Here is a 115,343-nt window from a genome sequence, read left to right on the forward strand (position 1 = left end):
TACCTGCGTTTACGTATTTGGTAGAAAGTCAAAAGAATGAAAAAGGTCGTTTGCAAGAATGGACAAATCATTTACGAAGCGAAGGTTTTAAGCATATTGCTTATGTTACAAGTGATTTTTCATGGAAAGAGGATATGCAAGAGTTACAGGGAGATTTATTTTGGTTTCCTTCATTAGCATTAGAACAATTTAGTGATCAAGCAAAAAGAGAAGTTATTCATGCACATATAAAAAATATAATGGTGATGTTGGAAGAGAAGTGGGGAAACTCACAATAAACAGAAAGTTCTTATTATTATGAGTAGTATGATATTGACCTGTGCATGAGCGTATTATATCATGATAGTGTCCTAGTTTTTATTTTTTATATAATTTATCACGAGGGGACAATTTCTGATAGAGGGGGGAAATTTTCGTGAGCGAGAAAGAACATCGCGTGTCAAGAAGACAATTTTTAAATTACACACTCACAGGGGTAGGAGGCTTTATGGCTGCCGGTATTTTAATGCCGATGACGCGATTTGCGCTTGATCCGGTGTTAAGAAAAGAAGCCGGAACAGATATGGTTGCTGTTGCGCAAGTAAAGGATATTACAACAGAGCCGAAGCGTTTCGATTTTAAAGTGAAACAGGTTGATGGTTGGTACAAGTCTGAAGAACCAAAATCGGCTTGGGTTCATAAAGATGAAAGCGGAGACATTGTTGCGTTCTCTCCAGTATGTAAACATTTAGGATGTACAGTTAACTGGAATTCGGACAAAGCACATCCGAATCAATTCTTTTGTCCATGTCACGGGGGGCGTTATACAAAAGATGGGATGAACATTAAAGGTACGCCACCCCTTGCTCCGCTGGATGTGTACGAGTCTAAAGTGAAAGATGGAACGCTGTATCTAGGAAAAGCGAAGCCAAGAGGGGGTGCAAAGTAGATGTTAAATAAAATTTATGATTGGGTAGATGAAAGATTAGATATTACACCGATATGGCGTGATATCGCTGATCATGAAGTACCTGAACATGTAAACCCGGCACATCACTTTTCTGCATTCGTCTATTGCTTTGGAGGACTTACCTTTTTCGTTACTGTAATTCAAATTTTATCTGGAATGTTTTTGACGATGTATTATGTGCCTGATATTAAAAATGCTTGGGAATCAGTTTACTATTTACAAAATGAAGTTGCTTATGGGCAAATTGTTCGTGGTATGCACCACTGGGGTGCTAGTCTCGTAATTGTAATGATGTTTTTACATACACTCAGAGTTTTCTTCCAAGGTGCGTATAAAAAGCCCCGTGAGTTAAACTGGATTGTTGGTGTTCTTATTTTCTTTGTTATGTTAGGTCTTGGTTTTACCGGATATTTATTACCGTGGGATATGAAAGCTTTATTTGCTACAAAAGTAGGGATTCAAATTGCAGAGCAAACACCGCTCATTGGTCCTTATATTAAAACATTACTCGCTGGTCATTCCGAAATTGTTGGCGCTCAAACATTAACTCGCTTCTTTGCTATTCACGTCTTCTTCTTACCAGCAGCACTTCTAGGTTTAATGGCCTTCCACTTCATCATGATTCGCAAACAAGGTATTTCCGGTCCACTATAAGAGATTGCTAAATTAAAGGGGAAAGAACTAAAGGAGGGAGATTATGCATCGCGGCAAAGGGATGAAGTTTGTAGGAGATTCTCGGGTACCGGTAGCTCGGAAACCAAATATTCCAAAAGACTATTCTGAATACCCAGGGAAAACAGAAGCATTTTGGCCGAACTTCTTGTTAAAAGAATGGATGGTTGGTGCAGTTTTTTTAATCGGTTATTTATGTTTAACAGTGGCGCATCCGTCGCCGCTTGAGAGAATGGCGGATCCAACAGATGCTGGATATATACCACTTCCAGATTGGTATTTCTTATTCTTGTATCAGTTATTAAAGTATTCTTATGCTTCCGGTTCATTTACTGTAATTGGAGCGTTTATTATGCCAGGGATTGCGTTTGGTGCATTACTGTTAGCTCCATTTCTTGATCGAGGTCCAGAAAGACGTCCATTGAAGCGTCCTGTAGCAACTGGATTTATGCTTTTAGCAATTGCATCGATTATCTTTTTAACTTGGGAATCTGTAGCACACCACGACTGGGAAGCTGCAAAGAAACAAGGAGCAATTGTAAAAACCGCGCCAGTTGATAAAAATGATGATGGCTATAAATTAATGCAAAAAAATACTTGTTTAACATGTCATGGTGACAACTTACAGGGCGGGGCGGCAGCACCAGCACTGCAAAACTTAACTTTAAAGCCAGAAGAAATTGCTAAAATTGCGAAAGATGGAAAAGGTTCCATGCCTAAAGGTGTATTTAAAGGTACAGATGAGGAACTGAAGAAGCTTTCGGAATTCGTTGCAAAGTATAATAAAAAATAATAAAAAGCTGACTACAAAATTTGTAGTCAGCTTTTCTATTTAGTTGGATGAAGTTTGTTATAATAGAGTAGGATTTAGTGAATGAATTACTTTGCTTGAAAGGTGTTGGACATACAGATTGGTGTACTTGTATGCAATGTTAAGACAACGCTCGGTATTATTATTTTTATTGGTTGTTAACATATTAGGTACAATTTACGGGTTTATATGGTACGGAAATCAACTGAAAGAAACGTCACCTATATTTTGGCCGTTTGTACCAGATAGTCCTATGGCGAGTCTCTTTTTTGTCTTTGTTTTAATTGCTTTTTTGACAAAGAGAAACTGGGGATTAATAGAAGCGCTAGCGATTGTTACTTTAATAAAATATGGTATTTGGGCTGTTGTTGTAAATGCGATTATGATTTACGTAAAAGGTCCTATTGGCCTTATGGGCTACATGTTAATGCTTTCGCACTTTGCGATGGCAGTGCAAGGTGTTTTATATGCTCCATTTTACCGTATAAAAAAATGGCATTTTATAGTAGCGGGTGTGTGGACGTTGCATAACGATGCAATTGATTATTTATTTTGGCAAATGCCACGATATGGAATTATGCATTTGTTTGTAGAGGAAATTGGTTATTTTACGTTTTGGTTAAGCGTTGCTGTACTATGTATTACATATTATTGTTGCTTACGTGAGCACAGGAAACAATTTTCTTTATGATGGTTAGAACATTTAGGGGGAGAACATGGAGAAAAATAAGAGTGGTACAAAAATATTGGATCGATTGATTACTTTAGTTGTTTCATATAGCATAGCATTTTCTATTTTTGCACTCGCAACAACGGCAGTTGTGTATGGAAAATGGCTGTATTATTTTGAAATTGATTTTTTAAATATTCCTGATTTAGCGGATATGACGAAGGATGAAATTAAAAGAAATTACGATGTGCTTATTACATATTTATCCCCGTTTTATGACGGAGCATTACATTTGCCAACATTAGATATGTCTACAAATGGCCGTATTCATTTTGTAGATGTTAAAAATATTTTAGTAAAGATTCAATATGTGATGTATGCGACAATTATGATTGCAGTGATAGGTGGAATTTATTTATTAAAAAAGAAAAATGAAAAGTTTTTACTGCACGGATCGATTTTAACAATCATTTTTCCGATAGCGCTTATGTTACCAATCGCTATTAATTTTGAAAAGAGCTTTGTATTATTCCATAAGCTTTTATTCAGTAATGATTATTGGATGTTTGATATTGAAACGGATCCAGTTATATTAATGCTACCAGAGGAGTTCTTTATGCATGCTGCGTGTGCTATTTTATTATTCATTTTAGGTGGTAGTATACTTTGTTATAGCTTATATAGATATTTCGTAAAAAAAGAAAAGGATGTCAAAGAAAAAATTCTCTGCTTAAAGAGAATTTTTTCTTTGTAAAACGATAATATATTTTTCGGTTTAGTTCTGTTCTATTCTTGTCCCAATTAACATATTTTGTACTAGTAGTTATAGGGGGGACCGGGATGAAGAGAACATTAATTGGATTGATAGCATTTCTAATTATAATGTTTCCGTTACGTATATATGCTGAAGAGTGGAATGAGCTAACAGGGTTGTTAGACGACTCGTTACAGTTAGTGAAGCGTAATGAAGATGAAAAAGCGGTACAAGTATTACAACTTTTCTCAGAGCAATTTTTAATGAAGGGGAATGAAAAGAAGCATGAAGTAACACCAGATCAAGTTAGAGTTATTTCTTTAGCTTACGACAAGGCGCAGCAATCGCTCTCTGAAGAAGGTTTAGGTAAGCAAGCTAAAATGGATAATGTGTTGGCATTACAACTTGCTGTTGATGCACAAGTATCGAAATATCAACCACTTTGGATGGAAAGAGAAAGGAAAGTAATGGATGCCTTTTCTCAAATGGAAAAAGCGATGGAAAAAGAAGATGCTGGGCAGTTTCAACAAACATTAAATACATTTTTAAATGAATTCAATATTATTTATCCAAGTTTAATGATTGCTTTGCCAGAAAACGAGGTACAGCGTGTAAATGTTCATTTATCTTATTTGGATGAATTTCGTAACGTTATGTTAAAAACGAAAGGTGGCCAAATGCAATTAGGGATTATTAAAGGGGATTTGCAAAAGATATTTCACACAGTAAAAAAGGATGAAATTGCACCTTCTCTCATTTGGTTTATGACAATTACTGGGGGACTTATTTTATTCACATTAACTTATGTTGGATGGAGAAAGTATAAAGGAGAGAGAGAAAAAAGAAAAAGTAATGTGCATTCTAAAAATAGATAATGTAATAAGTAAAGATATGGATTGTAAGGTTTATTCATTGACAATAGTGGCAGAAGAAAATAGAATGAGAAGTACTATAATTAAAACTTCAATGGAGGTTCATGATGTTTTATTTAATTTACTTCGCGATCATAATGATCATACCGTTGTATGCACAGTCAAGAGTACGAAGTGCCTATAGCAAGTATTCACAAGTTTATTCAACATCAGGTATGACAGGAGCGGAAGTGGCTCGAAAAATTTTAGATGAAAATGGATTATACAATGTAGCTGTGGAAGAAACACCAGGTCATTTATCAGACCATTATGATCCAACGGCCAAGACGGTTCGATTATCAACAGATAACTATTATGGACATTCAGTTGCTGGTACAGCAGTGGCAGCACATGAAGTAGGACACGCAATTCAAGATGCGCAAGATTATAACTTTATGCGTATTCGTCATTCGTTAGTTCCTGTGGCGAATTTTGGATCGAATATATCATGGGTATTTATTATGATTGGTATATTTGCGACAATGTCGAAACTATTGTTATTAGGAATTATTTTAATGGCTGCAGGTGTTGTGTTCCAACTTGTTACATTACCAGTTGAGTTCGATGCTTCAAAGCGTGCAATGCAACAAATTGAAGCGTTAGGTATCGTATCAACAGATGAATATGGCCAAGCTCGTAAAGTATTAAATGCAGCAGCATTAACATATGTAGCAGCTGCAGCTGTAGCGGTATTTGAATTATTACGTCTCGTATTAATGTATACTGGTATGCAGCGTAGCGACGACTAAAGACTATCAATTTTGATAGTCTTTTTTTGTTGTGTGGATTGAATTATATAATGTATTACAAATAGAAATAATAGAAGTAATGCGGAAAGGCGGTGGGGGAAATGAAATATCCAGACCATTTAGTAAAACAAGTGAAAGAGCGTAGTGCTCCTTATCAACTAGAAGGTTTTTTAAGTGGACAAGGTCCTGAAAATCCCAAATTTATGTTGTTAGGAGAAGCGCCTGGTGAAACAGAAATTCATAATGGGATTCCGTTTAGCGGGAGGTCGGGAAAACAATTAATGGGTTTTTTAGAGCGTATTCACGTTACGAGGGAAGAAGTATATATTACGAGCGCTGTTCGGAGTAGACCTTATAAATGGCGAGAGAAAAAAGAACGAAATGGTGAAAGCATACAAAAAAAGTATAATAGAACGCCAAATCAAGGAGAAATAGTTGCCCATGCGCCTTTGTTAGATTATGAATTAGAGAAAATAGATCCGAGGCTTATCGTCACACTTGGAAATATTGGTCTTCAACGTTTAACAGGAAAAAATAAAAAAATCACAGATGTACACGGGCAATTATTAAAACAGCCCATTCAAAAATTAAAGGATATGCAAAGTGCAGAGTTTACATGGTCAGAGAATGAATATCATGTTTTTCCAACTTTTCATCCAGCTTCCATTTTTTATAATCGGAGTTTATTGGAGCTTATTTATGAGGATTTGGAGAAGCTTAAAAGACTTGTAATAAAAAACTAGAAAAGCTAAGGCGCTTTTCTAGTTACATTTAATTATGTAAAGGGTTTTTATTTTCATCTAACGTAAATCCTTCACCAACTACATCATGTACGTCACTTACTGCAACAAATGCATGAGGATCTACAGAAGTAATAATATTTTTTAATTTCACGATTTCATTTTTAGCAACAACGCAATACAATACGTTCCGTTCCACTTTTGTATACGATCCAACAGCTTTTAAAAAGGTTGCTCCGCGCTCCATCTCAGATAAAATCTTAGCAGCAATTTCATCGTTTTTCTCTGAGATAATAGTCGCTCCTTTGGCGGCATAGGCTCCTTCTTGCATAAAATCAATGACTTTAGCCCCGATAAAAACAGCAACTAACGTATACATACCCTCGCGGTATGATAAATAGGTAAGAATAGAGACGACGATAACGACAGCATCGAACATAAACATCGTTTTACCCATACTCCAGCCAACATATTTGTGAGCTAGTCGTGCGATAATATCTACACCGCCAGTAGTCCCGCCATATTTAAATATTATCCCAAGGCCGATACCGATAAATGCTCCGGCGAATAAAGCTGCGAGTGTCATATCATTTTGCAAGTTTAAATGTAAGTTGAGCACTTCGTAACGCTGGAAAATCCATAGAAATAAAGATACGCTAAATGTGCCGATTAATGTATATAAAAATGTCGTTCTGCCAAGTAACCTCCAACCAATAAAAAATATAGGGATATTTAAAATTAAGTTTGAGTAGGAAGGATCAAACTTAAATAAAAAATACAATAATAGTGTAATACCAGTAAACCCACCTTCTGCAAGGTGGTTTTCAATATTGATATTGACAATACCGAAAGAAAATATAGCGGAACCGATTAAAATAAAAATAATATTTCGCATCTTCAATTTTGATGTCATATAGAAATCCCCCTAATTATGTAATGATTACATTGCTCCGCTGAAACGGTAAAACATAATAATAAGTAATTTCTAGTTGCTAGTGAAAATAGTAAGAACTCGATTAGTATGGGCTAATCTTTTGCAAAAAGCGCAAAAGAAAGTTTCACTTTACCCCGTTCCAACGGCTGGTAGGAGATAAAGCTCTGAAGAAAGGCGAACCAGCCGTAGGAACCCGATTGGTTCAACTAATCTTTTGCAAAAAGCGCAAAAGAAAGTTTCACTTTATTATAGTCTATCCAAAAAAGGGTCGCAAATAGGTGTTTGGCGGGGAATAATATTTGTCAAATCGCGATGAATTGGCTAACATGAAAGAGGAAGGATTAGAGGTGAATAGTATGGAAGCAAAAACGATGAAAGATATGCAGAAAGAAGTAGATGCATATATTGGTCAGTTTAAAGAAGGTTATTTCAGTCCGCTTGCAATGATGGCTCGTTTAACGGAAGAAATGGGAGAGCTTGCGAGAGAGGTAAATCATTATTATGGTGAGAAACCGAAGAAAACAACTGAAAAAGAAAGAAGTATTGAAGAAGAGCTTGGAGATGTATTATTTGTTATGATTTGTATGGCAAATAGTTTAAATATTGATTTAGAGACAGCACATAACATTGTAATGAATAAATTTAATACACGTGATAAAGATCGCTGGACACGTATTGATGAGGGAGAGAAAGAATAATGAAAGAAATTAAAGTAATTATCGCCGGACCAAGAGGACGTATGGGACATGAAGCAGTCCTTCTTATGGAAAGAACGGAACATTTTAATTTAGTAGCAGCAGTGGATTATAAGCATGGTGGTGAGAAGATTTCTGATTTACCTGGCATGCCAGCATTACATGCACCGATTTACGCTGATTTACATACTTGTTTAGATGAAGTAGAAGCAGATGTGTTGTTAGATTTAACAACACCAGAAGTTGGGAAACAACACGTTACACTTGCAGTTGAGCGTGGACTTCGTTCTGTTATTGGTACAACTGGATTTACAGAAGAAGAATTGGCACGTTTAACAGAGAATGCAAAAGAAAAAGCAGTAGGAACAATTATTGCTCCAAACTTTGCAATTGGTGCAGTTCTTATGATGAAATTCTCACAAATGGCAGCGAAATATTTCCAAGATGTTGAGGTAATTGAATTACATCATGATCAAAAATTAGACGCACCATCTGGTACAGCTGTAAAAACGGTAGAATTAATTCGTCAAAATCGTGAATCAAAGCAGCAAGGTCATCCAAATGAAGTAGAGCAACTAGCAGGTGCACGTGGTGCAAATGTAGACGGTATTCACATTCATAGTGTACGTTTGCCAGGGCTTATTGCACACCAAGAAGTAATGTTTGGTGGAGATGGACAAATGTTAACAGTTCGTCATGATTCATTCAATCGCGCATCATTTATGTCAGGTGTAAAACTATCAATCGAGACAGTAATGAACCTTGATCATCTTGTGTACGGTTTAGAAAATATTATCGACTAAAGGGGAGACAACGGATGAAAATTGCCTTAATCGCACATGACAAAAAGAAAAATGATATGGTTTCGTTTGCATACGCATATAAACCAATTTTTGAGCAACATGAATTATTTGCAACAGGAACGACAGGGCTTCGTATTATGGAAGCGACTGGATTAGTTGTAACAAGATATCAATCTGGCCCTCTTGGTGGAGATCAAGAAATTGGTGCAATGATTGCAAAAAACGATTTAGATATGGTGATTTTCTTCCGCGATCCATTAACAGCACAGCCGCATGAACCGGATGTGAATGCATTGCTTCGTTTATGTGATGTATATGCGATTCCACTTGCAACGAATATGGCAAGTGCTGAAATGTTGATGCACGCATTAGAGCGAGGAGATTTAGATTATCGTAAGTTAAGAAAATGAGGGGAACAATTATGAGTGGATTACATATATTAGCGTTTGGTGCTCATGCCGATGATGTTGAAATCGGCATGGCTGGTACCATCGCTAAATATACAAAGCAAGGGTATGAAGTAGGTATTTGTGATTTAACAGAAGCTGATCTTTCTTCCAATGGAACGATAGAGTTGAGAAAAGAAGAAGCAGAGGTCGCAGCTCGTATAATGGGAGTAAAAACGAGGCTGAATTTAGCGATGCCAGACCGTGGTTTGTATATGAAAGAAGAGTATATACGTGAAATTGTCAAGGTGATCCGTACATATAAACCAAAACTAGTTTTTGCGCCATACTATGAAGATCGTCATCCAGATCATGCAAATTGTGCAAAGCTTGTGGAAGAGGCTATTTTTTCAGCAGGAATCCGTAAATATATGCCGGAACTTTCACCACATCGTGTGGAGTCTTTTTATAATTATATGATTAATGGTTTTCATAAACCGAATTTTTGTATAGATATAAGTGAGTACCTCTCTATAAAGGTGGAAGCATTAGAAGCATATGAAAGTCAATTTTCAACAGGAAGTGATGGTGTTAAGACACCGTTAACAGAAGGATACGTTGAAACTGTGATTGCTCGTGAGAAGATGTTTGGAAAAGAAGTTGGAGTCTTGTATGCCGAGGGATTTATGAGTAAGAAACCGGTTTTATTACATGCTGATTTATTAGGGGGATGTAAATGAAATTAAAAATAGGTATTACATGTTATCCTTCTGTAGGTGGTTCTGGAGTTGTTGGAACAGAATTAGGAAAGCAATTGGCGGAACGCGGGCATGAAATTCACTTTATTACATCGGGTTTACCATTCCGGTTAAATAAAGTATATCCAAACATATATTTTCATGAAGTGACGGTAAGCCAGTACTCTGTATTTCAATATCCACCATACGATTTAGCGTTAGCAAGTAAAATGGCAGAGGTTGCACAAAGAGAAAACTTAGACATTTTACATGTGCATTACGCAATACCACATGCAATTTGTGCATATTTAGCAAAACAAATGATCGGAGAGCGTATTAAAATTGTTACAACCTTGCATGGAACAGATATTACTGTGTTAGGTTCCGACCCTTCGTTAAATAATTTAATTCGTTTTGGTATTGAGCAATCGGATGTTGTTACTGCTGTCTCGCATTCATTAATTAACGAAACGCATGAGCTTGTAAAACCAAGTAAAGAAATTCAAACGGTATATAACTTTATAGACGAACGTGTATATTTCAAACGTAATATGTCTCAATTAAAGAAAGAATACGGTATAAGTGAGAGTGAAAAAGTACTTATTCATATTTCGAATTTCCGTAAAGTGAAACGTGTGCAGGATGTTGTTGAGGCATTTGCTAAAATTGTTAAAGAAGTAGATGCGAAGTTGCTTCTTGTTGGAGACGGACCAGAATTCTGTACGATTTTACAGATAGTGAAGAATTTACATATTGAAGATCGTGTTTTATTCCTAGGGAAGCAAGATAATGTTGCAGAACTACTTGCGATGAGTGATTTAATGTTGCTTCTATCAGAGAAGGAAAGTTTTGGTCTTGTTTTATTAGAAGCAATGGCGTGTGGTGTACCTTGTATCGGAACACGGGTTGGAGGTATTCCAGAGGTTATTCAACACGGGGAAACAGGATATTTATGTGAAGTTGGCGATACAACAGGAGTGGCAAATCAAGCTACTCAGCTATTAAAGGACGAGGAACTTCACCGTAATATGGGAGAACGAGCAAGAGAAAGTGTTTATGAGCAATTTCGCTCAGAAAAAATTGTTTCACAATATGAAACGATTTACTATGACGTACTAAGGGATGACAAAAATGGAAAGATTTAAAAAAGCTAGTTCTATTATTGAGACATTAAAACAACAAGGACATGAGGCTTACTTTGTTGGTGGGAGCGTACGAGATCTTATTATCGATAGGCCGATTGGAGATATTGATATTGCGACATCTGCTTTACCAGAAGAAGTGATGGCTATATTCCCAAGAAATGTTCCTGTTGGTCTTGAGCATGGAACTGTAATTGTTTTAGAAAATGGTGAGCCTTATGAGGTAACTACTTTTCGAACAGAAAGCGAATATGAAGATTTTCGAAGACCTAGTAGTGTTCAATTTGTTCGTTCATTAGAAGAGGATTTAAAACGTCGTGATTTCACGATGAATGCAATTGCTATGACAGAAGAAGGCGAAATGGTTGATTTATTTGCTGGACAGGAAGCCATTCAACAGAGAGAAATTGTGACAGTTGGAAATGCTGCGGATCGTTTTCAAGAAGATGCCCTGCGAATGATGCGTGGTATACGGTTTGTAAGCGCGTTAGGTTTTTCATTAGAAACGAAAACGAAGCAAGCGATTGAAACGTATGGACATTTGCTAGAACATATAGCAATTGAGCGCATTACAGTAGAGTTTGAGAAATTGTTAACTGGTACATATTGTGTGAAAGGTCTCAAAGAATTAGTAGAGACGAAGCTATTTTCTCATTTGCCATATTTACAAATGTCAGAAGAGAGACTGTTAAAAGCTACGCAGTATAAATGGGATTCTTTCGAAACGGATATTGAGGCGTGGGCATTTTTCTTATATTGTATCGGAGAAGAACATCCATCTGTCTTTCTACGTCAATGGAAGTTTTCGAATAAAAAAATAAAAGATATTGTTGCAGTTTTATTGGCAATCCGTACTAGAAAGGAGAAGGATTGGGATACAGTCCTTCTTTATAAAACGGGAATTTATATCGCTGAAATGGCAGAGAGAGTATATGAAGCGATGATTGAAAGCTATGATCCTACATCTGTTAAACGAGTACAATCAATGTTTCATGCATTGCCAATCCAGGGTCGTCAAGAAATGAATGTGACTGGTAATGATTTATTAAACTGGGCAAACAAAAAGCCTGGTCCGTGGGTTGCTGACATGCTTCAGAAAATCGAGGAAGCAATTGTAAAAGGAAACGTAGTTAATGAGAAAGAGCGTATAAGGGAGTGGCTGCAAGGATGCAATCTACTATAAGAAAGCAGTTATTACAAGTTTTTTCTGAAGCGGATGGCGAGTTTGTATCCGGCCAAACGATTAGTGATAAACTTGGTTGTTCAAGAACTGCTGTGTGGAAACATATGGAAGATCTCCGGAGTGAGGGATATGAACTTGAAGCTGTGCGCCGATTAGGTTACCGAATTGCAAGTAAGCCAGACAAAGTGACTGCTAATGAAATTCAGTTAGGGCTACAAACGAAGCGAATTGGTAGAACAGTGTATTTTGAAGAAACTGTTGAATCAACGCAGCACATTGCAGCAAAACTTGCTTATGAAGGTGCAGAAGAAGGAACTATCGTTGTAGCAGAAGAACAAACAGCGGGAAGAGGTCGTTTAAGCAGAAAATGGCATTCACCAAAAGGAACAGGAATTTGGATGAGTATTATTTTACGCCCATCGATTCCAGTTCATCATGCACCGCAACTTACTTTGTTAGCGGCTGTTAGTGTTGCACAGGCAATTGAAAAATGTACAGGTGTAGACGTGGGAATAAAATGGCCAAATGACATTTTAATTCAAGGTAAAAAGGCTGTAGGTATATTAACAGAAATGCAAGCGGATCCTGATAAAATTAATGCTGTCATTATGGGCATCGGTATTAATGCGAATCAAAAGCAAGAACATTTTGATGAAGAAATTCAGCACATTGCTACTTCATTAGCGATTGAATCAGGTAAGCCGATTGTTCGTGCAGAACTTATGCAACAAATCTATTTACAACTAGAAAAATTATATGAAGAGTATTTACAAAATGGTTTCTCTGTCATTAAAATTCTTTGGGAAAGTTACGCTGTGAGCATCGGGAAAGAAATTACCGCTCGAACGATGAGAGAGACGATTACGGGGTTAGCAAAAGGAATCACAGAGGATGGTGTATTACTTCTGGAGGATCATGAGGGGAAAGTACATCATATTCATTCTGCAGATATCGAAATTAAGTAAAAGAAGTTCCTCTTTTGGAACTTCTTTTTATTTCAATATTTTTGAGTTAAATTTGTAACATGATAATAAATCCTTTTCATATTTAAAGTTCATTTCAAGATATCTTCCGTCTAGTTGGCCTGGCGTGTTATTTGACGATTACTTTGCCTTCCATTCCTTTAAGGAGATGGTATCGACAAATTAATTCATATGTACCAGTATTTTTAGGTTTCACGGTAATATTCTTTTCTTTTCCTGACTCAACTACGACGTCAATGCCGAGTTTTTTCACTGTAAAGGTGTGCTCGTTTTTACCTTTATTTTTCAATAGTAATGTTGTTGATCCTTCAAGCGGAATCGTGATGACATTTGGATTAAAGTAATCATCATTTAGTTCAACCTCAATCACGTTCATTACATCGGTGGGTTGTGTTACGACATTAACTGAGGCAAATACATGAAAGGATCCTAAAGACATCCACCATACAATCATTACAAGCAAACTGCTGAATCGAAATAACCACCTGTTCATAGACATCTGCAATTCTCCTTTGTTAAGTACTTTTCCTCAATTAACCTGCATCATTAGTTTAAGAGTTATACTATACAGTTAAATTGATTACAGAAGAAATTAACTTGGAATTTTTTAACATGCGTTGAAAAAACATGTATCTTTTCAGGATTGAATTATCTATAAAAACTTTATCCCGCTATTTACTGGGCAATAAGACCTCCACCTCAAAATTCAGCGGAAGCAAAGAAGTTAGGTGGAGATCGGGCTGATTAAAGTTTCACTTTCTAGCATATATACTCTCTTATTAAATTTCATATACCGTAATAAGAATAAAAAATTATTTTTTCAAAAAAATGTAGTAATTCCCTTTTGTAGTTTGCTATAATTAGTTCGAATGTGGGCAGTATCAGAGCGAACTGCACCATGATTCGAAGTAATACGAAAAATAATAACTTGGATTCTGCCTTGATCCAATAACGGACTGGGACAGAGGGATGAATAATGCCGACTAACACACAACCCTTCTGCCCTTTTATGGCCAGAGGGGTTTTTTATATGATTGCGGCCATCTCCTCTCTCCTGCATAAAGGAGGAGTAGTTTTTGAAAACAAAAACAGATTTTTTGAAGATGAAAGAGCAAGGTGAGCCGATTACAATGCTAACGGCGTATGATTATCCATCTGCTAAATTAGCAGAAGAAGCTGAAGTTGATATGATTTTAGTTGGAGATTCTCTTGGAATGGTTGTACTCGGATACGATTCAACAGTACCTGTAACAGTAGAGGATATGATTCATCATACGAAAGCTGTACGCCGCGGAGCGAAAGAGACGTTTATTGTAACTGATATGCCATTTATGTCGTATCACGTATCATTACAAGAAACGATGGTGAATGCACGCCGCATCGTTCAAGAGAGCGGGGCGCATGCACTGAAGGTAGAAGGTGCTGGAGAAGTTATATCAACGATTCAATATTTGACGAACGCAGGAATTCCTGTTGTAGCGCATTTAGGTTTAACCCCTCAATCTGTAGGAGTGTTGGGTGGATATAAAGTGCAAGGAAAAGATGCGGAGAGTGCAAAGAAATTAATAGAAGATGCAAAGAAATGTGAAGAAGCTGGTGCAATAGCGCTTGTGTTAGAATGTGTACCAATGCAGTTAGCAGAACTTATTTCAGAGCAACTAACAATACCGACAATTGGGATTGGTGCAGGACAAAAAGTAGATGGGCAAGTGCTTGTTTATCATGATCTTATCTCATACGGCGTGAATCGTGTGCCGAAATTTGTAAAGCAATATACATCTGTTCAAGAGGAGATTGTGCGTGGGATTTCACAATATGTTACTGAAGTAAAGACAAGGCAATTTCCTGAAGAAAAACATTCGTTCACAATGAAAGAGGAAGAATGCTTAGCGTTATACGGAGGAAAACAATAATGAAAATCGTAACTACAGTGCAAGAGATGCAGCAAATTACAAACGAACTTCGTGCAAGTGGAAAGAGTATTGGTTTTGTTCCAACGATGGGTTATTTACATGAAGGGCATGCTACCTTATTACGTAAGGCAAGAGAAGAAAATGAAATTGTAGTTTTAAGTGTATTTGTAAACCCGCTGCAATTTGGCCCAAATGAAGATTTAGATCGATATCCTCGTGATATTAATAGAGATGAAAATGTAGCAAAAGAAAACGGTGTAGATTATTTATTTTATCCGAGTGTAGAAGAAATGTATCCAGCAGAACAAACAACAACAGTAGAAGTTGTGAAGCGCACGAACGTATTATGCGGTCAACAAAGACCTGGTCATTTTGCTGGTGTTGCAACTGTACTAATGAAACTATTTAATATTACGCTGCCAACGCGTGCTTATTTCGGTATGAAAGATGCTCAACAAGTTGCAGTAATTGAAGGATTTGTAACTGATTTCAATATTCCGGTTACAATCGTACCAGTTGATATTGTAAGGGAAGAAGATGGATTAGCGAAAAGTTCTCGTAACGTGTACCTATCACAAGATGAACGTGAAGAGGCTCTTCATTTATACCGCAGCCTATGTATAGCGAAAGAAAGAATTGAGGTAGGTGAACGTAATCCGGAAATCATTACAAATCTTGTGAAAGAGTATATTGAGACGCATACGAAAGGCACTGTAGATTATGCGGATTTATATGCATATCCGTCATTAACAATGGTAGAGAAAGTCGAAGGACGAATCATTTTAGCTATTGCAGTTAAGTTTGAAAATGTAAGATTAATTGACAATATAACATTAACGGTTAAATAAGGGGGAGCACCTATGTTTCGCACAATGATGAGAGCAAAGTTACATCGTGCAACTGTAACGGAGGCAAATTTAAATTATGTAGGTAGTATTACAATTGATGAAGATTTAATGGATGCAGTAAATATTGTAGAAAACGAAAAAGTCCAAATTGTAAATAATAATAATGGTGCTCGTTTAGAGACATACGTTATTAAAGGGGAACGCGGTAGTGGTGTTGTTTGTTTAAACGGTGCTGCGGCAAGGCTTGTACAACCAGGGGACAAAGTAATTATTATTTGTTATGGGCTAGTTACGGAAGAAGAGGTTCATAAACAAGAACCCAAAATTGCAGTACTAGACGATAATAATCAAATTATTGAAATGTTAGGTGCTGAAAAAGCGGGTACGATATTATAAGTAGAAAGGCTATCTCCATTGCGGAGATAGCTTTTTTGTGCATCTTTTCATTAAGATGAGATAAAACGTGGTATAGTAACATTATATAAATTATTGTTGTTTGAAAGGTAAGAAATTGAGGTGTTACATATATGAGTAAGCGTTATGTCGTTGTTGATTTAGAGACGACAGGGAACTCCTGGAAAGATGGGAAGGATAAAATTACCCAAATTGCAGCTGTTGTAGTAGAAGATGGAGAGATATTGGAGATTTTTTCGTCTTTTGTTAACCCAAAGAGAGAGATCCCACCATTTATTACAGAATTAACAGGGATTGATGAAAGTCTTGTAAAACAAGCCCCGTTATTTCAAGATGTAGCCCCGATGATTGTTGAGCTATTACAAGGTGCGGCTTTCGTTGCGCATAATGTTCACTTTGATTGGAATTTTTTAAATGAAGAATTAAGACAGGCTGGATATACAGAAATACATTGTCCTAAAATCGACACGGTTGAATTGGCTCAAATTCTTTTGCCGACAGCTGATAGTTATAAATTACGTGATTTAGCTAAGAAGCATGAACTAGAACATGATCAACCACATCGTGCGGATAGTGATGCTCTTGCAACAGCGGAATTATTTTTACAATTTTTAAATGAAATTGAAAAGTTACCACTTGTCACGTTGCAATCGCTTTATGAATTAAGCGATGTGTTCCAAAGTGATATAGCTGATGTGCTTTCTGAAAATATTTTAAAGAAAGTAATGAATGGTAAAGAAGATATAGCGGAGTATGAAATACATCGAAATATTGCGCTGAAAAAGCGGAACTATTCCTTAAACCTTGGAGAAACGTGTTCATCAAAGTTTGATGCTTTCTTGAATAAAACGATGGATAAATTGGAATCACATATGCCAAAGTTTGAAAGAAGAGAAAGTCAACAACTGATGATGAAAGAGATATATACGGCGTTAAGAGATTCTCGTTTTTCACTAATTGAAGCCGGTACAGGAACAGGAAAGACTCTTGCATATTTGCTTCCTAGTCTTTATTTTGCAAAGAGAAAAGAAGAACCTGTCATTATAAGTACACAAACGGTACAACTCCAACAACAAATATTAGAAAAAGAAATACCGTTATTACAAAAAATAATGCCATTTTCATTTGAGGTAGCTCTTCTTAAAGGAAGAAAGCATTATCTTTGCTTACACAAATTTGAGTATGCTTTACAAGAGGAAGAAAAAAATTATGATATGGCACTTACGAAGGCGAAGATTTTAGTTTGGCTATTGCAAACTGAAACGGGTGATCAAGACGAATTAAATATTCCTGAGGGCGGAAAGTTACTTTGGAATCGTATTTGTAGTGATGCGTATAGTCCAGGCGGTATGCAAAGTAATTGGTTTAGTCGTTGTTTTTACCAGCGAGCGAAGAATAAAGCTTTATTTGCAGATATCGTTATCACAAATCATGCGTTATTATTTCAAGATTTTTCAAGTGAAGAACCGCTGTTTGCTTCATGCGAACATATTATTTTTGATGAAGCTCACCATATTGAAGAAGGTGCGAGTAGAACATTGGGTGAACAGTTCTCTTGTATGTATTTTCAATTGGTTATATCTCGTCTTGGGACGCTAGAAACAGAAGATGTACTCTCCAAAGTATATAAAATGATGAAAAAATCAGAGCAAGCATCTCGTTCAACTTTCCGTATGATAAGTTATAGTTTGAAGGAACTTAAGTTTGATGCGGATGAACTCTTCCAAATGTTACGTACTTTTATATTTAAACAAACAAAGCAAGAACAAGGAACGAATAATATGCCGCTCATCTATAGGTATAACGCAGAACTAGAAAAAGGTAAGTTGTGGGATAGTATCGTTGAATTAACAAATCGTTTTATATATGAATTAAGAAGGGTAGTAACTGCTCTTGAGAAGCAAGTGGATATATTGCAAAGTAAGTTAGAATGGGAGATGCATGTTGTAACAGGTGAATTTATGCATTTAATTGAGTTGCTGAGAAAGATGGCAGAATCATTACAGTTACTCGTATTAGAAAAGAATTCGTATGTAACTTGGATGGAGACTGAAACGAAAGGGACGATTCATTCAACAGTTCTATATGCACAGCCTGTTCATATTGGTGAAAGATTTGCTGATGAATTTTTAACAGAAAAAAAGAGTGTTATTTTTACATCCGCAACACTAACAGTTAACGATACGTTTGATTATATAAAAGAGGAACTTGGTTTACATGATTTCGCTCCAAATACTTTAAAGGTTCCATCGCCATTTCGTTATGATGAACAAATGAAATTAATGGTTTCAACGGATGTACCTTTTATTAAGCAAGTAAGTAATGAGCGATATATTGAATCTGTATCGGAACATATTGCAAAGATAGCGAAAGCCACAAAGGGCAGAATGCTTGTTTTATTCACTTCGTATGAAATGTTAAAAGAAGCGTATGCGAATTTAAAAAATAATGATGAATTAGAGGGTTATTTATTACTCACACAAAGTGTGAATAATAGAAGTCGAAGCCGTTTAATTCGAAAGTTTCAAGAGTTCGACAAATCAATTTTATTAGGGACGAGCAGTTTCTGGGAAGGGATAGATATTCCAGGAGATGCCTTAAGTTGTCTTGTTATTGTCCGTCTACCATTTACGCCGCCTCATCAGCCGATGATGGAAGCGAAAGGTGAGTGGCTAAAAAATCAAGGTGAGGATGTATTCGCTAAATTAGCGCTGCCACAAGCAATATTACGTTTCAAACAAGGATTCGGCCGCTTAATTCGAACGAATACAGATACAGGAACGGTAGTAGTGTTAGATCGTCGTTTGACGAGTTCTTCCTATGGAAAACGATTTCTACAATCGATCCCTAACGTACCTCTTTATGAAGGACCATTAGAAGAATTATTAGTACAATTAGAAGAACCATCAAATGAATAAAAATGGAAGAAAAATACGCCTGAAGTACTTATAAACTTCAGGCGTAAAAAATGTGGGTAGGAGGAATTTTATTTTTCTTACTTCTTGTATACAAAATGTGTTGGTTTTCGACTTGAAACCTTTTTTTGCTGTACATGTCCTGCTATAATAGATGGGTGATGAAGCAGGGGTTGTAAAGAATGTACTCTTATTGTAACCGCATTGCGTTCTTCTATAATTAGAAATTTTTGTGTAACGGAGGAGTTTTTTCATGGAGAAGAAAATCGAAGTACTATCAACGACGCGTATTAAATATTCGTCTGATTTGTATAAAATTGTTGATAGTTTGAATCGTACGTTAAAAGAGCAGGACCTCATGTTCGGACTAGCATTAGACGAAAAAGATAAAGAAACAGCTGTATTTACGATTTACAGAACGTAGTGATACAATGAAAAAGTGGATCTTTGCAATCATTATTGTTATCGTTGCTAGCGGAATATATGGGGCGTATGTTTATAATAAAGCAATGGGGAAGAAAATTCCAAAAGAGTCGAAATTTGTAGAAATTGCTAAAGAAAAAGCAAAGCTTACAAAGGTGAAATCTGTTGATTATTACAACGGAAAATCTGCATATATAGTCGTGCAAGGTACAGATGAAAAGGGAGAACAACTTATCGTTTGGGTGCCGGAGAAAAAAGGGGATACTGTAGTAAGGAAAAAGAGCGAAGGTATTTCTGAAAAAGAGGCTATACAAAGAACATTAGAACAAGTCGGCAATGAAAGTAAGGAATCAAAAAGTAAGCCGAAAGAGATTATGAAAGTGAAATTAGGCTTTGAAAATGATGTACCACTATGGGAAGTTACATATATTGATGATGACAATCGTTATAGTTATTACTATCTTGAATTTAAAGATGGAAAATTTTTAAGACGATATAGCATTGAAAAATAGATGTAGGGGGAACTACAAATGAAATTAGCAAAGCGAGTAGCTGCTTTAACACCGTCTTCAACTTTAGAAATTACAGCAAAGGCACAAGCATTAAAAGCAGAGGGTCATGATGTAATTGGATTAGGGGCAGGGGAACCTGACTTTAATACACCAGAGCATATTATGGATGCTGCACATAAAGCGATGTTAGAAGGGCATACGAAGTATACACCAACAGGTGGATTACAATCGTTAAAACAAGAAATTGTGAAGAAATTTACTCGCGATCAAGGTATTGCGTATGATCCATCTGAAATTATTGTATGTAATGGCGCAAAGCATGCATTATATACATTATTCCAAGTATTACTTGATGAGGGAGATGAAGTTATCATTCCAACTCCTTACTGGGTAAGCTATCCAGAGCAAGTAAAGCTTGCTGGCGGTAAGCCGGTTTATGTAGAAGGTTTAGAAGACAATGAGTACAAAATTACAGCAAAGCAGCTGCGTGAGGCAATTACAGAGAAAACGAAAGCAGTTATTATTAATTCACCGAGCAATCCAACAGGAATGATTTATAGCAAAGAAGAATTACAACAGCTTGGAGAAGTATGTTTAGAACATGATATTTTAATCGTTTCTGATGAAATTTATGAAAAATTAATTTATGGTGGCGTAGAATATACTTCAATTGCCCAGCTTTCTAATGCATTAAAAGAACAAACACTTATTATTAATGGTGTATCTAAATCTCATTCTATGACAGGATGGCGTATTGGATATGCAGCAGGAAATAAGCAGCTTATTAAAGCGATGACGAACTTAGCGAGTCATAGTACGTCAAACCCTACTTCAATCGCTCAATACGGCGCAATTGCGGCATATGCAGGCTCACAAGAACCTGTGGAAACAATGCGTCAAGCCTTTGAAGAGAGATTAAACATCATTTATGATAAATTAATTCAAATCCCTGGCTTTACTTGTATTAAACCGCAAGGTGCATTTTACTTATTCCCTAACGTAAAAGAAGCTGTAGCTTTATCAGGATATGCAACAGTTGATGATTGGGCAAAGGCTCTATTAGAAGAGGAAAAAGTGGCTCTTGTACCAGGTACAGGATTTGGTGCTCCAAATAATGTTCGTTTATCATATGCGACATCTCTTGAACAAGTAGAGAAAGCATTAGAACGTATCCATACATTTATGAAAAGTAAAGTGCAAGCTTAATTTTATATTTCATTCATGTAATATAAAAAACCTCCCTATTGATGGGGAGGTTTTTTTGACGAATTGTGGCAAAAAGAAATAGCTAAAGGTGTGTTATACTAGAGAGCGAGGTGTTTGGTGATGAAAAAGAAAATGATGCTACAGTGGTTTGAGCAGGGAAGCATTGCAATTCCAAAATTGCTTATGATGCATTATAAAAAATTAGGTTTAAATGAGACGGAATTTATGGTTGTACTTCATGTACACACATTTTTAGAATCAGGTAATTCGTTTCCGACTCCTTCAGAGATTTCTGAACGGATGACGATAACGGAAATGAAATGTATGGAAGTAATTCAAGCGTTGATTCAAAAAGGTTTTTTATCACTAGAAGGTGGACAAAGATCAGAAGCAATGATGTGCGAAAGTTATTCTTTACAACCGTTATGGGAAAAAATATTACATTTCTTAATGGATGAATCAATAGAGGAAGAGCAAAAAGAAAAAAAACAGCTGCAAGTAAATTTATATACAGTATTTGAAAAAGAATTTGGAAGACCACTTTCGCCGTTCGAATGTGAAACGTTAGGAATGTGGGAGGACCAAGATCAACATCATCCAAATTTAATTCAAGCAGCTCTTAGAGAAGCTGTAATGAGTGGGAAACTAAATTTCCGATATATTGATCGTATTTTATTTGAGTGGAAAAAGAATGGAATTAAAACGGTAGATCAGGCTCAAAATCAAGGTCAAAAATTTAGAGCGAATCAACAAAGAGCACAACAAATGACAAAACAAGAGACGAAATTTACTGGAAAAGTGCCTTTTTATAATTGGTTGGAGCAGTAATATAGGAGGAGAAATATGCTTAACAAAACGCAAATCCGTTATTGTTTAGACACAATGGCGGATATGTATCCAGAAGCGCATTGTGAATTGGTTCATGATAATCCATTTGAACTTGTAATCGCGGTGGCGTTATCTGCACAATGTACAGATGTACTTGTAAATAAAGTGACAAGAAATTTATTTCAAAAATATAAAACACCAGAAGATTATTTAAGTGTTTCTCTAGAAGAATTACAACAAGATATACGCTCTATCGGATTGTATAGAAATAAAGCAAAAAACATTCAAAAATTATGCCGAATGTTATTAGATGACTATAATGGGGAGGTACCGAGCGATCGAGATGAACTTACGAAATTACCCGGTGTAGGAAGGAAAACAGCGAATGTTGTAGTTTCCGTAGCGTTTGGGATTCCTGCAATTGCTGTTGATACACATGTGGAGCGAGTGAGTAAACGATTAGCGATTTGTAGATGGAAAGATTCTGTGTTAGAAGTAGAAAAAACGTTAATGAAGAAAGTACCGATGGATGAGTGGGGGGTCACGCATCATCGTATGATTTTCTTTGGACGTTATCATTGTAAAGCACAACGACCGCAATGTGAGGAGTGCAGACTGTTAGAAGTATGTCGTGAAGGAAAGAAGCGAATGAAGGTGAAATAAGGGATGGAGCGAGTTATAGAAATACCGAAAGAATTTCACTGCTTACCATTTTTTAAAGAAAGCGTAAATTCAATTGAGTATCATACAGACGAGTCTTTTGAAGAAATAATACAAAATACTTACTTTATATTTGATATTGAAAGACAGTATGAGCCATGGAAGGAAATTGAAAACAGTATTCCAGCGATGTTGAATGTATGGAAAAATAAGCATGAAGACATTGCTATACTGTTTCGAAATAGAAATAAGCAAGAGGCTGAGGGGCCAATGATTCTTTTTGCAGCTCACTTGTTATCGGTTGTCTATTGGCTAAATGAGCAACCTGTTCATAGTTTGAATGAAATGCAAATAAATACGAATAAATTAAAAGTGCAACCTGTTAATTTTATGGAAAGATATTCATTCATAATAAAGAAACCGAGTAATTATCATTCTTATATTCAATTAGCGCAGTTGTATATCGAAATAGAAAAGCTATATGTAAAGAAAATGATAACAAAAAAGAAGTCCGCTTCTCGTTAAGAAAAACGGACTTCTTTTTTGTTTATTAGGACTCTGTTGTAATAACAGTACCGTCTGCGTGAGGTGTATCTCCTCCGGTATTTTGCTGTTGCTGTTCTTGTTGTTTCTTAGCTTCTTCTTCAGCTTTTTTCTTGGCCTCTTCTTCAGCTTTCTTCTTAGCTTCTTCTTCAGCTTTTTTCTTAGCTTCTTCTTCAGCTTTTCTTCTAGCTTCCTCATCAGCTTTCTTTTGAGCTTCTTCTTGCTGTTTACGTTGTTGTTCTTGTTGCTGTTCTTGTTGCTGTTCTTGTTGTTTCTTAGCCTCTTCTTCAGCTTTTTTCTTAGCTTCGTCTTGTTTTACTTTATCTTCATTAGCCTTTTTCTGGGCTTCCTCATCAGCTTTTTTCTTAGCTTCTTCATCGGCCTTTTTCTTAGCCTCTTCTTCAGCTTTTTTCGCATCTGGAGTTCCGCCAGGCGCAGTGAAGGATGCACCAACTGCTGGGCTTGTGCCAGTGCCTTTTTTCGCTACTACAGAGAAGCTGTAAGTAACACCTGGTTTAATACCACCAAGAGTAGCTGTCGTACCACTTATTGATAGGCTACCACTTGAACCGTCAGTTGCTTTATAGCTGGCTGCATATGCATCAACTTCTGCTGGTCCAGACCAGTTTAGTGTAACTGTGCTAGCGCCATCGAAAGTGACATTCAGACCACTAGGGGCATCTACTTTAATTTCTTTAATTGCATCTTTTTTCGCACCTTTTACGTATAGTTCTCCGTTTATTTCTTGAACAGAAGAAGGACGTTCAAAGCGTGATTTATCTGTAGCGAATTTGCTCATCATTACTTGGAACATTTGCTGTGCAATTTTAGTATAACGATCACTAATGTAGTTTTCTGGACCGTTCTTTACGTAACCCGTCCATACAGCCATCGTATATTGTGGTGTATATCCAGCGAACCAGCTATCCCTGTTTGCATCAGCTGGAATGCCGTATTTCTTTAAATCTTTTGCATCAAAGTTTTGCGTTCCAGTTTTACCTGCTACGTCAACACCTGAAACATATGCTGTTGGTCCTGTACCACCAGAACCAGGTTTTACTACGTCACGAAGAACGTCAGTTACCATGTAAGCTGTGTAGTCTTGCATAGCACGTTGTTCCTTCGGTTTAAAGCTTTTCTTTTTCCCGTCCGGGAAGATTACTTCTTTTACGAAATGAGGTTTATTATACACGCCGTTATTACCAAACGTTGCATATGCACCTGCTACTGCTAATGGAGAACTATCGTTACTACCAATTGCAGTAGATTCATGTACTCCATCTTCAAATGTCATGCCTAAACCTTCAGCAAACTCTTTTGATTTATTAAGCCCAACTGTTTGAGCTGTTTTTAAAGCCGGAATGTTTAATGACTTCTTCAATGCTTCACGAAGTGAAACGTCACCTTTAAAACTTCCTGTAGCATTTTTAATCTTTGTGCCATCAGAATAAGTATATTCAGAGTCATTTAATTGATGATAAGTAGACCACTGAAGATTCTCAATCGCTGGACCGTAGTCGAAAATAGGTTTCATTGTTGAACCAACTTGGCGTTTTAAATTAGTTGCCATATTATGACCTTTGAAAGTGGACTTATTTTCTTTACGTCCAGCACCAATTGCTCGAACTTCTCCAGATTGTGTATCCATAAATACGAATGATCCTTGGAATTGATCGTTTGGATACTTAATAAGATTTCCATCCATAATTTTTTCAGCGTAATCTTGAGCATCTTGATCAAGTGTTGTATGAATCGTTAAACCATCTGAACCGATATTTACATCAGGATATTCTTTTTCAACTTCTGTTACAACCGCATCTAAAAATGCTTGATACTTCATCTCAGTTACTTCTGAAGACGGTTGAAGGCCCTCTGTTACTGGGATCTTAACGGCGTTATTCATTTCTTCTTTTGTTATATAACCATGTCGATTCATTAATGACAATACGACATTACGACGATTTGTTGCTCGTTCAACATTTTCCTTTTTTGTTGGATCATAAATGTTTGGACCTTGGGGTAAACCAGCGAGCATAGCAGCTTCATGTAATTGCAAGTCTTTTAAATCTTTACCATAATATTTTTGCGCTGCTGTCGCAATACCATATGAACGGTTACCTAAATTAATCTTATTTAAGTACATTTCTAAAATCTCATGTTTAGAGTATTGTTGCTCTAATTTATAAGATAAGTACCATTCTTGTACTTTTCTCTTAGCGGTTTTATCCATCGTTAGAAAATAGTTCTTAACGACTTGCTGTGTAATCGTACTACCACCTTGGGAACCGAAACCACCAGTGACATTTTCCATAACTGCTTTTGTAGTTCGTTTAAAGTCAATTCCATTATGATCATAGAAACGCGAATCCTCAGTTGCAAGGAATGCATTTTCAACTACTTTTGGAATTTGATCATAAGTAACATGCGTTCGTTTTTCAGCACCGTATTCATAGAAGAAATTTCCGTTTTTATCAAGAAACTTTGTTGATAAAGGATTAACAAGTTTGGATTTATCTAATTTTGGAGCGTCCTTTACCATAACAAAGAAAGCGGAAACGCCGGCTACAAGACCAACGATACCAAGAAGTAGACAACCTATAAGGAATTTCTTGAAAAAGGAGCCTTTTTTCTTTGGTTTTTCTTCTTTATTTGTTTTTTTCTCTTGATTTTTTACATGATTTCGTTCTGTACGAGAACGATAATTATCTGACATTATACTTTCTCCTACCTTTCATTCTCTCCCCCAAAAGTCGAAAAAAGAGCCTTAGTGATGACTCTATCACGAAAAATAAACCGTGTCTAGTACACGGATATAGTCAATCCGAGGGTGATAACCGCATGATAATAAGGATCCATGCTCTTCTATTTCTTCTTTCGTAATCGACTTGCGTCCACCTGTATTTTGACGATTCCAAAATGCAATAATATGTTTTGCATCTAATAAATAAAATTCATCAAAAAGTGTAAATTTAATAATGACAAATGCAATTCCATTATGAGCAACCACTTGCTTCATATGTTCTATTTGATGAAGGTGGAAGTTTTGAAGTGGGAAACTAGTTTTATTTTTTGTTTCCTTTGCTTCAAAATCGATGTATTTCCCTTTGTATACACCGTTGTAATCTGTCGTAGAAGGTTGTTTAAAATACGCTTCTTTTACCACTGCAGCACTTCGAGCGGGGTAATCTACTTTTACAATTTGAAGAGGTGTAGGCTTTTTATGTACACATGCAATATTATGGGTTAAGTAATATTGATTTGTTTCATTCAATTCCTCTTCAAGGGACATACCTCTATTACTATAAGTATGTGTTTTTATAGGTGTTTTTTGAGGTTGTGAAGCTTGATTATACCTTTTTCCATTTGGGTAACGAATGGTCATAGTGTGTCCACTCCCAACTTGCTAAGAATTACTTACAAAGGTGATTATATCAAAAAATGAAAAAAGATGTGACCTTTTTGATGAAAGGTATGATGACTTATTTATGTTTACATGGAATGATTATATGAAAATTAAACAAAATCGAGAAAAAAATTTTTGTACAGAGAAAGAAAAAGCGATCATTCGCAATATTAAAAAGAAAACAGAAATAGCTAATGTGGACAATATTTCTCGGACACAATCTTATCAAGAATATTATTTAAGAAATAGTGAAATCAGGTGGGCCTTTTTAGCGAGTATGGTTTCGAGAAATGCGGGATGGAATATGACTGATTTAGAAGGGAGATATTATGCCACTGTATTACCTGAAACGGTAAAAAAACATTTATTTCTTCTGTACGAACAAGCTAATTGGATTATTTTCTTAGATGCATTTCCTCAGCTATTATTGTATGAGGAAAGTAAGAAGAGACGGGCACCTCTCTTTCATTTGTTGCAATATTTCAGCGTATCAATTTTTATGGAAAAAGAATGGTTACTTTTCTGGGAAAGAAGAGATATGAATAGGCTTATGACGGCGCTTATTATAAATGAACAAAATAAAATTCAAAAACCAGTCATTGAGAACACATATTTTAAAAAACATGTATTCCATACTGCACTTTTTAAAGTACAAGAAAGATTTCATATTAGTGCAGTTATCTTCCCAACAATTGAAGGGAGGATGTATGGATTTTCGGTTTATCAATTTGAAACGTTACAACAGCGTATAGAACTAGGAAAAAGATTAGCATGGTTATTGTTTCATCCAATTTATAATGGTTCGTTTTATAAGTTTGCATTGCAAACTACACATACTGGGTCTAGAGAAGATTATGAAGTTTACGCACAGGAAACTCGAAAGTCTTATACGCCAACACTTAGAGATATTTATCCTGTTATTTTACATGAAGAAATAAAAATGAGAGATTGGTTTTGTGCAAATATGAAAATGAATGTGCTATTTGTACTTGAAGAACCTAAAGAGGAAGTTAATATAACAGAATGGTATAGAAGAAAGAGAGAACAAATCTATAGGCTATCTATCGTAAATCGTTTTGCTAAAAGGATGGATGAGTTCATGATATAATAAAAAAGAAGTCCCGTCTTCCATTTTGAAGACGGGACTTCTTAATTTGAAACAATCCTGCTATGCGTGCTACAACTTTAATTTCAAAACGTAATGCTAGTAGGAGATTAAGGATGATTTGAAATCTACCTGTTCGTAATAAAGTCTCGCTTTATGTAGCAGGGAAGTTTGGACCATCTAGCTTTGGATTGCCAGTCTCAGGTTTATTTTGTTGTTTGTTTTGGTTTTTCTTTTTTTCATTTTTGTTCTTTGCCATTGTAATACACCTCCTTTTTGTATTGTTACCATTTCTATAAATGACATACGAAATGATTTCTTTGACGAATAACAACTAGTTTTGTCATGTGGGCAGGAGTGGTGAATCATTCGGCGAAATTACATGACAAAGGAAAAGCAAAGAAGGAGGCGTTTTGTATATGGCGATGGTTCAGAAGGAAGATGTAATGAAAAAAATGGATCAAATGTTAAGTTCTCTCGATTTGCTGGAAATGAATATAGGGATTAGAATGAATCATGCATTAAAGGATGCGAGTGAAAAAATATGCAATAAGATAGAAATAACAGAAATGCATATTGAACATATGGAAAATAAATTAGTGCATCACGAAGAAAAAGGGAATTGGGTAAAGACATTTCAAAACGTCGTAGTGAGTGCATAATAAGGTGGGAAAGAAATGAAGAATGAAGCATTAATACAGTCTTCAGAAAAACTCATGCAGTATAATAATGAAGCGAATGTAAAAAAAAGAGAACTGATTGAATACAATTTTTATAAGGATATGAAACCGTTTGTAGATATGGTAGATGAGGAATTAGAGAAGTGGAAAGAATTAGCTTATACGTGGATTAAAGAAGAAAAGCCAAAGTATATACATGTACAGCAAATTGATCAAGTATACGATAATTTACAAACGAATGTGTTACAATGCTTTGTAAATAAAGGTAAAGGTAAACGATTCTTTGAAACACACCAAGCCGTTTCGTATACTTTGCAAAATATAGTTGAGCAATGTAAATAACAAGAGGGAGAACCCTCTTGTTATTTTTATGCTTCTGTCATTGTTGTAGGTTTTGTTGCGCCGTTTATTTCTAATTCTTTTATTAATGTTCGATAATCTGATATGCATATTTTTCCTTCGAGATACCAATGTCTCGCAAAGTCTAATAATTCATTTGCATTCTCTGTGCAATACCCCTTTTTTTGAGAAAACGCTTGTTTTAAATCCCCTAATACCATGTTGATTCCTCCCCCATGAGAATCTTCTTCTTAATTATCATAGCATGGAAGGGTTTTCTTTTTTAATTTTTTAAAAATTTAAACTTCCGACAAAAATAGACAGATACTCCATCACACATATTATTTTATAGGTACATATTATATATGTAGAAACTTATGTAAAGGAGGAGAGAATGCATGTTTCAACAATCTAACGTATATCAGCAAACGTATCCATATGCACAGCAAAATATGTACCAATATAATACGGATACATATTTACGGTATAATATGTATCCTTTCGAGCCTTATTATGGAAATCAAAATTATTATCAACCGTTTGAAGTGTCATTTATGAATCAAGCTCAACAACAGCAGCAACCTTATGTAAATCAGGCTCAACAACCACAACAGCAGCAACCTTATGTGAATCAAGCTCAACAATCACAAGCTCAGCAACCATACATGAATCAACAACAGCAGCAGCCTTATATGAATTCACAATATTATATGCCACCACAAGCGCCCTATGCTAATCAACAAGGGATGTTTTATCCACCAAAACAACCGTATCCGACACAGAGTAAACAAAAGCAACAACAGCCAAGTCAGTTTTCTAGTTTTGTTTCTCAATTTAAAACATCAGATGGTAACTATGATGTAAATAAAATGATGAACACAGCTGGCCAGATGATGAATGCGATGAATCAGGTGACAGGTATTGTAAAACAAGTTGGAGGCTTCTTTGGTAAGTAATGTTGAAGGGTTGTCTATGAAAGTATTGTATATGAAATAAAGGACTAGACAAATTTCCTTGTAATAAATGGGTATATATAACAAACGGCTTTCTCTCTTTTCTCATACTGTAAAGTGTAATCAGATTTTTTTAACGAGAGAGGAGAGAAAAAACTATGCATCATTGTCATCCTTGTTTTGGAGGGCATAAGCCTGTAGGACCTATTTGTACAACTGCTCCTGTCGTTCATCCGACGAAACAATGCGTAACACACTCTTTTTCAACAACGGTGGTGCCACACATTTTCCCAACACATACAACACATGTACATCATCAACAAATTAAAAACCAAAACTTCTTCCCACAAACAAATTCAAATGTAAATGTTGTGGACCCAATCGACCCAGGATTCGGCGGTGGATGTGGACCATGTGGCCATGGTCATCATCACCACGGGCATCAAATATCTCCATTTGGGCCAGGACCGAATGTATCACCGTTTGGACCAGGACCAAATGTATCACCGTTTTTACCAAACAATGTATCACCAGTAGGTCCAAATATCGGACCAAACGTTGGTGGAATATTTAAAAAGTAAATGATATGTTAGAACTAGCGAAATGCTAGTTCTTTTTTTGTAATTGGAGTGTTGATATGAAAGTTATTGCAGTAACAGGATATAAGCCATTTGAACTTGGAATATTTAAAAATGATCATCCAGGGGTGGAGTGTATAAAAAAGGCATTACACCGCAAATTAACCACTTTTGTAGAAGATGGTTTAGAGTGGGTTATAATAAGCGGCCAGTTAGGTGTAGAATTATGGGCTGCTGAAGTTGTTTTTGAAATTCAAGTAGAATATCCAGACTTAAAATTAGCGGTATTTACTCCGTTTTTAGAACAAGAAGAAAATTGGAAAGAAGATAATCGTGAATATTATGAATTTATTCTTTCTCAAGCAGACCATGTTGATAGTATCACGAAACGGAAGTATGAAAGCCCAGAACAATTTAAATTAAAAAATCAATTTTTTATTGAAAAAAGTGATGCGCTTTTAGCGGTATATGATGAAGAAAAACCAGGAAGTCCCAAATATATTGTAGAAGCAGCAAAGAAAAAAGGGGAAATAGAAAATTATCACAGTTATTTCATTCTTTTTTCTGATTTACAAGATATAATAGAAGAGGAACAGTGGAATAATGCAGAGTAATATGTAATATAGTACTCGTATATATGATTGACAAAAAGCATTGTTTCTGAAAAAATTTAGTTAATGAAAGTTTTGGTAAAAATTTGAGGTGAAGAAAATGATTTCGGATAAAATTAAATTAACAGCGAAAGATATTTTAGAAAAAGAATTTAAAACAGGTATGAGAGGTTATCAGCAAGAAGAAGTAGACAAGTTTCTTGATATGATCATTAAAGACTATGAAGCTTTCCACAAAGAGTTTGAGCAATTAAAGCAACAAAATGCTCGTTTAAAGCGTGAATTAGAGGAACAAAAACTAGCAGTAACGCAAGTTCCACAACAACCTGTACAAACACCAGTTGCACAACCGGTTTATAACAACACGAATACGGATATTTTAAAACGCTTATCTAACTTAGAAAAAGCTGTATTTGGAAGTAAGTTATACGAATGATGTAAGGTGGGAAAAGGTTTAAGCGTTTTACATAGAAAAAAACGTTGCAAAATCTTTTTGTTTCCACTATACTAATGGATGTCATAACGTTTGGGTAATCGCTGCAACGCCAACGTTGTAGAGGAAAGTCCATGCTCGCACGGCCTGAGATGGCTGTAGTGTTCGTGCCTAGCCAATTCATAAGCTAGGGTATTCTGGCTGTAAGGCTGGTTTAACGGCAGGGAAAAAACCTAAGTCCTTTCGGATACGGTTTGACTACCTTTAAAGTGCCACAGTGACGAAGTCCTTGAAGAAATGATAGGAGTGGAACGAGGTAAACCCCACGAGCGAGAAACCCAAATAATGGTAGGGGAATCTTTTCCAAGGAAATGAACGACGGGAAAGGACAGGTTTTATAACCTGTAGATAGATGATTGCCACCGGAGTACGAGGCGTGGGCCGTTTGTAGTACAAAGGAACAGAACATGGCTTACAGAACGTTATGAACCAACTATGAAATAACTCAGCTCTCCTTTGTTAGAGGAGGGCTTTTTATTTGTATGAAGTTATAAAGTATGAGTTAAAATGGTTAATGAGAAAATTTTTCGTAAAATGTAATGATTAATAGGACCAATTGCTATTAATTATTGTTTGAATATACATAAGAGGTGAATGCAAATGGGAAAAGTTACTTTAATTGCAACAGCGGCAATGGGTATTGAAGCGTTAGTTGCCCGAGAAGTTCGCGATCTTGGTTATGAATGTCAAGTAGAAAACAGCAAAGTAACATTTGAAGCAGATGAAAAGGCGATTTGTCGCACGAATTTATGGTTACGCACTGCGGACCGTGTAAAAATTAAAGTTGGCGAATTTAAAGCAACAACATTTGATGAGCTATTTGAAAAAACGAAAGCATTAAACTGGGGAGATTATATTCCAGAGAATGGCGAGTTCCCTGTTATCGGTAAATCTTTAAAATCTGAATTATTCAGTGTTTCGGATTGCCAACGTATCGTTAAAAAAGCTGTCGTTGAAAAATTAAAAACAACATATAAACGTACAACTTGGTTTGAAGAAGACGGTCCGTTATTCCGTATCGAGATTGCAATGCTCAAGGATATTGCAACATTAACAATTGATGCGAGTGGTGTTGGACTTCATAAACGTGGATACCGTATGGATCAAGGGGAAGCTCCGTTAAAAGAAACATTAGCTGCGTCTTTAATTAAATTAACAAACTGGAAGCCAGATCGTCCATTTGTTGATCCATTCTGTGGATCAGGTACAATTCCAATTGAAGCAGCATTAATTGGACAAAACATTGCACCAGGATTTAACCGTGGTTTCGCATCTGACGAGTGGGGCTGGGTAGGTAAACAAAACTGGCGTGAAGCTCGTCAAGAAGCTGAAGATTTAGCGAACTATGATCAACGATTACAAATCATTGGATCAGATATTGATCATCGTATGATTCGAGTTGCTCAAGATAACGCAGAAGAAGTGGGCTTAGGCGATTTAATTACATTTAAACAAATGCAAGTAAAAGATTTCACAACAAAAGAGGATTATGGCTACGTTGTAACGAATCCTCCATACGGAGAACGTTTAAGTGAAAAAGCACTCGTTGAACAACTGTATAAAGAAATGGGACAAGTATTCCGCCCGTTAGATACATGGTCAGCGTATGTATTAACAAGCTACGAAGCATTTGAGAAGTGTTACGGAAAAGATGCGTCGAAGAAGCGTAAACTGTTTAACGGATTTATCCGTACAGATTACTACCAATACTTCGGAAAACGTCCACCGCGTAATTCATAGTATAAAACTCCTCCAGCGCGCATATACTGGCTATTATGTAATGCGTAAAGGAGGAAGTGATATGGATAATTTCCAATTATCAATGATTCAAAAAGCTATTCACCGTACGTATGATGAGCTCGGAAAAGAAGTGGATAGTCAAGGTGCGATTGTAGATGAAATACAAAAAGCACAAGAAGAATATTTGTCAGCTCTTTCACATGAAACAGCGATTGATAAACGGTATTTAAAGTCATTAATATAGAAGAAAATTTTCCTTTTTCGAAAGGAAAATTTTTTTTCGTGAATTTCTATGTATTGCAACAGGGGAAAGCAAATGCATACATATGCGTAGCAGTTGCTATTATCTTTTTATAGAAAAACTTTTTGGTTGGAGGCTAAGGATGTTTACTGAGAAGAGATTACCATTTGAAGTAGGAAAACAAGATAATTTTTATGATAAGTTGAATGAGTGGATTGGAGATGTGTTTTACGACATCCTTCCGGAAAAAGGCTTTGAAGAGCGTGATGAACAAATTTTTATGGCGTTTCAGTTAGAACGCGCTTTTCAAGAAAAGAAAGTTATGTTCGCAGAAGCTGGTGTAGGAACAGGGAAAACAATTGTATATCTTCTATATGCAATTTGTTACGCGCGTTATACTGGGAAACCAGCTATTATTGCTTGTGCAGATGAAACGTTAATTGAGCAGCTTGTAAAAGAAGAAGGGGACATCGCTAAGTTATCTGAAGCATTAGGACTATCTGTTGATGTAAGGCTTGCAAAATCAATGGATAATTATTTATGCTTACGTAAACTTGAAGATGTTATGAGTGGACGAGCTCCAGAAGTAATTGAAGACGTATATTACGAGTTACCACAGTTTGTATTCGATCATGGTACGATGCAAAACTTTACTCACTATGGTGACAGAAAAGAATTTCCACTTTTAAATGACGAAGAATGGTCAAAAGTAAATTGGGATTACTTCCAAGATTGCTTTACTTGTGATTCTCGTCATCGTTGTGGACAAACTCTTTCTCGTGAACATTATCGTAAAGCAGCAGATTTAATTATTTGTTCTCAAGATTTCTATATGGATCATATTTGGACGTACGATGCTCGTAAGCGTGAAGGGCAAATTCCGTTATTACCAGAAAGTAGCTGCGTTGTATTCGATGAAGGACATCTAGTAGAATATGCAGCTCAAAAAGCTTTAACATACCGTTTAAAGCAAACGATGATGGAGCAACTTTTAACGAGATTGCTACAAAACGATATTCGTGAGGAGTTTGCACATTTAGTAGAAGAAACAATTTGGCAAACAGAGCGATTCTTTGATGTGTTACAAGAAAACAAAAAAGAAATTGCTGGTTCTGATCGTTTAGAAATTACTGTGACAGAAAAAGTAACAGCTGAAGCGAAACGACTTTATGCAAAAATCGGTGAAGTTGGAGATGCATTAGTATTCGAAAGTGAAATGCATACAGTAAACACGTATGATTTAAATATTGTTGATGAGCATTTAGATGTATTAGAACATTCACTTCGTCTGTTCATGCACGAGAAAAATGTAATTACTTGGGGTGAAGAAGGTGATGGTGCCTTCACGTTAGTGATTATGCCGCGTGCAGTTGAAGAAGTATTACAAGAGAAAGTGTTCTCGAAGAAAATACCGTATATTTTCTCTTCTGCGACATTATCGAACAATGATTCATTCGCGTTTACAGCTAATAGCCTAGGGGTAAAAGATTACTTATCATTCTCAGTTGCTTCACCGTTTGATTACGAAGAGCAAATGGCAGTAAACTTACTATCGCATACGAAAGAAAATGAATGGGAAAGAAAGTGTCAATATACACTTGAAAATATACAAAAAACAAATGGACGTACGCTTGTATTATTCCGTACAACGCAAGAGCTTGCAGCGTTCAAAGAGTATGTAAGTAAGGAGCAAATGTCGGTTCCGTTCTTATATGAAGGAGATCAGGAAATTAGCCAGCTCGTTTCTCGTTTCCAAAATGAAGAAGAGACTGTACTTTGTGCGGTTCATTTATGGGAAGGTTTAGATATTCCTGGTTCATCATTATCACACGTTATTATTTGGTCATTACCATTCCCTCCAAACGATCCTGTGTTTGAAGCGAAACGTAAGCACGTAAATGATCCATTCTGGGATGTAGATGTACCATATATGATTTTACGACTTCGTCAAGGAATTGGGCGTTTAATTCGTACAAGTGAAGATAAAGGTGCTATATCAATCTTCTTATCTGATTCAGAAGATGAGAAAGTAGTTGCAGCTGTGAAAAATGTACTGCCAGTAGAAGGTAAAGAATTATAAGGAGAAAGCTTGGCGCTTGCCAAGCTTTTTTCTATTATAAAAGGAATTTATGTTTCCGTGTCGAATTAAGTTTGAGGTAGAAAAAGGAGGCTTTTATACGATGACAGTTGCTACATATGAGGTAGAAAAACAATTTTTAACATACGTGAAGAAGATACAGAATTACGGAGAAGCATTAAGTTTAATGTTTTGGGATTTAAGAACAGGTGCACCAAAAAAAGGTGTAGATCAGCGTTCAGAAGTAATTGGTATGCTTTCGTCAGAAGTGTTTGCTATGTCGACTTCAGATGAGATGGGAAACTATTTAACAGAACTTGAAGCTTTAATACGTGAAGATAAACTTTCTGAAACGACAAAGAAAATGGTTGAAGAGTGTCGGAAAGAATATGATAGAAATAAAAAAATTCCACAAGCTGAATATGAGGCTTATGTGAAATTAGAAGCGAAAGCAGAGAGTGTGTGGGAAGAAGCTCGCGAAAAATCTGATTTCGAAATGTTCCGCCCGTACTTAGAAAAAATTGTTGAATTTAAAAAGAAATTTATTACATATTGGGGTTATGAAACATATAAATACAATACATTATTAGACATGTATGAGCCAGGTATTACAGTAGAAGTTTTAGATCACGTATTTGGTCAACTTCGTGAGCGCATCGTGCCGCTTGTAAAAGAAATCTCTGAGTCTAAAAAAGGATTAAAAACAAGTGCTTTATCGGAACAGTTTTCAAAAGAAAAACAAAAGAACTTTACATTAGAACTATTAAAGCAATTGAATTATGACTTTGAAGCAGGTCGTCTTGATGAAACAGTACATCCTTTCGAAATTACATTAAATAGAGGGGATGTTCGTATTACGACACGCTATGATGAAAAAGATTTCCGTATGGCTGTATTTGGAACAATTCATGAATGTGGTCATGCAGTATATGAACAAAACATTGCAGAACAATTTGAAGGTACACCACTTTGCAGTGGTACATCTATGGGTATTCACGAATCACAATCATTATTCTTTGAGAACTTTATCGGCCGTAATAAATCATTCTGGAAGAAAAATTATGATTTATTAAAAGAGTATAGCGATGGTCAATTTGATGATATGTCAGTCGATGAGTTTTATGATGCAATTAACGAATCGAGGCCGTCATTCATTCGTATAGAAGCAGATGAGCTTACATACCCGCTTCATGTTATGGTGCGTTATGAATTAGAGAAAGAATTATTTGATGGTACATTACAAGTGAAGGACTTACCAGCAGCTTGGAATGATAAGATGGAAGCATATTTAGGAATTCGTCCGGAAAATGATGCGCAAGGTGTATTGCAAGATGTTCACTGGGCTGGTGGCTCATTTGGATACTTCCCATCTTATGCGCTTGGTTACATGTATGCAGCGCAATTTAAGCAAAGAATGTTAAAAGACATTCCGAACTTTGATGCATTATTAGAAGAAGGAAACGTAACACCGATTCGTGAATGGTTAACAGAACATATTCACCAATATGGTAAAACGAAAAAGCCGCTTGAAATTTTAGAAGATGTAACAGGTGAAGGCTTAAATGCAAACTACTTAGCCGATTATTTAGAAGCGAAATATAGAGCGATTTATGAGTTGTAAAAAAAGAGCTGCTTAATTGCAGCTCTTTTTATTAAAGGGGATGGGAGAATGGGGTATACATATACAGTAATGAAGCAAGAAGAAGCGGAGGAAATTGCGTATAACTGGCATTATGAAGGGAAATATTCTTTTTATGATATAGAGGCAGATGAAGAAGATTTAGCTGAATTTTTACAGGGTGAGAGTAGAGGAGATCATACATTTTCTGTGAAGCAAAATGGCATTCTCATTGGTTTTTTTACTGTTTGTAAAATGAATGATGGAACGGTTGATATAGGACTTGGAATGAGACCTGATATAACTGGAAATGGATTTGGTTTACAGTTCGTGAATGCTGGACTAGCTTTTAGCAAAGAAAAATACGGGTGCAATTATATAACACTATCAGTAGCGACATTTAATAGGAGAGCAATCAAAGTGTATAAAAGAGCAGGATTTGAAGTGGTTGGAACGTTTATACAGAAAACAAATGGTAGTTGTTTTGAGTTTTTGAAAATGAACTGCATATGTAAACGTGATTAAAAAACAGAGGGGTCTTCTGTTTTTTATTTTGATTTAGAAATATATGATACATATTTTTTTACTTGTTGTAATTGAGGGTTTTGAAATTTTGGTAAAGGATGTGTATGATAGAAGTTTAGTAGCGAATAGTAGGTTTAGCAAGGAAAGGTAGAGGTAGTATGATTACAATTAAAACGAAAAATGAAATAGATTTGATGCATGAATCTGGAAAATTACTTGCTTCATGTCATAAAGAAATTGCGAAAATGATAAAGCCAGGTATAACGACGCAAGAGATTAATACGTTTGTTGAAATGTATTTAAAAAAGCATGGTGCCACATCTGAACAGAAAGATTACAATGGTTATCCATATGCGATATGTGCATCTGTAAACGATGAAATGTGTCATGCGTTTCCGGCCGATGTTCCTTTAACTGAGGGTGATATTGTAACAATTGACATGGTAGTAAACTTAAATGGGGGTCTTTCAGATTCTGCTTGGACGTATAGAGTTGGAAAAGTTTCTGATGAAGCAGAAAAGTTGTTGCTAGTAGCTGAGAATGCTTTATATAAAGGGGTTGATCAGGCGGTAATCGGTAATCATGTAGGAGACATTGGCTATGCAATTGAAAGTTATGTAACAAATGAAGGTTTTTCTGTCGCAAGAGACTTTACGGGACATGGAATCGGTAAAGAGATTCATGAAGAACCAGCAATTTTTCATTTTGGGAAACAAGGACAAGGACCTCAGTTACAAGAAGGAATGGTGATTACGATTGAGCCGATTGTCAATGTAGGTATGCGATATTCGAAAGTAGATTTAAATGGGTGGACTGCACGAACGATGGATGGGAAATTATCAGCTCAATATGAGCATACACTTGCGATTACAAAAGATGGGCCAATCATTTTAACGAAGTTGTAATTGGAAATGAAAGAGTTTACAAAACTCGAACGAAAATAGTAGTTTTTAAAAATTCGTACGTGTTTTTTCGATAAATGCTTTTCAAAGTATAAAAAGTGCGTTATAATCCTTCTATAAAATAAATAGTTAGCTACACTCATATAATCGCGGGGATATGGCCTGCAAGTTTCTACCGAAGTACCGTAAATACTTTGACTATGAGTGAGGACGAATATAATTGCTTGTTTAGCATTCTTTTTTTGCGAAACTCCAAAAGCGCGTCTCTCACTTGTAACGAGTGGTGGCGGCTTTTGGAGTTTTTTTATTGCATAAGAGGGGGAACAAACATGAAAGTATTACAAGAAAAGATTTTGAACGAAGGAAAGGTTTTATCTGGTGATGTATTAAAGGTGGATGCATTTTTAAATCACCAAATTGATCCAGTACTTATGCAAGAAATCGGAAAAGAATTTGCCAAACGTTTTAAAGAAGAGAACATTACAAAAATCGTGACGATTGAATCTTCAGGCATTGCACCCGCGGTTATGGCTGCATTAGAGCTTGGTGTAAAAGTAATTTTTGCACGAAAACGTAAATCGTTAACGTTACAAGATAATATGTACGTTGCAAACGTATATTCATTTACAAAACAAGAAACAAATGAAATTTCATTATCTCGAAATCATATTGATGAAAATGATCGCGTGCTAATCATCGATGACTTTTTAGCAAACGGTCAGGCTGCTTTAGGTTTAATGAGTTTGGTAGAGCAAGCAGGAGCAAGTATTGCAGGAATTGGAATTGTTATTGAAAAAGCATTTCAAGATGGAGGAAAGAAGCTTCGTGAACAAGGCGTTCGTGTTGAATCACTAGCAGAAATTGCATCACTTGATAACGGCACAGTTACATTTGTACAGCAAGAAACTGCGGAGGTGAAATAAACGATGAAGCAGCATCCATTTAAAATTGCATCGCTTGGTATGCAACATATGCTTGCAATGTATGCTGGAGCAATTATCGTTCCGCTTATTGTGGGCGGTGGACTTGGTTTAAATCAAAAAGAATTAACATATTTAGTCTCAATTGATTTATTAATGTGCGGCGTTGCGACAATTTTACAAGCATTATCAAATCGCTTTTTCGGTATTGGACTTCCCGTTGTACTCGGTTGTACATTTACAGCCGTTGGACCGATGATTGCGATTGGAAAACAATACGGTGTGTCTTCAATTTATGGAGCAATTATTGCTGCTGGGTTATTCGTTGTTATTTTTGCGAAATTATTTGGAAAGCTTGTAAAACTATTTCCACCTGTTGTAACAGGGTCTGTCGTTACAGTAATTGGAGTTACACTTGTTCCAGCCGCTATTAATGATATGGCTGGTGGAGTAGGAAGCAAAGATTTCGGAAGTCTTGAAAACTTAGCGTTAGCATTTGGAGTGTTATTATTTATCATCATTATGTATCGTTTCTTTGATGGGTTTATCCGTTCAATTTCTATTCTATTAGGTTTGTTGTTCGGTACTATCGTTGCAGCATTTATGGGGAAAGTAAGCTTGCAAGCAGTTGGAGAGGCGGATTGGTTCCATGGTATTCAGCCATTTTACTTCGGTACACCAACATTTGAATTAACACCAGTTATTACGATGATTCTCGTTGCTTGTGTAGGGATTGTAGAAGCAACAGGTGTATACTTTGCATTATCTGATATTTGCAATAAAAAAATCGGTGAAAAAGAATTAACAAAAGGGTATCGTGCAGAAGGATTAGCGATGGTGTTAGGTGGTATTTTCAACGCGTTCCCATATACAACTTACTCTCAAAACGTAGGACTTGTTCAATTAACTGGAGTAAGAAATCGCGTTATTATTTATACTTGCGGTGGTATGTTAATCGTTCTTGGATTCATTCCTAAAATCGCAGCTATTACAACAATCATTCCGAAATCAGTACTTGGCGGTGCTATGCTCGCGATGTTCGGTATGGTAATGGCATATGGTATTAAAATGTTAAGTAGCGTTGATTTTGGCAAACAAGAAAACTTATTAATTGTTGCATGTTCTGTCGGAATTGGGCTTGGGGTTACAGTTGTTCCTACATTATTCTCACAACTTCCTGAAAACATTCGTATTTTAACAGATAACGGAATTGTACTTGGAAGTGCGTCAGCAGTACTTTTAAATATCGTATTTAATATGGTGCCGCAGCGTAAAGTGAAAGTAAAAGAAGAGCCGGTGTCTATGCAAAGTGCAGTAAGAGAAGCGTAAAAAAGCAAGGTCTCGTTATGAGACCTTGCTTTTCTTTTTAAGTGGCATCATTTTCCCGTAAGTACCAAGACGCCAAATGTACTCAAGTGGTCCGTATTGGTAATGTGAAAGCCACCAGCGGCTAATAAAGATTTGTAACGTGTAGAAACTAATGCAGAATAGTGGTCCAACCCATAGTGGAGCCAGATAATCATTTTTAAACAATAGCCCGAATACAAGTAATGTAACAATTGTATGCGAGATGTAATTTGTTAATGCCATTCGTCCAACGTATTGGAATGGACGTAATAACGTTTGCCATTTTTCTTTTTGTAATAAACGCATTAACGTGACAATGTAGAAGATGAACAATGTCTTTCCGCTTATCATCGTAATGCCCATAAGTGAAAATGGTGTGTATGGTTGATTGTTCATAAAGAAGTAAATCATAATAAACCACATCGGTAATGTTAAAACGAACATAATGATTTGCCATTTTTTAAGTTTTGGATCTAATTCCTTAGCACGGCGGAAAATGTCTTTTTTACCGGCATATAATCCGAGTAAAAACAATCCTAGTGTTTCAGGAAGCATAATAAGACTGTTACTTATTGCTTCAGAATAGAATGAATAGAATCTGTCTGTAATTTGTAAGCCCCAGTTTTCTAACGGCATAATGGCTATGGAAAGGCCTAGTTCATCTACCGGCACTAATAACATGACAAGAGAACCTAATAATGTGAACAATTGCATGAAACTTAATAGTACAATTGACCATATTAAAATAGTACGTGTCTTTCTTTTGTAAAATAAAAATAAGAAAAACCCGGTAATTGCATAAGTATGTAAAATGTCACCGTCCCATAAAAGAACGTAATGTAAGAACCCGAATAATAATAAGATAAGTAAGCGGCGAACAAACAAAGTTTTTGGACGATCGGTCTTCGCCTCAGCACGATTCATAAAAATATAAAAACCTAATCCGAATAAAAACGAAAAAATTGTATAAAATTTCGTTTGAATAAACATATCGTAAAATAGGCGAATATAGCTGTCTATCCCTTCGTAAATTCCTGTAATATCACGTGAGTCAACCCCGGCAATAATTGGCCAGTTAACAAGAAAAATACCTAATACAGCTATTCCTCTAATAATATCAATGGAGTGTATCCTCTCGCCTTGCGTGAGATTTTGTGTCATTTTTTTCCTCCTTGTTAAGTAATTCCCTTTTATTATACAAAATGTAAGATGGAGGGGATAGGGGATATTTCCATTTTTTTAAACTGTTAAGTTATGTAGGATGAGATATAATAAGAGTGCACAACAAGTTTTAACCTTTTTCAAAACAGGCAGTAAAGCTCCTTCTTATAAGGAGCTTTCTTTATGAAAAGTGTTGATAATGATTCTCTTTAATGATAAAATGTATTCAAAAGTGATAATCATTATCAAAAAAAGGTTGGTGCATGAGTATGATATATGCATTAGTAGCAGGTACAGTTGCTGTATATGCAGTTATTGCAAAGTATGTTTTAAATGGAGTAGGAACAGCAAAATGAGTGATATGACATAAAATCCCTTTCATTTGTAAAAAGAATGAAAGGGATTTTTTATTTTTAATGAGAATATGCTGAAAATTTAGTATGATAGTAAAGTGAAACTGTAATCAATGGGTATGTGTAACTCTCACTGGTTATGAGCTCGCAATTAGCGGGGAAAAGTATATACATCTTGGATAAAGGGGAACAAGGGGATGACAAACATAGTACAGACAAACGGTATGAAAAAACTTGTTTGTTTTTATGAAGAGTGGCAAAAACACGGCGATGCAGAGAATAGCTTAAAGTTGTTTGAAGTAATTCAAAAATATAAACGAGAGCAGCTTATGATAGCGTTCTGCGGTCACTTCTCAGCAGGGAAATCAACGATGATGAATCATCTATATAAAGCGCAGTTGTTACCAACAAGCCCAATTCCGACAAGCGCTAACGTCGTTAAAATTGAAAAGGGATTTGATCGTGTTGTTGTAACAATTAAATCTGGAGAACAGTACGAATATGACGGTGCATATTCAGCAGAAGAATTAAAGCAAATTTGTAAAGATGGCGATGAGGTAATTGGTGTTCATATTTATCGGAATGATGCACCAATTCCTGAGGGTGTTATGTTAGTTGATACACCAGGGATTGACTCAACAGATGATGCCCATCAACTAGCGACAGAATCAACGCTACATCTAGCAGACGTAATTTTTTATATGATGGATTATAATCACGTCCAATCGGAAGTGAATTTGCAATTTGTTAAAGAATTGAAACAACGTAATAAAACGGTTTATCTCGTTGTAAATCAAATAGATAAACATAAAGAAAATGAATTATCATTTGAGGATTATAAAGATAGTGTGAAACAATCGTTCTCTAACTGGGATATTGAAGTAGATGGAGTTTATTATACGTCATTACGAATGATGAACCATCCACATAATGAAATTGGAAGCTTAGAAACATTAATTACTTCTATTATGAAAGAAAAAGAGCAGTATGTAAGAGAGGGAATGGAGCGAGAAACAGAACATTTAATGGGAGAACATTTCTCGTTTATTGTTTCTGAAAATGAAAAAGCTCTTTTGACATATGAGGAAGAGTTAGCATCACCGCTTTTGATTTCAGAAATAGTTGAAAAGAAAGAAGAGCTAACGGAAACTAAACATCGCGAGGCTAGTAAAGAATCTCATGTGAGAAACGAATTTATAAAAGGTTTACAAGCTATATTAGATAACGCGTATTTAATGCCATTTGAAATGAGAGAATTGGCAAATGCATATTTAGAAACGAAATTAACAAAGTTTAAAGTTGGTTTGCTATTTGCGAAAGGAAAGACGGAGCAAGAAAAACAAAGACGTGTAGAGGCGTTTTATTCTGCCCTTCAAAAGACTGTTGAAACGCAACTTGATTTTCATGTGAAAGAATTTATTGTAGCCTTCTTAAAAGAAGAAGGATTGTTCACGGAGGAAATTGGGAAAGACATATATGCTTTAGAAATCGCTTTTGGACCAGAAATGTTAGCTGAAGTCATTAAACAAGGTGCAGGTTTCACAGGTGATTACTTACTTCTTTATACAGCGGATGTAGCGAATGAACTGAAGAAACGTTATTTTACAAAAGCACAGCAAATTTTTGATAAAAGTGCAGTTGTTTTAAAGCAAAAAGTGAAGGAAGCAGTTGCTCGTATGGAAGAAGAGATTGAAAAATATACGATGTTGCAAACGGCAAAAGAGACGGAATTACAATACAGTAACAATTTAGAGACATATGAAAGTTATTTACAAAATGTTTGGCACGAGCGTGTTGCTACACCAGAAGGATTGCAAATAGAGGAGATATTGCAACGTGAAAAACAAATTGTTAGTGAGAAATTCATACTACAAGAGCAGGAAATGGTAAATGATAACGTAGTGGCTCATGAAGAAGAGATAAAAGGAACGGCAGCTTTAAATATTCAGCGTATATTAGAGAAAGTGAAGAAAGCTGAAATGATATTAGAGCCATTGCCAGCGCTGAAACATGTACAGCAAGAGGTGATAGAAAAAAGGCGTCGTGTGGAAACGAAACAATTTACAGTAGCGTTATTCGGAGCTTTTAGTGCTGGGAAATCATCATTTGCCAATGCCTTACTTGGTGAGAAGGTACTTCCTGTATCACCAAATCCGACGACGGCAACGATTAATCAAATTTTGCCAGTTACAGAGGAAAAACCACACGGAACAGTAATGGTTCAATTCAAATCAAAGCAAGCTCTATTAGAAGATATGAAAGCTGTTTATAAGCTGTTTCATTATGAGATTACTACGTTAGATGAGGCGTTAGCACAAATTGATAAAGTTATGAAATATCCTTCACCGACTGGGAAGCAAAAAACAACATTTAGCTTTTTACGAGCGGTACAAAAAGGGTATGATGCAGTTTCTACTTATTTAGGAGAACAAGTACAAGTCACATTAGAAGAGTTCTCTGATTATGTAGCGAATGAAGAAAAATCATGCTTCGTTGAGTATATGGAGCTTTATTATGATTGTGCTTTAACAAGGCAGGGAGTAGCGCTTGTAGACACACCTGGAGCGGATTCTATTAATGCTCGCCATACGGATGTTGCATTCCAGTATATTAAAAATGCAGATGCTATTTTATTTGTAACATATTATAACCATGTATTCTCTCGTGCTGATCGTGAATTTTTAATTCAGCTTGGGCGTGTAAAGGATACTTTTGCCCTTGATAAAATGTTCTTCTTAATTAATGCGGCGGATTTAGCAGAGTCTGAAGAAGAACTTGAAATGGTAAAAGGTTATATCGCAGATCAGCTACTGCAATACGGTATTAGAAATCCGCGTTTATTTGCAATTTCAAGTTTATGTGCGCTTGAAGAGAAACTAGGAAAGAATGTTGAAAAAGAGAAGTATGGTATTTTACAAAACTCTGGAATTACTAAGTTTGAGGAATCATTTACGTCCTTTATGATGAGAGATTTAATGCTTGTTTCTGTGCATGCTCTATATGGTGCGTTGCAAGGGGCAGATCAACTTTTAGTAAACATGATAAATGGTGCAAAGCAGGGGAATGAAGAGAAAGAGAAGCAAACGAAAAAATATGAAGCAGAGCGTGATCAACTACTTCATATTATTTCATCATATAGTGTACTTGCTGAAGAACAGGCGATGCAAAATGAAGTGAAAGAGTTGCTTTATTACGTGCAACAGCGTCTATTCCTACGTTATAACGATGTGTTTACTGAATTTATTAATCCGGCGTCACTTCGAACCGATGGAAATGTGAAAACACAATTGCAACAGTGTGTTATGGAATTAGTAGCATTTATTCAGCATGATTTATTACAAGAAATGCGTGCGACATCATTACGTCTTGAAAAATGGATAGACGAAGCGATGAAGCGTGCAAAGGACGAAATTGTAGTGAACTGTAAAGTAGAAAATCAATCAATTTCTATGAATGGAACAGTTGAGTATGAATATAAAGATATTACACATAAAGAACCGTTCCCTTCAGTTGAAATAAAAGATTTCAAAAAAGCACTGGCACATTTTAAAAATGAGAAAAGCTTTTTTGAAAAGAATGACAAAGCTTTTATGCAAGAAGACGCTAAATCTGTATTAGAACCGCTTGTATCAAACTATGTAGCCGATGAAAAAGATTTATTTGTCCATCATTATAAGCAAGAATGGGATATGAAGTGGAACTTATTCCAAAAAGTGATGCAACAAGATGTAATGAACTATTATGAAAGTATATTGTTTGCATTGGCTGAAACGATCGATGTATCTCTATATGAACAAAGTAAAGAACAATTGCACAATCAGTTAGTAGAGATTGAAAAAGAAATTTATGTTATATAGTCGTTATGAGAAAAAGATTCGTTCAATTTTCTTTTGCAGTACAGTATCTAAAGATTTGACAAATCCAGCAAATTCATCGGTAGAAATCATATGAGTAAGAACGAGTCGTCTGCCATCTGGTGTTTCACCGCATAAGACGAATGAAGAAAATTCGTATGTTTTATTTTCAACTACTAATTTTGGATAGGAATACGTGTCGCTTTTCTTCTTCTTTCCATCAATAGAGATGACGTTGCATTTTTTCTCATTGTTGTCCATGGTGAATCCCTCCTTTCTATTATTTATGGTAGACAAGGAGGGTTTAGAACAATAGAGATGGGGGGATTTTTTATGTCTTTTGTAATAGAACATATTTTAAAAGAGGCTATACCGAAGTCTTTATTGCTACTTGCTGATCCAAGTGAACGGCAAATAGCTATATATGTACAAAGAGGGTTAACATACGTAGCAAAGCAAGGGGATAGCATCATCGGTGTGTATGTTCTTTTGGAAACAAGGCCGAAGACGATGGAAATCATGAATATTGCGGTTGCAGAGCATTTGCAAGGAAAAGGGATTGGGAAGAAGCTATTAAGGCATGCCGTAAAAACTGCTAAAGGATATGGTATGTCAAAACTTGAAATTGGTACAGGCAATTCTAGTGTTTCACAACTTGCTTTATATCAAAAATGTGGATTTCGTATTTTTTCTATTGATTTTGATTACTTTTCGAAGCATTATGAAGAAGAGATTATTGAAAATGGCATTGTATGCCGTGATATGATTCGGCTTGCAATGGAATTAAATTAGAACGTATAACTTATTTAGGGGGAAGAGAAGATGGAAGTACATAAAGCAATTACAGCACATTCTCGTAAACAAAATGAAAGTGTAAAAGCATGTTTACAATTAGATGCGCAGCGTGAAGCAGCTATTGAAGCAGCCGTATCTCTTGCGTCAAATGGGAAAGAATTTTCGGTTGATGTCATTAATGTTGTAACAAAGCAAATTAATGATCTTGCAAAAAATGGTGTTACCTTGCAGCGTAAATATGTTACAGAAGAAATGGTTATGGAGTATGTAAGTCGTTTACAAGAGAAAGAAGGTCGTTAAAGATGATAGTTACAGTCGAATGGTTACGTGAGCATATAGAAGATGAGAACGTCCGTGTAATCGATTGTCGTTTTGATTTAGCGAATCCTAATTGGGGTAGAAAAAAGTATGAAGAAGAACATATTCCTCATGCGTTATATTTTGATTTGAATTTAGATTTATCAAGTCCTATAGCAGAACATGGTGGCCGCCATCCGTTGCCAAGCATTGAAGAGTTTGCGGACAAGCTTTCGGAGGTTGGTATTGATGAACATACGACAGTAATTGCGTATGACAGTCAAGCTGGTGCAAATGCTGCTCGTTTATGGTGGTTATGTAACTATGTAGGACATGAGAAAGTATATATATTAGATGGTGGTTTCCCGGTTTGGAAAGAGAATGGACTACCGACAACAACGGAAATTCCTGTTGTTATACGAAAAACATTTAAAACAAACATACAAGATCATATGCTTGTATCGATGGAAACAGTAAGAGAGAATATCCAGGCAGGTGCAGATGTTACGTTAATTGATTCAAGAGAGCCAAAACGTTATGCTGGTGTAGAGGAACTTGTCGATCATAAAGCAGGACATATTCCGACAGCAACAAACTATTTTTGGAAGGATGGAATGTTGCAATCAGGACAATTTAAGAATGAAGCTGAGCAACAAGAACGATTCCAAAATCTGTCGAAAGATAAGGAAACTATTGTATATTGTGGTTCTGGTGTTACGGCATGTCCAAATATCATTGCGTTAAAATTGGCTGGATTCCAAAATGTTAAATTGTATGCAGGTAGCTGGAGTGATTGGATTTCTTATCCAGAAAATCAAATTGCAAAAGAAGAAGATTAATCACTTGCATGCAAAAATAATTTGTATTAAAATAAGGTCACAAGCAAGAGATTGCTCGAAAAACTTTGTATTTTACACATTGGAAACAATGTGATAATATAACGACAAGTAAATAATACATCCTGCGGTGTACGTAACTTATTTATGTCTAAAACCGATGTTAGTTATACGGAAGCTCAATATTTAGCGACCATCATCAAGCCTTCCTTGTGGAGGAAGATGTACGGTAACTGTGAGGGCATCCACCTGCGAGTAGCGGGTTTTTGGACATTTACGAGGAGCGGCACGTGCGGGGGTCTTATTTCAACTAACCTTATATAAAATTCCTACGGTGTACGTAGCTTATGCATGTCTTAAACCAATAAGTTTAATATGGAAGTTCAATATTTAAATGTAGCTAACATGCCATCTTTTTAAGAAGGAAGTTACAAACATTTGTGAGAGCATCCACCTGTGAGAGCAGGTTTATGGACATCTAGAGAGAACGGCATATGTGGGGCTATATAAAAACCTTACGTTTTATACGTAAGGTTTTTTTGTTGCATAGATATATCAATATTATCTTGATTCACCTGTGAAGTTTCCGTAATAAATGTAGCACTTTCTGTCTTCATCAATCTCTCTTGAATCCAAGGAGAATTCCATAGACATGCCGTCTCGCTGAATATATATAATATCTGAATGAAGAGATGGTAAAATTTCTTCGTAGTTCCATACATCTTGACTATCTACTAAGCTTGAACTCGTTTCACTTAGTTCTCTAATTTCAAAACCGATGTGGGAGTATGTAGGGTCTGAAGGGTCATTGGCGAAAACTTCTTTTTGAATATAAATAACTGCTGTTCCGTCTGGATCAACCGAAGTTGCAGTAACAACATAAGTATTTTTCTCTTTAATAAAATATTCACAAGTCATGCGTGCGATAATTTCAGAATTAGAAATATTGGCGTAGTTCCATAAAGCAGGATACCCTTTCGTTTCATCATTAAGTCGATATTCTAAGCGCATTTAATCCCTCTTCTTCCTTTTTCTTCTACTTTATCATGCCATCCTATATAATAGGAATAGAATTTAAAAAGGGGAGTGCGAAGGTGACAAAAACGAAATGGCTAGTAGGTGGTGTCGTAACGTCTTTAATGACTGGCACTTTATTTGGCTGCGCGCAAGATCTTCCCCCAAAACCGAATGATAATAGTTGTTCTGATTGGGATTGGGATGATGAACTTGGGGTATGGCAGTGTGATGATAGTAGTTCAGGTTATCGTGGGCATTATTTCTATGGTGGGCGATACTATCAAAATAAATCCACTTTTAAAAATTCATCGGCGTTTAAATCGTATCAATCGTCTGCTGAATTTAAAGGTGGAATTGGAAGCGGTTCAAAGGGAGGATTTGGGGGCTAAAATATGTCGCAATACATAAGGGATCGAAAAGAATTTTATTTAAAATATCCGAATTTTTGGTCGGATTTATATGAATGTGAGTATAGTTTGTTTCATGTTTTTTCTATAACAAATCAGACTTTGGACCAATTACACTTAGCGACTGAACGAATGGGGAAAATATTTTTTAAGACTGCTAGACTGCTGCGTAATTTAAGTGACGAACAGCTTCTAGATCTTGGCTTTCCATCCGCGAGTTTATCATTCATTAGAATGAAAGGGCTTTATCCTGAATCTGTAATTTCGCGATTTGATTTTGCTGTAACAGAGGATAATAAAATCAAAATGCTTGAGTTTAATAGTGATACACCAACTTTTATTGTGGAATGTTTTCAAATGAATGGGAAAGTATGTGAAAATCTAGGCTATGATGATCCAAACTCGGATCAAGAACGATTGCTATCTTCTGGTGTAACGAAAGCAGTAATGGAAGCGACAAAGGGATTAGATAATCCAAATGTTGTTTTTACAGCACATCATGAACATATCGAGGATTGGAATACCACTATGTATTTAAGTCAGCTATGCCATGTTGAAAATAAAGTAGTGCCAATGTCAGAACTTAGAATTACAAAGGGTGCTCTAGTCGATAAAGATGGGGCGAAGATTGATGTTTTATATCGCCAAACATATCCGATAGAAGATTTAATTGAGGATCAAGATCCTGAAACAGGAGATTTGGTAGGTGTGGAACTGTTACAACTTGTAAAAGCCGGAAAGCTTTTTATAATAAATCCTTTGTCAGCATTTTTACTTCAGCCAAAATCAATTCAGTGTCTTATTTGGGGGTTAGCAGAAGAAGAGGTCTTTTATACAAATGAGGAACAACAGTGGATTAAAGAATATATGTTACCTACATATTTAGAACCAGATTTATTTTTAGGAAAAGGTTCTTTCGTTCAAAAACCTTCATTTGGGAGAGAAGGAGATACAATTACGATTCGCGATAAAGACGAAAATATTATGCTTCAAAATGCACACGAAACGTATAAAGCGTCACTGCCGATATTTCAAAAGTATACCGAACTGCCAGTCGTATCCTTGGAAACAGAAAAAGGGATCGAGAAACTGTCATATGTGTTTGGTTCGTTTTTAATTGCTGGAAAAGCGAGTAGTATCGGTATTCGTGCGGGAGAAAAGATTACAGGAAATGAATCGTACTATTTACCGGTAGGTATAAAAAGGAGGGGGAAAAATGATTAATTTTTTATTATATTTAGCAGTAACACTCGGCCTTTTATGTATAGGTCTGTTCTTGATGGAAGTGACAACGAAAGTAAAGGAATTTAAGTTAATGGCTCAAGGAAATAAGGCGGTAAGCTATGTGCTTGGAGGACGATTACTTGGGTTAGCTGTTGTTTTATATTCGACAGCAGCTAATTCAATTTCACTTCTTGATATGATTTCGTGGGGAGCAGTTGGGATTTTGGCTCAAATTATCGTCTTTTATTTAGCTGAGTGGCTTACACCACGCTTTAATATAAACAAAAGTCTCGAAGAAGATAATCAAGCAGTCGGTCTTTTTCTTATGTTTTTATCGCTTTCGATTGGGATTGTAATCGCTGGTTGTATAACTTATTAAAAACTTTACGTTTAAACGTAAAGTTTTTTATTCTATCCCGCTATTTGCCGGGCAGCCCGATTGGTGAGGGCTAATAATCAGTGGGGGATGAACAAAACCCCCACTGATTAAAGTTTCACTTTATATACGTTAGTTTGCCATACCTTTTGAAAAAATTGTAGGCTACTGTTGACATCTATTTTAAATAAGAGTAACATTTTCAATGTAATGAAAATAAGTCTCTGTTAGGTGAGGCTCCTGTATAGAGAAATGCTACTGCCCAAAAATGTCGAGAGACGCCAATGGGTCAACAGGAATGATCGAATTAAGGTTTTTCTTAACGTAGCTGGTAATGTACCTATGCTATACAGTGCTAAAACTCGGCGAGGGAGAGGTCCGTAGATTTCTAATTATATTAGAAATCGTTTATTTGTGTATGTAATGGCCACTACTCTCTTAAGGGTAGGGGTCTTTTTTGTTACCAAGCTATGAGTAATTTCATAGTATAAACTATAAAATTAAACGAGGAGGTGAGGAGCATGTCAAATTCTGACTCGGTTCCGTTACCCATATACTTCAAATCAAAAATATATGATGTAGGCAGGAAACGATTTGTTCCTCCCTCTATATTTATCACAATGTAGCGTTTATAAAGCGCTAGACACTTTCACAGTAAAGTGGATAAATTGAGAAACAAAGCGTTTCTTCCTATGTTGTAAAGGAGGAGACGATAATATGTTATATGCAAACAAAACTGTGGGTAACACGTCATATAAACTAAATAAAAAATCAATAAAAGAACAAACAATGCTCCAAAAAAATAAAGATTTATTAATTGAAATTGCAACAAGAGATGTAAAATCTGTATTTGCATATTTTAAAACAACAAGAGACGGACTATCAATGAAAGAGGCACAAAAACGTATTCAAGTATATGGCCGAAATGAACTAACTTCAAAAAGAGCAATTCTTGCAGAAGTAATGATGAAGCTTGGTGGCATGATTCCAGGTTTTTCAAAACAACGTGTGTGTGATGAGTTACAACGTGAAACGATTACTGTATCTAGAGTAGAATGTTCTAATAGTACAGGGCTAAATAGTGAACTGAAAATGATAGAGATACCAGTGCAAGAACTTGTACCTGGAGATATGATTTTTCTTTCGGCTGGAGATGCTGTGCCAGCTGATGTACGTATTATTTATGCAGATGATTTATTAGTGAATGAGTCTGTGTTAACGGGAAACGAAGCGAGCATAGAGAAGTTTGAAAGCTGCTATCACCTTGAACGTAAACGATTTATTCCATTAAAACGGATGAAAGATTATAATCCACTTGAGCTTGAAAATGTATGTTTTAAAGGTTCACATATCGTTAGTGGAAGTGCAAAGGCTGTCGTTGTTTCTACTGGAAAAAATACGTATTCAGGCATATTGCATACTTGTTGTAGTAGAACGTCTTAATGTGTTAATGGTGCTAAATATACAAAAACAATGTATAATAGACAAAGTTGAGCAAAAACGTAGAATGGTAATCTATTTATATAACCTTACGTGATAACGTAAGGTTATTATTTTTTTAATAGGAGAGGAATTATGAAAAAAGTATTATTAGTTGATGGTATGGCACTATTATTTCGTGCTTTTTACGCAACAAGTGTCTACGGACAATTTATGAAACGACAAGATGGAACCCCTACGAACGGGATTCATGGTTATATGAAACACTTGTTAACAGCTACGCAAGCGATCGAACCAACACATATCGTTACATGCTGGGATATGGGAAGTACGACATTTAGAACAGAATCGTTCTCGAATTATAAAGCAAATCGTGCAGCGCCACCAGAAGAATTAATTCCTCAATTTGATTTAGTGCAAGAAATGACTGCAAAATTATCCATTCCAGTTATCGGTATGAAAGGCTACGAAGCCGATGATTGTATCGGTACGCTTGCAAAACAATACTGCAATGAAGCTGAAGTTTATATTTTAACTGGTGATACAGATTTACTTCAACTTGTTGATAAGAACGTTACAGTTATGCTTCTGCGTAAAGGAATTGGAAATTACGAATATTACACACCGGAGAAAATCATGGAAGAAAAAGGTGTAGAGCCGTGGCAAATCGTCCATGCAAAAGCTTTCATGGGAGATACAAGTGATAATTATCCAGGTGTAAAAGGTATCGGTGAAAAAACAGCGTATAAGCTTATTCAAGAGCACGGAACAGTATCCGCTGTACTAGAAAATGTAGAATCATTAACAAAAGCGCAGCGTACGAAGATTGAAAGTGATTTAGAGAACTTAAATATTTCGTTGCAATTAGCACAAATTCACTGTGAAGTTCCAATTTCATGTTTACTAGAAGAGGGATTACACACAATGGATGAAGAAAAACTTAGATTTGTTTGTGAAGAAATGAATTGGGGAAGACCTGAAATATTAATAAATATGCTATAAATAGTTTGGAAAGAGGGATGTTGCATAAGTCGAACTTTGACTTGGTGACACCTTCTTTTTGTTTTTGTAAACAGTATTATAGTAAATAAAATTATGTCGAACTCAATTTTAAATATATAAATGTTTCGACAAGATATAATGATAAAAGTTGATAGAAATAGTAATTTTTATAATGAAGTGAATTAATTTCAACATAGTTTTAGAGAGTCTTTTTTTCGTGTTCACAAAGTTGTCAGAAAATAAATGGAATTTTCATATGAAGTTCAAATAGAATTCACAACAATCAATTATTATAAGGACACACAGATAATTCTTTATCTTTTATATAAACCATCCCCCAAGGAGGACAATGAAAATGAGAAAAAAAGTGAGGAAATCTTTTAAACAATTATTAATTGAAAATAAACAATCACTATTAAATAATAAAGAAAATATGAAAGAAATTGAAGAGAGAATTGAGAAACGACATGTAGCATATAGTGGTGCGAGTAATTAAATAAAATAAAAAAGATAGCCTATATAGGCTATCTTTTTTATTTTATATTGAAAAAACGCTATTCATCTCTTTAATTTTGTAAATATGCAAGATATTTTTATAGTGTTTTTCTATCAATATTACTCATTTTTCGAGGTTGAAATTGGTATATACCAATTTTTGAGATTCGCTATTCATAATATTACAAAAAATGTTACAATACACTCAAATTTATACTATAAAATCATTTTAATATGAAAAATTGGAATGAAAAGAAAGGAGAGGAATATGAATAAAGATGTCGCTTTGAAATGATTAGTATCATTTCATTAGGAGTTGATGTAAAAAGATGAAGAGATACGAAGAATTGGACTCTATAAGAGGGATTTCTTCATTAGTAGTAATGATCGGTCATCATTTAATGATTTTTTCAGCATTTCAAAATTACAGTTATGAAGATAATAAACCATTTGTTGTGTACCTATTAAAAGAAACACCTGCTCGTCTAATTTTTAGTAGTGGTAACGAATCTGTTATTATCTTTTTTGTTTTGAGCGGATTTGTTTTGTATGAATCTATTCAAAAAAACTATAGTAGCTATGGATCATACCTTTTAAAACGTATATGCAGAATATATATTCCTTATATTGTGGCAATAATAATAGCTATTATATGCCAGGCTACAATTAGTGAATATGGTATTTCTTATTTAAGTGAATGGTTTAATCGCTCATGGACGATTGAAAGTTCTTCAAGCTTAATCGCACAACATATTTTATTGGTGGGGAAATATAATACAGATGCATATAACGGTGTCATTTGGTCACTTGTCCATGAAATGCGAATATCAATAATTTTTCCGTTAATTTTGATGATTTGTTTACGAAAAACGTTAAGGTGTTCATTACTATTATTGTTTAGTTTTAGTATATGTTCTGTCGTAATATTATTTTTGTTTCGCCCGGGCTTAACATTAACAAGCTATGCATTAACATTGCATTACACGGTGCTGTTTTTACTAGGAGCACTAGTTGCGAAGTATAAAAATAATTTAATAGTTTTTTATAGTAATTGTACTAAAAACACGAAAATTGCATGGTTTTTATTTGCGATTTTACTTTTTATGTATGAAGGGCTTATTGGAGAAATGAAAGTACTCAATAATTTTATATTTCGAGACTACGTAGTGGCGATAAGTGCATGTCTATTTGTCATATTAAGCTTGTCAATATCAACTTTGTCGTCCTTACTACGTAATAAATACTTGTTATATTTGGGGAAGATTTCTTACAGTCTTTATTTATATCATATTATATCGTTATTTTCCCTTATATACATGCTCCATGAAATATTACCGTTGCCAATTATTTTAATTTTTTCACTTGTTTTTTCGTTTATACTTGCAATGCTTTCGTATATATATGTAGAAAAATTTGCATTCAGAGTCGGAAAGTATGTAACAAAACAAGTGAATAGAAAGGAGAAAGGGTTATCAGTAAAGAGTGACTTGCAAGATGTTATTCAGAAAAGGGCGGTGAAATAATTGAAACAAGAATTGAGTATAAAAGATTTTCAACAATTATTGAAAAGAAGATTCGTAACGATTATTTTAACGATGTGTTGTTTAACCGCTTCTTTAGTTATTATCTCTATGTATGTTTTAAAGCCTTCATATCAATATTCAACGCAAATTCTTGTTGGGAATTTAGATGAGTTTAATAAGGAAAATTCAACAAATAAAACACAAGAAAATAAGCAACTAGTAACATCGTATGTCGATATTTTAAAAAGCCCATTAATTATTTCAACAGTTAAAAAAACTTTGAAATTAGAGCAATCAAGTTATGAATTAGCACAAAAAATCTCGGTGGTGAATACGGACAACTCACAAATTGTAACTGTTACAGTAAAAGATTCCAATCCGAAAGTCGTGAAAGATATTGTAAAGACATTGGCAGAGCAATCACAAAAAAGTTTTCAACAGTACACAAATGTACAAGGTGTGAAAGTGTTGACGGATCCTGAGTTACAGGAACAGGCTGAAAAATTGTTTCCGAAATTTCAACTGATCATTCCTATTTCTTTAATTGTTAGTTTTTTTGTTGGGATAGGTTTAGCTGTATTTCGAGATTATTTTGATGAACGTATATACACGGAACAAGATTTAGAGAAAATAACAACAGTCTTTGTTATTGGTCACATAAATGTGAAACCGAATAGAAAACAGAAATCTACAGAGATTGATAAACAATCATCTATATATCGAGGTGAACATGTCGATGTTTAGGACAAAGAAACAGCTGCCATTCGATCTGCATGATGATCTGATGAAAGAGCAGTTTTATACGGTGTATCACGAGCTGAAAAAATCTGGAAAACAACTATTCACAGTTAGTTCAACGAAGGACAGAGGGGTTGTTGCCTCACTTATAGTAAATATGGGTCTAGTGTTTGCAGAAATGAAGAAAAAGGTGTTACTTATTGATGTGAATTTTTCTGATCCTAAATTACATGTATTATTACAAAGTGATCACATGATAACCGTAAACGATATAATAAGCTCTTTCCCCTGTAATTATGAATCTTTTTCTAGTAATTTGTCTAAATACTTATATTGTATTCCTGCAAAAAAAACAGTACACACAGGGACGCCCTTAGTTGCTATGGATGAATTTGATAATGCGATTGCTAAGTGGAAAGAAGATTTTGATTACATTTTCTTTTATTCTTCTGAAGTATTTGATCTTCCTGCTACGCACATTATTGCAGAGAAATGCGATGGAGTGGTCTTAGCAGTTAAAAAGCGAAAAGATTCACTACGTACAGTGCAAAAAGTAATAGCGGATATAAATAGGAAAGAATGTGAATTAATAGGTATAATTTTATATTCTTGAATGTGGGGGTAACGATCCATGATTCGTGAAACAAATCAAGCCAAGTTGTATACGATTCCGGCTCAAGAAAAGCCTAGCATATTGAATCGAAGTGTAAAACGCTTGTTTGATATTATATTTTCAATCATATTGTTACTATTAACGATACCAATTATGTTGTTCTTTTGTATTATGATTACTTTAGAAACATCAGGGGCTCCAATTTACTTTCAAGAACGTTTAGGTATAAACGGGAAGAAGTTTAATGTATTTAAATTAAGATCAATGGTAAAGGATGCTGAAATAAATGGCCCACAATGGGCAAAAGAACATGATTCAAGAATTACAAAAGTTGGATTGTTTATAAGAAAAACGAGAATTGATGAATTACCACAACTTTTAAATATTTTAAGAGGAGATATGTCTTTTGTAGGCCCTAGACCAGAGAGAGAGTTTTTTTATAATGAGTTTGATACGTTTATTCCAGAATTTAAGGATCGTTTAATGGTAAAACCAGGATTAACAGGATGGGCACAAATAAATGGAGGATATAATCTTGATCCAAAGGAAAAGTTGAGGCTGGACATGGAGTATATTGAAATGAAAACATTTCGGATGGACATCCGTATTTTATGTAAAACCGTTTTAATTGTATTGAACGGTAATGGTGCAAGATAAATATAAAGGTAAACAAACAACATATGTAAGTAGGTTACTTGCAAAGGAGAACTTGTATGGGTAGATCTATTCTAAACAATATTATCCATCTATTTTATAGTACGATTTTAGCTAACCTTCTTCAGGCCGTCAGTTTAATTGTTTTAGCAAACTTTTTTAACGCACAACATTATGGGATGTTTAGTGTTGCCATAGCAGTGACGTTTGTTATGTTATTTTTTACAGACTTAGGACTTAGTAATACGTTTCTTCGAGAAGGGGCAAAGGATGGAGCAGATTTAGAGAAGATTTTATCATCGTATATAAAAATAAGGATGATTCTACTTATTCTTATTTCTATAATCGGTTATATTGTTATTCATTATATGTATGCGGATAAAAATTTAATTTATATGATGATAAACGTAATATTTTTCATGTTAATAGGATTAACTTGGCAAAACATAGGAATTGCCTATTTTCAACTGACGGAACGTATGAAGTATATAGCGCTCATTAAAGTTGTATCAGCATCGGTTGTCATTATAATTACATGTTTTTGTATTTTCGGAGAGTTACCGGTGTATGTAACGGCTCGCTTATATGCTTTTGGGTATATGATCGGTGGTTTATTCAGTATATATATCATGAGAAGAAAGACGAAAATGAATATGAAAGTCGTAATTCATAAAGCGTTATTTTGGCAATTAACTCCCTTTATTATTAGCGGTTTTTTAATAATGAGTACGCCACAATTAGCACCTATCTTGCTTAACTATACATTGCCATTAAGTATGGTAGGTGTTTTTGCAGTGGCGTACCGGATGCCGGCAGCTTTATATCAAGTACCAGGGGTAATTGCAGGTGCATTTTTTCCAGTGCTCTTTAAGCATTATAACCAGAATAATATAGAAGAGCATACGAAATTAAATTTGCTTCAAATTAAATCAATGGCGATTGTAGGGATATGTATGACGATCGGTTTATATCATTTAGCACCACACTTTATTTCTATATTTTTTCATGAAGAATGGAGCAATGCAGTAGAACCACTCCAAATATTATCATTTCTTATTGTGCTACAAAGTTTAAATATTGCCATTGCTGATGGTTTAACGACGAGTGGATGTCAAAATAAGAGAACTGTTGTGCAGTGTGTAGCATTGGTGATAGGTGGGGTTATGCTTTATAGCTTTAGTAGTATTGGTGGAGTGATAGGAGCGGCATACGCTATGGTTTTATTTGAAATCGTCGCTTTAGTGGGATACATAGCGGTAAGTGTAGTGAAGAAAAAAATTGTATTCCAAATTGTAATACCGTATACAATTTATTTTGGTGTAACCTTTATTGGAGTGCAATATATATTGCATACATATCATTTAATTGCGCTTGTTCTTAATATACTAATCGTAGTAGCTGCCATATTCCTATATGATTATGAGCTGAAAAAACTTCTTCTTTCTTTTATAAGAAAAATAAGCAAAAAGGATTATATTACGAAACAGGGGATATAGCCTATGGAAAATAATATGAAAGTATCGATGGGATGGATTATTCTTCTAATATTATTTGTTATGTTAAGTAAATACAATTTATATATTGGATTTTCATTGAAGATATATATGATTTTTTTAGTCATATATTTTTGTTTAACAATTAAAAACTTTCATATTCAAAAGTTATATTTTCATGAAGTTGTATTTTTACTGTTTTATTTCATTTATTGTTTAAGTGGAATTCTTTCTATGTATTTAAATGCTAGTATTCGTATGATTTTTGGCGTGCTACTCGTTTTAGGATGCTATTTTATAATGAGGAATTTATTGGGGAATACTGAAATAGTGGTACTTGAATCATCTATTGCTTATGTAGGAGTAGTATTTAATGTAGTAAGTCTAATACTATATATAATTGGTTTACAATACTTTAGTTTATACGGTGGAGAAGAGAGAGAAATTTTTGCTGGGTTATTAGTGGATAGAGGATATCCACGATTAATTGGATTGCTAGATGATCCTAACATTTTTATTTTTTATAATACAATATTTTTTATGTACTATATGACGAATTTACAAAATATTACTAACATCTTAGGATTGATTTTATGTGTTACGACAAGTCTATTAACCTTTTCAAGGGGCGGTATATTAGCGCTTGTACTTGTCGTTTTTGTATATATATGTATGTCTAGTTTCGCCAAAAAAATAAAAATAATTATGAGTTTAGTATTGTTTAGTGTAGTTATTTTTAGTTTATCGAATAGTGTAATGGGGGGCCAATTAGATGATATATTAAATAAACGAATTTCTGATTTTTCCCATGATAATGGAAGTGGTAGATTTACATTATGGGAAGCTGCTTTTAAATATTATTTATCCAATCCATATATTGGAATCGGCGCTTTTAACTTTTCGAATTATTATGAGTATCAATTTAATGAAAAATTATATGTACACAATACATTTTTAGAAATTTTGTCTGAATCGGGTACAATTGGTTTTCTTCTATATAGCGCGTTTTTATTCATATTAATGTTCAAGCTAGCGCAGCATACTTTGTTTCGTGAAAAAACATATCTTCTATTGACTATGATTGCATTTTTATTTCAGATGATGTCATTGTCACTCATTATTAACGAAGCGTTCTTTTTATTTTTAGCAGTTGTTGTGAAGTATATTTCAATATATGAAGGAAGGGGAAAGATAGATGGTAAAATGTCTATCAGTACATAACGAGCCTAACGAGCCGCCTTATGTTTCTGTAATAACACCTTCTTATAATAGTATACGATTTATAGGTGAGACAATTTCATCTGTACAGAATCAATCGTATGAAAACTGGGAAATGATTATCGTTGATGACGGTTCAACCGACCAATCTGCCGCAAAAATTAAAGAGATGATAGAAGGAGACTCACGAATTAGGTTATTATCATTAAAAGAAAATGTTGGTGCTGCTAAAGCTCGGAATTTAGCGATCCAAGAGGCAAGAGGAAGGTACATTGCCTTTTTAGATAGTGATGATATATGGTTGCCACATAAATTGAAGACACAATTGTTATTTATGGAAGAAATGAATATAGCTTTTTCATATGCGTCGTATAGTTTAATTGATGAAAATGGTAATGAATTAAATCGTGAAGTGAGTGTACCAAAATCTGTTGACTATCATTATTTAGTAGGAAATACAATTATCGGGTGTTTAACAGTGATGATTGATCGTGAAAAAATTCCGTATGTCGAAATGCCTAGTATACAGCCGGAGGATACAGCGTTATGGCTGAACTTATTACATGAAGGGTATGAAGCAAAAGGGATACAGCAAGTGTTAGCAAAATATAGAATTGTTACAAATTCTGTTTCTAGAAATAAAATTAGAGCAGCTTTCCGGTATTGGAAATTGTTAAGGGAACAAGAACGACTGAATTCGGTGCAAATTTTTTACTATTTTAGTAAGTATGCTTATCATGCTTATAAAAAAAATAAAATTAATGTAGTTGGGAAGACGCAATTATGAATATACTGTTGATGACAGATAAATTGATAACTGGCGGAGCCGAGAGCTATTTCTGTAAATTGGAAAGTAATTTGCGTTATGATGATTTTAAGATTTATACAGCTGCAGGTGATGGAGAACTATATGAATCTCTTACTAGAAAAGAAAATTTTATATTACTTAGTCGATGGAATCATTTGAGAAATATTTATTATTTACGAAACGAAATTTGTAAACGAAAGATAGAACTTATTCATGCAAATAGTTTGCGAATGGTATTATATGCTTTTCTAATTCAAAAGTTTATTAAAAAAAAGATGAAAATTGTTTATACGAAACATAATGTAACGATATTAGAAAAGAAAATGCCAACGCTTTTTCGTTATTTCATGAATAAATATGTAAACAATATTATTACAGTAAGTGAGTTTGAAAAGAATAATTTAATTTCAATTCATGTAGCAGAAGAAAAAATAAATACAATTTATAACGGTGTCGATATTGAAAAGTTTTTATTCCAGCAGAAGAAGAAAGAACCTACATATAAAATAGGGATATTAGCTAGATTATCCAAAGAGAAAAACCATCAACTATTTGTCAAAATTGCAAATGTGTTGAAAAAGAGAAATGATTTTATGTTTTATATTGCTGGTGATGGACCAGAGAAAGAATCGATTATGAAAGAAATAGAAAAATATGGATTGCAGCAAAGGGTGAAGATGATAGGGAATATTTCAGAGCCGCATGAGTTTATAGGGAATATGGATGCCTTACTTTTATTATCTTTTCGTGAAGTGTTTCCAATGGTAGTAATTGAAGCGATGGCTACAGGGACACCAATTGTTTCAATAGATGTTGGCGGAATAAATGAAGCGGTAATAGATGGAGAGTCAGGCGTTTTGATATCTGAATATTGCGAATCTGAATTCGCAAGTGCACTTGAAGAACTACAAGGGAATGAAGAAAGGGTAAATGATATTAGATTGAAAGCACGAGAGAAAGCAGTGAGGTATTTCTCGTTAACTAAAATGATAGAAGAAACGAAAAATATATATGAGTTAAACAAATGACCGGGTAGGTCGTTTGTTTTTTTTATTATAGAAACTTTTAAGAGAGAACTCACATATTATATGAAAAAAGGTAATATGAGGAGTGAATTTATTTTGTCAGAATATATTTCTTCCCAAGAAGATTGTGCGCCAGAAAGTAGCGTTCACATTGATTGTTTTGGCGCAGTTCCAAACTCGGTAAATGATAGCTCATTAGCAATTCAACAAGCTATTGATTATTGTGTAGCTAACCGAATTTCGACAGTAAAAATTACAGGAGTAAATACGTACAAAATTGTAAAGCCGATTGTTATTAAATCAAACGTAAGATTAGAGTTAGATCCTACCGTAACGCTGCAAATTGATGGAGATTTTAATGCATTTGAGCTACAAAGTAACGCTTCGATAGTTGGTGGTACTATTCAAGTTATAAATCCATTGTTTCAATCTGCTGTTATTTATGTTTCTGGTTCACAACAAATCGAAGTACCTAATCAATCTGTTATATCAAATATAAATATAATAAATACAACTCCATCGTATAAAGGAAAAGCTATACATTTTTATTGTCAAAAGGCATGGGATTATATTAGTTTCTTTCAAGTTAAATTTATTCAAATTAAAAACTTTCAAACTGCAATATATTTGAAAACAGAGTATATAGATGATATTAATACACCTTGCTGGATTAACGCCAATGTATTTCAATCAATATTTATTGATGGATGTGTGTATGGGATTGAAGTAGATGGAAATAGTGATTTGCCAAATGAAAGTTCAGGAAATACGTTTCATGATATTCAAGTGCAATGTAGACAACAAACGAAAAAAGCAATTCGTTGCTCAGGTGCGTATAATACATTTGATTGTATGATTTGGGATACGTACCGGATGAGTAGTGAACAGATTGTCATTGAATTTTCTTCTAATTCGCATCGTAACTACCTTTTTTCAAATTTACTTTCTACAACTATTGTAGATAAAGGACAATACAATGTTTGTAAGTCTACCTATGAAGAATCTCTTCGAATTCAGTTACCGATTACGTTAAATAAACCACATTTAATAGGGAATCAAGATGATATTTTAGTAAATGCTCAGCAGAAGTATACGATTAAGCAAGTAAGTGGGAAAGTACCTTACGGGGGGAATCTCGCAAATTGCTTTAATTTAATAGATGAACAAAGTGTAAACTATATTGACGTTCCAGATAGTAATCCAGTTGTAATTGAACTGGATTTTACGAAAAAACCAATACAAATGTTAAATTGTTTTGGAATGTATTTTGGGTGGGGAGAGAGCCCAAAGAAAATTAAAATTGAATATGCATTAAGTGCAACTGGAAGCTGGGTTATCGCGTTGGATGTTCCATTAAATGTTGGCGATACAATTATATCGAATATGAAGGCGAGTCAGTTATATAAAGTTAGAATTACATTAAGTGGTTATTCTCAAGACCATAAGCGTTTTCGAATTAATCGTATTTTTGCAAGATCTTCTATGGAAAATGGGAGTGCTTGGTTAGCGACAACTGGAGGAAGAATGTTTGGAGATATTGAAATAGAGGCAAGTAAAGGTATAATCATGAAGACTGCTAGTGGAGTGAAATGGAAAGTTACTATTAATGAAGCTGGCCAACTTATTACGACTAAAATAACTTGAGATGGTGTTTAATCGTATATCATTGGACGAGTTACAACGTAGTGGAATATAGGTAATGAAAAAGAGATTGTAATTTGGTTTCAACCAAACTACAATCTCTTTTTTGTTTCAATTACTTCCACCAAATCCAAGTCCAAAGGTAATTTCGTACATTTCGAGGAGTAATACGAATGAAGCGCTCACCGTCAAAGAAGCAATTTAAATTTGGAAGTGTTTCATCTGGATTTTCTGGAACAAAGGTGACGATGTTTTCGTTACTTGTAACGGTTACTGTAATTGGTGGGTCGGTAGGTGAGACTTGAAGTTGTAACGAAATATTGGCCGTATTTTTAAATTCATTATTAACAGGTGGACTTATTACTTGTACTGTGAATAACACGATAATTGTTTCGTTTGGTTCCAAATTAGTAGCGACTAGGAAACCGATATTCGGATTCGCTAGTGGAGAGCGTTCACCGTTAATAAAGACAGTGCCGTTTATAAATTGTAAACCTGCTGGAATAGTATCTTGTAATGAAATATTTGAGAGTGAAATTTTGGAAGTATTCGTAATGCGCACCGTGTAATCAAAATATTGATTTAAATAAGCAGAGCTGACGGAAGCATTTTTCGTGACTGTTGTAGTTATAAATTGAACTGGTATACGAACGATATTTGAATTAACAATGAAAGTAATAATTGGATCCTGTGGTGTCAATTGAAAGGCAGCGGTAACTGTTGCAGAATTTATAATTGTACTGTTTGAAGGAATAGAAGTTACGAGGACTTGAAATGTTATAGTTGCTACTGAATCTGCAGGTAAAGAGCCGATATTAATACCAGTGTCTGGACGAACATTTGGAACGGGAGTACCGTTAATTGTTACGCTGTTTTCTATAAATGTTGTACCAGCTGGAATTGTGTCTATAACAGAAGTGCTGATTGTCGGAATTGGGGAGTGATTAAATACCGCTAATGTGAATGTAATGATATCTCCTATAACGACAATAGATTTGTCAGTTGTTTTTTCAATACGAACCATCGGATCAATGACTGTCGTTGTAACGGTATTTGTTTGCTTTGTAATTGTAATAGGTGGTTTTGTTGGATCAATGATAACGGTATAGGAAACAGAAGCATCGTTATTAATTGTAGGTTGAAGAGTAGAAGAAGATATTGTCACTTGGAACGTAATAAAGACAGAGTCATTAGGAGCAAGATTTCCTAACGTAATACCATTTTCAGGATTCTCATTAGGCTGATTGATTCCGTTAATCGTAACACTACCAGCAACAAAAGTCGTATCTATTGGTACGGTGTCTATGGCAAGAAGGTTTTCAATCGTTACATTACCGCTATTCGTAATCGTAATTGTATACGTCAAAGTTTGAGCAGGTAAGGCATTCGTTACATCAACAGATTTTATGGCAATGACATTATCATTTTGGACAGTAGTTGTGACGGTATTTGTTGTAGTCGTATTTGTAACAGGTACGTTATTTGGGTTGACTATATAGTTAAAAGTAGTAATTGCGTTGTTGTTTAGTTCATTTGGTGTTGGAATAGAAGTCACAGTTACTTGGAATGAAACGATAGCATTTCCGTCAATAGTTATAGTACCAAGTGGTATGCCGCTTACTGGATTCGCTCCTGGAAGAGTTTCTCCGTTTACAATGACGCTATTTTCTATAAACGTAGTACCTTGAGGAATAATATCTTGAATGATCACATCATTTGTTGCAACATTACCGGTTTGATTTAGTGTAATCGTATATGTTAACGTATCACCAACCGTTGCAAATGCAAGGTCAACAGCTTTATTACTATTCAAATTTGCGTGATTAATTTCTGTTGCGGCAGCTGATGAAATAATAGTTTCGGTAATAGGTGGTCGATCTGGTACCGTGTATTCATATTTAATTGTACTCGTGTTAGAGATTGGATTTGTTTGTGGAATCGAAGTAACCCGTACTTGGAATAGAATAGTTGCTGTCGTATTAGGTGGAATGGTATCAATTTGTATACCGTTAAGAGGGTTGTCATTTGGCCGAGCGTTGCCGTTCACGATAACACTATTCTCTATAAAGCTCGTATTTACTGGGATGATATCTGTAGCAATAATGTTTTCTACTTGTATATTCCCATTGTTTGTAATGGAAATGGTATAAGGGATAATAGTTTGTAGGTCAGCATATTGGATAGGCGTTGTTTTTGTCGCAATTACATTAGCAGAAATAACTTCAGTGGAGGTAATATTGCTAGTCGATATTTGTTCTTCCACGTTTATTGTATAACGAGAAGTTGATTGATTTTGAACATGGCCGCTAGCAGGAAGAGCTACGACAGTAACAGAAAATGTGACTGGGATAGAAATATTAGGAGCAATCGTTCCTACAAGTATACCTGCACCTGGATTGGCGTTAAGCTGAGGAATGTTATTTACTAAAACGCTACCGTCAATAAAGGTTGTTCCATCGGGTATATTGTCTGTAAATACAACAGCAGTGGCATCCGTATTCCCTGTATTCGTTAAAGTTGTTGTATAAGTTAAAATGTCACCAATTGTTACAGAGGTCAAATCAACAGTTTTAAGTGAAACGATATCAGCATCATTAATTTGAACGAAAGTAGTATTGGAAGTAGTAGATTTTTGAATTGGTGCAAAGTCAGGATTGAAAATAAAGTCGTAGACGATGTTTGCAGTATTAGGTGTTGGATTTACAGCAGGTAAATTCGTAACGGAAACTTGGAATGTTATTGTAGCCATTTGACCTGCTGCGACATTAGGAATGGAAAAGCCGATATTCGGATCTGCTGCAGGAAGTACAGTATTGTTAACTATTACACTTCCTGGAATAAATACTGTTCCATCCGCTATAGTATCTGTAAAAAAGATGGAGTTAGTTGTAGTCGATCCATTATTTTGAATGAATACTGTATATTCAATGGTTTCATCAATGTTAGCTAATACAGTATTAGCGGATTTTGTAGCAATAAGAATAGCATCAATAAATTGTATATTTGTACTATTGGAAGAGGTTGTTTCTGAAATTGGTGGTCCGCTTGGGTCTGGTCGATACTCATAGTGAATGACGGCGATATTATTAATGTTATTTTGTGGCGGTATAGAGACTACACTTACTTGGAACGTAACAATAATCGTATTATTTGGAAGAATTATATCAAGATTGATACCGGTAATTGGATTTTCGTTAGGTCTTGGTACGCCATCTACAAGAATGCTATTTGGAACGAATGTGGTGCCAGCAGCAATTGCGTCAAGTAGGAGAGTATTTGTAATAGGTATTGTACCGGCGTTTGTAACTGCGACTGTATATGTGATGATTTGACCGATACGTGTAATGGATCTGTTAGCGGATTTAATTGCACTAACATTTGCCGTTCGCACTTCAGTATTTACTGCATTTGATAACGATCTACGCTGAATAATTGGAGAACTAGGGTCAATTTGGTATTCGTACGAAGTGTCTGAAATATTAATGACTGTATTGCCCTCTGGTATATTTGTAAGTTGTACTTGGAATGAAATAGTGACTGTTTCATTTGGTTGTATCGTGCCGAGAGTTACTCCGTTTTCAGGATTAGCGCCAGGCTGAGTTACATTATTTATTGCTAAGCTATCCTCAATGAATATAGTACCTTCTGGAATGTTATCAATGAACACGGTATTGTTAGCCGGAACGGTTCCTATATTTTGTAGTGTATTTGTGTAGGTAATAATTTGCCCGATTGATATGAAATTTACATCCGCGCTTTTAACAGAAATAATATTTGCATTTTGAAGTGATGTTGTAACAATGTTAGAATTTGCAGAGCGATTTACTGGTGGGGCTGTAGGAATACTTACATATTGGTAAGTTGCTGAAGATTGATTTGCAATTTCGGTTTCAGTAGGTGGATTATTTGTTTGCACTTGAAATAGTATCGTTTTGGAACTGTTTGCTGGAATTGTTCCAATCGGTATTCCGTTTTCAGGATTTACACCTGGCTGAAGGACACCATTAATTGTGACACTATCGGGAACGAATGTAGTCCCAGCTGGAATAAAATCTGTGAAATTAATATTTATTGCGTCAACATTACCGATATTTTTCACTTCAGAAATATAAAGTATAGTTCCACCGATATCTACAGTTGTTGGATTGGATGTTTTAGTAATTGTCAATTGTGCTTGCACGAAATTTGTAATGACGATATTACTAGTAGATGTTTCAGTAATAGGCGGTTGCCCTGGGTCTGGTTGGATTGTATATGTTGTATTGGATTGATTTGTAATCGATTCTTGCGAGAATGAATCGTTAATAAGAATTTGGAACGAAATAAGATGAGTAGCGTTTGCTGCTAGGGTAGGTAAAGTAACACCTACATTTGGATTAGCACCAAGTATAGTTGTTCCGTTAAGTGTAAAACTATTTTCTACGAATGTAGTATTTGGGGAGATAGTATCTGAAAATATGAGATTAGTAGCTGGAATATTTCCGGTATTTTCTAGTGTTATTGTGTAAGTCAAAATATCACCTGTTGTTGCTTGTTGTGAATTGACTCCTTTTAAAGAAAGGATAGTCGCATCCGAAATTTGTGTGAAAGCAGGATTAGACGTAATTGTTCGAGAGATGATAGGGGCAGTTGGATCGGCGATAAAAGTATAGTCAATACGGGCTGTATTAGAAATTGGGTTCACGCTTGGAATAGATTGAACGATAACTTGGAATGTTACAGTGACGTTTTCTGACGGTGCGATGGAGTTTAATGGTATTCCTACGTTAGGATTGGCACCTGGAACGGAAATACTATTAATAGTTACGCTATTCGGAATAAATGCAGTTCCTTCTGGGACCAAATCTGTTAAAGTAACTGTATTTGCAGTAGTATTTCCGTTGTTTTGAACGACTACTGTGTAAGTGATTGTACCGTCAGTAGATTGTACGAGAGAATCTGTACTTTTAATTACGGATAACGATGCATCAACAACAGCTGTATTAACCGTATTAGACGAGGATGTTGCTGTAACAGGAGGTTGACTTGGATCGACAATATACGTGTAACTTGTAAGTGCTTGATTTATAATCGCTCCTTGCGGTGGAATAGAACTTGCAAGAAATTGGAACGTAATAGTAGCGGAATCACCTGGTGCGATAATACCAACTGGAATACCGAGAGTTGGACTTGCATCTGGAAGTGAAATCCCGTTGAGCGTAACACTATTTGGAACAAATAATGCTCCTTCAGGAACTCCGTTAATGAGTAATACAGAGTTTGCAGGGAAGTTTCCAGTATTCGTTAATGTTGCTGTATACGTAATTATATCCCCGATAGATACAATTGAACGATTTGCTTGTAAAACAGTTGTAACAGTCGCGTTATTAATTTGTGTTGAAGCGCTATTAGAATTTATTGTGCCTGTAACAGGAGGAGAGGCCGGATCAACGATGAATGCGTATTGAATAGATGCTACGTTTGTAATCGGATTTGAAGGTGGAGTTGATGTAACTATGACTTGGAAAGTAACGGTTAAGGAACTACCTGCGCTAACTGTTCCGACATTAACTCCATTATTTGGATTTGCGCCTGGAATGGTACTTCCATTTACAGCAAAACTATTTTCAACAAAGGTCGTACCTGCTGGAACCATGTCTGAGAAATTTACATTCGTTGCATTTGTATTGCCGCTATTTTGAATCGAAACTGTATAAGTGATCGTATCTCCAATATTTGCAAAGGCTGTATTAGCAGTTTTTACAGCTGAAAGTATTGCTGAATTAATAGAGGTAACGAAGACGTTCGTTTCCACATTGCCAGGTTGAGCCTGTAATGCATTGCCTACGTTATATTGGAAGTTAACAAATCCTAAGTTTTGGAGTTCAGGTGTGAACGTTGTTGGATTACTTACGATTTGTACTTGGAATATGATTGTAACAGTTTGATTTGGATTGATTGTATTTATGCCAACACCGTCAATGATAGAAGCCGATGGTAATGGAGTGCCATCAACAATAACTGATCCTGCAACAAATTGTGTCCACGATGGTAAAGGGTCTGAGAATATAGCGTTGTTAGCAGGAATATTGCCTGTGTTCGTAATAGTCGTTGTATACGTAATTGTATCACCAATCGTTGCAAAAGTTTTATCTCCTATTTTAATAGTATTTAAAATAGCACTTTCAATTTTTGTTGTAACGTTGTTAGAAATAATATTTTTTGAAACTGGAGGATTAGCTGGATTAACGATATGTTGAAAGCTAACGCTAGCTTGATTAGTAATTGGATTTATAGGCGGAATTCCATTGGCGAAAATGTGAAATGCTACGATGACAGATTCGTTTGGCGCGATATCACCGATTGGAACGCCTGTAATGATATCTGCATTTGGGATGCTAGTTCCGTTTAGTGTAAAGCTATTCGGTTCAAAGGAAGTTCCGTCTGGAATAAGGTCGGTAAAAATAACATTCGTTGCACTCACATTTCCGCTATTTGTAATTGTAACGGTGTAGGTAATATCCTGCCCGATATCTACCGTAGATACATCTGAATTTTTTTGTGCAGTAAGGATAGCGCTATTAATTTGTGTTGTCGTTGTATTAGATTGATTGGAAGTTGTAATAGGTGGCTGGCTAGGATCAACGACATAATGATATGTGGTAGAAGCAGAGTTAGAAATGGGATTAAGTGTTGGAAGTGTAATAACAGTTGCTTGAAATGTAACGATTGCCGTATTACCACCATTAATGGAACCAATATTTACACCAGTTGATAAATCGGCGTTTGGAATGGTTTGCCCATTAGCTGTGAAACTATTTGGAACGAAACTTAAATTGCTATCAAGAATATCGATAATAGTTACATCAGTTGCGGTCACATTCCCGGTATTAGGGAGGTTAAGTGTAAATGTTATTGTATTACCAATATCCGCGAAAGTAAGATCTGCTGTTTTTGTGCTAATAATAGTTGCGTTGTTTATTTGAAGAAGTGTAGTGTTGGAAGTAGCTGCACTTGAAATGGGGGGATTAACAGGATCAACAGTAAACTCATACGTCGTTGCTGCTGTATTTGGTGCTGGGTTACTAGGGGGAATATTGTTTACTGTAACTTGAAAGACGATACTATATATTTCATTTGGTGGAAGTGTTGCAAGTAATACACCTGTATTTGGATCCGCGTTAGGTTGTAAAACGCCATCGACAGTTAATGTGTTAGGAACAAATGTGAGTCCACTTGGTAATGCATCTGTGAATACAATATTAGTTGCATCGGAATTGCCTACATTGGTAATAGAAGTAGTATAAAAAGCAGTTTGCCCGATATCTGCAAAGGATACACTTTCATTTTTCGTCATAGATAATATTGCTTCTTTAATTTGTGTTGAAACAGGATTACTAATTGAAGTTTCTGAGTCAGGTGGTGAGACTAATTGATATGATGTTGATGAGAAATTTACAATTGGGTTTGCGGTTGGTAATGATGTTACAGTAACTTGGAACGAAACTGTTACTGTAGTCCCGGCGGTTATTGTCCCAATATTCACACCGTTCGATGGATTCGCCCCACTTTGAGGAACTCCATTAATAGAAAATGTGTTTGCAATAAATGTAGTGACGCTTGGCACGGTATCTGTAAATATAACATTTTGTGCGGATGAGTTTCCATTGTTTGTTAAAACGACAGTATAAGTGAGTGTGTCTCCAATATGACTAAAGGATTTATCGACTTGTTTTAATGAAAGAATGTTAGCTGTATTAATCGTAGTAAACACTGTGTTTGAAGTAACGTTTCTTGAAACAATCGGTGCATTTGGATCAGCGATAAATGTGTAAGAAGCAGTAGCGGAATTGGCAATAGGATTTTGAACAGGGGTAGAAGTAGCAGTCACTTGAAATGCTATAGATATTGAGCTGTTAGGGGCAATTGATCCAATCGTTATGCCTGTATTAGGATTCAATCCAATTTGTGTGATTCCATTTATTGTAACGCTGTCAGTAATAAATGTTGTACCATCTGGTATAAGATCAGTGAAAGTAATATTCGTTGCATTTGTATTGCCGTTATTCGTTAAAATTGTCGTATAGGTAATGGTATCGCCTAGTGTTACAAGCGTTTGATCGACCGATTTTATCATCGTTATCATAGCATCTAATACTGGGTTTGTGACAATATTCGTTGAAGTAGAAGTAGTAGCAGGAGTTCCGTTTGGATCAACAGTATAAGAATATAAAATTGTATCGTTACCCATAATTGAACTTGAAAGAGGAACAGAAATAACATTTACTTGGAAGGTAACAGTTACTGTTTCACCAGGCGCGATATTTGGTATATTTACTCCGAGTGCTGGCTGTGCACCAAGCTGTTGGATGCCATTTATTGTGACGGAATCTGGTATAAAAGTAGTACTAGCTGGAATTGCACTTGTAAAAGTTATATTTGTAGCTGGTGTATTTCCTGTATTTGTAATAGTTGTTGTATACGTAAGTGTATCCCCGACGGAAATAATAGATTTATCCACACTTTTTTGGGTTGTTAATATCGCACTGTTAATAGTTGTCGAAACCGTATTAGATACATTCGTTTGTGATACGGCAGGTTGGCTAGGGTCGACCACATGTGAAAATTGTACAGAACTAGAATTAGAAATTGGATTTATACTTGGAATGTTTGTAACAAGTACGTTGAGAGTAATAACGGCCGTTCCATTTGGGTTTATATTTCCAATCTGAATCCCGTTAGCTGGATTTCCGATTTGCTGTGTACCAGAATCGTTTGTAAGAGTGCCAGATATGAATGTCGTTCCGTCAGGTAAAATATCTGTGAAAATTATATTTTGTGAAGTGACATTTCCAGGGTTATTTAATGTAATCGTATAAGAAATTGTATCGCCAATTGTTGCGAAAGTTTTATCTACAGATTTGATTGCCACAATTTCCCCAGAATTTATTTGTGTCGAAACGGGATTAGATGTCGTATTTCTTGAAACGAGTGGTAAATTAGGTCCTGTCATAAATTGATAATCAATGGAAGCTCCGTTTACAACTGGTGAGTTTGGCCCCCCAGGTCCAATTGTGAAAATTGGATTTGGAATGCTAACTACTTGCACACGGAAGGTAACGTTTGTAAAATCTCCTGCAATAATATCCCCAATTGGTATCCCATTCGCGGGATTTACCCCAGGTAATAAAACCCCGCCTACTCGAACGCTATCCTCTATAAACACTGTATTATTTGGAATTGGATCTGTAAAAATGATATTCGTAGCAGTTGCGTTTCCTATATTCTCCAATAAAACAGTATACGTTAAAAATGAATTTCCAGGTGCTACGTCAGAAAATAGTCGATCCACACTTTTCGTTGCTTGAATAATTGCTTCGTTAATTTGAACTAAAGTTGGATTACTTGTAGCTGTTTCTGTCACAGGCGGCTGGGTAGGATCAACAATGATCAAGTATGTTGTGCTAGATTGGTTCAAAGTTGGATTGGTAGCTGGTATTGAGCCAACGATAGCTTGAAAGCTAATTGTTGTCGTTCCTCCAACTGGAATTGAGTCTAAAGAGATCCCGCTATCTGGTCTAAATCCAAGTTGTGGGATGGTATTAATTTGTACGCTATCAGGAACGAATGAAAGTTCAGGTGGTAATATATCGATAAAAACAGGTGTGTTTGCGGTAGTATTTCCGCTATTGGTGAGGGTAGTTGTATACGTAATTGTATCTCCAACAGCAGCAAAAGCACTGCTTGCAGTTTTTGTTGCGATAACAGAAGCAGTATTTACTTGTGTAAAAGTTTTATTAGATTGAACTGTTCGTGAAACTGGCGGTTCATTTATATCTACAATAAAGCTATATTGAAGCGATGATTTGTTCGGGATTGGATTCGGGTTTGGAAGTGTTGTAATGTTTACTTGAAAACTGAGTGTAGCAGATGCATTTGAATTCAAGTTACCAATATTGATACCGTTTTGTGGATTTGCATTCGGAACGGTTACACCATTTATCTTAAAGCTATTTGGGATAAAGGTAGTACCGTTTGGAATTGTATCAGTAAAAATAATGTTGTTCGCAATAGTATTTCCGGTGTTTGTAATAGATGAATTGAATGTAATTGTATCACCAATTGTAGCGAAAGTTGTACTAGCGCTTTTATTTATTACTAAAGTAGCGTCAATAATTGGTGTAACTGTTGTATTTGTTACGGTGCTACCAACAGCAGGAGATTGGTTTGGGTTCACGGTATATTCATAATTTACAAGAGCATTATTTGTTAATGTGCCACTAGGTGGTATCGCTAAAATTTGTGCTTGAAAAGTAATGAATACAGTATCTCCTGGCGAAATATCTGCCAAGTGAACACCAAGTGATGGATCTAATCCTGGTTGTGGAACATTATTGATAGTTACGGAGTTTTGGATAAATGAAGCTCCTGCGCCAAGCCCATCTGTTAAAACAGTTGCACTAGCAGGGATATTACCTGTATTTGTTACTGCAATCGTATAGGTAACAATATCACCAATTGCAGCTGTCGGTGTATTCACAGACTTAGTAGCGACAATAGTAGCGTTATTAATTTGAGTTGTTATTACGTTACTTAACGTATTGGCGGATGCTGGAGGTAAGTTAGGATCTACGACATACTGGTACGTTGTATTGCTTTGGTTCGGGATTGGATTTGGGTTCGGGATAGAATTTACTTGTACTTGGAATGAGATGATTGTATTTGCATTCGAATTTATTGGGTCGATTGCAATTCCGCTTGCTGGATTGACATTAGGCAGTGTATTCCCGTTTACAGTAACACTATTAGGAATGAACGATGTCCCGTTTGGAATTACATCTGTAAATATTACATTTGATGCAAGTGTGTTCCCGTTATTCGTTAAAGTAGTTGTGTACGTAATAATATCATTTACGTTAGCAAACTGTTTATCTGCCGATTTAGTAGCGGCAATTGAGGCGTTATTAATAGTTGTCTGTACAGTGTTAGAAGCAACCATCTGCATTACAGCTGGTTTGGATGGATCATACGTATATTGGAATGTTGTGCCTGATTGATTTGTAATTGGGTTTACAGCAGGGATAGTTGGTACAAAAACTTGGAATGCAACGGTGCGTGATGAATTCGCTCCTATCGTACCAATTGAAATGCCGTTAGCAGGATTTGCATTAGCTATAGGGACATTATTAATCGTTACAGTATTAGGAATGAAGAGGGTACCCACTGGAATGATATCTGTAAATGTTACATTAACAGCAGGGATATTCCCGTTATTCGTTAAAATAGTCGCATATAGTATGACATCACCGACATCAGCGAAGTTCGTACTCGTTAGTTTTGTAGCAACAATATTAGCAGTATTAATTTGTGTAGTTACTATATTGCTAGCAGTGTTTCTAACAAGAGCAGGTAAGTTTGGATCAGCGATAAAGCTATATTGAAGTGAAGCGCTGTTTTGAATTGGGTTTGGTGAAGGTAGCCCATTTGCACTTATTTGAAAAACAATCGTTGTAAAACCACCCGAAGGAATGGAGCCGACTTGAAGACCGGTACTAGGGTCTGCACCTAGTTGTAAAGCACCACCTATAAAAATACTATTTGGTACGATAGTGGTGCCATTAGGGATTATGTCGGTAACGATAACATTATTTGCTGTAGTATTGCCAAGATTAGCTAAAGAAATTGTATATGTGATTGGTTGCCCGACATCGGCGATAGTTAAATCTACTTCTTTGACAATCACTACATTTGCTAAATTAATTTGTGTACTTACAGTGTTACTTACAGATGTTTCTATAGTTGGTGGATCGCCCGGATTTAGAATAAAGCTATACTGTGTACTAGATGAATTTAATGTTGGGTTTTGTGTTGGTAAAGAGGTGACGGTTACTTGATAAGAGACAGTAAGTGAGCCATTAGCAGCAATGGAAGGTAGTGGAACACCTATATTTGGATCTGCGTTATTTTGAAGTACACCATTAATAAGAAAAGTGTTTGGAATAAAGGTAGTACCGTCTGGATTCGTATCTACGAAAGTAGGGCTATCAGCAGAAACACTTCCTGCATTCGTCAAAGTAACAGTATAAGTTAATATATCCCCTACGGTAGCGAACGCTCGATCCACTGTTTTGGCTGAAATGACATTTGCATCGTTTACTTGAGTAAATGTAGTGGTTGAAGTAGTGTTCTTACTTACAGGTGAAGTGTTTGGATCAACGATAAAGTTATAGGAGATGGAAGCGCTATTTGAAATAGGGTTTGGATTTGGAATGCTAGTTATTACTACTTGGAATGAAGCTGTAATTGTAGTATTAGCATTGATGTTACCAATATTGATGCTAGCTGGTGTAACGCCTGGCTGAGTAACACTGTTAACTATAACACTGTTTGGGACAAAGGCGGTTCCATTCGTAATTGAATCAGATAGTAATATATTGTTCGCTGCAACATTTCCATCGTTAGTAAGGGCAAAGGTGTAAGTTAATACATCACCAACTTCCGCAAACGTTTTATCTACAGATTTATTAACGTGGAGATTTGCTAGTCTAATTGTTGATGTAACAGAATTAGAATTTGCTGTTTTTGAAGTCGGTGGCAAACTTGGATTTACAGTGTAAATATAAGAGGCGAAAGCGTTATTAATGATAGGATTTTGGGCAGTGATGTTAATGACTGTTACTTGAAAGGATAGGGTAAAAGTAGCTCCACCAGGAATTGTGCCGATAGGTAAAGCAACGAGAGAATCTACATTCTGCAAAACCCCGTTTAGTGTTACAGTACCAAGAGTCAATATCGTTCCGTTTGGAAGTGGATCTGTTAGTTGAACGTTATTAGCGGCTGCATTTCCACTGTTTGTAATAAGGATTGTATAACTTATCGTTTCGCCAATTGTGGCAAATTGTTTGTTAGTTGATTTTGTTAATGTTAAATTCGCATTGTTAATTTGAGTGGAAACGAGATTAGAAGAAATGTTTTTTGTAACGGGAGATTGGCTAGGGTTGACGGTATATTGATAAGAAGCGCTTGATCCGTTAGATACGACATTTGACGCGGGTATTGTGTTTACTACTACTTGAAATACAACATTTTTTATTGTGCCGCTTGGGATGGATCCAATGTTCACGCCGGTAGCGGGATTTGCGCCCACTTGTGTCGTGCCATCTATTGTTAAACTGTTTAGAACAAAAGTTGTTCCAGTAGGAATGATATCTGTAAAAATAACATTGTTCGCATTTGTATTACCTGTACCTGTAAAGGAAACGGTGTACGTTAGTGTATCACCAATATCTGCGAAATTTTTATCTACTGCTTTTGCCATTGTTACAGTGGCGTTATTCACTTGAGTAGATACGATATTGGTCGTATCAGTCCCACTTACTGCAGGTTGATTTGGTACAGGAATGTATTGATATGTTGTTGTACCACTATTTAATATTGGATTTGTTTGGGGGATAGAAGGAACGAATACTTGAAATGAAATAGTAGTAGTAGAATTTGCGGCAATTGATCCAATTGATATACCATTAGCGGGATTTGCGCCAGCTTGAGTAACTCCGTTCACAGTTACACTCCCTGGAATGAAAGTAGTCCCGCTAGGAATCGGGTCCGTATATATAACATTTGTTGCAGCGATATTTCCTATATTAGCTAAGGCAATACTGTAAGTTAATGTTTCACCAATATCGGTAAAAAGTTTGTTAACTGATTTTGTTCCATTAATATCTGCCAGGTTAATTTGTGTTCCAGCAGAGTTGCTTGTTGCAAGACCGTTAAAAGTTGTTCCTCCGGCAATTGGTGTATATTGAAATGTAATATTAGCAGTGTTAGAGATAGGATTTTGACTTGGAAGAGAAACGACAGTAGCTTGGAAAGTTACTGTGCGAGAAGCACCATTATTAATTGTTCCAAGTGATATACCAGCCGCGGGATTTGCATTTGTTTGTGGTACGTTATCTACTGTTACAGTGCCGGGTATAAAAGAAGTACCGTTAGGGAGACTATCTATAAAAATAGCGTTATTGGCAGGAAGAAGTCCAGTGTTAGGGATAGTAACTGTATAAGTGAGAATATCTCCAATTGCAGCAACACTTTTATTTACGCTTTTCGTTGCTTGTATATTTGGTGAGTTTATATTAATTTGTAAGCCTACTGTATTCAACATATATGCGTCTCCGTTAGTAGTTAAACGGATTGCGGCGGATACTTGTGAGTTTGTTAAATAAGGAGAAATATCAATAGAAGTAATATCCCAGCCCTGTCTTCCAGCGGAGATGTTTGTACCTGTAGAAGCACTTTGATTTCGCGTTCCAAATGTCCCAGTTGTATCTAAATTTCCTGCAGCATTATTAACTTGAGAACCGAAGAAATTATTTACAGCATTATTTGGCCCAGATAAAGCATTTAATGAACTGAAATTTGGTCCAAATAATGCTTGATCCCCTATTAAATCTGCATCTCCTTCAATAGAACTTAAAAATAATCTCCCGCTTACAGGTCCTCCTGAAGGTGTTAAAAATCCAGAAACAGCTACATCGGCACTACCGGTATCAGCAGAAACACGGTTACCCGCTACATAAATGGTTAAGTTTCTTGCTGGCAATGTCCCGTTTTGATAAGCGACGATAAGCGTCCATCCAGCCGAATTAATTGTTCCATTAGAAGCATCTATAGGATCTACAAGTCCAGGAACCGCGCCTGTAGTATAGGAACCAGCACCTCCCGCTTGAATAAGGGTTGTTACGTCTGCTGAACGAGTGTAAAAGCCAAATGTAATAGAGTTTGAAACGAATGTTTGGTTTGAAGCCGTAACAGCTGAAGGAGTAATCGAGTATGTTGAAACAGGTGTTGTAAAAGAAACTGGGTTTCCTAATACACTCGTAATGTTTTGATCACGAGATAAATAGTTTCCACCCCAAACGAGTTCTGCGTAAAGAATAGTACTACCAGCAGGGATATTTAAAATAGCGGTAGAACTATTTTGTGTATAGTTTAACGTTGTACCAGCAGGAAAAGTAGGTACTTGTAAAGCAGTATTCGTAGTTGCGAATGCACCAATTGCCCCGATTGTACCAGCACGGTTTTGATTACTAATTTTACTTAAGCCTAAAGTATTTCCAGTAATAGCGAGTGCGCCGTTAGTGGTGGTAGAAAATCGATTCGTAATGGGCATGTTGTCACCTCATTTACAATATAGTCTTGGTCAAAATAACATATGTATGTGACAAATGAATGGAAACATGTACAAGTTGATTTAGTAATAATGATTTAAATGTCTAGATAAGGGGATGGAGTATGATTGAATTGGAAATTAGGGTGGAGCGTCTTAGTAAAGAACAAATAGGCGATATTGTAGCATTATCTTCTTATATTGGCTGGGATTATAACAGAGAAGAAATTGATACAGTTTTTAACTCAGGTATTGTATACGGCGTATGGAATGAGCGAAAGGAACTTATTGCTAGCGCAGCAATAATATTATACGGGGAGGCGTTGGCATCTATCGGAATGGTAATTGTACATCCAAATTATAAGGGAAGAGGAATTGGAAAGGTGATAACGAATTCATGCATGAGTAGCGTATCAGCTCAAACTCCAATTATGCTTATTGCTACGGATGAGGGAAAGCCTCTATATGAAAAATTAGGATTTAGAGTAGTAAGCTATGTTTCTAAATACATATGTAACTCGTACAATGTGAATGATTATTGTGTAGGAAATGAAGATTATATGGTGAAGTATGAAGAGTGTGATTTAGAAAAAATAATAAAAATAGATGAAAATGCGTTTGGAACAAATCGAAAGGTGTTTTTAAAGAAAAGGATTATGCAAAGTGAACAATGCAATGTTGTGAAAGATAAGGAGCAAAATGTACTAGGATATGGTTTGAGTATACAAACGCCAGAAAATAAAATAATAGGACCAGTCGTTGCTAAAAATAATGCGATGGCAATGAGAATAGTACATGATTTAGCAAGAGGGCATAATGGAAAATTAAGAATGGATGTACCAGAAGGAAAGAACGATTTTATGAAAGAATTAGAGATTGCTGGTTTTAAAAAGGTGAATACACCACCAATTATGATGAAAAATAGTAATCGGTTATTAAAAAGAAATGGTGAACTATATAGTATTGCAGCACAAATTTTTGGATAAAAAAAGAATCCTTTTAAATGAAGGATTCTTTTTTTATCCAAAAATTTGCCGGGCAGTAAGACTCCCACCCAAAAAATTCAGCGGAAGCAAAGAAGTTAGGTGGGGGATCAACAAACCACCACTGATTAAAGTTTCACTTTATCCAATTTAATCACGATATTGGTCATGAGTTGGCTGAAAGAGGTCTTCCTCGATATCTCTCACCATAGAAAAATTATCAACGTTATAATGACCGTGTAAAGTTTTATTGTGATGACCAATAATTTGTTCTGCAGACAATACGTTAGAATCAGTTGTTGAATGCCCGTTTTTAATTAATGTAACGTCAAATCCTTGTACAGTTGCTGTTCTAACGGCAGTGTCGATACAATGTTCTGTTTTACATCCACCTATAACAATATGATTAATGTTTTCTTCTTTTAAAAGTTCAAGTAAAGAAGTGCCGTAGAATGAATTGGTTGCTGCTTTATTAATAAGGATTGCAGACTGGGGTACTTGAATTTGATTATGTACTTCAAATCCTTCGCCACTACCAGAAGCAACATCGATATCTCTTACGAAAACAATAAGAGCATTTGAATCTATTGCTTTCTGCAGTGCTATATTTAGTGTAGATAATAGCTCGGTTTTACGAAAAACTTCATTTTCTTGCTCATTTCCATCAATTAATTCTTGTTGAGCGTCGATAATTAATAGTGCTTGTTTCATCGTGTCTCCCCTTTAATATGAAATAAGTTCCACTTTACATATTCCTTCAGATTGTTAGAAAATCCTCCATTGTAAGCGAAGTAGAAGATTGATTTACAAAGTTGTCAAAGAAATTTCATTCTCATAGCGTGTAAAAACATGTATCATAGGAGATGGAGAATTTTTGAGTAGGTGGGAATAACATGCAAACAGTAGAAGATTATCTTTCATTCTTACATACGAAAGGATTTAAATTATCAGAGGAAGCGCAAGGGTTTATTATGTTTGGACAAGGATATACTGGTGCGTCTGATGGGATTGTGAACGCAGCAATAGAAGCGACAATTAAACATCAATTGCAGTTTGATGGTAGTTATTTCGTTGCGTTATTAGAACGATTGAAAGAGGAAGAAATTACAGATAAAAAAAGCGCTAAGGCTTTTATGCGGAAGTTACAAGCGTAACTTCACGCAGCCTGCGCTTCTTTTTTTGTTTTGGAAGGTAATTCAACAAAAATCATGCCTAGAAAAATACATAGACATCCGATAATAGCAGAAATAGAAAGTTGTTCATTTGCAACGAGAACGCCTGTTAAGGCAGCAAAAACGGGTTCCATGGCGAAAATGATTGCTACTCTCGTTGGAGACGTATGTTTTTGTGCTGATGTTTGAATGAAAAAAGCAATGGATGTCGCAAATAGGGAAGTTAAAAATAGAGCGAATAAAAAGGAAGAATTCGTCCATAGTACTACTGAAAATATTTTTTCCCAATCTTCAAACAAAAAGGCGCAAATAGAAGAAAATATACCGACAGCTAATACTTGCGACGTGCTTAACAATAAAGGTGATATTTTCTTAGAGAAGAAGCCGTTAACAAGAATATGGGCAGCGAAAGCGACTGCACAACCGAGAACGAGTATGTCTCCAATGTTTAATTGAAAAGAATCAGCAGCTGTTAATAAGTATAAACCCGTTGTAGCTACAGCAATACCAAGTACGATGAAAATGGTAGCTTTTTGTTTTAAAAAGATAAATGATAAGATTGGGACCATAACAATGCTTAGCCCAGTTAAGAAACCTGCTTTTGAAGATGTTGTATAGAGTAAGCCAAATGTTTGCAATAAATAACCGACAAATAAGAAAAAACCAACGATTATCCCTGCCGTGCTACTATGTTTTATATCTTGTTTTGAAGTTTTTTGTGAGAAAATAATTTGAACGAATAATAAAATAATTCCAGCGAATAAAAAGCGAATACCATTAAACGTAAATGGACCAACGAAAGACATAGCGTTTTGAACGACAACAAACGTAGCTCCCCAAATAAAAGAGACAAATAATAAAGCAAGAGGAGCAATCCACTCTTTTTTCACACTCATACCCCCGTTAATTTTGTAATATAGCTTTTCTAGCTAATTCATCAGCTACTTTATTTTGACTACTTGGAATCCACTTAATAAAAAAGAGATCGAAGTTTTTTATGTACTGCAGTGCTTCATCTAAAAGAGGTGCAAATATTTTATTTTTTGCGTATTCCTTTTCAACAGCCCGTTCGACAAGCTGGGAATCTGTACGAAAAGAGACAGTGCTATAATTATGCTCGATGCAATATTTTAATGCTAGAAGTAAAGCGCGGTATTCTGCTTCATGATTGGACATTGTTCCAAGTGGTAATGATAATTGTACAGGCGGCTGAACGCCTTTAATAAACACTCCTGCACCAGAAGGACCAGGATTTCCTTTTGATGCACCATCAATATATACTTCAATCAAAATGAGAAACCTCCAAATTATAAGATTATCCCCTACTTAAATGCTTTTTGAAGTAGGGGATAGAGTAGTTATCCGATTGTGATGCTATAACGACATGTAAATGTTTCATTCGCTTGTAAAGATTGAATTCCCTTTTTGTCCTTGAAATCTTTTGCTGGATTTATTTCATCAGCGATTCCATGCCAAGGTTCAATACATAAGAAAGGTGCGTTATTCCCTGGTGTCCATACGCCGACAAATGGGAAGCCATCAAATTCTACTTTTACAAATTTATTATGTTTATGAGAACGAATCGAAATTTCATTCGTATTCATATTTTCAAAAATAAGCGCATCATTTTTAAATAAATCATATGTAAGTGGCAATTCAGTTGTATTTTCAGCGATTAATTGCTTTTTGTTTGAAAGATAAGGTCCTTCTAATACGCTTGTTTCTAAGCGTTCCGAACCATTAAACGATAAATGATAATCTGTAAATGATTCACCGTCCAATAAAGGGAAGTTGAAGCCAGGATGTGCTCCGATTGAGAAGAACATCTCTTTTGAAGTAGGATTGTTTACTTCATATGTTACATGAACGATTTGTCCATCTAGCTCATAAGAAACGAGTAGTTCGAATTCGTATGGGTATTTTTTTAATGTTTCTTCATTACTAGTAACGATATAAGTGATTTTTGTTTCGCTTTGTTCTTTCACAGAGAAAGTAAGATCACGAGCGAAACCGTGTTGTGTTAATGAATATGGTTTACCGTCTACGTAGTATGTATTATCTACTAATCGGCCGACAATTGGGAACAAAATTGGTGCACGGCGTCCCCAATAAGTAGAATCACCTTGCCATAAATATTCTGTGTTGTCTTCTTTTAAGCGAACGCTCTGTAATTCTGCACCTTTGTCAGAAATGGAAACGATCACTTTTTCATTTTGAATTGTTGCTGTCATGAAGTGAAACCTCCTAAATCTTTCATATGTTTCATTATACGTTGTCTAAAAGGAAAAAGGTAGTTTATGATAGGAATCTATTGACGAAAGAGGGGCTACCACGTAAAATATAATCTTGTTGCTTAAAAAACGAATAACGTGGTTCGAAACCATCCCACGTAAAAAAACTAAGGAGATTTTGTCATGAATATTAGAACTTTAGTAGGTAATGGTATTTTAGCGGCATTATATATTGCTGTTTCTATGCTTATTCAGCCATTTGGCTTTACGAATGTACAATTTCGTATTTCAGAGATGTTTAATCATCTCGTTGTATTTAACAAGAAAGCAATTTACGGAATTGTATTAGGTGTATTTTTAACGAATCTCTTTTTCTCACCTATGATCGCTTACGATTTAGTATTTGGAGTAGGGCAATCTATTCTTGCGTTAGTTGCAACGATTATTTCTATGCGATTTATTAAAGGTGTTTGGGCTCGTATGATTTTTAATACAGTTATCTTTATGATTACAATGTTTATGATTGCAATTGAACTTCATCTTGCATTGGGTTTACCATTTATGTTGTCTTGGTTAACTTGTGCAATCGGTGAATTTGTTGTCATGGCGATCGGTATGCCTGTAATGTACTGGATTAATAAGCGAGTACAATTTGAAAGATTTATGTAATAGATGAAAGAGCTATTCCTATAGGGATAGCTCTTTTTGTATGTAATCATATTGAATATAATGCTGTGACTCTAGATAAAATATAATAAAATAAAGTGAGGCTTCAATTAGCCGGATATATATAAGAAGTCTTACATAAGGGGAATGTAGTATGAAATATAAAATTCATTGGTTGTATAAAACGAAGCGTGGATTGCAGACGGAATTAACAACAGAGTATATGAACATAGAAGAAGTACTTCAATTTGCAGAGGATTTTGAGAAAACAGGAAGAGCTAAGGAACTTTTATTTTACGATGAAATGGACGCAGAATGGTCATTAAAAGAGATGAAAAAGTTAAGTAAGCAAGTAGAGGAAGAGCCCCAAGAAATACTCGTTTATTTTGATGGGGGGTATGATGTGCAAACGAAAGAAGCTGGCGTTGGTATATGTGTGTATTATAAAAAAGGAAATACAAACTACCGCATTCGCCGCAATGCATATATAGAAGGTATATATGATAATAATGAAGCGGAATATGCATCATTATTATACGGTATGAATATACTCGAGGAACTAGGGATTAAGTATGAAGCAGTTACACTTCGCGGAGATTCACAAGTGGTACTACAGCAATTAGCCGGAGAATGGCCTTGTTATGATGAGCATTTAAATCATTATTTAGATCAAATTGAACAAAAGGCGAAGCAAATGAAATTAAAACTTGTATGTGAACCGATATCTAGAAAACAAAATAAAGAAGCACATCAATTAGCAACGCAAGCATTAGAAGGGACAGTCATTGATAGTCATAAAGAAATAACCGAATAGAGAGGTGCAAAGGTGGATAAAAAGCAACTCATTACAGAGGTAAATGACTTATTAGAAACATATTGTGAAGGATGTTTTTTGCGAGAACATAATCGAAAGACAAATAGTAAGTATTATGCTCATTCATTTTGTATAAGACAATGTACAGTTGGAGAAACATTGAAAAAGTATGGAGAACAGTTGTCATAAAAAAACATCCAGAGAAAATTCTCTGGATGTTTTTTAGTGCTTTGCTTCGTTTAATTGCTGCTCGCATTTGCTTAGTTTCTTTTCCTCGTTCATTAAAAATGGTTCATCTAAATCTACTGCAACAGATTTCATAATTTCAAGCTGTGAGCGAGCTGCTTCTACTGCAGTAGTAGCATGCTCTAATGTATCTGGATCCATTGAAATTGTTGCTGATCCTACCATTTTTTGTGCTGTTTCTACACGGAATTTTACTTCTTCAAAATCATTTACTTCTGATCCCATTGTTACTGCCTCCTTTGTATATTGCGCATTTCACATAGTTTTTGCTCTGTAAAACGGAAATATACAAAGGAATAATAAAGGAGGTTACCAAGTAAGGTAACCTCCTGTTATATGTTGGATTAAAGTTTTACTACGTTAGCAGCTTGAGGTCCGCGGTTACCTTCAGTAATGTCGAAAGATACTTCTTGACCTTCTTCTAAAGCTTTGTAGCCGTCTCCTTGAATAGCAGAGAAATGTACGAATACATCGTCAGCGCCTTCCATTTCGATAAATCCAAAACCTTTTTCGTTGTTAAACCATTTTACTTTTCCTTGCATGTTATAATTCCTCCTAAAAGCGTTTACTATTTTCATTTAGTGAAATTCATTTAAAAAATAATCTAAACTAAAAATGCTATATTCTTGAATATTCTGCTAAATGATTAATTTAAATATACACGAATTGGGAGAATTTAGTCAAGTAAGCGATTTTATTTTTTGTATTTTTAAATAATTTTTCAGTCGAATTTTTAAATAGGTATAGGACAGGCCGAGTATGTAATATTCTTAATTGAATGCTATACATAATGAGGTGAAAGAATGAATAAGTCTTATTTATTAGATAATGAAGGAATAAGAACGAGAACCGACATACCGGATTGGGTTGCAAAAGAATTTGAGATTTTTTCAAGTGTCGTGTTAGAACCAACTTTTCCATGTTATTTCGGTTTAACAGCTTTGAAAAAGAATGAACTTCGTTATTCATTTCTTTCTCATAATGATTGGAGTCATTTGCCGCATACAATGTTATCTTTTTTAGAGTTAATGAAAGAGAGGCCGATTGTAAGAAGGGGCTTTTTCCTTTTTATAGAACCGGAATGTGAAGAACAATCACTCGAATATTACCGCGATTCTTTTTGGAAAGTGCTACAGTATTTGCATGAAAACGATGATCAAGCATGGCCAAAGCAAATTCCTGAAGATCCAGACCATTATTTATGGGAATTTTCATTTGGTGGTGAGCCAATATTCGCATTTGGAAATGCGCCAGCTTATAAACAACGAAAAACTAGACATTTAGGGAATGCTCTCGTTATTGGGTTTCAGCCACGCACTATTTTTGATGGATTAGAGGGAGATCGTCCTAAAGGAGCATATTCAAGACAAATGGTCCGTGAGCGAGTTGAAAAGTGGGATCAATTGCCGAAACATCCTAACATTAGTCATTATGGTGACCCAGAGCATCGTGAATGGAAACAATATTTCATAGGAGACGATGTAGAACCAATAAAAGGGAAATGCCCTTTTCTTCATAAGATAAAAAAGTAAGAGCCATCACCTAGATGGCTCTTTTGTATATTTTGGATAAAAAAGGGTATTTTATTACGAAAGCTAGTCTATTTTTTCAAATTACATCATTAACTAGTAGTAAAGAGAGTAGAAAGGATAGAGCGATGATTGGAGCAATTATACAGCAAATTGTATTAGGTATATCATTAGCTGCGCCAGTAGGGCCGATTAATATTGAAATGTTAAAACGAGGAATTGAACGTGGGTTTTGGCACGCTTGGGTTGTTGGAATTGGTGGAATGACTGCAGATGTTTTATTTATGCTTCTCATTTATTTCGGTTTATCTTCTGTGTTTATGTATACATATGTACAAGCCTTCATGTATTGCACGGGTTTTTTCTTGTTATTTTATTTAGGATTTCAAAGTGTAAAACAAGGAATTTTCGAATCGAATATGGAATATAAAAAAGAAGAGGTAGGTGGCCTTAAGCAATCGTTTATGGCAGGGTTTTTAATTGCGATATCCAATCCATTAAATCTTGTTTTTTGGTTTGGTATATACGGAAGTACACTTAGCTCATTACTTACGAAGGTAACGAAACAAGAAGCTTTTTTGTACAGTCTTTGCATTATTGTTGGTATTATTTTATGGAATTTAAATATTGCATTTTCTGTACATTTTGGAAGAACTTTATTAAAACCAAAAGCGCTGGGCTACATAACAGCCGGAGCAGGTATTATTTTAGTAGGTTACTCTATACATTTTGCATACAAAGCTTTACAGTTGTTCACATAAGATTGAAGGGGAGATTTTTATGTATCGAACCACTATTGACGGAAAAGAAATTATCATTACGTTAGCGCCAAAAATCCGAAAAGAAATTACTGATAGAAATCCACTATATGAAGCGGTATTTCATAATGCTGCAAGATTGCTACAAACAAAGCAACCGACGTTTGCAGTAAATCATGAAATATTTGGTCTCATTATTGGAGAAGTGCAAAGAGGAGAAGTAACAGTGTTTGCAGTGGAACATATTATTCCGAAGCAAAATATATTTGGACCAAATAATTTTTTCTCGACAATAGAACAGCAGGCAAATTTGTAAAGTGAATAGAATAAGAATAGAAAAGAAATAGTCGTAACGATATGTTGCGGCTGTTTTTTTGGAAAAGGGGGAAACAAGATGAAAAAAGTGGGGAAAGAGTTCTTTTTACAACATGATATCGTTATTATGTATAGCATTCTATTTATTTTCATTATTATTTTAAAAATGCAATTTTTTACGTGGTTTGGGATGTTAGTATGTATGTTTGGGATTGTTTTCTATACACTTAATGAATATATGACACATCGTTTTTTATTCCATATAAAGCCACCTAAAAACACATTTCTATTAAAAATGTTAAGAAGATTGCATTATGATCACCACGTATATCCAGATGATTTAAAACTTTTGTTTTTACCAGTATGGTTTAGTATACCTAGTTTTACTATATATTTACTTGTAGCATATGGTATTACAAAAAGTGTTACTATTACACTTTCATTTGGAATCGGAATGATTATTATGCTGCTCGTTTACGAATGGAAACATTATATTGCCCATAGACCGATTCGTCCCGTCACTAAGTTTGGAAGATGGCTAAAAAAACAACATATATTACACCATTATAAAAACGAAAAGTTTTGGTTCGGTGTTTCAAATCCAGTATTCGATTTTATATTTGGAACACTTAAAGACGGAAAAGATGTTGAGTTAAGCGAAACAGCTCGTAATTTAGAAAAGGAAAAAAAGACAAAAGTAGTGCGTTAAGCACTGCTTTTGTCTTAATGAGGAAAAAAGTAAAGTGTCACTTTATTTTGAAAAAGTATATTAAAAATTTGGGGGAATTTGCCGAAAAATGTCTATCGAAAAATCTTTGCATGAATGTATGGATTGTCTAAAATGAGTATAGGTTTCTGAATATTTATAAAATTTAGTCTTTAGGTATGCAAAGGGGAAGTGTATTTCAAGTAAGAGAGGGGATCGGTTAATGAAACGAGATGATACGTCAGCACGTAAGTTGCAAAATGAGGTGAATTATACAGAGGTCGTTCAGTCGGAAGAATTTCAATTGTTATTAAATACGAAAAAGAAGTTTATCGTTCCAATGAGTATTTTCTTTTTTAGTTTTTTTATTGCACTGCCTATTTTAACGTCGTATTCAAAGGTGCTTAATACACCTGCATTTGGTGATGTTACATGGGCGTGGGTATTTGCTTTTTCCCAATTTATCATGACATGGGCACTATGTATGATTTATAGCAAAAAAGCAGAATCATTTGATGAAATCTCCCAAAAAATTCTGCAAAACATGCAAAAAGGGAGGGGCTGAACTTGAATACTACTGCGTTTGCACTATTTTTAATTATCGTTCTTGGTACGCTAGTCATAACCTATTTTGCATCGAAAAAAACGAAAAATGCGAGTGAATTTTATACGGCCGGAGGGGGATTAACTGGTTGGCAAAATGGTCTAGCCATTGCTGGAGATTACATGTCTGCTGCTTCATTTCTTGGTATAGCCGGAGCAATCGCATTAACTGGGTTTGATGGATTCTTTTATAGTATCGGTTTTTTAGTTGCTTATTTAGTTGTACTGTATCTTGTTGCAGAACCGCTTAGAAATTTAGGAAAGTACACTTTGGCGGATATGATTGCAGCACGCTTTGATGCGAAAAAAGTTCGCGGAGTTGCAGCTCTTAATACGATGACGATTTCTATCTTTTACATGATTGCACAATTAGTTGGCGCGGGTGCACTTATTAAATTATTATTAGGGATTGAATATACGACATCTGTATTAATCGTTGGAACACTTATGACGGTGTATGTTATTTTTGGAGGTATGACAGCAACGAGCTGGGTACAAATTGTAAAGGCTGTATTACTTATGGCTGGTACGTTTATTATTTCTGTTATCGTTTTCGCAAAATTCAACTTCAGCGTGACTGAAATGTTCGCCCAAATGAAAACAGCTACACCTTTAAAAGATTCATTTTTAAATCCAGGTGTAAAGTATAAGGATGGTCTTGATACACTTTCTTTAAATTTAGGACTAGTACTTGGTACAGCTGGATTACCACATATACTAGTCCGCTTTTTTACAGTACGTGATGCAAAAACTGCACGTCAATCTGTCGTATATGCGACGTGGTTAATTGGTGCATTTTATATTATGACGATTTTCTTAGGATTTGGTGCGGCAGCGTTTGTAGGAAATGAAGCGATTATTAAAGCAAACCCAGCTGGTAATATGGCGGCACCTTTATTAGCCAAAGCGTTAGGTGGAGACTTCTTATTTGCTTTCGTATCAGCAATTGCTTTTGCAACGATTTTGGCTGTAGTGGCAGGTCTTGTATTAACAGCAGCATCAGCATTCGCTCATGATTTTTATAATGAAATCATTCGTAAAGGAAAATCAACGGAAAAAGAGCAAGTATCCATGGCTCGTTATGCATCTATTGGAGTAGCGATACTATCTATCATACTTGCATTATTTGCCCAAACACTAAACGTAGCATTTTTAGTATCATTAGCATTTGCAGTTGCAGCGAGTGCAAATCTACCAGTAATTTTATTTACAATATATTGGAAGCGTTTTAATACAACGGGTGCTATTTCGGGTATGATTGTAGGTCTCGTATCGGCAATTGTTCTCGTAGCGTTGAGTCCGAATGTTTGGAACCCTGTAGCTGGAAAAGCTATTTTTGTTGGGGAAGCATTATTCCCATATACGACACCAGGAATTATTTCAATTCCACTCGGATTTCTTGCAGCATATTTAGGAACGGTTTTATCTAGTAAGAAAGAAGATGCAGCGAAATTTGATGAAATTCTAGTGAAATCTAATACTGGTCATGGCATTAGCGATGCGTCTTCACATTAAATAAAAGAGGAGCTTTTCGATAGATAAGAAAAGCTCTTTTTTCTTTTGTCATTTTCTTGTAAATATTACTGATTTGTAAGTAGGATTTGTCTTAATTTTGTGGAATGAAAATAGCAGGGAGAAATTTAAGTCATCATGGCACCAGCGCAGCTTTTGTGAAAAATAAGTTGTTATGGAAGGTGGAAGTAATGATGAAAACGAAGCAAACTGATGAATTATTAGCAAAAGATGAGCAATATGTTTGGCACGGAATGCGTCCCTTTAGTCCAAATAGTACAATGGTAGGGGCAAAAGCTGAAGGGTGCTGGGTTGAAGATATACAAGGAAAAAGATATTTAGATGGTATGAGTGGCCTTTGGTGTGTGAATAGTGGATATGGAAGAAAAGAGCTCGCAGAAGCGGCTTATAAGCAATTACAAACATTATCATACTTTCCAATGTCACAATCCCATGAGCCAGCTATAAAGCTTGCTGAAAAGTTAAATGAGTGGCTTGGGGGAGAGTATGTTATTTTCTTCTCAAATAGTGGTTCAGAAGCGAACGAAACAGCTTTTAAAATAGCAAGACAATACTATGCTCAAAAAGGTGAACCACATCGTTATAAATTTATGTCACGTTACCGTGGGTATCACGGGAATACAATGGCGACAATGGCAGCGACGGGACAAGCGCAGCGTAGATATCAATATGAGCCGTTTGCTTCAGGTTTTTTACATGTAACACCACCGGATTGTTACCGTATGCCTGAAATTGAAGGGCAGCATATTTATGATGTAGAATGTGTGAAAGAAGTCGATCGTGTTATGACGTGGGAATTAAGTGAAACAATTGCTGCTTTTATTATGGAACCTATTATTACAGGCGGGGGCATATTAATGCCACCACAAGACTATATGAAAGCTGTTCATGAGACGTGTCAAAAACACGGTGCCTTGCTTATTAGTGATGAAGTGATTTGCGGTTTTGGACGTACAGGAAAAGCATTCGGATTTATGAATTATGATGTGAAGCCAGATATTATTACAATGGCAAAAGGCATTACGAGCGCATATTTACCATTATCTGCAACAGCTGTGAAAAAAGAAATATATGAGGCTTTTAAAGGTAAAGGAGAATATGAATTTTTCCGCCATATTAATACATTTGGTGGAAATCCAGCAGCTTGTGCATTAGCACTTAAAAATTTAGAGATTATGGAAAATGAAAATTTAATTGAGCGATCTGCACAAATGGGTTCCCTTTTATTAGAGCAACTAAAAGATGAAATTGGGGAACATCCACTTGTTGGGAATATTAGAGGAAAAGGTCTATTAGTTGGGATTGAATTAGTAAATGATAAAGAGACGAAAGAGCCAATTGATAATGATAAAATAGCAAGTGTTGTAAATGCTTGTAAAGAAAAGGGTTTAATTATAGGACGAAACGGTATGACAACAGCAGGATATAATAACGTCTTAACATTAGCACCGCCGCTTATTATTTCAAGTGAAGAAATTGCCTTTGTTGTTGGAACGTTGAAGACGGCGATGGAACGTATTTAATAAAAAGAGAGAGGAGCGAGCTGTAATATAAGGCTCGCTTTTGTTTAGTAGGAGGGGACTTTTAATGGAGAAATATGATCCTAACAAACATTATCACATCGGATATTATGAAGACGGATATGATTTAGAAGTGACGGCGTACAAAAGAATAAATGAACCAGTTTGGGATGCTTATATTCCGCACTATGAGGCAGACGATTTTTATAAGAAAGTGGAGGGAATGAAGCTAGGTAAATATATAGATGATTATGGCATTATGGTGTATTCATTTGGGAATGATATTGATGATGATGAAGCACGAATTATTTTTGAAAATGGTTAAAAAAGAACGGGATTGTTTAAAGATAAAACAAAAAGGAGATTGCTATCTTATAAAATAGCAATCTCCTTTTATTATAGTAAGTTTATTTACTTGCTTTCATTGCTTTATCTTTTGCACCAAAAGTGTATTTTAACATTGGTGGTGTAATCATTGTAGTTAAAATAACGACAATAACGATTGCTGTAAAGTAATCTTGTGCCAATAGACCTGAAGAAAGTCCTGTTCCTGCGATGATAAGTGCAACTTCACCACGAGAAACCATTCCAGCACCGATAATTGCAGAAGACTTAGCGTCAAATCCAGTCATTCGTGCACCGAATCCACAGCCGATTAATTTCGTTAATACAGCAATAACAGTTAATGCTAAGATGAACCAAATTTGATTGCCGATACCGTCAAATGTAATATTCATACCGATACTAACGAAGAATACGGGAACGAACATAGCGTAAGCAATTGGTTCTACTTTCTTTTCTACTTCATGTTTGTAGTTTGTTTGAGAAATTGCAATACCAGCAGCGAAAGCACCGATAATACCAGCAATTCCTAATAATTCGCCGAAATATGCGAATGAGAAACAGATGATAAGAGCCGCGCTCACGATAGACTCAGATACGCGTAGTGGTGATAACCAGCGCATAATCGCAGGAACACCTTTCCATCCGATTAAAATAATAGAAGCGAAGAATACAACTTTCTTCAAGATAACCATTGTTAAGTTAACATCATCTGTGCCTAAGAAGCTCATTGCAAATGCTAATAAAATAACAACAAGAATGTCATCAAATACAGCGGCTCCAAGCATCGTCGTACTTTCACGTGTTTTCATTTTACCTAAATCACGAAGTGTTTGTACGGAAATACTAACACTTGTCGCACATAGAAGTAATCCTAAGAATACAGCGTTTCCTTGTTCCATTCCCATCACAAGACCGGAAACGTAACCACCTACGAATGGAAGAATGATACCTCCGAGTGCAACTGCTAAAGAAGAATTACGATTTGCGTTTAATTCTTCTAAGTCTGTTTCAAGTCCAGCCATAAACATTAAAAGAATAACCCCGACATTACTTAATTGAGTTAGAAGTTCTGAATTTTCAATCCAACCTAATACAGCTGGACCGATAACGATACCGACAATTAATTTACCTAGTACAGAAGGTTGACCTAATCTAACACTAAGATCACCAGCAAGCTTTGTACTTAATAAAATAAGTGCAATTTGAAAGAAAAATTCGAATTCCATCTGATCCTCTCCTCGTCATTTTTAATTTTATCATACGATTTCTCGGAATTTGCCTAATGAAAATATGTAAAACCCATTAAACAAAAGGGTCTGATTACAAGTTCTTTTGAACTCGTAATTTGAACCTGTAATTAATATATAATAAAATTTATTAAAAATCAATGAAAAAATAGCAGATTTTCATGATGGAATTTGATTTAGGTATGAAGGGAATGGCTATATAATAAGAAGAAATAAAGCAATATTTTTAATGAATTGGAGAAGGAAACATGTTATTAAATAAACGCTTTACAATTGGAGAAATGGCAAAAATGCATAATATCGCAGAATCTACATTGAGGTATTATGATGAAAAAGGAATTTTTCATCCGTCCATTGTTGATCCTCAAACGAATTATCGTTATTATACAATCGATCAATTTTCACTGTTAGATACGATTAAATTTTTACGCCAGTTAAATATTCCGTTAAAGGAAATTAAGAAATATATTGATGAAAGAAATCCAACATACGCACTCAATTTACTGGAAAAACAACAAGAAATGATGCTGAAGAAACAAAGAGAAATTGAATATGCTTTAGCAAAAATGGAACATAGAATTCATTTAATAAAGAAGGCGACGAAAGCGGAAACCGATCGAATACTTATTAAAAAAATACCAAAAAGAAAAATAACAGCGATTGCAGTGGCGCCAAATACGACAGATGATATGTTTGATTATTATATCCATTCGCTTCAAAAAAATATGAAGCAAATGGATGATAGTCTATTTTCAGGAGATATAGGTGTGACAATTTCCAAAAAAGCATTCATGCAAAAGGAGTTTCAAGCATATAGCAGCGTATTTATTCTTTTGGATTATATGCCTTATCAAGTACATAGTTCAGATTCAATTAAAGCTGGTATGTTTGCGTGCGCTTATCATCATGGATCATACGAAGAAACAGGTGAAACATATAAGAAATTAATGGAATACATTAATCAAGAAGGATATGAAATAAGTGGAGATTCGATTGAGATTGGATTAATTGATTGGTCTGTAACGGAAAATCCAGAGGAGCAAGTAACAGAAATTCAAATTCCAGTAATGAAAAAATAGAGTGTAGGACTTTCATTAATTACAAGCCTGCATCAATTCCGATAATTAAATTGCCTATTTTTTTAATTCTCTCTTGACCTTCAAGTTACTTGAAGGTTTAAACTGTGAACAGAGCGTTGAAAAAGGAGCATAATAGTATGGAAGCAACAGAAAAATTAAGAGAAAAACCAGTTAAAAGTTTATTTATTTCTTATTTAATACCAGCCGTTCTTGGAATGGTTTTAATGTCAGTGAATATTGTAATTGACGCGGTTATGATTAGTAGAGGAGTTGGGGCGAACGGTTTAGCAGGAGTAAACGTGGCTATTCCAGCGTTTTCGATTTTCTTCTCTATTTCATTATGGATCGGGATGGGCGGGGCAACGTTATATTCTATTGCATTAGGTGAAAATAAACGAGAAAGAGCAAGGTCTATTTTTACTCAATCCATGACGGTAGCAGTTGTTATCGTAGGTGTTTTAGCGGCTATTTGTTTATGGAGAATAGAAGATTTAGCGTACTTATTTGGTGCAAATGAAGTGATTTTACCATATGCGTTAGACTATTTACACGTATTACTAACATTTGGAATGATATACGTTTTAGAAAATATTTTAAGTACATTTATACGAAATGATGGAAATCCTAATTTAGCAATGGCTGGTCTTGTTGTAACAGCTGTATTAAATATACTGTTTGACTATATCTTTATTTTTATCTTTGGATGGGGCGTAACAGGTGCTGCTTCAGCGACTATTCTTTCAGCAGCGATTGGTTTCCTTGTATTATTAACTCATTTCTTTAGAAAAAGTAGCATTTTAAAATGGACGAAATTCCATTTTGAATGGGATACTGTCAAACAAATTATGGTGATTGGTTTCCCAAGTTTTACAGCAGAAAGCACAGTTGCAATCGTAACGATTGGTTTTAATATCGCATTTGTTCAATATGCAGGAGAAGTAGGAGTAGCTTCCTATGCGATGGTGAATAGTATTCATGCAATGACATTACTATTATTCTTCGGTGTTGGAGCAGCATTGCAACCAATTGCTAGTTTCCATTACGGGGCAAATTTATCAGAGAGACTTCGTGAAGGATTGAAGTTTGCTGTGAAAATTGCAGTTGTCCTCGGAGGCGTTGCGATAATTGTCGGATTATTCTTCGGGAAATATATCATTGGTTTATTTGATGTTCAATCTCCAGAATTATTGGAGTTAACCTTAACAGGTATTAGTTTATTCTTTATCCAATACGTATTTTTAGGTTATAACATTGTGTATGGAGAGTACTTCCAATCAGTGCGACAAACGAAGAAATCAGTACTTATTATAATGAGCCGAGGGTTACTATTTATCATTCCATTGTTATGGATTATGCCAAAATTATTTGGGATAAACGGAATTTGGCTCGTTATGCCAGTTGCGGAAGTAATGACAGCGATTATCGTATTTACGATGAATCGTATGAAACATCCTGTTCCATTAAATATGGCAGGAGAGAAAGAAGCGATATGATGAAGAAAATCCCCCTAAGCAATTAAGGGGATTTTTTTATTCCTTTAAACTAATCGCAAAAGATCCATCCGTTTCTTGAACAGAAGCAAAGGCAACGTTTTTAATATGTGTAATTCCTTTTTCTTTTAATTCTTTATATAACCATTTTTCATCTTTATGTATCAACTTTAAGTTATCATATTGAATTTGTGAATCGACAATAAGTGCAATTGGTAATCCAGCATACTTAACATCTATGTTTAAATCTTTTGGAGTTAATGGTACAAGTTCTCTTTTTGGTAAAATACTAATAGCTCCGTTCGCTTCTAAAATGGCGTATTCAATTTCATGAACACTCGGATATCCTGCAACGCGAAGATTAGAAAGTAGTTCGGCAATGGGATATCTACTTTTTTGTAAGTTCTCAAAAATAATATCACCATGTTTAATTAAAATGATAGGGTGTCCGAGAATAAAACGATTTAGTTTGTTGAATAGGCTTAATTTTGTAAGGAGTAAATGTAAACATGTAATAACAACCATACCGAGAAATGCTTGTAAAGCACCAGAGACGGGTATGGCCTGGAAAGCTAAATAAGATAAAAAGATTATAGCCCCAAAATCATGAGGAGTTAGTTGTGCTAACGCGGATTTACCGAGTAACTTAAGCGATAGTAAAAATAAGATGAAAAAGAACGACACGTTACATAAAAAGAGAAGCAATAGAGACACTCCTTGGTGTAAAGTTGTACTTACTATTCCCGAAAGTAATATAAATATTACCTTTCAGAGGATAATTTAGGGTTTATTGGAATTTGTCTGTATACAAACAAATAAATGGATATTATCATGAAGGAAGTAAAAGAAAATAGGAGTATATGAGTATGAGAAAGAAGAAAATAATAAAGTGCATTTTAGTTGTTATAATGATTTGCGCAGTATATGCGGGGTTTTTACAATATCACATTTATAAGCATGGACATATGAATGCAAGTGACGATGCTGAGTACATAATTGTACTAGGATCGAAAGTAAATGGAACGAAACCATCTTATTCATTGCAATATCGTATTGATAAAGCAGCTGAATATTTAAAATCACATGAGAAAACAATCGCTATCGTATCTGGAGGACAAGGAAAAGGTGAAGACATTTCAGAAGCATTAGCAATGAAACAAGGACTAATAAAACAAAACATCGCAGAAGACCGTATTATAATGGAGGACAAATCTAAGAGTACAGATGAGAATATTACATTCTCAAAACCGTTAATTCCAGCCGATATGAAAAAAGGTATGATCGTAACAAACGATTTTCATATGTTTAGAGCGAAAAAATAGCTGCCAAACAAGGTTTACAATTAGAAGGTCTTCCGGCAAAAACACCGAAACCAATCATCATTCCATCGAATGTACGAGAATATTTAGCAATTACACAGTATTGGTTTATGAATCGAATATAGTGAAAGTGATCCCGCCTGAAAATTCAGACGGGATTTAATTTGAGGAAAATCTTACAAATATGTCACGTTAGTGAAAGGTAAAGCGATAGTTTCTAGAATGGTTTCCTGACATAATGAAGGTAACAAAAACTATTTAGAGGTGAATCGGATGAAAGGAAATAATATTTTATCTTCGTTATGTTACTTTAGTATCTTTTTTGCACCATTTTTACTACCAATTATCGTGTACTTTGTTGCAGAAGATGAAGTGAAATATCACGCGAAAAAAGCATTTTGGTCACATGTTTTCCCATACGCAATCTTATTTGGAGGACTAGCAGTATCAGGCATGTACGGTTTAGGTTTTAATCAATCTGACGGTGCTGGAATTGGAATGATTATCACATATGCAGTGTTCATTCTTGTAGGAATTTACTACTTCATTTGGAATATCGTAAAAGGTATTAAAGTGTTGAAAACGGCGTAATAAGACAATAAAAAATTTCATTTACCGTATTCATAGACGTTTTAAAAAAAGAGCAATTCAAAAAAGAATTGCTCTTTTTGTGCTTATAAGTTGTGAATATTAAAAAAGATATGTTAATTTTTCATTATGAAGAGAAAAAAGGAGTGATTTTCATGAATGAGATCATACATAAGATGGAGCAACACGTTTCAGTTCGTAAATATAAAGAAGAAGCAATTCCGAAAGATGTAGTAGAAAAGATGGTGCACGCTGCGCAACATGCGGCTTCATCACATTTTGTACAGGCGTATTCTGTTATATATGTAACAGATCAAGACCTAAAGGCTAAACTAGCAGAGCTATCTGGAAATCGCCATGTGAAAGACTGCGCAGCATTTTTTGTTTGTTGTGCAGATTTAAAACGACTTGAAATGGCATGTGAAAAACATGGTACAGAAATAAAGCATGAAGGAGTGGAAGACTTTATCGTTGCGACGGTAGATGCTTCACTTTTTGCGCAAAACTTAGCGTTAGCAGCAGAGTCATTAGGATACGGAATTTGCTATATTGGTGGAATTCGTAATAATCCGAGAGAAGTGAGCGAATTGCTTCATTTACCGGATAAAGTATACCCTGTATTCGGAATGACAGTCGGTGTACCAGATGAAGAACATGGAGTTAAACCACGCTTACCGGCAGCAGCGGTTCTTCATGAAAATGGATATGATGAACAAAAATATGATGAATTATTAAATGAATATGATGAAACGATGAACTCGTATTACAAAGAAAGATCATCAAACAAGAAAAGCGTAACATGGACGGAATCAATGAGTTCGTTTATGTCTAAAGAAAAAAGAATGCATATGAAAGAGTTTTTAAGTGAAAAAGGATTAAATAAGAAGTGAGTAAAGAGGCAAACCTGTGATGCGGGTTTGCCTTTTTTTGAAGGAGAAATACCTAAGGCCAGAAAGTTGTCTATTCTTTCTGATCTTAGGTATTTTGTTTGTTATCATATACATAGAAATAAAAATTAATAATTTTTTACAAAAGTGATAGAAAATGAGAATGAAATGCCAATAGTAAGTAAAAGCAGCTGCTAAAGGGGAACTGAGGAAGGAAGAGGCTTATGATTTTCAATTCTGAAAAGGATTTAATTATAGCTATGAAAAAACATGATCAAGATGCTTTGAAAGAAGTGATTGATCAATATGGAAAATTAATTTTGTACATTATTCATAAATCATTAAGTACCCCTATTGAAAAACAATATGTGGATGATTGTTATAACGATGTATTTACTGTTATTTGGTTTAATATCGACCAATTTGATACAGAAAAGGGAAACTTAAAATCTTGGATGATTGGTATTACTAAATTGAAGGCATTGGAATATAAAAAGAAAGTATATAAAGAGAATAAAATCGATAAGGACGTAGAAATAGATACAAGTGTCCATGATAGGTATGAAATAGAACAAGAAGAAGAGATTATGGAAATTGTTCAAGATTTAAATAAGAAAGATCGATATATCTTTTTAAAGAGGTATATTGATGGGTATTCCATTGACGATATTGCAAAAGAATTAAAAGTAACGGCAGATTATATATACAATCGAATTTCTCGTGGGAAGAAAAAACTTCAAAAACTGTGGAAAGGGAGTGTGTAATATGGATAAAAGATTATTATCGATGTTAAATGAGCTCCAATATTCAGAGGAAGAAATTACATGTTTAGAGAAAGAAGCAAATGAGTCTATCAATATAGATAAGTATTATGTGAAAAACGGGGAGTTATTGAAGAAATTAACGGTGCAAATGTTGGAAGAATCAGTTCGGAAAGAGTTGCAAGAAGGAGAGGAAATACAATGTGAAATATTAGTGGAAGAAGGAAGTCTTGTAAATTCTAAAGTTATACCTAATATATTAACCACAGGTGCTACATTTTATTATTACATTGTTTTAACTAATACAAGGTTACAAATTATAGCGTTAGATTGTTATTTTAAAAAGTTAAATGAATACAGTGTATTAGTAAACTCAATTCAAGCAGTTTCGCAACATAAAAAAATGAAAAATGTATATGGAATTAAAATAAATAACAATTATATACAATTAGGAAGTAAAGAGTATAATCAAGAATTAACAGTTTTAATTGGAAAGCTAAAACAATGTGGAGTGAAAGAAGAGAGATATAAAGATTTCGAAAAAAGTTGGATGATTTTTTTCAATGTGTTTGTAATAGCGATAGCTGGGCTTCTAGTTTTAAAATATTTAATGTGAAAATAAAAAGCGGCATAATAGCCGCTTTTTATCGTTTGGTTAGTATTTTATTTATGATTTTGTATTTTGAAAAACTTACTTATAATAAATGCAAACTTTCAATAAGAAGATACATACCCGTGCAACTTAAAAGGATGTACGTAAATATTTTGAAAATTCGTTGATTAAGCCGTTTGAAAATAATTTGCCCTATATACAAACCTAGAAATACGATTGGAATAGCGTAAAAACTTGATTCCCAAATTGTTTTGTTTGTGCCAGTAAAGAGTATTTGAGTTAGTAGGCTAATGAAATATATAAATAGATAAAAAGCTAAAGTAGTTGCTCTCAATTTCTCTTTTTTCGTATCAGTTCCTGTAAAGTAAAGTAACAGGGGTGGTCCTGGCATACCAATACTTGTCGTTAAAAGACCGGATAATCCGCCCACTAAGAAATCTCTAGATTTTGTTGGTTTAATCTTAAAGTTGCATATTAGCATCAACGTTAATAGTAAAAGCAGGATGCTAATTGCTAATTTAAAAGTGTTGATGTTAATGGAAGTGAAAATGAAAATGCCAAAAGGAACACCAACTATACTTCCGAAAATTAATCTTTTCAGTAGTATAAAATCAATATCTATTCTTATTTTCCAAATGAGTGATATGGAAATAATTAATGATAAAATGATATTTATTTGTATAGCTTCTTGTGGTAGAAATAACATGAGTAAGAAAGGTGTTGCCATAATAGAAAAGCCAAAACCTGTACTTGTTTGTAAAATAGAAGCTACTAATATAATACATACGAAAATGAATGTGATACCCAAAACAGCCCTCCTATTTAATTCAGTTTAACTAGTTAAAGTCTATTATTTAAGTGCAATATTTCACAAACTTGTTTATATTTTAACATAAATATCTAGTTTTTTCTCAAATAGTGTTGCCATATAAGGCTCTTTAACTAAAAAATCCGACTTACATTTTTAAACAATTTTATTATGGGGAAACAAATAATGAATGGGATCAAAATTTATTGATTATCATTAAATTATTCACTGAGATCCCCGCGATAAAACAAGAACAGCCATATAAAACTTACAAAAATACAACATATAGCTAATAAACTGCCAATCATTTGAGGAGAAAGAATTTCTAACAGCCCTCCTGTAAAAAACATCGATAACTGAATAAGAGATCCGTAAATAGAATAATGGAATGAAAAAACTTTACCTATCATATTTTCGTGTGTGTAAGTTTGAAGTAATGTCGTATCAAGTGGAACGATGATTCCTCCTGCTATACGCATACAGAATAAAGTAATGATACCGATAATAAGTTGATCGGATAGAATGAATCCGAGAAAGAAAATTCCTTGTAATAAGTAGGCCCAACCGAATACTTTTTTCATTTTTTCTTTATTATGAGACATATAAAGATTAACGAGGAGGCTTCCAATCATAAGCCCAGTACCTTGAACTGTATATAAAATTCCAATGTTAGTGTGCAAAATTCTTTCGGCATAGATCGTTAGAAGTAGTTGATAAGCGCCTCCAATAATGCCCCATGAAATGCCGACAAGAATTAATGTTAAAATGATTTTTGTTTGTAATATGTATGTATAACCATCTTTTATATCAGTGAAAAATGCTTTGTTCTTGTTACAAGTATCATGAGCAGGAATACTCATATTATAAATAAAATAGGCTGAAAGAAAGTATGATAGGCTATTTACTAAAAAAGCAAACTCAATATGTAAAGATTGTGCAATTACTCCGCCCAAAGAAGCCCCCATAATAGACATAAAACCATTAATTGTACTAGAAAGAGAGTTAGCAGTTACGAAATGGTGTTGGTGTACGATATTTTTTAGGGCTGCTTGTTTAGCCGGCTCAAATACACAGGAAAGTACGGATAAACATATATTGGCAATGAAAATGATTTCAATTTTATAGATTGCGAGTAAGTATGTAAGGACTAGAATTCCTCGTGTAATATCGGTGAAAATCATAATATTCTTTTTAGAGAAACGATCTACAATTAAGCCTATGAATGGACTAAGAAGAAGCTGTGGTAAACCTTTACTTATAAAAGTAAGTGCGATCATAAACGGCGATTCCGTTATGCTGTAGACAAATGTTAATAAAGCTACCGTATGGAACCAATCCCCAAGTACACTTAATGTTTGCCCATAAAATAGTTTATTGAAGTTTTTATTTGTTTTAAGAAGTGTGGAATAAGAAACCGACATAAATAGATTACTCCTTATGTAATGACGATGTTTGAATTTGTTCTTTCCACTCACTTAAATACACTTTTTCCGCTGTAGGAAGTCCAACAGGTAATTGTGCAATCAATTCTAAACTATTTCCATCAGGGTCGTTAAAGTATACGGCTGCATGTGCTAATTCCGGAAAAACAATCGGTTCAATTGGTTCCATTCCAAAGTCTTTTCGTGCTGAAATTCCTTTTTGATTTAGCCAATGAATCGCATTTTCTAAATCATGTAAACTTATTTGAAAGGCGATATGTCGTAAAGAGGGGTGATAATTCACTTTGTATTCTGTGCCTTCCCAAAGGCCGAGCCAACTCTCATTTTCTTTAATCCAAAAGAAAGCAATATTATCTCCTCGTTTATATAATTTTAGCCCTAGTGATTCATAAAAAGGTATTGATACTTTTAAGTTGCGGACAGGTAAATGTGCTTCGTAAAGACCTCTAATCATTGTAATCCCCCTTAGTAAAAATGTTTCTTATTCCATAGTAAACAATATGTTGCTAGTTGAAATCGCAAATAAGAGGGATATAAATTCATACGAAAGTATGAAAAAAACAGCTCAAATATGAGCTGTTTTTCTATAGTTTTTCGTTCATTTGTCAAGGATAGGATATATTAATATCCGTATCCGCCGCCACCCCAACAGCTACATCCAATGATGATTAGAAGGATGAATAGTACGATAAGCAAAGCAAATCCACCGCCGAAACCAGCGCAACTTCCACCATAACTCATATGTTTTCCTCCTTTTTAGTAAGTTAATCTATATGGTTCATGGACTACTATATACAGTATGTTTTTTGTATAGAAAACGAGCCAGTCTCATTTATAATTAGACAAATGCCTGTAGATTCATTAGGATTGTATGTTAGTGATTTGTAAATAAACCTTTACATGATTTGTAATTTAGGCATAGAAAAATAAAAAATTGTAAAAAAAACCATTTTTTTATTTTTTTATGAGAGAATATGTACTATAATTTTACAAGTAATATTATGGGAAAAGGGAGTTTTAGTATAGAGATGGAGATGGGACAATTACAAAATAAAATAGAAAACAAAAAGAAAGAATTAATTCAACTTGTTGCGAGACACGGATTGGATCATGATAAAGTTTTGTTATTTAGTCGTGATTTAGATATACTAATTAATAAGTTTATGAATATAAAAGACAAAGTGCATAAATAAAAAATTTATAGTTTTTTATATTAAGATGTTTCACAGGAAGGAGAGGATAGTAATTGGAACATTTACAGGAAGAATTGTATAAATAAATAAAAGAAGAAAAAGGTACAGTTACAATTTTCTTAAAGAGTGGCGTTAGAATAGTAGGAGAAGTTGTTGGAGTAGATAAATTTACAGTTTTAATTTTAGTGGATGGAAAACAACAGCTTATTTATAAGCAGGCTATATCAACAATAATGAAATAAGACACTCTTGTTGAGTGTCTTATTTCATTATAGCTTGCATGCTTCAACATCAATGCCGGCAGCAATTAACTTCTTTTCTCCATCTTGTTCAATAATTTTTTGTAATTTAGATAGGAAAGAATCAAAGTTTGTATGCTTTGCTACTTGGAATGTCATTTTATGTTCAATTGGTAGCCACGTATCAATATCAGCTTCGTTATGCTGGATTTTCACCTCAAGTTTATCGAGTGCATTAGCAACTTTTGCTTCGTACGTATCTTTTGCTTCAAACTCCATCCATAAGTCATATAATTCCTCACCGAGAGAACCTGTTAACGTTTGTTTAATATTTAAAATAGCTTCTAGTTCATTTTTTTGTTTTTGTAGCTGTAATTCGTGACTATTCATCGTATCAAATGCAGGGATATCACCAGCTTCGGCTTCGACTAGGTCGTGAATAATAACCATTTTAAGTAATTTCTCAATATTTACTTTTTGATCCAAATAAGGTTCAACTAAAATGGCCATTAGAGACATACGCCATGTATGTTCGGCAACACTTTCTTGACGCCCGTTGGAAAGCCAGCTATGTCGCATTTCATATTTTAGTTTTTCTGCTAATGCAATGACTTGTAAAATGTTGTGTTCCATCGTGAGCCTCCTCATGTTTTTATACCATAATTCTAATATAGAAATGAAATGTGTCAATTTCATGAGTATATTGCGATAAACAGATGATAAGCGTATAATACATGTTATATATGAAAACGTATTATTAAAATAAAAAAATGTTATATGAAAATGGAAAGGAAAGGGCAGAAATATGGGAGAAAAAAATCAAGTATTGGCTAGACCACAAAGAAGAAAAAGGAAGTTTGATATTTCTAGCCCAGTGGGCATTATAGTAGGTTTCATCATAGTGATAGCGGCGATTATGCTTGGTGGCGGTGGAATAAAAGCTTTCAAAAACTTTTTAGATATTTCATCTATTTTAATTGTCATAGGGGGAACAACAGCGACAATTGTTGTGGCATATCGATTTGGAGAAATAAAAAAATATACGAAAAGTATTTTCACTGTTTTACATAGAAGAGAAGAAGATTTAGAACAGTTAACGGATTTGTTTGTTGATTTTTCAAAAAAGTCTAAAAAGAACGGCTTGCTTTCTTTAGAGGTTGATGGAGAGCAAGTAGACAATCCTTTTATTCAAAAAGGAATTCGATTAATGTTAAGCGGTTACGATGAAGATGAATTAAAAGAAGTGTTATTGAAAGATATTGAAACGGAAGTGTATGAGTTAAGAAAAGGAGCGGCATTATTAGATAAAATTGGTGATTTTGCTCCAGCTTGGGGAATGATTGGTACGTTAATCGGTCTTATCATTATGCTCCAAAACTTACAAGATACATCGCAAATTGGTACAGGGATGGCAGTTGCGATGTTAACGACATTATATGGGTCTGTACTTGCGAATATGATTGCAATCCCTCTGTCGGAAAAAGTATACCGTGGTATTGAAGATTTATATACAGAGAAGAAGTTTGTAATAGAAGCAATTTCAGAATTGTATCGCGGACAAATCCCTTCTAAATTAAAGTTGAAACTGGATACATACGTATACGAAACAAAGGTAAAAAAGGTAAAAGGAGCAGCCTAATATTTCAAGGAGTGGTATGATGAGTAAAGGACCGCAAAAGGGATCGCCTCGTTGGATGACGACTTTTACAGATTTAACGATGTTATTATTAACTTTCTTTGTATTACTAGTTGCTACATCAAAGCAAGATGCAGTAAAATTGTCAAAGATGCTTGAAAAGTTTAGTGATACGGGGCAAGTAGATGCAAAAGTAATGGAAAATACAATACCAGATATTTCACATGAAAAAAATGATGAAAAAATGATCTCAAAAAAGAGAATGGATGAATTATATAAGAAGTTGAAAGCGTATGTAGATAATAACGGTATTAGTCAAGTGAATGTATATCGAGAGGATACAGGGGTAAGCGTCGTTATAGTAGATAATTTAATATTTGATACAGGCGATGCGAACGTTAAGCCTGAAGCGAAAGGGATAATAAGTCAATTAGTTGGATTTTTTCAATCCGTACCTAACCCAATTGTTGTAGAGGGACATACAGATAGTAGACCTATTCATAACGAGAAATTCCCTTCTAATTGGGAGTTATCTTCAGCACGAGCGGCAAATATGATTCACCATTTAATTGAAGTGTATAATGTGGATGATAAAAGGCTAGCTGCGGTAGGATATGCAGACACAAAGCCAATTGTACCAAATGATTCACCGCAAAACTGGGAAAAAAACCGTCGCGTTGTTATTTATATAAAAGAGTAGTATATTATTATTTTAATAATAAAATAATAAAAATACGAAAATTCTTTTAAAAAAATATTAAATTTTATCATTTTATTTTGTATAATGAGTGAGAATGATAAGGTGAAATATTAAGATATATTTATACATAGAAGGAGAGAATTAAAAAGAATGGCACATAAAATTTTAGTAGTAGACGATGCGATGTTTATGCGAACGATGATTAAAAACTTATTAAAAAGTAATGCTGAATTTGAAGTTATCGGCGAAGCAGAGAATGGGGTAGAAGCAATTCAAAAATATAAAGAACTTCAACCTGATATTGTAACATTAGATATTACTATGCCAGAAATGGACGGGCTTGAAGCATTAAAAGAAATTATTAAAATTGATTCAAGTGCAAAGGTTGTTATTTGTTCTGCAATGGGACAACAAGGTATGGTATTAGATGCAATTAAGGGCGGGGCAAAAGACTTTATTGTAAAGCCATTCCAAGCGGATCGTGTAATTGAAGCTTTAACAAAAGTAGCAAATAGTTAATATAGAAGGGGTGCCACAAGGAATCAAAACAGTGATAGCGGATCGACGTGTGGCCCCCTTTTTTCTCATTATAAAACACTAAATTGTTATACATAAATGAAATGTTTGTTAGACAGGTAGGGGATAAAAATGCAAACAGATCTATTAAATATATTTTTCGAAGAGTCAGAAGAACATTTACAGTCGCTAAATGAAAATGTGCTAGTGTTAGAGCAAAATCCTGCTGATATGGATGTTGTAGGAGAAATATTCCGCTCCGCTCATACATTCAAAGGTATGTCTGCGAGTATGGAATTTACAGAGATGGCTGATTTAACGCATAAGATGGAAAATGTGTTAGATGAAATTCGTCATGGAAATATAGTTGTAAATGCGGATATTATTGATGTGATTTTTGAGTGCATTGATAATTTGGAGAAGATGGTTGCAGATGTGCAACAAGGTGGAATGGGCAATATTGATGTAGTCTCAACTAAACAGAAATTAGAAGCATTATTGAACGGAAATGTAGAAACTCCTACGGAACATGTAGAGCAAAATCATATAGACAACGATGATGCAGTTTCACATGAAGTGCATATAACAGTTGAACAGCAAGCAATTTTAAAAGCAGTACGTGCCATTATGTGTATTGAAGCATTGCAGAATGTAGGGAATATACAAAAAACAGCTCCGAGTATTGAAGAAATTGAAGCAGATGCTTTCGGATTTGAATTTACAGTATTTATGGATACTGATTGTAGTATAGAAGAATTGAAACAAGTAGTACTTCATGTTTCTGAAATTGAGAAAGTGGAAGTAAAGCAAGGAGAACCTATATCGAGGGAAGTAGCTTCTAAAAAAGTTGTTACACAAGAAGTTGTGCAAGGAGAAGAAATGCTACAACCAGCTGTGGCTACGCAGATAGAATCACCGATAGTGGCAACGAATCAACCTACAAGTGCTATGCCAGCTAAAAGTACTACAAAAACGAAAAATGCTAAAGTGGAGAATCGTTCAATTCGTGTTCAATTAGAGAAAATCGAAAGATTAATGAATATGTTTGAAGAAAGTGTAATTGAACGTGGGCGCATTGATGAATTGGCTCAAACGATTCAAAACAAGGAGTTAATTGAACATTTAAATCGATTAGGCGATATTTCAAAAGATATTCAAAACGTACTATTAAATATGCGTATGGTGCCGATTGAAACTGTGTTCAATCGTTTCCCACGTATGGTACGTATGTTAGCGAAAGATTTAGGGAAAAAAATCGATTTACAAATTACAGGTGAAGATACTGAAGTAGATAAAATTGTTATTGATGAAATCGGTGATCCGCTCGTTCATTTAATTCGAAATGCAATCGATCATGGTGTTGAAACTGTTGAAAAACGACGTGATGCAGGTAAAAATGAGACAGGTACTATTAAATTAGAAGCCTTTCATAGTGGAAATCATGTCGTTATTCAAATTACGGATGATGGAAACGGTATTAATAAAGGGAAAGTATTAGAAAAAGCGATTAAAAATGGCGTTGTAACTGAAGCAGATGCAAATAGATTAACAGATCGTGAAGTGTTTGATCTTATTTTCCAACCAGGATTTAGTACAGCTGAAGTTGTATCAGATCTTTCTGGACGCGGTGTCGGATTAGATGTTGTAAAACATACGATTCATAGTTTAGGTGGACATTTAATCATTGATTCTGAGGAAGGAAAGGGAAGTACATTTAGAATTGAACTTCCGTTAACGTTGTCTATTATTCAATCTATGCTTGTTCAAACGAATGATAAGCGCTATGCTTTACCTCTTGGAAATATCGTTGAAGCAATTCGAATTAAGAGAGAAGACATCCAATCCTTACAAGGAAAAGATGTGTTAAATTATCGTAATCAAATTATTGAAGTGAAACATTTAAGTACTGTATTTGGTGAAAAAACAGTAGATGAGGCGTTTGCGTCATATGATGGTCAAATGGTTCCTGTGTTAATTGTTCGTAATACACATCGCAGCTATGGACTTATTGTAAACACAATTATCGGTCAAAGAGAAATAGTCTTAAAGTCATTAGGTGACTTCTTTGCAGAGAGTTCTAACTATTTCTCTGGTGCGACGATTCTCGGTGATGGACGAGTGGTCCTCATTTTAAACCCAGAAGGTTTATAATAGGAATGAAGGAAAGCTCCCCACTTGTATACAATTGGGGAGCTTTTTGGCTAATCGTTACTAATCTAATAATGGGAATACATACATATTAACGTTTTATATAATAAGTTTGCTAAAATCAAATGAGAGTTTATATTATTTGATAGAAAAACAGAAATGAGGAGGCAGGGAAAATGCCTGAGCAACACACAAAAGGGGATACGAGCACGATTGTGCTAGAAAAAGAAAATGAGCATTTAACGCCTCAAGAATGCGATATTCTTGGCGAAATTGCAAATATATCATTTGGTTCAGCTTCGACTGTATTATCAACGATTTTAAATAGGCAAGTAAGCATTACTGCTCCTCGCATAGAGTTGGTAGATTTATATGATTCAAGAGATGTCGAAGTTCCACATGTTGTATTAAACATTCATTTTACAAAAGGATTAGATATGGAAAACCTTCTTGTTCTTAAACAAGATGTTGCATTGTCCATTGCTGATTTAATGATGATGGGAACAGGTGAAGTGGAGGATGGAAAAGAACTTGGTGAATTAGAACTAAGTGCTGTACAAGAAGCGATGAATCAAATGATGGGATTCGCAGCTACATCTATGTCGGAATTCTTCCAAGATACAGTAGATATGTCTCCGCCGACGATTAATGTTGTAAAGTTATCAGAAGAAATGGAGAAAATCTCTGAAATCGATGGGAATCATACGATTGTTAAAGTGTCGTTTGATTTAAAGATAGATAATCTTGTAAACTCTAAACTTGTACAAATTGTTTCAGTTGAGCATGCGAAACAAATGGTAAATAAATTAATGCAATTATCTGGTGGAGTAGAAGAAAAAGACGAGCCAGCAGAAGTAGTGGAAACTAAGATTGTAGAAGAAGTTGAAAAAGAGCATTTAACACAAGAAGAGAAAGATGTGCTTGGTGAAATTGCAAATATTTCAATTGGTTCCGCTTCAACAGTATTGTCAACGCTTTTAAATCAGCCAGTTACAATTAGTACACCAAATGTGGAAGCAATCAATGTTCGTCATTATGATGGAGTACCAGTGCCATTTGTTATTTTAAATGTTGATTTTGTTGAAGGGCTAAAGAATGAGAATGTATTCGTATTTACGAAAGATGTCGCCTTAACAATGGTAGATTTAATGATGATGGGAACAGGGGAAGTTGATCCGGAAAAAGAGCTTACTGAATTAGAACTGAGCGGTATTAAAGAAATTATGAACCAAATGATGGGTCACGCTGCTACGGCGATGTCAGAAATGTTCCAAGAAAAAATGGACATGACGCCGCCAAATGTTAAATTTGTAACGTTAAAAGAAGAAATGGAGTATTTGGGAGAGTCAATGGAAGTGGACGAACTCGTTCAAATTACGTTCAATCTTGAAATTGGTGATCTGCTTCAATCGAAAATGTATCAAATTTTGCCAATTTCTGAAGCGAAAGAAATGGTAAGGCGACTTCTGTATCCAATGGTGGAAGAAGAAGAGATTGCCACAGAAGAAATTGAAGAAGAAAAAATTGTAGAACCAGTTGTGCAACCTATTGAATTTAAAGAAGTAAAACAAATGGAACCAGTATATATGGACACGTCCATTCTACAAAATGTAGAAATGAACGTGAAATTTGTATTTGGAAGTACAGTGAAAACGATTCAAGATATATTAAGTTTACAAGAAAATGAAGCAGTTGTACTAGATGAGGATATTGATGAACCAATTCGTATTTATGTAAATGATGTATTAGTGGCGTATGGTGAACTTGTAAATGTAGATGGATTTTTCGGAGTAAAAGTGACGAAATCACTATAAGGCATTGAAATAGGAGTTTGAACTAGTAGATGAAAAACGTAAAGTTTTTTCTAATGAGTTGGCTATGCATACATGTGTGCTTGTTCTTCCCCTTGCAAAGTCAGGCTGAGGAACAAATTGAGCCAGATCAAAAAATAAGTGAAGTGAATGTACAAGAAGAAAATAAGGAATCTCAAGAACCGCCAGAGCAAGTGGAAACGAAACAAGATGAAGAGAAACAAAAAGAAGCAGAACAACAAGAAGTAGCAAATAAACAATTGAGTGAAAGAAAGATAGAAACAGAACAGGGAATTATTACAGTAAATAAGCTGGAGCTTAAAGTTGGCGAAGAGGTGCGAATTGCTGTAGAACCGAATGGAAAAAACATTCAAAGTATGAAAGGTATATTGCAGTTACAAAAAAATGGCGAGCAATATGCGCAAGAAAGAATGTTATCTTTTGAGTATGATGAAGAAACGAAGAGCTGGGTTGCTAACTATAAAGCAGGGGATTTTGATTTGCAAGGTGATTGGAATCTTCAGCTCGTTCAAAGTTACAAAGAGAATGAGAAAGAAGAGCTCATAAAAAATGAAGTGAAAGTCCCGCTCATTCGTATTAAAAATGAAACGCCAACTATAGATAAAGAATTGCCAAAGTTACAGAAAGTTACTATTGATGAAGTGAAAGAGAACTTAGTTGAACGAAAACAGGGAGATTCTATACATATACGAGTAAAAGCGTCAGATATAGAATCGGTTGTAAAAGAAGTGCGCGTTACATTAAAAGGGAAAGAAAATAAAGAGCTTTCGTTTTTATTAGACTACAACAAGCATGATATGGATTGGCAAAAAGTATTTGAAATAACAGAAGCATTGCCGGCTGGTCCATATGAATTACTTGTAGAGATAATAGATGCAGCAGGTAATAAACTTGTTGAGAAAAGTGAATATATCATTTCTGTTTTGGCACCAAAAAACGAAGATGATAAAAAGATAGAAGAGAAAGAGAAAGAAGATAAATTAGATAATAAACTAGAAAATGAATTAGAAGATAAGAAAGAAAATGAGAAGCAAGAAGATTTGAAAGTCAAAAACCCGCTTCCAGAAGAAAAATTGCCAGTTGTTCAAATTCCGAAGCAAGATGAGATAGTAAATAAGTTTATAAAAGAACCGTTGAAAGAGAAAGAGGAATTTACTTACGTTATAAAAGAGCCGTTCGAAGACAACAAGGAAGTACATAAGGCGAAGGACCAAAAAGAGAAAAATAACAAACAAGTTGTCTCTAAAAAGAAAGAACCAAAAGAAGAACCGAAAGACAAGAAAGAAGAAAAAGGTGAACAGGGAGTGCAAGCTTCTGATGTGTTTACTATCATGTCAGGTTTATTCGTACTGTTTTTAGTTTTAAAGAGTAATAAAGAATGGGGCTAATTATTTCATAGTAGTGGAGGCGCTTAAATGGAGATTAAACGTACGACAATTGAAGATAAGGCGTTACAACCATTAAAACAGCCTGCAGCTATTTCGGAGCATGAAATCCAGAAAGAACGAAAGCGTAGCAATTTAGTGTTTACTGGACAGTCTAAAATTATTTCGAAAAATAATGAAATAGGTATTTTACTTGCAAGTTTAAGTGATGGAAAGATTATGAAGGAAATGCTTTCTAAAGAGATGGATACAGTGTTACAACTTTTTAAAAAGTTACATACGTTATCCGGAGAAGGTAAGCAAACAGAAAAAATATTTGAACAAGTAATTAGAAGCCTACAAGGGCTTGTTAAGCAGGCGCATATAAAAGAACTTCCTTTGTTAGATGGAACATATGATTTCGCTGAAGTACAACTATCATTTGGTAGAAAAGTACATATTCCGTTATTAGATGTGAGTGCACTTATCTCTAGAGTGGAAAGTGATTCTTCAGAAGGAAATATAAATTTGATGGTAACGGTTATTACTGCTTATATAACGAAATTGTCTAACGAAACAATTTTAATTAGCGTTACAGACCGCATTGCTAAAGATCGGGATGTAAGTGTATGGAGAGCGCTTGCGGAAATGAACATGACACAATTGTCACAGGTGTTGAAACATACGGTGCAAGAACATAAATGGTCTATGACGTTTCTTTTTCTCTTTATATGGATTGTCGGTATTATTTTAATTCGAGTTATGTAAAAAGGTCGTCACTCCATTGTGACGACCTTTTTTATATTTTTTCGTAGAAGAATGTATCAAATCGCTGAAGATTGTAACGTTCGGGTGTTAAAATTTGTTCCGTACTACCAACAAATAGTACACCGCCTTTTCGTAAAGAACGACTAAATTTTTCATAAAGTTTTACTCTTGCTTCTTCTGTAAAATAAATCATTACGTTACGACAAATAATCAAATCATAATTTGTATCGAACGACTGCATTAAAAGGTCGTGCTGTTTGAACGTAACGTTTTGTTTAATGTTTTGATGCAATGAATATATATCATTCTCTTTTGTGAAATGACGTTCTTTCAAATCATTAGGTAATTCCTTCAGAGAACGTTCTGTATATTGACCGCGTTTTGCGGTTTCTAAAATATGAAAATCAAGATCTGTTGCTTGAATTTCAAAACGAAATGGAGCTAGATGCTTTGATAAAATTAAAGAGAGTGTGTACGGTTCTTCACCAGCAGCGCAAGCGGCACTCCATACCTTTAATTTTCCGCTATTTTGTTCGAGTAATTTTGGTAGTGCTTTCGACTCTAAAGTTTGCCAGCGTTCTTTATTTCTAAAAAACTCTGAAACGTTAATTGTAATATAGTCAATAAAATTTAAAAATAAATTTTGATCAGCGCGTAATTTGTTTAAAAAATTAGTGTAGTTGTCGAAGCCTTTTCTCGAAATGAAAGCATCGATTCTACGGCGCATTCTATCTTGTTTATAAGAAGCGATATCCATATTGAATTGTTGTTTAAAACTCGCGATAAAATGATCATAATTTTGTTCAATTATCATATTTACAATGGGCACAATAATGATATTGTGCCTCCCCCTTTACATCATACGAATTTTTTGTTCAAAGCTTTTTTTCATTTGCTTTTCATGTAATCCTGGTAAATCATAAATGACAGCATCAATACCTGCTTCTTTTGCAACATCGACAGGGATAACAGATGTATGTTTGTCCCCATTATAAAAACAGAGAACTAAATCAGTGTCTTCAATAATTTGTTTAACAAAAAACATATAATCTGCTCGGTAAATGGAGTCAGAAGGATGATCGAAAGCAACATATTCGGCTCCGTGTTTTTTTAAGTAATCAACGACTTCTTGAAATTCATCTGTTATTGCTTGCAATGGTTGCAGCGTGTAAAGGCATAAATTTTGAGCGAGTCTTTCATTCTCAACGAAAAAACGAAGAACCTCATTTTCAATAGATTTATAACATAATATGTAAATTTTATGTTTGTGAGCATAGTCAGTTAAAAATTTTTTAATTTCTTCTTGATCTAATGCTGTTAATTGATTTGAACCACAAAGGAAAATATTCATAGAATTGTGCCACCTCATGCTAAATTGTAACATATCTTTTATAAAAAATAACTGCAAAATATTACTGTTCAGAGTATAATTATAAATAACTGGATTTTACGATTAAGTTTAGGAAGAAATAAAAAAATAAATAGGTGATATATATGCTACGTTCTATCTCGCATAATCCAATTTTATCGCATATACCGCCTGCTACTCAAATGCCGAAAGAAGCAAATGTCAGGACAGGACTTGCATTTTCGGATAATTTGCATGCAGATCCGAAAAAAGATAAATTACTAGAACAAATGGAAGCGTTTGTCGATAATATTGGAGAAATTAAAGAGAAAATTGAAATGGAATTAACGCTTGATAATGTAATGGAATACAAAAATACAGTAAAATCATTTTTGAATTTTTACGTTGATAATGTATTGCAGTATAAAGATGTCATGTCTCGTCACCCACGTTACGGATATTCACAGAAAATGACGATTGTGAAACAGGCAGAAATGGGATTGAATGAATTAGAAGATGTTATGAATTTAATTAATACGAAAACAGGACATTTAGAAATGTTAAATCAAATTGGAGAAATCCATGGTTTAATTGTGAATTTAGTCTTGTAAAAGAAAGGAAGCTATATGTACATACAATTATATGAAAAACTCGTTATTATTCAAAAAGCGTATGAAAATATTCAAGCGCTTGGAGAGCAAATATATGAGAATTTAAAAAATAAAAATGTAAATGCAGTTCAAAAGTTACAAGTAGAGCAATTGCAGTACATTGATGGTTTAAAAGGGTTATCAAGCTCATTTGAAGAAATGGTTGTTCATTTCTGTAAAGAACAAGGAGTTGAATCGTTTCGTGTAAGTGCGTTATTTTCGTATTTTTCTCAAGAAGAAATTGAAAAAATGGAAGAAATACAAAA

113 protein-coding genes, 3 other RNA genes, 3 pseudogenes and 3 riboswitches (2 of these 122 only partly in view) are annotated in these 115,343 nt (G+C 35.0%); of the genes and pseudogenes, 94 read left to right on the forward strand and 25 right to left on the reverse strand.

Annotated elements, in window-relative coordinates; all coding sequences use genetic code 11:
* The 9 genes and pseudogenes from ATL10_RS01975 to ATL10_RS02015 all read left to right on the forward strand — a co-directional run.
* A protein-coding gene (locus ATL10_RS01975) for a YpiF family protein (protein WP_000872171.1) crosses the window boundary here: on the forward strand, positions 1 to 278 show its 3' portion. 184 nt of this gene lie to the left of the window's left edge; only the last 278 of its 462 coding nucleotides appear in the window; the start codon falls outside the window, past its left edge; its stop codon occupies positions 276 to 278.
* Positions 279 to 415: 137 nt separating this feature from the next.
* On the forward strand, positions 416 to 928 hold the full coding sequence (gene qcrA / locus ATL10_RS01980; protein ID WP_001290420.1) for a menaquinol-cytochrome c reductase iron-sulfur subunit: 513 nt from the start codon (positions 416 to 418) through the stop codon (positions 926 to 928).
* Positions 929 to 1,603, forward strand: a complete 675-nt coding sequence (gene qcrB / locus ATL10_RS01985) for a menaquinol-cytochrome c reductase cytochrome b subunit (RefSeq protein WP_000932700.1) — start codon at positions 929 to 931, stop codon at positions 1,601 to 1,603.
* 43 nt (positions 1,604 to 1,646) lie between these two features.
* Positions 1,647 to 2,414, forward strand: a complete 768-nt coding sequence (gene qcrC, locus ATL10_RS01990) for a menaquinol-cytochrome c reductase cytochrome b/c subunit (protein WP_000554601.1) — start codon at positions 1,647 to 1,649, stop codon at positions 2,412 to 2,414.
* 118 nt (positions 2,415 to 2,532) lie between these two features.
* Positions 2,533 to 3,123 (forward strand): lipoprotein heptaprenylglyceryl N-acetyltransferase LhaT, encoded by a 591-nt coding sequence (gene lhaT / locus ATL10_RS01995; RefSeq protein ID WP_000262838.1) that lies wholly within the window; start codon positions 2,533 to 2,535, stop codon positions 3,121 to 3,123.
* Positions 3,124 to 3,148: 25 nt separating this feature from the next.
* Positions 3,149 to 3,836, forward strand: a pseudogene (lit, locus tag ATL10_RS02000) (lipoprotein intramolecular transacylase Lit).
* A 106-nt stretch (positions 3,837 to 3,942) separates the two neighbouring features.
* Positions 3,943 to 4,731, forward strand: coding sequence for a sporulation protein YpjB (gene ypjB / locus ATL10_RS02005; RefSeq protein ID WP_000831589.1), 789 nt, complete (start codon positions 3,943 to 3,945; stop codon positions 4,729 to 4,731).
* 101 nt (positions 4,732 to 4,832) lie between these two features.
* Positions 4,833 to 5,516 (forward strand): zinc metallopeptidase, encoded by a 684-nt coding sequence (locus tag ATL10_RS02010; RefSeq protein ID WP_011109966.1) that lies wholly within the window; start codon positions 4,833 to 4,835, stop codon positions 5,514 to 5,516.
* 101 nt (positions 5,517 to 5,617) lie between these two features.
* Complete coding sequence (locus ATL10_RS02015; protein WP_075716826.1) at positions 5,618 to 6,259, forward strand: uracil-DNA glycosylase; 642 nt, start codon at positions 5,618 to 5,620, stop codon at positions 6,257 to 6,259.
* Positions 6,260 to 6,287: 28 nt separating this feature from the next.
* Here ATL10_RS02015 and ATL10_RS02020 read toward each other — a convergent pair whose 3' ends face one another.
* Entirely contained in the window at positions 6,288 to 7,169 is an 882-nt protein-coding gene (locus tag ATL10_RS02020) for a YitT family protein (protein WP_000202121.1), read from the reverse strand.
* A 377-nt stretch (positions 7,170 to 7,546) separates the two neighbouring features.
* On the opposite strand from ATL10_RS02020, the gene ATL10_RS02030 reads away from it, so the two are divergent.
* Genes ATL10_RS02030 through ATL10_RS02060 form a run of 7 tightly spaced genes read left to right on the forward strand, consistent with a single transcriptional unit; the run spans position 7,547 to position 13,101 of the window.
* A complete protein-coding gene (locus ATL10_RS02030) occupies positions 7,547 to 7,888 on the forward strand; it encodes a nucleotide pyrophosphohydrolase (RefSeq protein ID WP_002108639.1) in 342 nt (113 codons plus the stop codon).
* Positions 7,888 to 8,688, forward strand: a complete 801-nt coding sequence (dapB, locus tag ATL10_RS02035; protein WP_000658810.1) for a dihydrodipicolinate reductase — start codon at positions 7,888 to 7,890, stop codon at positions 8,686 to 8,688. The genes ATL10_RS02030 and dapB overlap by 1 nt, the downstream gene beginning before the upstream one ends.
* Positions 8,689 to 8,702: 14 nt before the next feature.
* Entirely contained in the window at positions 8,703 to 9,098 is a 396-nt protein-coding gene (mgsA, locus tag ATL10_RS02040) for a methylglyoxal synthase (protein WP_000684765.1), read from the forward strand.
* A gap of 11 nt (positions 9,099 to 9,109) precedes the next feature.
* On the forward strand, positions 9,110 to 9,814 hold the full coding sequence (gene bshB1 / locus ATL10_RS02045) for a bacillithiol biosynthesis deacetylase BshB1 (protein WP_000015660.1): 705 nt from the start codon (positions 9,110 to 9,112) through the stop codon (positions 9,812 to 9,814).
* The gene (gene bshA / locus ATL10_RS02050; protein ID WP_000768317.1) at positions 9,811 to 10,956 is read left to right on the forward strand and encodes an N-acetyl-alpha-D-glucosaminyl L-malate synthase BshA; all 1,146 of its coding nucleotides are present in this window, start codon (positions 9,811 to 9,813) and stop codon (positions 10,954 to 10,956) included. Before bshB1 ends, bshA begins: the two co-directional genes overlap by 4 nt.
* Complete coding sequence (locus tag ATL10_RS02055; protein ID WP_000439311.1) at positions 10,943 to 12,136, forward strand: CCA tRNA nucleotidyltransferase; 1,194 nt, start codon at positions 10,943 to 10,945, stop codon at positions 12,134 to 12,136. The genes bshA and ATL10_RS02055 overlap by 14 nt, the downstream gene beginning before the upstream one ends.
* Complete coding sequence (locus tag ATL10_RS02060) at positions 12,121 to 13,101, forward strand: biotin--[acetyl-CoA-carboxylase] ligase (protein ID WP_001192056.1); 981 nt, start codon at positions 12,121 to 12,123, stop codon at positions 13,099 to 13,101. Before ATL10_RS02055 ends, ATL10_RS02060 begins: the two co-directional genes overlap by 16 nt.
* Positions 13,102 to 13,228: 127 nt before the next feature.
* Here ATL10_RS02060 and ATL10_RS02065 read toward each other — a convergent pair whose 3' ends face one another.
* Positions 13,229 to 13,618 (reverse strand): cupredoxin domain-containing protein, encoded by a 390-nt coding sequence (locus ATL10_RS02065; protein ID WP_075716822.1) that lies wholly within the window; start codon positions 13,616 to 13,618, stop codon positions 13,229 to 13,231.
* A gap of 577 nt (positions 13,619 to 14,195) precedes the next feature.
* Here ATL10_RS02065 and panB point away from each other — a divergent pair.
* From panB to ATL10_RS02120, 10 genes are all read left to right on the forward strand, one after another.
* A complete protein-coding gene (gene panB / locus ATL10_RS02075) occupies positions 14,196 to 15,032 on the forward strand; it encodes a 3-methyl-2-oxobutanoate hydroxymethyltransferase (protein ID WP_000851108.1) in 837 nt (278 codons plus the stop codon).
* Positions 15,032 to 15,880: a pantoate--beta-alanine ligase gene (gene panC, locus ATL10_RS02080; protein ID WP_075716821.1), complete on the forward strand. Its 849-nt coding sequence runs from the start codon at positions 15,032 to 15,034 to the stop codon at positions 15,878 to 15,880. Before panB ends, panC begins: the two co-directional genes overlap by 1 nt.
* A 12-nt stretch (positions 15,881 to 15,892) precedes the next feature.
* On the forward strand, positions 15,893 to 16,276 hold the full coding sequence (gene panD, locus ATL10_RS02085) for an aspartate 1-decarboxylase (RefSeq protein ID WP_000490186.1): 384 nt from the start codon (positions 15,893 to 15,895) through the stop codon (positions 16,274 to 16,276).
* Positions 16,277 to 16,407: 131 nt separating this feature from the next.
* Positions 16,408 to 19,212 carry an ATP-dependent DNA helicase DinG gene (gene dinG, locus ATL10_RS02090; RefSeq protein ID WP_100910385.1) on the forward strand — a complete coding sequence of 935 codons (2,805 nt, stop codon included), beginning with the start codon at positions 16,408 to 16,410 and terminating at the stop codon, positions 19,210 to 19,212.
* A 250-nt stretch (positions 19,213 to 19,462) separates the two neighbouring features.
* Positions 19,463 to 19,633: a YpmA family protein gene (locus tag ATL10_RS02095; RefSeq protein ID WP_000412179.1), complete on the forward strand. Its 171-nt coding sequence runs from the start codon at positions 19,463 to 19,465 to the stop codon at positions 19,631 to 19,633.
* 7 nt (positions 19,634 to 19,640) lie between these two features.
* Positions 19,641 to 20,144 carry a cell wall elongation regulator TseB-like domain-containing protein gene (locus tag ATL10_RS02100; protein ID WP_000758740.1) on the forward strand — a complete coding sequence of 168 codons (504 nt, stop codon included), beginning with the start codon at positions 19,641 to 19,643 and terminating at the stop codon, positions 20,142 to 20,144.
* Positions 20,145 to 20,162: 18 nt separating this feature from the next.
* Positions 20,163 to 21,350 carry an aspartate transaminase AspB gene (gene aspB / locus ATL10_RS02105; protein WP_000761571.1) on the forward strand — a complete coding sequence of 396 codons (1,188 nt, stop codon included), beginning with the start codon at positions 20,163 to 20,165 and terminating at the stop codon, positions 21,348 to 21,350.
* A gap of 120 nt (positions 21,351 to 21,470) precedes the next feature.
* On the forward strand, positions 21,471 to 22,178 hold the full coding sequence (gene dnaD / locus ATL10_RS02110) for a DNA replication protein DnaD (protein ID WP_000728542.1): 708 nt from the start codon (positions 21,471 to 21,473) through the stop codon (positions 22,176 to 22,178).
* 15 nt (positions 22,179 to 22,193) lie between these two features.
* Positions 22,194 to 22,841 (forward strand): endonuclease III, encoded by a 648-nt coding sequence (gene nth / locus ATL10_RS02115; RefSeq protein WP_000933035.1) that lies wholly within the window; start codon positions 22,194 to 22,196, stop codon positions 22,839 to 22,841.
* 3 nt (positions 22,842 to 22,844) lie between these two features.
* Positions 22,845 to 23,363, forward strand: a complete 519-nt coding sequence (locus ATL10_RS02120) for a YpoC family protein (protein ID WP_029441862.1) — start codon at positions 22,845 to 22,847, stop codon at positions 23,361 to 23,363.
* A 25-nt stretch (positions 23,364 to 23,388) separates the two neighbouring features.
* On the opposite strand, the gene ATL10_RS02125 is transcribed toward ATL10_RS02120, so the two are convergent.
* A complete protein-coding gene (locus tag ATL10_RS02125; protein ID WP_110496354.1) occupies positions 23,389 to 26,094 on the reverse strand; it encodes a PBP1A family penicillin-binding protein in 2,706 nt (901 codons plus the stop codon).
* Between the two features lie 66 nt (positions 26,095 to 26,160).
* Positions 26,161 to 26,763, reverse strand: a complete 603-nt coding sequence (gene recU / locus ATL10_RS02130; protein WP_000155599.1) for a Holliday junction resolvase RecU — start codon at positions 26,761 to 26,763, stop codon at positions 26,161 to 26,163.
* Between the two features lie 103 nt (positions 26,764 to 26,866).
* On the opposite strand from recU, the gene ATL10_RS02135 reads away from it, so the two are divergent.
* Positions 26,867 to 27,892: a DUF2515 domain-containing protein gene (locus tag ATL10_RS02135; protein ID WP_088021956.1), complete on the forward strand. Its 1,026-nt coding sequence runs from the start codon at positions 26,867 to 26,869 to the stop codon at positions 27,890 to 27,892.
* A 151-nt stretch (positions 27,893 to 28,043) separates the two neighbouring features.
* On the opposite strand, the gene ATL10_RS32160 is transcribed toward ATL10_RS02135, so the two are convergent.
* Positions 28,044 to 28,223 carry a hypothetical protein gene (locus ATL10_RS32160; protein WP_001987054.1) on the reverse strand — a complete coding sequence of 60 codons (180 nt, stop codon included), beginning with the start codon at positions 28,221 to 28,223 and terminating at the stop codon, positions 28,044 to 28,046.
* Between the two features lie 85 nt (positions 28,224 to 28,308).
* On the opposite strand from ATL10_RS32160, the gene ATL10_RS02145 reads away from it, so the two are divergent.
* Positions 28,309 to 28,551 (forward strand): hypothetical protein, encoded by a 243-nt coding sequence (locus ATL10_RS02145; protein ID WP_001252036.1) that lies wholly within the window; start codon positions 28,309 to 28,311, stop codon positions 28,549 to 28,551.
* A gap of 15 nt (positions 28,552 to 28,566) precedes the next feature.
* Positions 28,567 to 28,911, forward strand: coding sequence for a YppE family protein (locus ATL10_RS02150; protein ID WP_097924935.1), 345 nt, complete (start codon positions 28,567 to 28,569; stop codon positions 28,909 to 28,911).
* A 26-nt stretch (positions 28,912 to 28,937) separates the two neighbouring features.
* Here the strand turns inward: ATL10_RS02150 and ATL10_RS02155 are convergent, their stop codons facing one another.
* Positions 28,938 to 29,129: a YppF family protein gene (locus tag ATL10_RS02155; protein WP_000242652.1), complete on the reverse strand. Its 192-nt coding sequence runs from the start codon at positions 29,127 to 29,129 to the stop codon at positions 28,938 to 28,940.
* A 177-nt stretch (positions 29,130 to 29,306) separates the two neighbouring features.
* On the opposite strand from ATL10_RS02155, the gene ATL10_RS02160 reads away from it, so the two are divergent.
* From ATL10_RS02160 to pbuX, 13 genes are all read left to right on the forward strand, one after another.
* Positions 29,307 to 29,864, forward strand: a complete 558-nt coding sequence (locus tag ATL10_RS02160; RefSeq protein ID WP_000487718.1) for a YppG family protein — start codon at positions 29,307 to 29,309, stop codon at positions 29,862 to 29,864.
* 155 nt (positions 29,865 to 30,019) lie between these two features.
* Complete coding sequence (locus ATL10_RS02165) at positions 30,020 to 30,442, forward strand: CotD family spore coat protein (protein WP_000546292.1); 423 nt, start codon at positions 30,020 to 30,022, stop codon at positions 30,440 to 30,442.
* 56 nt (positions 30,443 to 30,498) lie between these two features.
* Positions 30,499 to 31,053, forward strand: a complete 555-nt coding sequence (locus tag ATL10_RS02170; RefSeq protein WP_000862916.1) for an SLOG family protein — start codon at positions 30,499 to 30,501, stop codon at positions 31,051 to 31,053.
* A 97-nt stretch (positions 31,054 to 31,150) separates the two neighbouring features.
* Positions 31,151 to 31,486, forward strand: coding sequence for a cell division regulator GpsB (gpsB, locus tag ATL10_RS02175; protein WP_000622431.1), 336 nt, complete (start codon positions 31,151 to 31,153; stop codon positions 31,484 to 31,486).
* Positions 31,487 to 31,572: 86 nt separating this feature from the next.
* Positions 31,573 to 31,963: RNase P RNA component class B (gene rnpB, locus ATL10_RS02180), an RNA gene on the forward strand.
* Between the two features lie 180 nt (positions 31,964 to 32,143).
* A complete protein-coding gene (locus ATL10_RS02185; RefSeq protein WP_000521224.1) occupies positions 32,144 to 33,283 on the forward strand; it encodes a THUMP domain-containing class I SAM-dependent RNA methyltransferase in 1,140 nt (379 codons plus the stop codon).
* Between the two features lie 61 nt (positions 33,284 to 33,344).
* Entirely contained in the window at positions 33,345 to 33,527 is a 183-nt protein-coding gene (locus ATL10_RS02190) for a DUF3921 domain-containing protein (protein WP_000368570.1), read from the forward strand.
* A gap of 139 nt (positions 33,528 to 33,666) precedes the next feature.
* The gene (locus ATL10_RS02195) at positions 33,667 to 35,604 is read left to right on the forward strand and encodes an ATP-dependent DNA helicase (protein WP_000493700.1); all 1,938 of its coding nucleotides are present in this window, start codon (positions 33,667 to 33,669) and stop codon (positions 35,602 to 35,604) included.
* Between the two features lie 100 nt (positions 35,605 to 35,704).
* The gene (gene ypwA / locus ATL10_RS02200; protein ID WP_097924931.1) at positions 35,705 to 37,222 is read left to right on the forward strand and encodes a carboxypeptidase; all 1,518 of its coding nucleotides are present in this window, start codon (positions 35,705 to 35,707) and stop codon (positions 37,220 to 37,222) included.
* A gap of 48 nt (positions 37,223 to 37,270) precedes the next feature.
* Positions 37,271 to 37,744 (forward strand): GNAT family N-acetyltransferase, encoded by a 474-nt coding sequence (locus ATL10_RS02205; protein ID WP_097924929.1) that lies wholly within the window; start codon positions 37,271 to 37,273, stop codon positions 37,742 to 37,744.
* Positions 37,745 to 37,902: 158 nt separating this feature from the next.
* Positions 37,903 to 38,649, forward strand: coding sequence for a type I methionyl aminopeptidase (locus ATL10_RS02210; RefSeq protein ID WP_044307511.1), 747 nt, complete (start codon positions 37,903 to 37,905; stop codon positions 38,647 to 38,649).
* 116 nt (positions 38,650 to 38,765) lie between these two features.
* A riboswitch (purine riboswitch) is annotated at positions 38,766 to 38,867 on the forward strand.
* Between the two features lie 108 nt (positions 38,868 to 38,975).
* On the forward strand, positions 38,976 to 39,569 hold the full coding sequence (locus ATL10_RS02215; RefSeq protein ID WP_000866483.1) for a xanthine phosphoribosyltransferase: 594 nt from the start codon (positions 38,976 to 38,978) through the stop codon (positions 39,567 to 39,569).
* A gap of 3 nt (positions 39,570 to 39,572) precedes the next feature.
* Positions 39,573 to 40,895, forward strand: coding sequence for a xanthine permease PbuX (gene pbuX / locus ATL10_RS02220; RefSeq protein ID WP_000809230.1), 1,323 nt, complete (start codon positions 39,573 to 39,575; stop codon positions 40,893 to 40,895).
* A gap of 15 nt (positions 40,896 to 40,910) precedes the next feature.
* On the opposite strand, the gene ATL10_RS02225 is transcribed toward pbuX, so the two are convergent.
* The gene (locus tag ATL10_RS02225) at positions 40,911 to 42,074 is read right to left on the reverse strand and encodes a DUF418 domain-containing protein (protein ID WP_110496356.1); all 1,164 of its coding nucleotides are present in this window, start codon (positions 42,072 to 42,074) and stop codon (positions 40,911 to 40,913) included.
* Between the two features lie 550 nt (positions 42,075 to 42,624).
* Between ATL10_RS02225 and ATL10_RS02235 the strand changes: the two genes are divergently transcribed.
* Positions 42,625 to 46,284, forward strand: a complete 3,660-nt coding sequence (locus ATL10_RS02235) for a dynamin family protein (RefSeq protein WP_110496358.1) — start codon at positions 42,625 to 42,627, stop codon at positions 46,282 to 46,284.
* 3 nt (positions 46,285 to 46,287) lie between these two features.
* Here ATL10_RS02235 and ATL10_RS02240 read toward each other — a convergent pair whose 3' ends face one another.
* Positions 46,288 to 46,542 (reverse strand): DUF3931 domain-containing protein, encoded by a 255-nt coding sequence (locus tag ATL10_RS02240; protein WP_000369740.1) that lies wholly within the window; start codon positions 46,540 to 46,542, stop codon positions 46,288 to 46,290.
* Between the two features lie 72 nt (positions 46,543 to 46,614).
* Between ATL10_RS02240 and ATL10_RS02245 the strand changes: the two genes are divergently transcribed.
* The 5 genes from ATL10_RS02245 to ssrS (ATL10_RS02265) all read left to right on the forward strand — a co-directional run bounded on the left by ATL10_RS02245 (position 46,615) and on the right by ssrS (ATL10_RS02265) (position 48,716).
* On the forward strand, positions 46,615 to 47,073 hold the full coding sequence (locus ATL10_RS02245; protein ID WP_110496360.1) for a GNAT family N-acetyltransferase: 459 nt from the start codon (positions 46,615 to 46,617) through the stop codon (positions 47,071 to 47,073).
* A 30-nt stretch (positions 47,074 to 47,103) separates the two neighbouring features.
* On the forward strand, positions 47,104 to 47,376 hold the full coding sequence (locus tag ATL10_RS02250) for a YpbS family protein (RefSeq protein ID WP_000451820.1): 273 nt from the start codon (positions 47,104 to 47,106) through the stop codon (positions 47,374 to 47,376).
* A 2-nt stretch (positions 47,377 to 47,378) separates the two neighbouring features.
* On the forward strand, positions 47,379 to 48,212 hold the full coding sequence (locus ATL10_RS02255) for a sulfurtransferase (protein ID WP_000637582.1): 834 nt from the start codon (positions 47,379 to 47,381) through the stop codon (positions 48,210 to 48,212).
* A gap of 116 nt (positions 48,213 to 48,328) precedes the next feature.
* Positions 48,329 to 48,511: non-coding RNA, 6S RNA (ssrS, locus tag ATL10_RS02260), on the forward strand.
* 21 nt (positions 48,512 to 48,532) lie between these two features.
* A non-coding RNA gene (gene ssrS, locus ATL10_RS02265) (6S RNA) lies at positions 48,533 to 48,716 on the forward strand.
* A 54-nt stretch (positions 48,717 to 48,770) separates the two neighbouring features.
* Here the strand turns inward: ssrS (ATL10_RS02265) and ATL10_RS02270 are convergent.
* Positions 48,771 to 49,220: a hypothetical protein gene (locus ATL10_RS02270; RefSeq protein WP_001235522.1), complete on the reverse strand. Its 450-nt coding sequence runs from the start codon at positions 49,218 to 49,220 to the stop codon at positions 48,771 to 48,773.
* Positions 49,221 to 49,303: 83 nt separating this feature from the next.
* On the opposite strand from ATL10_RS02270, the gene ATL10_RS02275 reads away from it, so the two are divergent.
* From ATL10_RS02275 to ATL10_RS02345, 15 genes are all read left to right on the forward strand, one after another.
* Complete coding sequence (locus ATL10_RS02275; protein ID WP_000169030.1) at positions 49,304 to 49,615, forward strand: hypothetical protein; 312 nt, start codon at positions 49,304 to 49,306, stop codon at positions 49,613 to 49,615.
* 3 nt (positions 49,616 to 49,618) lie between these two features.
* The gene (locus ATL10_RS02280; protein ID WP_065228547.1) at positions 49,619 to 50,857 is read left to right on the forward strand and encodes a glutathionylspermidine synthase family protein; all 1,239 of its coding nucleotides are present in this window, start codon (positions 49,619 to 49,621) and stop codon (positions 50,855 to 50,857) included.
* The gene (locus tag ATL10_RS02285; RefSeq protein WP_000606862.1) at positions 50,850 to 51,236 is read left to right on the forward strand and encodes a DUF350 domain-containing protein; all 387 of its coding nucleotides are present in this window, start codon (positions 50,850 to 50,852) and stop codon (positions 51,234 to 51,236) included. Before ATL10_RS02280 ends, ATL10_RS02285 begins: the two co-directional genes overlap by 8 nt.
* A gap of 213 nt (positions 51,237 to 51,449) precedes the next feature.
* A riboswitch (M-box (ykoK) riboswitch) is annotated at positions 51,450 to 51,615 on the forward strand.
* A gap of 335 nt (positions 51,616 to 51,950) precedes the next feature.
* The gene (locus ATL10_RS02290; protein ID WP_097924924.1) at positions 51,951 to 52,676 is read left to right on the forward strand and encodes a P-type ATPase actuator domain-containing protein; all 726 of its coding nucleotides are present in this window, start codon (positions 51,951 to 51,953) and stop codon (positions 52,674 to 52,676) included.
* A gap of 132 nt (positions 52,677 to 52,808) precedes the next feature.
* Positions 52,809 to 53,675 (forward strand): 5'-3' exonuclease, encoded by an 867-nt coding sequence (locus ATL10_RS02295; protein ID WP_000757069.1) that lies wholly within the window; start codon positions 52,809 to 52,811, stop codon positions 53,673 to 53,675.
* 355 nt (positions 53,676 to 54,030) lie between these two features.
* Complete coding sequence (locus ATL10_RS02300; RefSeq protein ID WP_001228048.1) at positions 54,031 to 54,171, forward strand: FbpB family small basic protein; 141 nt, start codon at positions 54,031 to 54,033, stop codon at positions 54,169 to 54,171.
* Positions 54,172 to 54,499: 328 nt separating this feature from the next.
* On the forward strand, positions 54,500 to 55,693 hold the full coding sequence (locus tag ATL10_RS02305; RefSeq protein WP_097924922.1) for an acyltransferase family protein: 1,194 nt from the start codon (positions 54,500 to 54,502) through the stop codon (positions 55,691 to 55,693).
* Complete coding sequence (locus ATL10_RS02310) at positions 55,694 to 56,437, forward strand: YveK family protein (RefSeq protein ID WP_097924920.1); 744 nt, start codon at positions 55,694 to 55,696, stop codon at positions 56,435 to 56,437. It abuts the gene before it with no gap.
* Entirely contained in the window at positions 56,424 to 57,044 is a 621-nt protein-coding gene (locus tag ATL10_RS02315) for a CpsD/CapB family tyrosine-protein kinase (protein WP_139213200.1), read from the forward strand. The genes ATL10_RS02310 and ATL10_RS02315 overlap by 14 nt, the downstream gene beginning before the upstream one ends.
* An 18-nt stretch (positions 57,045 to 57,062) precedes the next feature.
* Entirely contained in the window at positions 57,063 to 57,701 is a 639-nt protein-coding gene (locus ATL10_RS02320; protein ID WP_065228552.1) for a sugar transferase, read from the forward strand.
* A 56-nt stretch (positions 57,702 to 57,757) separates the two neighbouring features.
* On the forward strand, positions 57,758 to 59,194 hold the full coding sequence (locus ATL10_RS02325) for an oligosaccharide flippase family protein (protein ID WP_142669923.1): 1,437 nt from the start codon (positions 57,758 to 57,760) through the stop codon (positions 59,192 to 59,194).
* 3 nt (positions 59,195 to 59,197) lie between these two features.
* Complete coding sequence (locus ATL10_RS02330) at positions 59,198 to 60,412, forward strand: O-antigen ligase family protein (RefSeq protein WP_110496364.1); 1,215 nt, start codon at positions 59,198 to 59,200, stop codon at positions 60,410 to 60,412.
* Entirely contained in the window at positions 60,387 to 61,196 is an 810-nt protein-coding gene (locus ATL10_RS02335) for a glycosyltransferase family 2 protein (RefSeq protein WP_075719738.1), read from the forward strand. Before ATL10_RS02330 ends, ATL10_RS02335 begins: the two co-directional genes overlap by 26 nt.
* A complete protein-coding gene (locus ATL10_RS02340; protein ID WP_001023700.1) occupies positions 61,193 to 62,245 on the forward strand; it encodes a glycosyltransferase family 4 protein in 1,053 nt (350 codons plus the stop codon). Before ATL10_RS02335 ends, ATL10_RS02340 begins: the two co-directional genes overlap by 4 nt.
* A gap of 93 nt (positions 62,246 to 62,338) precedes the next feature.
* A complete protein-coding gene (locus ATL10_RS02345) occupies positions 62,339 to 63,886 on the forward strand; it encodes a glycoside hydrolase family protein (protein ID WP_044584267.1) in 1,548 nt (515 codons plus the stop codon).
* A gap of 112 nt (positions 63,887 to 63,998) precedes the next feature.
* Here ATL10_RS02345 and ATL10_RS02350 read toward each other — a convergent pair whose 3' ends face one another.
* Positions 63,999 to 79,031, reverse strand: coding sequence for a DUF7507 domain-containing protein (locus tag ATL10_RS02350; protein ID WP_110496366.1), 15,033 nt, complete (start codon positions 79,029 to 79,031; stop codon positions 63,999 to 64,001).
* 122 nt (positions 79,032 to 79,153) lie between these two features.
* On the opposite strand from ATL10_RS02350, the gene ATL10_RS02355 reads away from it, so the two are divergent.
* Positions 79,154 to 80,014, forward strand: a complete 861-nt coding sequence (locus tag ATL10_RS02355) for a GNAT family N-acetyltransferase (RefSeq protein WP_086422128.1) — start codon at positions 79,154 to 79,156, stop codon at positions 80,012 to 80,014.
* A 147-nt stretch (positions 80,015 to 80,161) separates the two neighbouring features.
* On the opposite strand, the gene ATL10_RS02360 is transcribed toward ATL10_RS02355, so the two are convergent.
* Positions 80,162 to 80,722, reverse strand: a complete 561-nt coding sequence (locus ATL10_RS02360; RefSeq protein ID WP_000806323.1) for a cysteine hydrolase family protein — start codon at positions 80,720 to 80,722, stop codon at positions 80,162 to 80,164.
* A gap of 182 nt (positions 80,723 to 80,904) precedes the next feature.
* Between ATL10_RS02360 and ATL10_RS02365 the strand changes: the two genes are divergently transcribed.
* Complete coding sequence (locus tag ATL10_RS02365) at positions 80,905 to 81,165, forward strand: DUF6123 family protein (protein ID WP_001195212.1); 261 nt, start codon at positions 80,905 to 80,907, stop codon at positions 81,163 to 81,165.
* Between the two features lie 2 nt (positions 81,166 to 81,167).
* On the opposite strand, the gene ATL10_RS02370 is transcribed toward ATL10_RS02365, so the two are convergent.
* From ATL10_RS02370 to ATL10_RS02380, 3 genes are all read right to left on the reverse strand, one after another.
* On the reverse strand, positions 81,168 to 82,073 hold the full coding sequence (locus ATL10_RS02370) for a DMT family transporter (protein ID WP_071714520.1): 906 nt from the start codon (positions 82,071 to 82,073) through the stop codon (positions 81,168 to 81,170).
* A 13-nt stretch (positions 82,074 to 82,086) separates the two neighbouring features.
* Positions 82,087 to 82,473: a reverse transcriptase-like protein gene (locus ATL10_RS02375; RefSeq protein ID WP_000573877.1), complete on the reverse strand. Its 387-nt coding sequence runs from the start codon at positions 82,471 to 82,473 to the stop codon at positions 82,087 to 82,089.
* A gap of 68 nt (positions 82,474 to 82,541) precedes the next feature.
* Positions 82,542 to 83,414 carry an aldose 1-epimerase family protein gene (locus tag ATL10_RS02380; RefSeq protein ID WP_097924915.1) on the reverse strand — a complete coding sequence of 291 codons (873 nt, stop codon included), beginning with the start codon at positions 83,412 to 83,414 and terminating at the stop codon, positions 82,542 to 82,544.
* A 132-nt stretch (positions 83,415 to 83,546) separates the two neighbouring features.
* A riboswitch (PreQ1 riboswitch) is annotated at positions 83,547 to 83,591 on the forward strand.
* A gap of 6 nt (positions 83,592 to 83,597) precedes the next feature.
* On the opposite strand from ATL10_RS02380, the gene ATL10_RS02385 reads away from it, so the two are divergent.
* From ATL10_RS02385 to ATL10_RS02395, 3 genes are all read left to right on the forward strand, one after another.
* Positions 83,598 to 84,083, forward strand: a complete 486-nt coding sequence (locus ATL10_RS02385) for a QueT transporter family protein (protein WP_110496369.1) — start codon at positions 83,598 to 83,600, stop codon at positions 84,081 to 84,083.
* Between the two features lie 151 nt (positions 84,084 to 84,234).
* On the forward strand, positions 84,235 to 84,894 hold the full coding sequence (locus tag ATL10_RS02390; RefSeq protein WP_000875548.1) for a ribonuclease H family protein: 660 nt from the start codon (positions 84,235 to 84,237) through the stop codon (positions 84,892 to 84,894).
* 12 nt (positions 84,895 to 84,906) lie between these two features.
* Entirely contained in the window at positions 84,907 to 85,083 is a 177-nt protein-coding gene (locus ATL10_RS02395) for a zinc-finger domain-containing protein (protein ID WP_000358801.1), read from the forward strand.
* A 33-nt stretch (positions 85,084 to 85,116) separates the two neighbouring features.
* Here ATL10_RS02395 and ATL10_RS02400 read toward each other — a convergent pair whose 3' ends face one another.
* Both ATL10_RS02400 and cspB read right to left on the reverse strand, forming a co-directional pair.
* The gene (locus ATL10_RS02400) at positions 85,117 to 85,365 is read right to left on the reverse strand and encodes a DUF2564 family protein (protein WP_000534400.1); all 249 of its coding nucleotides are present in this window, start codon (positions 85,363 to 85,365) and stop codon (positions 85,117 to 85,119) included.
* Between the two features lie 119 nt (positions 85,366 to 85,484).
* Entirely contained in the window at positions 85,485 to 85,682 is a 198-nt protein-coding gene (gene cspB, locus ATL10_RS02405; protein ID WP_001161731.1) for a cold shock-like protein CspB, read from the reverse strand.
* A gap of 261 nt (positions 85,683 to 85,943) precedes the next feature.
* Here cspB and ATL10_RS02410 point away from each other — a divergent pair, with 261 nt between their 5' ends.
* The 8 genes and pseudogenes from ATL10_RS02410 (at position 85,944) to ATL10_RS02445 (ending at position 92,449) form a co-directional block, all read left to right on the forward strand.
* Positions 85,944 to 86,672, forward strand: coding sequence for a YqcI/YcgG family protein (locus ATL10_RS02410; RefSeq protein WP_061660303.1), 729 nt, complete (start codon positions 85,944 to 85,946; stop codon positions 86,670 to 86,672).
* Between the two features lie 14 nt (positions 86,673 to 86,686).
* A complete protein-coding gene (locus ATL10_RS02415; RefSeq protein WP_139062871.1) occupies positions 86,687 to 87,430 on the forward strand; it encodes a LysE family transporter in 744 nt (247 codons plus the stop codon).
* A 19-nt stretch (positions 87,431 to 87,449) separates the two neighbouring features.
* Positions 87,450 to 87,743 (forward strand): hypothetical protein, encoded by a 294-nt coding sequence (locus ATL10_RS02420; RefSeq protein ID WP_000286361.1) that lies wholly within the window; start codon positions 87,450 to 87,452, stop codon positions 87,741 to 87,743.
* 78 nt (positions 87,744 to 87,821) lie between these two features.
* On the forward strand, positions 87,822 to 88,451 hold the full coding sequence (locus ATL10_RS02425; protein ID WP_110496371.1) for a sterol desaturase family protein: 630 nt from the start codon (positions 87,822 to 87,824) through the stop codon (positions 88,449 to 88,451).
* Between the two features lie 220 nt (positions 88,452 to 88,671).
* Positions 88,672 to 89,013, forward strand: coding sequence for a DUF485 domain-containing protein (locus ATL10_RS02430; protein WP_097924913.1), 342 nt, complete (start codon positions 88,672 to 88,674; stop codon positions 89,011 to 89,013).
* Positions 89,014 to 89,015: 2 nt separating this feature from the next.
* Positions 89,016 to 90,566, forward strand: coding sequence for a solute symporter family protein (locus ATL10_RS02435; RefSeq protein ID WP_001098239.1), 1,551 nt, complete (start codon positions 89,016 to 89,018; stop codon positions 90,564 to 90,566).
* 191 nt (positions 90,567 to 90,757) lie between these two features.
* On the forward strand, positions 90,758 to 92,107 hold the full coding sequence (locus tag ATL10_RS02440; protein WP_000850960.1) for an aspartate aminotransferase family protein: 1,350 nt from the start codon (positions 90,758 to 90,760) through the stop codon (positions 92,105 to 92,107).
* Positions 92,108 to 92,171: 64 nt separating this feature from the next.
* A pseudogene (locus ATL10_RS02445) lies at positions 92,172 to 92,449 on the forward strand (DUF3986 family protein).
* A gap of 62 nt (positions 92,450 to 92,511) precedes the next feature.
* Here the strand turns inward: ATL10_RS02445 and ATL10_RS02450 are convergent.
* A complete protein-coding gene (locus ATL10_RS02450; protein WP_000393901.1) occupies positions 92,512 to 93,675 on the reverse strand; it encodes a cation:proton antiporter in 1,164 nt (387 codons plus the stop codon).
* 269 nt (positions 93,676 to 93,944) lie between these two features.
* Here ATL10_RS02450 and ATL10_RS02455 point away from each other — a divergent pair, with 269 nt between their 5' ends.
* Together ATL10_RS02455 and ATL10_RS02460 are read left to right on the forward strand one after the other, a co-directional pair.
* Positions 93,945 to 94,775 (forward strand): MerR family transcriptional regulator, encoded by an 831-nt coding sequence (locus ATL10_RS02455; protein WP_000925941.1) that lies wholly within the window; start codon positions 93,945 to 93,947, stop codon positions 94,773 to 94,775.
* A gap of 137 nt (positions 94,776 to 94,912) precedes the next feature.
* Positions 94,913 to 96,268 carry an MATE family efflux transporter gene (locus tag ATL10_RS02460; protein WP_050843133.1) on the forward strand — a complete coding sequence of 452 codons (1,356 nt, stop codon included), beginning with the start codon at positions 94,913 to 94,915 and terminating at the stop codon, positions 96,266 to 96,268.
* A gap of 36 nt (positions 96,269 to 96,304) precedes the next feature.
* On the opposite strand, the gene ATL10_RS02465 is transcribed toward ATL10_RS02460, so the two are convergent.
* The gene (locus tag ATL10_RS02465) at positions 96,305 to 96,970 is read right to left on the reverse strand and encodes a DUF421 domain-containing protein (protein ID WP_097924911.1); all 666 of its coding nucleotides are present in this window, start codon (positions 96,968 to 96,970) and stop codon (positions 96,305 to 96,307) included.
* A gap of 161 nt (positions 96,971 to 97,131) precedes the next feature.
* Between ATL10_RS02465 and ATL10_RS02470 the strand changes: the two are divergent.
* From ATL10_RS02470 to ATL10_RS02490, 5 genes and pseudogenes are all read left to right on the forward strand, one after another.
* Positions 97,132 to 97,709, forward strand: a pseudogene (locus ATL10_RS02470) (YdcF family protein).
* A 148-nt stretch (positions 97,710 to 97,857) separates the two neighbouring features.
* Positions 97,858 to 98,175, forward strand: coding sequence for a magnetosome magnetite crystal formation protein family (locus tag ATL10_RS02475; RefSeq protein WP_000678056.1), 318 nt, complete (start codon positions 97,858 to 97,860; stop codon positions 98,173 to 98,175).
* A gap of 152 nt (positions 98,176 to 98,327) precedes the next feature.
* Positions 98,328 to 99,062, forward strand: coding sequence for an oxygen-insensitive NADPH nitroreductase (nfsA, locus tag ATL10_RS02480; RefSeq protein WP_100910374.1), 735 nt, complete (start codon positions 98,328 to 98,330; stop codon positions 99,060 to 99,062).
* 221 nt (positions 99,063 to 99,283) lie between these two features.
* Positions 99,284 to 99,823, forward strand: coding sequence for a sigma-70 family RNA polymerase sigma factor (locus ATL10_RS02485; RefSeq protein WP_090975980.1), 540 nt, complete (start codon positions 99,284 to 99,286; stop codon positions 99,821 to 99,823).
* Position 99,824: 1 nt separating this feature from the next.
* Positions 99,825 to 100,436, forward strand: a complete 612-nt coding sequence (locus tag ATL10_RS02490; protein WP_098831217.1) for a flagellar motor switch protein FliG — start codon at positions 99,825 to 99,827, stop codon at positions 100,434 to 100,436.
* 79 nt (positions 100,437 to 100,515) lie between these two features.
* Here the strand turns inward: ATL10_RS02490 and ATL10_RS02495 are convergent, their stop codons facing one another.
* From ATL10_RS02495 to ATL10_RS02510, 4 genes are all read right to left on the reverse strand, one after another.
* Entirely contained in the window at positions 100,516 to 101,241 is a 726-nt protein-coding gene (locus ATL10_RS02495) for a sulfite exporter TauE/SafE family protein (RefSeq protein WP_110496373.1), read from the reverse strand.
* A 221-nt stretch (positions 101,242 to 101,462) separates the two neighbouring features.
* Positions 101,463 to 102,662, reverse strand: a complete 1,200-nt coding sequence (locus ATL10_RS02500) for an MFS transporter (protein ID WP_110496375.1) — start codon at positions 102,660 to 102,662, stop codon at positions 101,463 to 101,465.
* A 7-nt stretch (positions 102,663 to 102,669) separates the two neighbouring features.
* Positions 102,670 to 103,137: a VOC family protein gene (locus tag ATL10_RS02505; RefSeq protein ID WP_110496377.1), complete on the reverse strand. Its 468-nt coding sequence runs from the start codon at positions 103,135 to 103,137 to the stop codon at positions 102,670 to 102,672.
* 167 nt (positions 103,138 to 103,304) lie between these two features.
* Positions 103,305 to 103,424 carry a YjcZ family sporulation protein gene (locus ATL10_RS02510; RefSeq protein ID WP_000120179.1) on the reverse strand — a complete coding sequence of 40 codons (120 nt, stop codon included), beginning with the start codon at positions 103,422 to 103,424 and terminating at the stop codon, positions 103,305 to 103,307.
* Between the two features lie 233 nt (positions 103,425 to 103,657).
* On the opposite strand from ATL10_RS02510, the gene ATL10_RS02515 reads away from it, so the two are divergent.
* Together ATL10_RS02515 and hfq are read left to right on the forward strand one after the other, a co-directional pair.
* Entirely contained in the window at positions 103,658 to 103,876 is a 219-nt protein-coding gene (locus ATL10_RS02515) for an aspartyl-phosphate phosphatase Spo0E family protein (protein WP_000291691.1), read from the forward strand.
* A gap of 86 nt (positions 103,877 to 103,962) precedes the next feature.
* Positions 103,963 to 104,118 carry an RNA chaperone Hfq gene (hfq, locus tag ATL10_RS02520; protein WP_142669925.1) on the forward strand — a complete coding sequence of 52 codons (156 nt, stop codon included), beginning with the start codon at positions 103,963 to 103,965 and terminating at the stop codon, positions 104,116 to 104,118.
* Between the two features lie 27 nt (positions 104,119 to 104,145).
* Here hfq and ATL10_RS02525 read toward each other — a convergent pair whose 3' ends face one another.
* Positions 104,146 to 104,748, reverse strand: a complete 603-nt coding sequence (locus ATL10_RS02525; protein WP_110496379.1) for an HD domain-containing protein — start codon at positions 104,746 to 104,748, stop codon at positions 104,146 to 104,148.
* A gap of 172 nt (positions 104,749 to 104,920) precedes the next feature.
* Between ATL10_RS02525 and ATL10_RS02530 the strand changes: the two genes are divergently transcribed.
* The 7 genes from ATL10_RS02530 (at position 104,921) to ATL10_RS02560 (ending at position 113,079) form a co-directional block, all read left to right on the forward strand.
* Positions 104,921 to 105,754, forward strand: coding sequence for a flagellar motor protein MotP (locus tag ATL10_RS02530; protein WP_000504186.1), 834 nt, complete (start codon positions 104,921 to 104,923; stop codon positions 105,752 to 105,754).
* Between the two features lie 19 nt (positions 105,755 to 105,773).
* Positions 105,774 to 106,451, forward strand: coding sequence for an OmpA family protein (locus tag ATL10_RS02535; protein WP_000033627.1), 678 nt, complete (start codon positions 105,774 to 105,776; stop codon positions 106,449 to 106,451).
* Positions 106,452 to 106,601: 150 nt separating this feature from the next.
* Positions 106,602 to 106,970 (forward strand): response regulator, encoded by a 369-nt coding sequence (locus ATL10_RS02540; RefSeq protein WP_000940568.1) that lies wholly within the window; start codon positions 106,602 to 106,604, stop codon positions 106,968 to 106,970.
* A 129-nt stretch (positions 106,971 to 107,099) separates the two neighbouring features.
* Entirely contained in the window at positions 107,100 to 109,118 is a 2,019-nt protein-coding gene (locus tag ATL10_RS02545) for a chemotaxis protein CheA (RefSeq protein WP_098289665.1), read from the forward strand.
* Positions 109,119 to 109,291: 173 nt separating this feature from the next.
* Positions 109,292 to 110,929: a flagellar motor switch protein gene (locus ATL10_RS02550; RefSeq protein WP_098836188.1), complete on the forward strand. Its 1,638-nt coding sequence runs from the start codon at positions 109,292 to 109,294 to the stop codon at positions 110,927 to 110,929.
* A 29-nt stretch (positions 110,930 to 110,958) separates the two neighbouring features.
* Complete coding sequence (locus tag ATL10_RS02555) at positions 110,959 to 112,335, forward strand: transglycosylase (RefSeq protein WP_090975993.1); 1,377 nt, start codon at positions 110,959 to 110,961, stop codon at positions 112,333 to 112,335.
* 27 nt (positions 112,336 to 112,362) lie between these two features.
* Positions 112,363 to 113,079: a hypothetical protein gene (locus tag ATL10_RS02560; RefSeq protein ID WP_097960343.1), complete on the forward strand. Its 717-nt coding sequence runs from the start codon at positions 112,363 to 112,365 to the stop codon at positions 113,077 to 113,079.
* Positions 113,080 to 113,110: 31 nt separating this feature from the next.
* Here ATL10_RS02560 and cheR read toward each other — a convergent pair whose 3' ends face one another.
* Positions 113,111 to 113,893 (reverse strand): protein-glutamate O-methyltransferase CheR, encoded by a 783-nt coding sequence (cheR, locus tag ATL10_RS02565; protein ID WP_141553446.1) that lies wholly within the window; start codon positions 113,891 to 113,893, stop codon positions 113,111 to 113,113.
* Positions 113,894 to 113,932: 39 nt separating this feature from the next.
* Positions 113,933 to 114,430 carry a flagellar motor switch protein FliG gene (locus tag ATL10_RS02570; RefSeq protein WP_110496381.1) on the reverse strand — a complete coding sequence of 166 codons (498 nt, stop codon included), beginning with the start codon at positions 114,428 to 114,430 and terminating at the stop codon, positions 113,933 to 113,935.
* Between the two features lie 143 nt (positions 114,431 to 114,573).
* Between ATL10_RS02570 and ATL10_RS02575 the strand changes: the two genes are divergently transcribed.
* Both ATL10_RS02575 and ATL10_RS02580 read left to right on the forward strand, forming a co-directional pair.
* Positions 114,574 to 115,038, forward strand: a complete 465-nt coding sequence (locus ATL10_RS02575) for a YaaR family protein (protein ID WP_000946323.1) — start codon at positions 114,574 to 114,576, stop codon at positions 115,036 to 115,038.
* 15 nt (positions 115,039 to 115,053) lie between these two features.
* Positions 115,054 to 115,343: the 5' portion of a hypothetical protein gene (locus ATL10_RS02580; RefSeq protein ID WP_110496383.1), read on the forward strand. 163 nt of this gene lie beyond the right edge of the window; 290 of the gene's 453 nt are visible here — the first part of the coding sequence; it begins with the start codon at positions 115,054 to 115,056; its stop codon lies beyond the right edge, outside the window.

The organism is Bacillus sp. 196mf, from assembly GCF_003217275.1.
In the GTDB taxonomy this organism is placed as follows: Bacteria; Bacillota; Bacilli; order Bacillales; family Bacillaceae_G; genus Bacillus_A; species Bacillus_A thuringiensis_S.

Excerpts from the sequence above, each read along its gene's own strand:
- qcrB (WP_000932700.1), top strand. The coding sequence starts at position 929 with ATGTTAAATAAAATTTATGATTGGGTAGATGAAAGATTAGATATTACA.
- qcrC (WP_000554601.1), top strand. The coding sequence starts at position 1,647 with ATGCATCGCGGCAAAGGGATGAAGTTTGTAGGAGATTCTCGGGTACCG.
- ypjB (WP_000831589.1), top strand. The coding sequence starts at position 3,943 with ATGAAGAGAACATTAATTGGATTGATAGCATTTCTAATTATAATGTTT.
- ATL10_RS02010 (WP_011109966.1), top strand. The coding sequence starts at position 4,833 with ATGATGTTTTATTTAATTTACTTCGCGATCATAATGATCATACCGTTG.
- ATL10_RS02015 (WP_075716826.1), top strand. The coding sequence starts at position 5,618 with ATGAAATATCCAGACCATTTAGTAAAACAAGTGAAAGAGCGTAGTGCT.
- ATL10_RS02020 (WP_000202121.1), bottom strand. The coding sequence starts at position 7,169 with ATGACATCAAAATTGAAGATGCGAAATATTATTTTTATTTTAATCGGT.
- ATL10_RS02030 (WP_002108639.1), top strand. The coding sequence starts at position 7,547 with ATGGAAGCAAAAACGATGAAAGATATGCAGAAAGAAGTAGATGCATAT.
- dapB (WP_000658810.1), top strand. The coding sequence starts at position 7,888 with ATGAAAGAAATTAAAGTAATTATCGCCGGACCAAGAGGACGTATGGGA.
- mgsA (WP_000684765.1), top strand. The coding sequence starts at position 8,703 with ATGAAAATTGCCTTAATCGCACATGACAAAAAGAAAAATGATATGGTT.
- bshB1 (WP_000015660.1), top strand. The coding sequence starts at position 9,110 with ATGAGTGGATTACATATATTAGCGTTTGGTGCTCATGCCGATGATGTT.
- bshA (WP_000768317.1), top strand. The coding sequence starts at position 9,811 with ATGAAATTAAAAATAGGTATTACATGTTATCCTTCTGTAGGTGGTTCT.
- ATL10_RS02055 (WP_000439311.1), top strand. The coding sequence starts at position 10,943 with ATGGAAAGATTTAAAAAAGCTAGTTCTATTATTGAGACATTAAAACAA.
- ATL10_RS02060 (WP_001192056.1), top strand. The coding sequence starts at position 12,121 with ATGCAATCTACTATAAGAAAGCAGTTATTACAAGTTTTTTCTGAAGCG.
- ATL10_RS02065 (WP_075716822.1), bottom strand. The coding sequence starts at position 13,618 with ATGTCTATGAACAGGTGGTTATTTCGATTCAGCAGTTTGCTTGTAATG.
- panC (WP_075716821.1), top strand. The coding sequence starts at position 15,032 with ATGAAAATCGTAACTACAGTGCAAGAGATGCAGCAAATTACAAACGAA.
- panD (WP_000490186.1), top strand. The coding sequence starts at position 15,893 with ATGTTTCGCACAATGATGAGAGCAAAGTTACATCGTGCAACTGTAACG.
- dinG (WP_100910385.1), top strand. The coding sequence starts at position 16,408 with ATGAGTAAGCGTTATGTCGTTGTTGATTTAGAGACGACAGGGAACTCC.
- ATL10_RS02095 (WP_000412179.1), top strand. The coding sequence starts at position 19,463 with ATGGAGAAGAAAATCGAAGTACTATCAACGACGCGTATTAAATATTCG.
- ATL10_RS02100 (WP_000758740.1), top strand. The coding sequence starts at position 19,641 with ATGAAAAAGTGGATCTTTGCAATCATTATTGTTATCGTTGCTAGCGGA.
- aspB (WP_000761571.1), top strand. The coding sequence starts at position 20,163 with ATGAAATTAGCAAAGCGAGTAGCTGCTTTAACACCGTCTTCAACTTTA.
- dnaD (WP_000728542.1), top strand. The coding sequence starts at position 21,471 with ATGAAAAAGAAAATGATGCTACAGTGGTTTGAGCAGGGAAGCATTGCA.
- nth (WP_000933035.1), top strand. The coding sequence starts at position 22,194 with ATGCTTAACAAAACGCAAATCCGTTATTGTTTAGACACAATGGCGGAT.
- ATL10_RS02120 (WP_029441862.1), top strand. The coding sequence starts at position 22,845 with ATGGAGCGAGTTATAGAAATACCGAAAGAATTTCACTGCTTACCATTT.
- ATL10_RS02125 (WP_110496354.1), bottom strand. The coding sequence starts at position 26,094 with ATGTCAGATAATTATCGTTCTCGTACAGAACGAAATCATGTAAAAAAT.
- recU (WP_000155599.1), bottom strand. The coding sequence starts at position 26,763 with ATGACCATTCGTTACCCAAATGGAAAAAGGTATAATCAAGCTTCACAA.
- ATL10_RS02135 (WP_088021956.1), top strand. The coding sequence starts at position 26,867 with ATGTTTACATGGAATGATTATATGAAAATTAAACAAAATCGAGAAAAA.
- ATL10_RS02145 (WP_001252036.1), top strand. The coding sequence starts at position 28,309 with ATGGCGATGGTTCAGAAGGAAGATGTAATGAAAAAAATGGATCAAATG.
- ATL10_RS02150 (WP_097924935.1), top strand. The coding sequence starts at position 28,567 with ATGAAGAATGAAGCATTAATACAGTCTTCAGAAAAACTCATGCAGTAT.
- ATL10_RS02155 (WP_000242652.1), bottom strand. The coding sequence starts at position 29,129 with ATGGTATTAGGGGATTTAAAACAAGCGTTTTCTCAAAAAAAGGGGTAT.
- ATL10_RS02160 (WP_000487718.1), top strand. The coding sequence starts at position 29,307 with ATGTTTCAACAATCTAACGTATATCAGCAAACGTATCCATATGCACAG.
- ATL10_RS02165 (WP_000546292.1), top strand. The coding sequence starts at position 30,020 with ATGCATCATTGTCATCCTTGTTTTGGAGGGCATAAGCCTGTAGGACCT.
- ATL10_RS02170 (WP_000862916.1), top strand. The coding sequence starts at position 30,499 with ATGAAAGTTATTGCAGTAACAGGATATAAGCCATTTGAACTTGGAATA.
- gpsB (WP_000622431.1), top strand. The coding sequence starts at position 31,151 with ATGATTTCGGATAAAATTAAATTAACAGCGAAAGATATTTTAGAAAAA.
- ATL10_RS02185 (WP_000521224.1), top strand. The coding sequence starts at position 32,144 with ATGGGAAAAGTTACTTTAATTGCAACAGCGGCAATGGGTATTGAAGCG.
- ATL10_RS02190 (WP_000368570.1), top strand. The coding sequence starts at position 33,345 with ATGGATAATTTCCAATTATCAATGATTCAAAAAGCTATTCACCGTACG.
- ATL10_RS02195 (WP_000493700.1), top strand. The coding sequence starts at position 33,667 with ATGTTTACTGAGAAGAGATTACCATTTGAAGTAGGAAAACAAGATAAT.
- ypwA (WP_097924931.1), top strand. The coding sequence starts at position 35,705 with ATGACAGTTGCTACATATGAGGTAGAAAAACAATTTTTAACATACGTG.
- ATL10_RS02205 (WP_097924929.1), top strand. The coding sequence starts at position 37,271 with ATGGGGTATACATATACAGTAATGAAGCAAGAAGAAGCGGAGGAAATT.
- ATL10_RS02210 (WP_044307511.1), top strand. The coding sequence starts at position 37,903 with ATGATTACAATTAAAACGAAAAATGAAATAGATTTGATGCATGAATCT.
- ATL10_RS02215 (WP_000866483.1), top strand. The coding sequence starts at position 38,976 with ATGAAAGTATTACAAGAAAAGATTTTGAACGAAGGAAAGGTTTTATCT.
- pbuX (WP_000809230.1), top strand. The coding sequence starts at position 39,573 with ATGAAGCAGCATCCATTTAAAATTGCATCGCTTGGTATGCAACATATG.
- ATL10_RS02225 (WP_110496356.1), bottom strand. The coding sequence starts at position 42,074 with ATGACACAAAATCTCACGCAAGGCGAGAGGATACACTCCATTGATATT.
- ATL10_RS02235 (WP_110496358.1), top strand. The coding sequence starts at position 42,625 with ATGACAAACATAGTACAGACAAACGGTATGAAAAAACTTGTTTGTTTT.
- ATL10_RS02240 (WP_000369740.1), bottom strand. The coding sequence starts at position 46,542 with ATGGACAACAATGAGAAAAAATGCAACGTCATCTCTATTGATGGAAAG.
- ATL10_RS02245 (WP_110496360.1), top strand. The coding sequence starts at position 46,615 with ATGTCTTTTGTAATAGAACATATTTTAAAAGAGGCTATACCGAAGTCT.
- ATL10_RS02250 (WP_000451820.1), top strand. The coding sequence starts at position 47,104 with ATGGAAGTACATAAAGCAATTACAGCACATTCTCGTAAACAAAATGAA.
- ATL10_RS02255 (WP_000637582.1), top strand. The coding sequence starts at position 47,379 with ATGATAGTTACAGTCGAATGGTTACGTGAGCATATAGAAGATGAGAAC.
- ATL10_RS02270 (WP_001235522.1), bottom strand. The coding sequence starts at position 49,220 with ATGCGCTTAGAATATCGACTTAATGATGAAACGAAAGGGTATCCTGCT.
- ATL10_RS02280 (WP_065228547.1), top strand. The coding sequence starts at position 49,619 with ATGTCGCAATACATAAGGGATCGAAAAGAATTTTATTTAAAATATCCG.
- ATL10_RS02285 (WP_000606862.1), top strand. The coding sequence starts at position 50,850 with ATGATTAATTTTTTATTATATTTAGCAGTAACACTCGGCCTTTTATGT.
- ATL10_RS02290 (WP_097924924.1), top strand. The coding sequence starts at position 51,951 with ATGTTATATGCAAACAAAACTGTGGGTAACACGTCATATAAACTAAAT.
- ATL10_RS02295 (WP_000757069.1), top strand. The coding sequence starts at position 52,809 with ATGAAAAAAGTATTATTAGTTGATGGTATGGCACTATTATTTCGTGCT.
- ATL10_RS02300 (WP_001228048.1), top strand. The coding sequence starts at position 54,031 with ATGAGAAAAAAAGTGAGGAAATCTTTTAAACAATTATTAATTGAAAAT.
- ATL10_RS02305 (WP_097924922.1), top strand. The coding sequence starts at position 54,500 with ATGAAGAGATACGAAGAATTGGACTCTATAAGAGGGATTTCTTCATTA.
- ATL10_RS02315 (WP_139213200.1), top strand. The coding sequence starts at position 56,424 with ATGTCGATGTTTAGGACAAAGAAACAGCTGCCATTCGATCTGCATGAT.
- ATL10_RS02320 (WP_065228552.1), top strand. The coding sequence starts at position 57,063 with ATGATTCGTGAAACAAATCAAGCCAAGTTGTATACGATTCCGGCTCAA.
- ATL10_RS02325 (WP_142669923.1), top strand. The coding sequence starts at position 57,758 with ATGGGTAGATCTATTCTAAACAATATTATCCATCTATTTTATAGTACG.
- ATL10_RS02330 (WP_110496364.1), top strand. The coding sequence starts at position 59,198 with ATGGAAAATAATATGAAAGTATCGATGGGATGGATTATTCTTCTAATA.
- ATL10_RS02335 (WP_075719738.1), top strand. The coding sequence starts at position 60,387 with ATGGTAAAATGTCTATCAGTACATAACGAGCCTAACGAGCCGCCTTAT.
- ATL10_RS02340 (WP_001023700.1), top strand. The coding sequence starts at position 61,193 with ATGAATATACTGTTGATGACAGATAAATTGATAACTGGCGGAGCCGAG.
- ATL10_RS02350 (WP_110496366.1), bottom strand. The coding sequence starts at position 79,031 with ATGCCCATTACGAATCGATTTTCTACCACCACTAACGGCGCACTCGCT.
- ATL10_RS02355 (WP_086422128.1), top strand. The coding sequence starts at position 79,154 with ATGATTGAATTGGAAATTAGGGTGGAGCGTCTTAGTAAAGAACAAATA.
- ATL10_RS02360 (WP_000806323.1), bottom strand. The coding sequence starts at position 80,722 with ATGAAACAAGCACTATTAATTATCGACGCTCAACAAGAATTAATTGAT.
- ATL10_RS02365 (WP_001195212.1), top strand. The coding sequence starts at position 80,905 with ATGCAAACAGTAGAAGATTATCTTTCATTCTTACATACGAAAGGATTT.
- ATL10_RS02380 (WP_097924915.1), bottom strand. The coding sequence starts at position 83,414 with ATGACAGCAACAATTCAAAATGAAAAAGTGATCGTTTCCATTTCTGAC.
- ATL10_RS02385 (WP_110496369.1), top strand. The coding sequence starts at position 83,598 with ATGAATATTAGAACTTTAGTAGGTAATGGTATTTTAGCGGCATTATAT.
- ATL10_RS02390 (WP_000875548.1), top strand. The coding sequence starts at position 84,235 with ATGAAATATAAAATTCATTGGTTGTATAAAACGAAGCGTGGATTGCAG.
- ATL10_RS02400 (WP_000534400.1), bottom strand. The coding sequence starts at position 85,365 with ATGGGATCAGAAGTAAATGATTTTGAAGAAGTAAAATTCCGTGTAGAA.
- cspB (WP_001161731.1), bottom strand. The coding sequence starts at position 85,682 with ATGCAAGGAAAAGTAAAATGGTTTAACAACGAAAAAGGTTTTGGATTT.
- ATL10_RS02410 (WP_061660303.1), top strand. The coding sequence starts at position 85,944 with ATGAATAAGTCTTATTTATTAGATAATGAAGGAATAAGAACGAGAACC.
- ATL10_RS02415 (WP_139062871.1), top strand. The coding sequence starts at position 86,687 with ATGGCTCTTTTGTATATTTTGGATAAAAAAGGGTATTTTATTACGAAA.
- ATL10_RS02420 (WP_000286361.1), top strand. The coding sequence starts at position 87,450 with ATGTATCGAACCACTATTGACGGAAAAGAAATTATCATTACGTTAGCG.
- ATL10_RS02425 (WP_110496371.1), top strand. The coding sequence starts at position 87,822 with ATGAAAAAAGTGGGGAAAGAGTTCTTTTTACAACATGATATCGTTATT.
- ATL10_RS02430 (WP_097924913.1), top strand. The coding sequence starts at position 88,672 with ATGAAACGAGATGATACGTCAGCACGTAAGTTGCAAAATGAGGTGAAT.
- ATL10_RS02440 (WP_000850960.1), top strand. The coding sequence starts at position 90,758 with ATGAAAACGAAGCAAACTGATGAATTATTAGCAAAAGATGAGCAATAT.
- ATL10_RS02450 (WP_000393901.1), bottom strand. The coding sequence starts at position 93,675 with ATGGAATTCGAATTTTTCTTTCAAATTGCACTTATTTTATTAAGTACA.
- ATL10_RS02455 (WP_000925941.1), top strand. The coding sequence starts at position 93,945 with ATGTTATTAAATAAACGCTTTACAATTGGAGAAATGGCAAAAATGCAT.
- ATL10_RS02460 (WP_050843133.1), top strand. The coding sequence starts at position 94,913 with ATGGAAGCAACAGAAAAATTAAGAGAAAAACCAGTTAAAAGTTTATTT.
- ATL10_RS02475 (WP_000678056.1), top strand. The coding sequence starts at position 97,858 with ATGAAAGGAAATAATATTTTATCTTCGTTATGTTACTTTAGTATCTTT.
- nfsA (WP_100910374.1), top strand. The coding sequence starts at position 98,328 with ATGAATGAGATCATACATAAGATGGAGCAACACGTTTCAGTTCGTAAA.
- ATL10_RS02485 (WP_090975980.1), top strand. The coding sequence starts at position 99,284 with ATGATTTTCAATTCTGAAAAGGATTTAATTATAGCTATGAAAAAACAT.
- ATL10_RS02490 (WP_098831217.1), top strand. The coding sequence starts at position 99,825 with ATGGATAAAAGATTATTATCGATGTTAAATGAGCTCCAATATTCAGAG.
- ATL10_RS02500 (WP_110496375.1), bottom strand. The coding sequence starts at position 102,662 with ATGTCGGTTTCTTATTCCACACTTCTTAAAACAAATAAAAACTTCAAT.
- ATL10_RS02505 (WP_110496377.1), bottom strand. The coding sequence starts at position 103,137 with ATGATTAGAGGTCTTTACGAAGCACATTTACCTGTCCGCAACTTAAAA.
- ATL10_RS02510 (WP_000120179.1), bottom strand. The coding sequence starts at position 103,424 with ATGAGTTATGGTGGAAGTTGCGCTGGTTTCGGCGGTGGATTTGCTTTG.
- ATL10_RS02515 (WP_000291691.1), top strand. The coding sequence starts at position 103,658 with ATGTACTATAATTTTACAAGTAATATTATGGGAAAAGGGAGTTTTAGT.
- ATL10_RS02525 (WP_110496379.1), bottom strand. The coding sequence starts at position 104,748 with ATGGAACACAACATTTTACAAGTCATTGCATTAGCAGAAAAACTAAAA.
- ATL10_RS02530 (WP_000504186.1), top strand. The coding sequence starts at position 104,921 with ATGGGAGAAAAAAATCAAGTATTGGCTAGACCACAAAGAAGAAAAAGG.
- ATL10_RS02535 (WP_000033627.1), top strand. The coding sequence starts at position 105,774 with ATGAGTAAAGGACCGCAAAAGGGATCGCCTCGTTGGATGACGACTTTT.
- ATL10_RS02540 (WP_000940568.1), top strand. The coding sequence starts at position 106,602 with ATGGCACATAAAATTTTAGTAGTAGACGATGCGATGTTTATGCGAACG.
- ATL10_RS02545 (WP_098289665.1), top strand. The coding sequence starts at position 107,100 with ATGCAAACAGATCTATTAAATATATTTTTCGAAGAGTCAGAAGAACAT.
- ATL10_RS02550 (WP_098836188.1), top strand. The coding sequence starts at position 109,292 with ATGCCTGAGCAACACACAAAAGGGGATACGAGCACGATTGTGCTAGAA.
- ATL10_RS02555 (WP_090975993.1), top strand. The coding sequence starts at position 110,959 with ATGAAAAACGTAAAGTTTTTTCTAATGAGTTGGCTATGCATACATGTG.
- ATL10_RS02560 (WP_097960343.1), top strand. The coding sequence starts at position 112,363 with ATGGAGATTAAACGTACGACAATTGAAGATAAGGCGTTACAACCATTA.
- cheR (WP_141553446.1), bottom strand. The coding sequence starts at position 113,893 with ATGATAATTGAACAAAATTATGATCATTTTATCGCGAGTTTTAAACAA.
- ATL10_RS02570 (WP_110496381.1), bottom strand. The coding sequence starts at position 114,430 with ATGAATATTTTCCTTTGTGGTTCAAATCAATTAACAGCATTAGATCAA.
- ATL10_RS02575 (WP_000946323.1), top strand. The coding sequence starts at position 114,574 with ATGCTACGTTCTATCTCGCATAATCCAATTTTATCGCATATACCGCCT.